Origin of the sequence: Streptomyces dioscori (assembly GCF_003024195.1) — a bacterium.
Lineage (GTDB): Bacteria > Actinomycetota > Actinomycetes > Streptomycetales > Streptomycetaceae > Streptomyces > Streptomyces dioscori.
In genome coordinates this window covers 514226-629568 of the sequence record NZ_KZ679039.1, presented here as the reverse complement: position 1 = coordinate 629568, position 115343 = coordinate 514226, and the positions used below count along the sequence as shown (strand labels likewise).

At 70.6% G+C, this 115343-nt stretch carries 89 protein-coding genes, 2 tRNA genes, 4 pseudogenes and 1 riboswitch (2 of these 96 running past the window's edge); of the genes and pseudogenes, 39 read left to right on the top strand and 56 right to left on the bottom strand.

Features of this window, described 5'->3' with window-relative positions; translation table 11 throughout:
• The 3 genes from groES to C6Y14_RS07415 form a co-directional block, all read right to left on the bottom strand.
• On the bottom strand, positions 1-248 hold the 5' portion of the coding sequence (gene groES, locus C6Y14_RS07425; RefSeq protein ID WP_003998759.1) for a co-chaperone GroES. It extends 61 nt beyond the left edge of the window; 248 of the gene's 309 nt are visible here — the first part of the coding sequence; the start codon lies at positions 246-248; its stop codon lies off the left edge, out of view.
• Positions 249-634: 386 nt separating this feature from the next.
• Entirely contained in the window at positions 635-1417 is a 783-nt protein-coding gene (locus C6Y14_RS07420; protein ID WP_107015681.1) for a polysaccharide deacetylase family protein, read from the bottom strand.
• Complete coding sequence (locus C6Y14_RS07415) at positions 1414-2199, bottom strand: polysaccharide deacetylase family protein (protein ID WP_225890964.1); 786 nt, start codon at positions 2197-2199, stop codon at positions 1414-1416. The genes C6Y14_RS07420 and C6Y14_RS07415 overlap by 4 nt, the downstream gene beginning before the upstream one ends.
• Before the next feature lie 363 nt (positions 2200-2562).
• Here C6Y14_RS07415 and C6Y14_RS07410 point away from each other — a divergent pair, with 363 nt between their 5' ends.
• Positions 2563-3798, top strand: a complete 1236-nt coding sequence (locus C6Y14_RS07410) for a class I SAM-dependent methyltransferase (protein WP_225890945.1) — start codon at positions 2563-2565, stop codon at positions 3796-3798.
• Here C6Y14_RS07410 and C6Y14_RS07405 read toward each other — a convergent pair.
• Genes C6Y14_RS07405 through C6Y14_RS07395 form a run of 3 tightly spaced genes read right to left on the bottom strand, consistent with a single transcriptional unit; the run spans position 3795 to position 6684 of the window.
• Positions 3795-4988 carry a dipeptidase gene (locus C6Y14_RS07405; RefSeq protein ID WP_107015679.1) on the bottom strand — a complete coding sequence of 398 codons (1194 nt, stop codon included), beginning with the start codon at positions 4986-4988 and terminating at the stop codon, positions 3795-3797. The two genes, C6Y14_RS07410 and C6Y14_RS07405, sit on opposite strands and share 4 nt — an antisense overlap.
• 5 nt (positions 4989-4993) lie before the next feature.
• Positions 4994-5527, bottom strand: a complete 534-nt coding sequence (purE, locus tag C6Y14_RS07400; RefSeq protein ID WP_107015678.1) for a 5-(carboxyamino)imidazole ribonucleotide mutase — start codon at positions 5525-5527, stop codon at positions 4994-4996.
• On the bottom strand, positions 5524-6684 hold the full coding sequence (locus C6Y14_RS07395; RefSeq protein WP_107015677.1) for a 5-(carboxyamino)imidazole ribonucleotide synthase: 1161 nt from the start codon (positions 6682-6684) through the stop codon (positions 5524-5526). The genes purE and C6Y14_RS07395 overlap by 4 nt, the downstream gene beginning before the upstream one ends.
• Before the next feature lie 193 nt (positions 6685-6877).
• Here C6Y14_RS07395 and C6Y14_RS07390 point away from each other — a divergent pair, with 193 nt between their 5' ends.
• Positions 6878-7447 carry a GtrA family protein gene (locus C6Y14_RS07390; protein WP_107015849.1) on the top strand — a complete coding sequence of 190 codons (570 nt, stop codon included), beginning with the start codon at positions 6878-6880 and terminating at the stop codon, positions 7445-7447.
• Between the two features lie 143 nt (positions 7448-7590).
• On the opposite strand, the gene C6Y14_RS07385 is transcribed toward C6Y14_RS07390, so the two are convergent.
• Together C6Y14_RS07385 and C6Y14_RS07380 are read right to left on the bottom strand one after the other, a co-directional pair.
• Positions 7591-8859 carry an ATP-binding protein gene (locus C6Y14_RS07385; protein WP_107015676.1) on the bottom strand — a complete coding sequence of 423 codons (1269 nt, stop codon included), beginning with the start codon at positions 8857-8859 and terminating at the stop codon, positions 7591-7593.
• Between the two features lie 143 nt (positions 8860-9002).
• On the bottom strand, positions 9003-9680 hold the full coding sequence (locus C6Y14_RS07380; RefSeq protein WP_107015675.1) for a response regulator transcription factor: 678 nt from the start codon (positions 9678-9680) through the stop codon (positions 9003-9005).
• A gap of 444 nt (positions 9681-10124) precedes the next feature.
• Here C6Y14_RS07380 and C6Y14_RS07375 point away from each other — a divergent pair, with 444 nt between their 5' ends.
• Complete coding sequence (locus C6Y14_RS07375; protein WP_107015674.1) at positions 10125-11627, top strand: oligopeptide:H+ symporter; 1503 nt, start codon at positions 10125-10127, stop codon at positions 11625-11627.
• Between the two features lie 137 nt (positions 11628-11764).
• Here the strand turns inward: C6Y14_RS07375 and C6Y14_RS07370 are convergent, their stop codons facing one another.
• The 6 genes and pseudogenes from C6Y14_RS07370 to C6Y14_RS07350 form a co-directional block, all read right to left on the bottom strand.
• Positions 11765-13057 (bottom strand): hypothetical protein, encoded by a 1293-nt coding sequence (locus C6Y14_RS07370; RefSeq protein ID WP_107015848.1) that lies wholly within the window; start codon positions 13055-13057, stop codon positions 11765-11767.
• A 77-nt stretch (positions 13058-13134) separates the two neighbouring features.
• Positions 13135-14355, bottom strand: a complete 1221-nt coding sequence (locus tag C6Y14_RS07365; protein WP_107015847.1) for a hypothetical protein — start codon at positions 14353-14355, stop codon at positions 13135-13137.
• 80 nt (positions 14356-14435) lie between these two features.
• Positions 14436-15377, bottom strand: coding sequence for a COG1470 family protein (locus C6Y14_RS43975; protein ID WP_159074189.1), 942 nt, complete (start codon positions 15375-15377; stop codon positions 14436-14438).
• A gap of 48 nt (positions 15378-15425) precedes the next feature.
• On the bottom strand, positions 15426-16133 hold the full coding sequence (locus tag C6Y14_RS07360; protein ID WP_225890943.1) for an LPXTG cell wall anchor domain-containing protein: 708 nt from the start codon (positions 16131-16133) through the stop codon (positions 15426-15428).
• A gap of 353 nt (positions 16134-16486) precedes the next feature.
• On the bottom strand, positions 16487-16990 hold the full coding sequence (locus C6Y14_RS07355; RefSeq protein WP_107015672.1) for an ATP-binding protein: 504 nt from the start codon (positions 16988-16990) through the stop codon (positions 16487-16489).
• 425 nt (positions 16991-17415) lie between these two features.
• A pseudogene (locus C6Y14_RS07350) lies at positions 17416-17781 on the bottom strand (STAS domain-containing protein); the annotation flags it as partial.
• 238 nt (positions 17782-18019) lie between these two features.
• Here C6Y14_RS07350 and C6Y14_RS07345 point away from each other — a divergent pair.
• Together C6Y14_RS07345 and C6Y14_RS07340 are read left to right on the top strand one after the other, a co-directional pair.
• On the top strand, positions 18020-18931 hold the full coding sequence (locus tag C6Y14_RS07345; RefSeq protein WP_107015671.1) for an RNA polymerase sigma factor SigF: 912 nt from the start codon (positions 18020-18022) through the stop codon (positions 18929-18931).
• A 261-nt stretch (positions 18932-19192) separates the two neighbouring features.
• Positions 19193-20719, top strand: coding sequence for an RICIN domain-containing protein (locus tag C6Y14_RS07340; RefSeq protein ID WP_107015670.1), 1527 nt, complete (start codon positions 19193-19195; stop codon positions 20717-20719).
• 5 nt (positions 20720-20724) lie between these two features.
• Here the strand turns inward: C6Y14_RS07340 and C6Y14_RS07335 are convergent, their stop codons facing one another.
• Entirely contained in the window at positions 20725-21138 is a 414-nt protein-coding gene (locus C6Y14_RS07335) for an ATP-binding protein (RefSeq protein WP_107015669.1), read from the bottom strand.
• 207 nt (positions 21139-21345) lie between these two features.
• Between C6Y14_RS07335 and C6Y14_RS07330 the strand changes: the two genes are divergently transcribed.
• On the top strand, positions 21346-22197 hold the full coding sequence (locus tag C6Y14_RS07330; RefSeq protein ID WP_225890941.1) for a helix-turn-helix domain-containing protein: 852 nt from the start codon (positions 21346-21348) through the stop codon (positions 22195-22197).
• Between the two features lie 8 nt (positions 22198-22205).
• Positions 22206-22394, top strand: a complete 189-nt coding sequence (locus C6Y14_RS07325; RefSeq protein ID WP_107015667.1) for a DUF397 domain-containing protein — start codon at positions 22206-22208, stop codon at positions 22392-22394.
• On the opposite strand, the gene hutI is transcribed toward C6Y14_RS07325, so the two are convergent.
• From hutI to hutU, 4 genes are all read right to left on the bottom strand, one after another.
• Positions 22395-23606, bottom strand: coding sequence for an imidazolonepropionase (hutI, locus tag C6Y14_RS07320; RefSeq protein ID WP_225890940.1), 1212 nt, complete (start codon positions 23604-23606; stop codon positions 22395-22397).
• Between the two features lie 50 nt (positions 23607-23656).
• Positions 23657-25018 carry a formimidoylglutamate deiminase gene (locus C6Y14_RS07315; RefSeq protein WP_107015666.1) on the bottom strand — a complete coding sequence of 454 codons (1362 nt, stop codon included), beginning with the start codon at positions 25016-25018 and terminating at the stop codon, positions 23657-23659.
• Positions 25019-25029: 11 nt separating this feature from the next.
• Positions 25030-26247, bottom strand: a complete 1218-nt coding sequence (locus tag C6Y14_RS07310; protein WP_107015665.1) for an allantoate amidohydrolase — start codon at positions 26245-26247, stop codon at positions 25030-25032.
• A gap of 254 nt (positions 26248-26501) precedes the next feature.
• A complete protein-coding gene (gene hutU, locus C6Y14_RS07305; RefSeq protein WP_107015664.1) occupies positions 26502-28160 on the bottom strand; it encodes a urocanate hydratase in 1659 nt (552 codons plus the stop codon).
• A 167-nt stretch (positions 28161-28327) separates the two neighbouring features.
• On the opposite strand from hutU, the gene C6Y14_RS07300 reads away from it, so the two are divergent.
• The 5 genes from C6Y14_RS07300 (at position 28328) to C6Y14_RS07280 (ending at position 32250) form a co-directional block, all read left to right on the top strand.
• Positions 28328-29680, top strand: coding sequence for a type III PLP-dependent enzyme domain-containing protein (locus C6Y14_RS07300; protein WP_107015663.1), 1353 nt, complete (start codon positions 28328-28330; stop codon positions 29678-29680).
• A 258-nt stretch (positions 29681-29938) separates the two neighbouring features.
• Complete coding sequence (locus C6Y14_RS07295) at positions 29939-30337, top strand: hypothetical protein (protein WP_107015662.1); 399 nt, start codon at positions 29939-29941, stop codon at positions 30335-30337.
• A gap of 146 nt (positions 30338-30483) precedes the next feature.
• Positions 30484-31275 carry a hypothetical protein gene (locus C6Y14_RS07290; protein WP_107015845.1) on the top strand — a complete coding sequence of 264 codons (792 nt, stop codon included), beginning with the start codon at positions 30484-30486 and terminating at the stop codon, positions 31273-31275.
• A 38-nt stretch (positions 31276-31313) separates the two neighbouring features.
• The gene (locus tag C6Y14_RS07285) at positions 31314-31799 is read left to right on the top strand and encodes a roadblock/LC7 domain-containing protein (RefSeq protein ID WP_107015661.1); all 486 of its coding nucleotides are present in this window, start codon (positions 31314-31316) and stop codon (positions 31797-31799) included.
• Positions 31800-31875: 76 nt separating this feature from the next.
• The gene (locus tag C6Y14_RS07280; protein WP_107015660.1) at positions 31876-32250 is read left to right on the top strand and encodes a roadblock/LC7 domain-containing protein; all 375 of its coding nucleotides are present in this window, start codon (positions 31876-31878) and stop codon (positions 32248-32250) included.
• Between the two features lie 4 nt (positions 32251-32254).
• Here the strand turns inward: C6Y14_RS07280 and C6Y14_RS07275 are convergent, their stop codons facing one another.
• From C6Y14_RS07275 to C6Y14_RS07265, 3 genes are all read right to left on the bottom strand, one after another.
• On the bottom strand, positions 32255-32839 hold the full coding sequence (locus C6Y14_RS07275) for a hypothetical protein (protein WP_107015659.1): 585 nt from the start codon (positions 32837-32839) through the stop codon (positions 32255-32257).
• A gap of 119 nt (positions 32840-32958) precedes the next feature.
• Entirely contained in the window at positions 32959-33924 is a 966-nt protein-coding gene (locus C6Y14_RS07270; RefSeq protein ID WP_225890939.1) for a MurR/RpiR family transcriptional regulator, read from the bottom strand.
• 44 nt (positions 33925-33968) lie between these two features.
• On the bottom strand, positions 33969-35528 hold the full coding sequence (locus C6Y14_RS07265) for an aromatic amino acid ammonia-lyase (RefSeq protein ID WP_107015658.1): 1560 nt from the start codon (positions 35526-35528) through the stop codon (positions 33969-33971).
• Between the two features lie 141 nt (positions 35529-35669).
• Between C6Y14_RS07265 and C6Y14_RS07260 the strand changes: the two are divergent.
• The 4 genes and pseudogenes from C6Y14_RS07260 to C6Y14_RS07245 all read left to right on the top strand — a co-directional run bounded on the left by C6Y14_RS07260 (position 35670) and on the right by C6Y14_RS07245 (position 38103).
• Positions 35670-36672: pseudogene (locus C6Y14_RS07260) on the top strand (ATP-binding cassette domain-containing protein).
• Positions 36672-37372 (top strand): annotated as a pseudogene (locus tag C6Y14_RS07255) (ABC transporter permease). Before C6Y14_RS07260 ends, C6Y14_RS07255 begins: the two co-directional pseudogenes overlap by 1 nt.
• A pseudogene (locus C6Y14_RS07250) lies at positions 37285-37575 on the top strand (glycine betaine ABC transporter substrate-binding protein); the annotation flags it as partial. The pseudogenes C6Y14_RS07255 and C6Y14_RS07250, both read left to right, overlap by 88 nt.
• A gap of 93 nt (positions 37576-37668) precedes the next feature.
• Positions 37669-38103, top strand: a complete 435-nt coding sequence (locus tag C6Y14_RS07245) for a hypothetical protein (protein ID WP_199854657.1) — start codon at positions 37669-37671, stop codon at positions 38101-38103.
• 484 nt (positions 38104-38587) lie between these two features.
• Here C6Y14_RS07245 and C6Y14_RS07240 read toward each other — a convergent pair whose 3' ends face one another.
• A complete protein-coding gene (locus C6Y14_RS07240; RefSeq protein ID WP_107015656.1) occupies positions 38588-39979 on the bottom strand; it encodes a cystathionine beta-synthase in 1392 nt (463 codons plus the stop codon).
• Between the two features lie 145 nt (positions 39980-40124).
• On the opposite strand from C6Y14_RS07240, the gene C6Y14_RS07235 reads away from it, so the two are divergent.
• The 3 genes from C6Y14_RS07235 to C6Y14_RS07225 all read left to right on the top strand — a co-directional run bounded on the left by C6Y14_RS07235 (position 40125) and on the right by C6Y14_RS07225 (position 43863).
• Positions 40125-41141, top strand: a complete 1017-nt coding sequence (locus C6Y14_RS07235) for an SGNH/GDSL hydrolase family protein (RefSeq protein ID WP_199854656.1) — start codon at positions 40125-40127, stop codon at positions 41139-41141.
• A gap of 426 nt (positions 41142-41567) precedes the next feature.
• The gene (locus C6Y14_RS07230; protein WP_107015654.1) at positions 41568-42788 is read left to right on the top strand and encodes an acetyl-CoA C-acetyltransferase; all 1221 of its coding nucleotides are present in this window, start codon (positions 41568-41570) and stop codon (positions 42786-42788) included.
• A 283-nt stretch (positions 42789-43071) separates the two neighbouring features.
• Positions 43072-43863, top strand: coding sequence for a hypothetical protein (locus C6Y14_RS07225; protein WP_107015653.1), 792 nt, complete (start codon positions 43072-43074; stop codon positions 43861-43863).
• 49 nt (positions 43864-43912) lie between these two features.
• Here C6Y14_RS07225 and C6Y14_RS07220 read toward each other — a convergent pair whose 3' ends face one another.
• The gene (locus tag C6Y14_RS07220) at positions 43913-44224 is read right to left on the bottom strand and encodes a hypothetical protein (protein ID WP_199854655.1); all 312 of its coding nucleotides are present in this window, start codon (positions 44222-44224) and stop codon (positions 43913-43915) included.
• A 104-nt stretch (positions 44225-44328) separates the two neighbouring features.
• Here C6Y14_RS07220 and C6Y14_RS07215 point away from each other — a divergent pair, with 104 nt between their 5' ends.
• Positions 44329-44559, top strand: a complete 231-nt coding sequence (locus tag C6Y14_RS07215; protein ID WP_107015651.1) for a DUF4287 domain-containing protein — start codon at positions 44329-44331, stop codon at positions 44557-44559.
• 89 nt (positions 44560-44648) lie between these two features.
• Here C6Y14_RS07215 and C6Y14_RS07210 read toward each other — a convergent pair whose 3' ends face one another.
• The 3 genes from C6Y14_RS07210 to C6Y14_RS07200 form a co-directional block, all read right to left on the bottom strand.
• The gene (locus C6Y14_RS07210; RefSeq protein WP_107015650.1) at positions 44649-45563 is read right to left on the bottom strand and encodes a Bax inhibitor-1/YccA family protein; all 915 of its coding nucleotides are present in this window, start codon (positions 45561-45563) and stop codon (positions 44649-44651) included.
• Between the two features lie 196 nt (positions 45564-45759).
• On the bottom strand, positions 45760-46935 hold the full coding sequence (locus tag C6Y14_RS07205; protein WP_107015843.1) for a 4-hydroxybenzoate 3-monooxygenase: 1176 nt from the start codon (positions 46933-46935) through the stop codon (positions 45760-45762).
• 242 nt (positions 46936-47177) lie between these two features.
• Positions 47178-47263, bottom strand: a tRNA-Leu gene (locus tag C6Y14_RS07200).
• Positions 47264-47697: 434 nt separating this feature from the next.
• Here C6Y14_RS07200 and C6Y14_RS07195 point away from each other — a divergent pair.
• Positions 47698-48468 (top strand): ABC transporter ATP-binding protein, encoded by a 771-nt coding sequence (locus C6Y14_RS07195; RefSeq protein WP_107015649.1) that lies wholly within the window; start codon positions 47698-47700, stop codon positions 48466-48468.
• 547 nt (positions 48469-49015) lie between these two features.
• Complete coding sequence (locus C6Y14_RS07190) at positions 49016-51544, top strand: ABC transporter permease (protein WP_107015648.1); 2529 nt, start codon at positions 49016-49018, stop codon at positions 51542-51544.
• Between the two features lie 130 nt (positions 51545-51674).
• Here the strand turns inward: C6Y14_RS07190 and C6Y14_RS07185 are convergent, their stop codons facing one another.
• The 9 genes from C6Y14_RS07185 to C6Y14_RS07145 all read right to left on the bottom strand — a co-directional run bounded on the left by C6Y14_RS07185 (position 51675) and on the right by C6Y14_RS07145 (position 62923).
• Positions 51675-52973, bottom strand: a complete 1299-nt coding sequence (locus C6Y14_RS07185) for an SAM-dependent methyltransferase (RefSeq protein ID WP_107015842.1) — start codon at positions 52971-52973, stop codon at positions 51675-51677.
• A gap of 387 nt (positions 52974-53360) precedes the next feature.
• Positions 53361-54752, bottom strand: a complete 1392-nt coding sequence (locus C6Y14_RS07180) for an NAD(P)/FAD-dependent oxidoreductase (protein ID WP_107015647.1) — start codon at positions 54750-54752, stop codon at positions 53361-53363.
• Positions 54753-55211: 459 nt separating this feature from the next.
• Complete coding sequence (locus C6Y14_RS07175; protein WP_107015646.1) at positions 55212-56156, bottom strand: Ppx/GppA phosphatase family protein; 945 nt, start codon at positions 56154-56156, stop codon at positions 55212-55214.
• 381 nt (positions 56157-56537) lie between these two features.
• Entirely contained in the window at positions 56538-57059 is a 522-nt protein-coding gene (locus tag C6Y14_RS07170) for a DUF501 domain-containing protein (protein ID WP_107015645.1), read from the bottom strand.
• Between the two features lie 29 nt (positions 57060-57088).
• Positions 57089-57565 carry an FtsB family cell division protein gene (locus tag C6Y14_RS07165; protein WP_107015644.1) on the bottom strand — a complete coding sequence of 159 codons (477 nt, stop codon included), beginning with the start codon at positions 57563-57565 and terminating at the stop codon, positions 57089-57091.
• Between the two features lie 91 nt (positions 57566-57656).
• Positions 57657-58943: a phosphopyruvate hydratase gene (gene eno / locus C6Y14_RS07160; protein ID WP_107015643.1), complete on the bottom strand. Its 1287-nt coding sequence runs from the start codon at positions 58941-58943 to the stop codon at positions 57657-57659.
• A gap of 452 nt (positions 58944-59395) precedes the next feature.
• Positions 59396-60103, bottom strand: a complete 708-nt coding sequence (locus C6Y14_RS07155; protein ID WP_107015642.1) for a LysM peptidoglycan-binding domain-containing protein — start codon at positions 60101-60103, stop codon at positions 59396-59398.
• Between the two features lie 4 nt (positions 60104-60107).
• Positions 60108-60277: riboswitch (cyclic di-AMP (ydaO/yuaA leader) on the bottom strand.
• A 218-nt stretch (positions 60278-60495) separates the two neighbouring features.
• Positions 60496-61398 carry a LysM peptidoglycan-binding domain-containing protein gene (locus C6Y14_RS07150; RefSeq protein ID WP_107015641.1) on the bottom strand — a complete coding sequence of 301 codons (903 nt, stop codon included), beginning with the start codon at positions 61396-61398 and terminating at the stop codon, positions 60496-60498.
• A gap of 229 nt (positions 61399-61627) precedes the next feature.
• Positions 61628-62923 (bottom strand): cytochrome P450 family protein, encoded by a 1296-nt coding sequence (locus C6Y14_RS07145; RefSeq protein WP_107015640.1) that lies wholly within the window; start codon positions 62921-62923, stop codon positions 61628-61630.
• 171 nt (positions 62924-63094) lie between these two features.
• On the opposite strand from C6Y14_RS07145, the gene C6Y14_RS07140 reads away from it, so the two are divergent.
• Positions 63095-64327, top strand: coding sequence for a globin domain-containing protein (locus C6Y14_RS07140; RefSeq protein ID WP_107015639.1), 1233 nt, complete (start codon positions 63095-63097; stop codon positions 64325-64327).
• Between the two features lie 105 nt (positions 64328-64432).
• Here the strand turns inward: C6Y14_RS07140 and C6Y14_RS07135 are convergent, their stop codons facing one another.
• The 5 genes from C6Y14_RS07135 to C6Y14_RS07115 form a co-directional block, all read right to left on the bottom strand.
• Positions 64433-65419, bottom strand: a complete 987-nt coding sequence (locus tag C6Y14_RS07135) for a nucleoside triphosphate pyrophosphohydrolase (protein WP_404828725.1) — start codon at positions 65417-65419, stop codon at positions 64433-64435.
• Between the two features lie 49 nt (positions 65420-65468).
• Positions 65469-66116, bottom strand: coding sequence for a SurA N-terminal domain-containing protein (locus C6Y14_RS07130; protein ID WP_107015637.1), 648 nt, complete (start codon positions 66114-66116; stop codon positions 65469-65471).
• A gap of 154 nt (positions 66117-66270) precedes the next feature.
• On the bottom strand, positions 66271-67752 hold the full coding sequence (locus C6Y14_RS07125) for a serine/threonine-protein kinase (protein ID WP_263973030.1): 1482 nt from the start codon (positions 67750-67752) through the stop codon (positions 66271-66273).
• Positions 67753-67790: 38 nt separating this feature from the next.
• Entirely contained in the window at positions 67791-68387 is a 597-nt protein-coding gene (locus tag C6Y14_RS07120) for a hypothetical protein (protein WP_107015635.1), read from the bottom strand.
• A 142-nt stretch (positions 68388-68529) separates the two neighbouring features.
• Entirely contained in the window at positions 68530-70584 is a 2055-nt protein-coding gene (locus C6Y14_RS07115; RefSeq protein ID WP_107015634.1) for an N-6 DNA methylase, read from the bottom strand.
• 194 nt (positions 70585-70778) lie between these two features.
• Here C6Y14_RS07115 and C6Y14_RS07110 point away from each other — a divergent pair, with 194 nt between their 5' ends.
• Positions 70779-71525 carry a hypothetical protein gene (locus C6Y14_RS07110; RefSeq protein WP_107015633.1) on the top strand — a complete coding sequence of 249 codons (747 nt, stop codon included), beginning with the start codon at positions 70779-70781 and terminating at the stop codon, positions 71523-71525.
• A gap of 97 nt (positions 71526-71622) precedes the next feature.
• Here the strand turns inward: C6Y14_RS07110 and C6Y14_RS07105 are convergent, their stop codons facing one another.
• From C6Y14_RS07105 to C6Y14_RS07085, 5 genes are all read right to left on the bottom strand, one after another.
• Positions 71623-72366 carry a GNAT family N-acetyltransferase gene (locus C6Y14_RS07105; protein ID WP_199854654.1) on the bottom strand — a complete coding sequence of 248 codons (744 nt, stop codon included), beginning with the start codon at positions 72364-72366 and terminating at the stop codon, positions 71623-71625.
• A 79-nt stretch (positions 72367-72445) separates the two neighbouring features.
• Positions 72446-73162 (bottom strand): HNH endonuclease family protein, encoded by a 717-nt coding sequence (locus C6Y14_RS07100; protein WP_107015631.1) that lies wholly within the window; start codon positions 73160-73162, stop codon positions 72446-72448.
• A 307-nt stretch (positions 73163-73469) separates the two neighbouring features.
• Entirely contained in the window at positions 73470-77009 is a 3540-nt protein-coding gene (gene mfd, locus C6Y14_RS07095; protein ID WP_107015630.1) for a transcription-repair coupling factor, read from the bottom strand.
• Between the two features lie 440 nt (positions 77010-77449).
• Complete coding sequence (locus C6Y14_RS07090; protein ID WP_107015629.1) at positions 77450-80023, bottom strand: ABC transporter permease; 2574 nt, start codon at positions 80021-80023, stop codon at positions 77450-77452.
• Entirely contained in the window at positions 80020-80808 is a 789-nt protein-coding gene (locus C6Y14_RS07085; RefSeq protein WP_107015628.1) for an ABC transporter ATP-binding protein, read from the bottom strand. Before C6Y14_RS07085 ends, C6Y14_RS07090 begins: the two co-directional genes overlap by 4 nt.
• A gap of 545 nt (positions 80809-81353) precedes the next feature.
• Between C6Y14_RS07085 and C6Y14_RS07080 the strand changes: the two genes are divergently transcribed.
• Complete coding sequence (locus tag C6Y14_RS07080) at positions 81354-82877, top strand: MFS transporter (RefSeq protein WP_404828724.1); 1524 nt, start codon at positions 81354-81356, stop codon at positions 82875-82877.
• Between the two features lie 28 nt (positions 82878-82905).
• Here C6Y14_RS07080 and C6Y14_RS07075 read toward each other — a convergent pair whose 3' ends face one another.
• The 4 genes from C6Y14_RS07075 to C6Y14_RS07060 all read right to left on the bottom strand — a co-directional run bounded on the left by C6Y14_RS07075 (position 82906) and on the right by C6Y14_RS07060 (position 94381).
• A complete protein-coding gene (locus C6Y14_RS07075; RefSeq protein ID WP_107015627.1) occupies positions 82906-83295 on the bottom strand; it encodes a hypothetical protein in 390 nt (129 codons plus the stop codon).
• Between the two features lie 150 nt (positions 83296-83445).
• The gene (locus C6Y14_RS07070) at positions 83446-83928 is read right to left on the bottom strand and encodes a hypothetical protein (RefSeq protein WP_159074188.1); all 483 of its coding nucleotides are present in this window, start codon (positions 83926-83928) and stop codon (positions 83446-83448) included.
• Positions 83929-83935: 7 nt separating this feature from the next.
• Positions 83936-90670 carry a polymorphic toxin-type HINT domain-containing protein gene (locus C6Y14_RS07065; RefSeq protein ID WP_450152388.1) on the bottom strand — a complete coding sequence of 2245 codons (6735 nt, stop codon included), beginning with the start codon at positions 90668-90670 and terminating at the stop codon, positions 83936-83938.
• 213 nt (positions 90671-90883) lie between these two features.
• Entirely contained in the window at positions 90884-94381 is a 3498-nt protein-coding gene (locus C6Y14_RS07060) for a LamG-like jellyroll fold domain-containing protein (protein WP_225890936.1), read from the bottom strand.
• Positions 94382-94785: 404 nt separating this feature from the next.
• Between C6Y14_RS07060 and C6Y14_RS07055 the strand changes: the two genes are divergently transcribed.
• Together C6Y14_RS07055 and C6Y14_RS07050 are read left to right on the top strand one after the other, a co-directional pair.
• Entirely contained in the window at positions 94786-95256 is a 471-nt protein-coding gene (locus C6Y14_RS07055) for a DUF485 domain-containing protein (RefSeq protein ID WP_107015624.1), read from the top strand.
• Between the two features lie 26 nt (positions 95257-95282).
• A complete protein-coding gene (locus C6Y14_RS07050) occupies positions 95283-96860 on the top strand; it encodes a sodium/solute symporter (RefSeq protein ID WP_107015839.1) in 1578 nt (525 codons plus the stop codon).
• Between the two features lie 243 nt (positions 96861-97103).
• On the opposite strand, the gene C6Y14_RS07045 is transcribed toward C6Y14_RS07050, so the two are convergent.
• From C6Y14_RS07045 to C6Y14_RS07035, 3 genes are all read right to left on the bottom strand, one after another.
• Complete coding sequence (locus tag C6Y14_RS07045) at positions 97104-98009, bottom strand: coiled-coil domain-containing protein (protein ID WP_107015623.1); 906 nt, start codon at positions 98007-98009, stop codon at positions 97104-97106.
• Positions 98010-98102: 93 nt separating this feature from the next.
• Positions 98103-100910, bottom strand: a complete 2808-nt coding sequence (locus tag C6Y14_RS07040; RefSeq protein WP_107015622.1) for an SUKH-4 family immunity protein — start codon at positions 100908-100910, stop codon at positions 98103-98105.
• 7 nt (positions 100911-100917) lie between these two features.
• On the bottom strand, positions 100918-101913 hold the full coding sequence (locus C6Y14_RS07035) for an SMI1/KNR4 family protein (RefSeq protein ID WP_107015621.1): 996 nt from the start codon (positions 101911-101913) through the stop codon (positions 100918-100920).
• 249 nt (positions 101914-102162) lie between these two features.
• On the opposite strand from C6Y14_RS07035, the gene C6Y14_RS07030 reads away from it, so the two are divergent.
• Both C6Y14_RS07030 and C6Y14_RS07025 read left to right on the top strand, forming a co-directional pair.
• Positions 102163-102666, top strand: coding sequence for a YwqJ-related putative deaminase (locus C6Y14_RS07030; protein WP_107015620.1), 504 nt, complete (start codon positions 102163-102165; stop codon positions 102664-102666).
• Positions 102667-102787: 121 nt separating this feature from the next.
• Positions 102788-103291 (top strand): SUKH-3 domain-containing protein, encoded by a 504-nt coding sequence (locus tag C6Y14_RS07025; protein WP_107015619.1) that lies wholly within the window; start codon positions 102788-102790, stop codon positions 103289-103291.
• A 24-nt stretch (positions 103292-103315) separates the two neighbouring features.
• On the opposite strand, the gene C6Y14_RS07020 is transcribed toward C6Y14_RS07025, so the two are convergent.
• The gene (locus C6Y14_RS07020; protein WP_107015618.1) at positions 103316-104653 is read right to left on the bottom strand and encodes a sensor histidine kinase; all 1338 of its coding nucleotides are present in this window, start codon (positions 104651-104653) and stop codon (positions 103316-103318) included.
• 259 nt (positions 104654-104912) lie between these two features.
• On the opposite strand from C6Y14_RS07020, the gene C6Y14_RS07015 reads away from it, so the two are divergent.
• From C6Y14_RS07015 to C6Y14_RS06990, 6 genes are all read left to right on the top strand, one after another.
• A tRNA-Gln gene (locus C6Y14_RS07015) sits at positions 104913-104984 on the top strand.
• A gap of 117 nt (positions 104985-105101) precedes the next feature.
• Positions 105102-106586: a bifunctional UDP-N-acetylglucosamine diphosphorylase/glucosamine-1-phosphate N-acetyltransferase GlmU gene (gene glmU, locus C6Y14_RS07010; protein ID WP_107015617.1), complete on the top strand. Its 1485-nt coding sequence runs from the start codon at positions 105102-105104 to the stop codon at positions 106584-106586.
• Positions 106587-106712: 126 nt separating this feature from the next.
• Entirely contained in the window at positions 106713-107684 is a 972-nt protein-coding gene (locus C6Y14_RS07005) for a ribose-phosphate diphosphokinase (protein WP_107015616.1), read from the top strand.
• A 185-nt stretch (positions 107685-107869) separates the two neighbouring features.
• The gene (locus tag C6Y14_RS07000) at positions 107870-108451 is read left to right on the top strand and encodes a 50S ribosomal protein L25/general stress protein Ctc (RefSeq protein WP_107015615.1); all 582 of its coding nucleotides are present in this window, start codon (positions 107870-107872) and stop codon (positions 108449-108451) included.
• Between the two features lie 97 nt (positions 108452-108548).
• Positions 108549-109160, top strand: coding sequence for an aminoacyl-tRNA hydrolase (gene pth / locus C6Y14_RS06995; protein WP_107015614.1), 612 nt, complete (start codon positions 108549-108551; stop codon positions 109158-109160).
• Positions 109161-109235: 75 nt separating this feature from the next.
• Positions 109236-109733, top strand: a complete 498-nt coding sequence (locus tag C6Y14_RS06990; RefSeq protein ID WP_107015613.1) for a hypothetical protein — start codon at positions 109236-109238, stop codon at positions 109731-109733.
• Positions 109734-109796: 63 nt separating this feature from the next.
• Here the strand turns inward: C6Y14_RS06990 and ppc are convergent, their stop codons facing one another.
• Positions 109797-112529: a phosphoenolpyruvate carboxylase gene (ppc, locus tag C6Y14_RS06985; protein WP_107015612.1), complete on the bottom strand. Its 2733-nt coding sequence runs from the start codon at positions 112527-112529 to the stop codon at positions 109797-109799.
• Between the two features lie 298 nt (positions 112530-112827).
• On the opposite strand from ppc, the gene C6Y14_RS06980 reads away from it, so the two are divergent.
• From C6Y14_RS06980 to C6Y14_RS06965, 4 genes are read left to right on the top strand one after another with little or no spacing between them, the layout of a single operon-like run.
• Positions 112828-113838: an acyl-CoA desaturase gene (locus C6Y14_RS06980; protein ID WP_107015611.1), complete on the top strand. Its 1011-nt coding sequence runs from the start codon at positions 112828-112830 to the stop codon at positions 113836-113838.
• Positions 113835-114506, top strand: a complete 672-nt coding sequence (locus C6Y14_RS06975; RefSeq protein WP_055617961.1) for a TetR/AcrR family transcriptional regulator — start codon at positions 113835-113837, stop codon at positions 114504-114506. The genes C6Y14_RS06980 and C6Y14_RS06975 overlap by 4 nt, the downstream gene beginning before the upstream one ends.
• Positions 114507-114547: 41 nt before the next feature.
• Positions 114548-114799, top strand: a complete 252-nt coding sequence (locus C6Y14_RS06970; protein ID WP_107015610.1) for a type II toxin-antitoxin system Phd/YefM family antitoxin — start codon at positions 114548-114550, stop codon at positions 114797-114799.
• Positions 114796-115044 (top strand): type II toxin-antitoxin system RelE family toxin, encoded by a 249-nt coding sequence (locus C6Y14_RS06965; RefSeq protein WP_107015609.1) that lies wholly within the window; start codon positions 114796-114798, stop codon positions 115042-115044. Before C6Y14_RS06970 ends, C6Y14_RS06965 begins: the two co-directional genes overlap by 4 nt.
• On the opposite strand, the gene C6Y14_RS06960 is transcribed toward C6Y14_RS06965, so the two are convergent.
• Positions 115019-115343 carry the 3' portion of a VOC family protein gene (locus C6Y14_RS06960; RefSeq protein ID WP_107015608.1) on the bottom strand. Its footprint extends 59 nt past the window's final position, so the window shows 325 of its 384 coding nt (coding positions 60-384); its start codon lies beyond the right edge, outside the window — the gene reads right to left on this strand; it ends in the stop codon at positions 115019-115021. The genes C6Y14_RS06965 and C6Y14_RS06960 overlap by 26 nt on opposite strands.

The following is a 115343-nucleotide window of genomic DNA, read 5'->3' as shown; positions in this document are numbered from 1 at the left end:
TACTTCACTTCGGTGCCGCCGTACTTGCTGTAGAGCACGATGTCGCCGGTCTTCACGTCGAGCGGAAGCCGCTCGCCGTTCTCGAAGCGGCCCGGACCAACGGCCAGGACGACGCCCTCCTGGGGCTTCTCCTTCGCCGTGTCCGGAATGACCAGGCCAGAGGCGGTGGTCTGCTCGGCGTCGAGCGGCTGGACCACAATGCGGTCCTCAAGCGGCTTGATGGCAACCTTGGAGCTGGTGGTCGTCACGATCCGACCTCCCCCTTCGGAGATCTCACGGGGTTAACTGTCTGAGGTGGCGACCAGGTGGATCCGTCGTCGCGGGTGCCGGACCTGCCCGTCGCTATTGGCACTCTCCTGCGGTGAGTGCCAGAGCCGAGACTATGACTGCGATTAGCACTCGGTCAAGCGGAGTGCCAGTTGCCTCCGGCGGTTGGGCGTATCTCGACGGGTCGGAACAGGGGTGGATCACGCCCGCGGCAGGGTGGGGGCGAGCCCAAAAGATGTGCGCAGTTCCCCGCGCCCCTAGGTACCTAGGCTCGCGGGGAACTGCGCAAAAGGGGGCGAGGGGGCGAAGCCCCCATGCGGTGACGGGGAGGGTAGGGGCGGCGGGGGCGAGGAAAGCCCTGGGGCGCCTACAGGTAGTCCTCCAGACGGGCCACGGCGAACCCCTGTTCCTGGATGCGGCGCAGCATCCCGGTGGTCGCCCCCGTCAACGAACCACCCCCCGCCCCCTCCACCTCCCCCTCCGGACAGTGAAGAATGTCCCCCGCCCGCAGCAGCGCAGCGTCCCGCCACAGAACGACCGCGGCGATCCCGCAATCCCCCGCCGCCCGCAGCGTGTCGTCGTCGTACTCCCCGTACGGCGGCCGGAACAGCCGGGGCCGGATCCCGAACCGCTGCTTCAGCTTCTCCTGCTGACCGCAGATCTCCGCCCGCTGCCCCTCGTACGGCAGCCCCGGCAGGTACGGATGGTCGAGCGTGTGGTTCTGCACGCTCGCACCGACCGCCCGCAGCCGCCCGAAGTGCGCGTACCCCGGCCCCACGACGCTGTCCGTGAGGAACACGCTCACCGGCAGCCGCAGCTCCCGCACCATGTCGACGAACCGCGGATCCCTCTCCGCGCCGTCGTCGAAGGTCAGGAAGACGACCTTGTCGCGGGTCGGGACGCGGGACACCACGGGCGGCAGGCCGGGCCCCGCGGCCCGTAAGGCGGGCCGCCGGACGGACGGGTCCGGCGCCGCGGCGAGCGGGGCGCTCAGCCCCCAGCGGCGGTACGCGTCCTCCGGCGGCCCGTGTGTACGTACCTTCTCCGCCGCCTTCTTGCCCAGCCGCTCGATGGGGTCCACGGACTGCGCGCAGCCCGCGAGACAGAGCACGCCTGCCAGCAGTGCGGCGGTGGCCCCCCGGCGCCTCACAGGTAGTCCTCCAGGCGTGCCACCGCGTACCCCTTGTCGGTGATCAGCTTCAGGAAGCGGCGGACCATGTCGGGCATCGTGCCCTCCCAGTCCTCCTTGCCGCGGAAATGGCTGAGAACGATGTCTCCGGGGCGCAGGTCGCGGTCCCACTCCCGGTACTCCCAGCGGTCGACGAAGACCTCCTCGTTCCAGAGGGGGGCCGCCTTGATGCCGCAGGCCTTGGCGGCCCGCAGGGTGTCCTCGTTGTAGTTGCCGAACGGCGGGCGGAAGAGCGTGGGCCGCTTTCCGTACCGCTTCTCGATCACGTCCTGCATCCCGCAGATCTCACGCTTCTGCGCGGCGTACGACAGGCCCGGCATGAAGCGGTGGTGGAGGGTGTGGTTGTTCAGCGACACCCCTGCGGCCTGCATCTTCTTGAAGTACCCGTAGTCCTCCTTGACCAGGTAGTCACTGAGGAACGCGGTGTACGGGATCTTCAGCTCGCTCATCATCCGCAGGAACGCCGGGTCCTTCTCGGCGCCGTCGTCGATGGTGAGGAAGACGACCTTGTCCTTGGTGGGGATCGTCGTGAAGACGGGCGGCAGTCCTTCGTGGTCGTCCACCTCGAACCCGTCACGGGTGTCGATGTGCGGCTTCTTCGCCGGGGCGGGCGGGGCGGGCAGGGGGGCCTTGGGCAGGCCCCATCTCTTCACCGCGGCGGCGTGGGCGCGTTGTTCCTGGCGGAGCTCGGCCGCTGCCTGCTGGCCTGCGGCCGGCTTGGTGTCCTTGGGGGCCGGCGCCATGCAGCCCGTTGCCATCGCGGTGGCTGCCAGCAGGGTCAAGGTTGCGCGTACCGCCGCGCGGGAGCGGTGAGCGGTCGACGGCCGGCCGGTGGGGGTCAGCCGCGCAGTTCCCCGCGCCCCTGACGGGGCACTGGCCGTGGCTGCCAGCGGGGTCAGGGCCGTGCGGGCCGCCGCGTGGGACGGACGGACAGTCGGCTGCGGGCCGGTGGGGGCGAGCCGCGCAGTTCCCCGCGCCCCTTTCGGGGCGCTGTCAGCTTGTCTTACAAGTCGCATGGGGCCGGATACTTGCAGGTCAAGTGCCCTTCTCCGGGGCGACACCGCCGTCGCGCGCGTGCCGTCCACCGACTGGCCCACAATGGGGCGGTGAACGACCTCGATCCCCTGGCCTCTCCACCGGCCTCCCCGCTCGCCTCCTTCGCCGCTCTGCGTACGCCCGAGGGGCATGCCCTGCTCGACGAGGTGCGCGGTACCGAACCGGCCCAGGAACTGGCCGTGGCGACGCGGCTGCGGCGTACGCATCCCGTCGGGCTCGTGTCGGCCGCGCTCGGGCAGGCGCGGCTGCGGCAGCGGGCCGTCGCGAAGTTCGGGGCGGCGGACGCGGCTCGGATGTTCTTCACGCCCAACGGGGTCGAGCAGTCGACCCGGGCGAGCGTGGCCGCGTACCGTGCCGCGCGGTTCGGGGAACTCGGGGTGCGGTCCGTGGCCGACCTGTGCTGCGGCATCGGCGGTGACGCGATCGCGCTCGCCCGTGCCGGGATCCGGGTCCTGGCCGTCGACCGGGACCCGCTGACGGCGGCCGTGGCGCGCGCCAACGCCGAGGCGCTCGGGCTGGCGGAGCTGATCGAGGTGCGCAAGGCCGATGTCACCGAGGTCGACACGGCCGGGTACGACGCCGTGTTCGTGGATCCGGGGCGCCGGGGCGGGCGCGGGCGGATCTTCGACCCCGAGGCCTACTCACCGCCGCTGTCGTGGGCCGTCCGGGCGGCCCTCAAGGCACCTCTCGCCGCGCTGAAGATCGCCCCCGGCATTCCGCACGAGGCCGTGCCCACCGAGGCCGGGGCCGAGTGGATCTCGGACGCCGGGGACGTGAAGGAGGCCGTGCTGTGGTTCGGCACCGGGGAGGCGGGCTCGGTCCGCGCGACCCTGCTGCCCGGCCCGCGCACCCTCCTCGGCCGCGGACTGCCCGACCCGGCGGTGCGGCCCGTGGGGCGTTTCCTGTACGAGCCCGACGGTGCCGTCATCCGCGCGCATCTGGTCGCCGAGGTGGCCGCGGAGCTGGACGGCGGAGGGCTGATCGACGAGACCATCGCCTACGTGACCGCGGACTCCGTGACGGCCACGCCGTACGCGACGGCCTACGAGATCACCGACCAGCTCCCCTTCGGCGTCAAGAAGCTCAAGGCGCTGCTGCGGCAGCGTGAGGTGGGCATCCTGACCGTGAAGAAGCGCGGGTCGGCGGTCGAGCCGGAGGAGCTGCGGCGCAAGGTGAAGCCGCAGGGGCCGCACTCCGCGACCGTGTTCCTGACGCGGGTGCAGGGCGCCCCGGCCATGCTCCTGGGGCACCCCGTCACCGCACCCGGCGACCAGGACCTGTCCTAACCGTCCAGTTGCTCCAGCGTCGCGTTCGACGGGCCCCTGCGGGACTGCTCGTCGCGCGCCACGTCCTCGGCCGCGGAGAGGACCCGTACCGAGTTCTGCCAGGTCAGCTTGGCGAGGTCCGGCTTCGACCAGCCGCGGTCCAGGAGTTCCGCGATCAGGTTCGGGTAGCCGGAGACGTCGCCGAGGCCGTCGGGGGTGAACGCCGTGCCGTCGTAGTCGCCGCCGATGCCCAGGTGGTCGACGCCCGCCACCTCACGCATGTGGTCGAGGTGGTCGGCGACCGTCGGAACGGTCGCGACCGGGCGGGGGTGGGACTCCTCGAAGGCCTGGTGGACCTTCATCGCCTCGGCGGTCGAGTCGAGGTGGTGGAAGCCCTTCTCGCGCATGTTCTCGTCCGCGGCCTCCGTCCAGTCGACGGCGGCCTGGAGGACGAACTTCGGCACGAACGTCACCATCGCCACACCGCCGTTGGCGGGCAGGCGCTCCAGGACGTCGTCCGGGATGTTGCGCGGGTGGTCGCAGATCGCGCGTGAGGACGAGTGGGAGAAGATCACCGGCGCGGTGGAGGTGTCCAGCGCGTCCCGCATGGTCGTGGCGGCCACGTGGGAGAGGTCCACCAGCATGCCCAGGCGGTTCATCTCGCGTACGACCTCGTGGCCGAACGGCGACAGGCCGCCGACGACCGGCTCGTCGGTCGCCGAGTCCGCCCACGCGATGTTGTCGTTGTGGGTGAGGGTCATGTAGCGGACCCCCAGTTCGAACAGGCCTCGCAGGGTGGCGAGGGAGTTGTCGATCGAGTGGCCGCCCTCGGCGCCCATCAGCGAGGCGATCCGGCCCTCGGCGCGTGCCGCCTCCATGTCGGCGGCGGTCAGGGCGGCGCGCAGATCGGCGGGGTAGCGCTCGATCAGCTGCCGTACGCAGTCGATCTGTTCGAGGGTCGCCGTGACCGCGCCGGGCAGGTCCGAGCGCACGTACACCGACCAGTACTGCGCGCCGACGCCGCCCGCGCGCAGCCGCGCCAGGTCGGTGTGCAGGTGGGCGCTCTGGTCGGCGGCGATGTCGCGGGCGCCGATGTCGTAGCGGACCTGCTCGCGCAGCGCCCAGGGCAGGTCGTTGTGCCCGTCGACCACGGGGAACTCGGCGAGGAACGCGCGGGCTTCTGCCAGAGAAAGAGAAGGCGTGCTGGTCATGTCCGTCACTTTCCGAAGCCGAAACCGCTGCCCGTGCCCGCGCCGCTCTCCACCTTGGAGCGCAGCCGCTTGCCCTTCTCGGTGGCCTGGTCGTTCAGCTCCTGCTGGAAGTCACGCATCCGGGCGAGGAGTTCCTCGTCGTGCGTGGCCAGGATGCGGGCGGCGAGCAGACCGGCGTTGCGCGCGCCGCCCACCGAGACCGTGGCGACCGGGACACCGGCCGGCATCTGGACGATCGACAGCAGCGAGTCCATGCCGTCGAGGTACTTCAGCGGGACCGGTACGCCGATCACGGGCAGCGGGCTGACCGAGGCGAGCATGCCGGGCAGATGGGCCGCGCCGCCCGCGCCCGCGATGATCGCTTTCAGGCCGCGGCCGGCCGCCTCCTCGCCGTACGTGATCATCTCGCGGGGCATCCGGTGGGCGGAGACCACGTCGACCTCGTACGCGATCTCGAACTCGTCGAGGGCCTTCGCGGCGGCCTCCATGACGGGCCAGTCGGAGTCCGACCCCATGACAATGCCTACGACAGGGCTCATTCGGTGATCGTTCCTCTGAGGTAGCCGGCTGCGTGACGGGCGCGCTCCAGCACGTCGTCGAGGTCGTCGCCGTAGGTGTTGACGTGGCCCACCTTGCGGCCGGGCTTCACGTCCTTTCCATACATGTGGATCTTGAGCTGGGGGTCGCGTGCCATGCAGTGCAGGTACGCGGAGTACATGTCGGGGTAGTCGCCGCCCAGGACGTTCACCATGACCGTCCACTTCGCGCGCGGGCGCGGGTCGCCCAGCGGCAGGTCCAGGACCGCGCGGACGTGGTTGGCGAACTGGGAGGTGATCGAACCGTCCTGGGTCCAGTGGCCGGAGTTGTGCGGGCGCATGGCCAGTTCGTTGACGAGGATGCGGCCGTCTCGGGTCTCGAACAGCTCGACGGCGAGGTGGCCGACGACGCCGAGTTCCTTCGCGATGCGCAGGGCCAGTTCCTCGGCCTTGAGCGCCAGCTCCTCGGAGATGCCGGGCGCGGGCGCGATCACCGTGTCGCAGACCCCGTCGACCTGCTGGGACTCCACCACCGGGTACGCCACGGCCTGGCCGTGCGGCGACCGTACGACGTTGGCGGCCAGCTCGCGGGCGAAGTCGACCTTCTCCTCCGCGAGGACCGGGACACCGGCGCGGAAGGGGTCCTCGGCGTCGGCCGCGGACCGGACGATCCACACGCCCTTGCCGTCGTAGCCGCCGCGGACGGTCTTGAGGACGACGGGGAAGCCGTCCCCCTCGGCCCCTTCGGGGAGCCCTTCCGCCGCGAACGCGGTCACGTCGGCCGGATCGCTCACGATCCGGTGCCGTGGGCACGGCACCCCGATCTCGACGAGCTTCGCGCGCATCACGCCCTTGTCCTGGGCGTGCACGAGCGCGTCGGGGCCGGGGCGCACGGGGATGCCGTCCGCCTCCAGTGCCCGCAGATGCTCGGTGGGTACATGTTCGTGATCGAAAGTGATCACATCGCAGCCCCGCGCGAAGTCCCGCAGCGTGTCGAGGTCGCGATGGTCGCCGACGACGACCTCACCCACCACCTGCGCCGCGGACTCCTGAGGGGTCTCACTGAGGAGCTTGAACCTGATGCCGAGCGGGATGCCAGCCTCGTGCGTCATACGAGCGAGCTGACCGCCGCCGACCATGCCGACTACCGGGAACGTCACACCCCCAGGGTATCGGCCGTTTCGAGCCACCCCTGTCGCCCGCATGATCATCGGAAATTGTGCCGGTTCATCACATCCCGGCCACATCTTCGAGTCCGGGCCGGGCACCCGAGGGAACCGCTGGTTAGCATGGCGGAGTCGACGAAGGTTGACGAAAATGACGTATCCGACGAGACGGGGGCTGGGCGACACCATGGGCACAGCTGGTAAACGCGGGGCTCATGCCAGGCCGACCAGCGCTGTTCGCCTTCGGATCGAGCGCCTGACCAGGGAAATCGCCAAGTTCGGCGCGGTCGGCGGAGCCGGTCTCCTCGTCAACCTGATCGTCTTCAACCTGGTGCGCCACACGACCGACCTACAGGTCGTGCGGGCCAGTGTGATCGCCACGGTCGTCGCCATCGTCTCGAACTACATCGGTTTCCGCTACTTCACGTACCGCGATCGCGACAAGAGTGGCCGCACCAAGGAACTGACGCTGTTCATGCTGTTCAGCGCGATCGGGCTCGTCATCGAGAACGGGTTCCTCTTCGCCGCGACGTACGGCCTGGGCTTCGACAGCCCGCTGGCGAGCAACGTCTTCAAGTTCGTCGGCATCGGCATCGCGACGCTCTTCCGCTTCTGGTCCTACCGCACATGGGTCTTCCGGGTCACCCCGGCCCACGACCCGGTGACGGACGCGGAATCGATCCTGGAGAACCCGACCCCATACCTGGCAGAAGACCCCCCACCCCGCCCCGTCCGCCAGGTCCAACGGGTCCGCTGAGCCCCTTGAGCCCCATGAGCCCCTAAGGGGCGCGGGGAACGGCGCAATCTTTTGGTTTTCGCCCTTCAGGGGCGCGGGGAACTGCGCGACCAGCCCAGACGGCGCGGCAGATGCCCACAACGCCCCTCAGCGGAGCGCCACCCCTAACGGACCGTGGGCTCGTCGCCGTCCCGCCGTTTCAACGGCGTACGCGACAAGAACAACCCGAACACAGGCGGCTGAGCCTGAAGCATCTCCAGCCGCCCCCCGTCCGCCTCCGCGAGGTCACGCGCGACCGCGAGCCCGATCCCCGTGGAGTTGCGCCCACTGATCGCCCGCTCGAAGATCCGCGCACCCAGATCGGCCGGCACCCCCGCCCCCTCGTCGGTGACCTCGATCACGGCCTGGTTGCCGGTGACCCGCGTACGCAGCGCGACCGTCCCACCGCCGTGCATCAGCGAGTTCTCGATCAGCGCGGCGAGGACCTGGGCCACGGCCCCCGGCGTCCCGACGGCCTGCAGATGGTGTTTGCCCGAGCTGACGATCGCGCGCCCCGCGTTGCGGTAGGCCGGGCGCCATTCGGCGAGCTGCTGCTTGATGACCTCGTCGAGGTCGAACGTGACGGCGGAGCCGGTACGCGGGTCGCGGGCGTTGGTCAGCAGCCGCTCGACCACGTCGGTGAGCCGCTCGACCTGCGCCAGCGCGATGGTCGCCTCCTCCTTCACCGTGCTCGGGTCGTCGGTGAGGGTGATCTCCTCCAGCCGCATGGACAGCGCGGTCAGCGGCGTACGCAGCTGGTGCGAGGCGTCGGCCGCGAGGCGCCGCTCGGCCGTCAGCATGCGGGCGATGCGCTCGGCCGAGCCGTCCAGCACATCGGCGACCCGGTCCAGCTCCGGCACCCCGTACCGCTTGTGGCGCGGGCGCGGGTCGCCCGATCCGAGCCGTTCCGCGGTCTCCGCGAGGTCGGTCAGCGGGGAGGTGAGCCGGTTGGCCTGGCGGACCGCGAGGAGGACGGCGGCGATCACCGCGAGCAGGGCCACCGCGGCGATGATCAGCAGCGTACGGCCGACCTCGCGGGTGACCGCCGAGCTCGCCTCCTCCACCGTGACGGTCTCGCCCTCCTCGCCCTCGCGGGTGGAGGTGATGACGTCACCGGTGGGCGGCGTGCCGATGTGGATGGTGTCGCGGCCCGGGATCTCGATGCGCGCGTACCGGTCGCCGGTGACCTGGTCCTTGAGGACCCGGGCGTTGACCTGCTCGTCGCCGAGGATGCGGCTGTCGACGATGCTGACCAGCCGTACGGCCTCGGAGTCCACCCGTTCCTGGGCGCTGTTGCTGATCGTGCGGGTCTCGACGATGACGAGCGAGACCCCGAACACGGCGATCACCACCAGCACGACGGCCAGCGTGGAATTGATGAGACGGCGACGCACAGGTCCCTCCGGGCAACTGGTGATCCGGGCTGGACCCGCGCCCCGTCAGGGGCGCGGGGAACTGCGCGACCAGCCACGCACGGCCCGCTGCCGCGCACCCACCGACGACATGACGGCGAGGGGGCGCGGCCGACAGCAACAGGTCAACTCTTCTCGAAGCGGAAGCCCACTCCTCGTACCGTCGCGATGTACCGCGGGTTCGCCGCGTCATCCCCCAGCTTCTTCCGCAGCCAGGAGATGTGCATGTCGAGTGTCTTGGTCGACGACCACCACGTCGTGTCCCAGACCTCACGCATCAGCTGGTCACGCGTGACGACCCGCCCGGCGTCCCTGACGAGCACCCGGAGCAGGTCGAACTCCTTGGCCGTCAGCTGCAGCTCCTCGTCGCCCATCCACGCCCGGTGCGACTCGACGTCGATCCGCACCCCGTGCGTGGCGGGCGGCTGCTGGGGCTCGGCGGCGCCGCGCCGCAGCAGGGCCCGTACGCGGGCCAGCAGTTCGGCGAGCCGGAAGGGCTTGGTCACGTAGTCGTCCGCGCCCGCGTCCAGGCCCACGACGGTGTCCACCTCGTCGGCGCGCGCGGTCAGGATGAGGACCGGCACGGTCATCCCCTCGGCGCGCAGCCGCCGGGCCACCTCCAGTCCGTCCATACCGGGCAGCCCGAGGTCGAGCACGACCAGATCGATACCGCCCTGGATGCCCGCGTCGAGCGCGGTGGGTCCGTCCTCGCGTACCTCAACCTCGTACCCCTCGCGGCGCAGGGCGCGAGCCAGGGGTTCCGAGATGGACGCGTCGTCCTCGGCGAGCAGTACTCGGGTCATGAACTGATGGTAGTCCGCTGTACGGCGGCGCAGTGAGGGTGATCGACATCAGTGTCGGTCCTTGCCCCTTCGGACCGTGCGACCCTGGGGTTCAGGATGTAAATCTGTGAACGGCCTTCGAATCAGGCGCATGGTTCCATCCACACCTGTGATCCATCTCTCAAGTCATGCCATATGCGGCATTGCTGCGACGTAGAGCCTTATGGTGACCAGACGTGACCTGTGGCCGGGCCCCGAGCGCGAGAACGCGTGACGGGCGTGGATCCCGGTGGTCGTCGTCCACTGCTTCCAGACGTAGCGGAACCCCCTGGGCGTGGGGCGGGACGGCCGACCCGCCGGTGCCGGCCGCCTCCCCCACCGGGCGCGCAACCCCATACCGCTCAAGCGGCCTCCGCTCCGGCGGTGTCCGCCTCGGCGGCGCGTCCCGACCAGCAAGGAACGACCATGGCGTCCAGCCTGACGAAGGACTCGGTCTCTCCGGGCACCCCCGGTTCCGGATACGAGCAGACCTTCTTCGGCCACCCCCGCGGACTGGCCACACTCTTCATGACCGAGATGTGGGAGAGGTTCTCCTACTACGGCATGAGGGCACTTCTGCCGCTCTACCTGGTCGCCCCCGGTGGCCTGCACATGAGCGCGACCACCGCGACCGCGATCTACTCGGTGTACCTGTCGCTCGTGTACCTGCTCGCCCTTCCCGGCGGCTGGTTCGCGGACCGCGTGCTCGGCCCCCGCAAGACCGTCGCCGTCGCGGGACTGGTCATCATGCTGGGCCATCTGACGCTGGCACTGCCCTCGTCCGGCACCTTCTTCGCGGGCCTCGGTCTCGTCGCGATCGGCTCGGGTCTGCTGAAGGCCAACATCTCCACGATGGTCGGCCACCTCTACAAGGGCGCGGACGACCCGCGCCGCGACGGCGGCTTCACCATCTTCTACATCGGCATCAACCTGGGTGCCTTCGCCGCTCCACTGGCGATCGGCACCCTCGGCGAGAAGGTGAACTGGCATCTGGGCTTCGCGCTCGCCGCGCTCGGCATGGCGCTGGGCCTGGCGCAGTTCCTGATGGGCCGCCGTCACCTCGACGCGCGTTCCGACGTCGTCCCGACGCCGATGTCCGCCGAGGAGAAGGCCTCGACGCTGCGCAAGGGTCTGCTGTGGCTGGCCGTCGCCGTGGTCTTCTATGCCGTCGTCGGCCTCTCCGGCCACTACACGCTGAACTGGATCATGGCGCCGCTCGCGGTCATCGGCCTGGTCGTCCCGGTCTGGGTGATCGCCAGGATCAAGCGGGACAAGTCGCTGGACCGGGTCGAGCAGTCGCGGATGTCCGCGTACATCTGGTTCTTCGTCGCCGCGGCCGTCTTCTGGATGATCTACGACCAGGGCGGCTCCACGCTGTCGATCTTCGCGGAGAAGTCCGCGGAGAACAGCGTCTTCGGCTGGAGCTTCCCGGTCTCCTGGTACCAGTCGGTCAACCCGGTCATGATCATGGCGCTCGCCCCGGTCTTCGCCTGGGCGTGGCTGGCGCTGAACCGGGCCGGCCGGGAGCCGAGCACGATCGTGAAGTTCTCGTCCGGTCTGGTCCTGGTCGGTGCCTCGTTCTTCCTCTTCCTGGCCCCGCTGTCGATCGCCGAGGGCGGTCACAAGGCCGCCGCGATGTGGCTGGTCGCCATCTACTTCGTCCAGACCGTCGGCGAACTGGCCCTCTCCCCGGTCGGCCTCTCCGTCACCACGAAGATGGCCCCCGCGAAGTACGCCTCGCAGATGATGGGCGTCTGGTTCCTGGCGGTCACCGCGGGCGACGCGACGACCGCGCTGCTCTCCATCGCGGGGGTCGATCTGAACGGGATGGGGATCGTGGCCCTGGAGGCCACCCTCGCGGTGGTCGCGGGCGCGGCGATCTTCATGTACCGCAACAAGGTCAAGTCCTTGATGGGCAACGTGAACTAGCCGCTCCGCGAAAGACAAATAGATTGCCCAGTTCCCCGCGCCCCCCGGTACCTGGGGGCGCGGGGAACTGCGCAGTCTTTTAGGGGCGCGGGGAACTGCGCGGCCGGCCACAGCGGACCGTCAGATGCCCACGCACCTCACCCCCGCCGCCCCCGGGGCATAAAGGTGAACACCGCTCCACCCAGCAGCACCGCCGTCCCCGCGACAAGCCCGAGCGCCCGCAACCCCCCACCGTCATCGCTGCCGGTGTCCGCGAGCCCACCCCCGGAACCAGAAGCACTCCCCCCGGACCCGGATCCAGACGCACTACCCCCGGCGGAGCCGCTCCCCCCGGCCGCCCCACCCGGCTGGGCAGAGGTGTCGAGCGTCAAGGACACCGCGGACTTCGTAGGCGTGCACGTGGTCGTCGTCCCGAGCGCCTTCACCGTCAGCACGCCCGGCGACAGCGTCGACTCCCCGTCCGCGCCCGGCTTGTACGTACCGGTCATGTCGGAGATCACCATCGGATCCCCGGACTTGATGGCCTCGGAGTTCGTCGGCCCCTCGACCGCGACCGTGCCCTCGTCCGCGCCGCCCAGCACGACCTCCATCGACGGCTTGACCGAGTCGGCCGGGATGTCGGCGGGGCTGTCCATCACGGACCCCTTGAACTGGACGGTGAGGTCGTAACTCCCGCCGTTCTTCTTGGCGTTGATCTGCACCGGGGAGGTCGCGTTCTTGTCCCCGATGGGCGTCTTGCACGCGTAGGGGATGTCGACCGCCTTGCCGGTGAAGTCGGTCTGTTCCCCGTCGCCACCGGTGCTGCCGCCCGTGTCACTGCCCCCGTTGTCCCCGCCGGTGTCTCCGCCGGTCTCGCCCCCGGTCGTGTCCCCCGGCGGCGTGGGCGTCGGACTCGTCGGATCGGGCGACTCGGGAGGCGGATCCCCGTCCCCCGCCGTGACTTCGATCGTCGCCGCGGGCTTCACCGTCTCCGTAGGCGCGCACTTGGTGTCCGTGGACATGACGTTGATGGCGTACGCGTCCGGTGTCAGCGTCACCTCACCGGCCGTCGTCAGTTTCAGCTTGCCCTTCATGTCGGACAGGATCATCGCCCCGCCCTTGGGGATCGCCGGGTTCTCGCGCGGCCCCTGCATCGCGACGGACGCGGTCTGCGCACCGGCCGCCTTGAGGGTGCCGGACGGCTGCACCGAGTTCGCGGGCAGGTCGATGAGGTCGGGGTTCTTGGACGCGGCCTGCGCGAACTTCCACACCACCTCGACCTCGTCACCGACCTTCGCCGTGGCGGGTGCGCTGACCTCGACCTTGGTGGTGCCCTTGACCGTCGGCAGCCCGGAGACCGGAGGGGGTACGCAGTCGGTCGCGTAGGACACCTCGGCGGCCTGGGCGGGCGCCGCCGCCACCCCCAGCAGGACTCCCGCACCGCCGAGCATCATCGCGACTCCGGCCGCGCTCGCTCTCCGGCCGCCGCCGGGCTTCTTCGGTCTCGGCCGGACTCTCCGTTGCGTACTCACGTGTTTCCCTTCCTGGTGGGGGTCGTCGGAGTGTTCTCGTGCGGTGCGGAGAGCTGTTCGGCCTCGGCGCCCCCGGGATCGGTGTCCGGGGTGAACCAGGGCAGAGCGGAGTGCGTACGGGCCCCCGTACGCGTACCTGCTCCGGCACCGGTGCCGGAGCCGCTGCCGGAACCTGTGCCGGAACCAGTGCCTGAGCCGGAGTCGGCCGGGTCGCGGTCGTCGTCGGAGTCCCTGGAGGCGGGCGAAAGACTCAGCTTCGGCATCCGCAGGGTGACCTCGGGCAGCCGCAGCCCCCCGCGCCGCACGCCGTGCGCGCCCCGGCCGGGCCGCACATTCCGTGCACCTCTGCCGCCCCTGCCGCCCCTATCGGTCCCGAACCGTCCGGCACCCTGGTTGGGCCCCCTCGGCCGCACCCGGTCCACCACGGCCATCCCGGTCCGGAACAGCGCGGCCGGTACGACGACGCAGACCAGGATCCAGAAGAGGGTCACGCCCCAGGGCCGGCCCACGCCCCACGGTTGTTCGGCGAGCACCTTGCCGCCGAACTTCAGGGAGACCGTGTAGTCGCCGTGCGCACCGGCGGTCAGCTCCACCGGCAGGGTGATCCGCGCCTTCTTGCCGGGGCCGATCGTGCCGCGCCACTGGTGTTCGTCCCACTGCGGGGCGAACACGCCGTGCGAGGTGCCGACCTGGAAGACCGGGTTCTTCACGGCGGTGGTGCCGAGGTTGCCGACGGTGAAGACGAGCTTGCGGGACGGCGGCGCGCCGAACCAGGTGAGCAGACCACTGGAGCCGTCGAGCTGCGTGTCGGTGAGCACCGACAGCCGCCCGGCGGTGTCCTCCTTGGGCAGCGGCTCGACCTCGTGTCCCGCGACCAGGAAGGGTGCGTCGGCGTCCGCTTTCGCGCCGGTGACCGTCGCGACATGGACCACGCAGGGGCACGGTACGGGCGGTTCGGTGACCGGCAGTTTCTTGCTGAACCGGCCCTTCGCGTCGGTGGTGACGGCCCGTCCGTCCGCGTTGGCGCAGGAGTTGGTCCCGCCGATCACGCCCCGGTCGGTCGAGGACCGACCGCAGATGAGCATCATCAGCAGGGCGTTCGCCCGCCAGCCGCTGCCGCTCACCGTGAGGGATCCGCCCGTCCCCGCCTGCGACTTGGAGAGCTTCACCTGCGGTTTCTCCGCCGCGACGGCGCTACCTGCCGTCAGCGGGAACATCCCGAGCGCGAGCGCCACGACCACCGTCGCCACGACTGCCACGGCCGCCCGCCACCGACACACCCCTTCAGCCGTGCCGCTCACATCACCGCTCCCGTCGACTCGACTTCCGTACGCGGCTGTCCGGCGGCCACGGTCGGCCCCGGCCGCCCCCGACGCCGTACGCGCCCCACCCGCCGCACACGTCGCACGAGCCACAGGGCGCCGCCCGCGCACACCGCGAGGCCTGCCGGCACACCCGCCACCACCGTGGCCCTCGGCGCGAACCACGCCTCCGCGGTGGCCTCGGCGCGGGCCCCGCCCTCCGCCGTGACCGTCAGCTCGACGTCGACGCCGTCGAGGGCGGGCGGGTCCGGCCAGGGTTCGTCGAGGCGGACGCGGCGGCCGGGGAGCAGTTCGACGGGCAGGGTGCGCGGGGCCCGGTCGAGCACCTCGCCGAACAGCCCCTCGGCGCGTACGGCGAGCTTCGGGGTCAGCACGGTGGTGCCGCGGTTGACCAGCTCGTAGGAGATGCGGCCGTCGCGGATCCGTACGTGCTCGACCGTGAGGGCCGAGAGGGTCGGGCCGCCGACGCGCAGCTGGACGCGTACAGCCGCGGTCCGGCCGCCGGCGCTCGCGAGGATCGCGCCGGGGTGGTCGCCGGGCGCGGTGTCCGCGGGGACGCTCACGGTGAAGGGCACGTCGGCGCGGGTGCGCGCGGGGATCCGTACCGTCCGTTCGGCGAAGGTGATCCAGGCTCCGGTGTCCTTCGCCCGTGCCCGTACGGAGGGCGTTCCGTCTCCGTCGTTGTCGGCGTCGGCGCCCCGGAGCCGTACTGTCAGCGGCTTTCCGCCGGGGTTGCGCACGGACACCGTGTCCTGGAGGACCGTGCCGGGCGCGCCCTCGGCGTAGAAGTACGGCCGGCCGTCCTGGCTGCCGCCCGCCGAGGGCACGACGGACCAGTCGGCGTCGGCCGCGGAGACCGGGGCGACGCCGAGCACGGTCACGGAGGCGAGGCAGAGGGCACGGACGGCGAACGGCATCGGCGGCTCCGGAGCAGAAGGGCTGCAGAAGGGCTGGTGCGGGGTGGCTCAGCCGCGGGCCTGGTGGCGCCGGGTCAGCCACAGCACGCCGGCCGCGCCCGCCAGCAGGACGGTGCCGCCGAGGGTGCCTAGAGCTATCGCGGAGTCCTCGGGTCCGGTCTGCGGCAGCTCCTCACCGCCGGCCGGGGCGTCCTGCGACGAGCCGGTGGTGCCCGAGCCGCCCGTCGAGCCGCCGCCCGCCGCCGCGACGGTCAGGGTCAGCGAGGGCTTCGGGCTGTTGCCGGGCGTGCACGTGGTCGTCGTACCGAGGGCCTTGATGGTCAGCACACCCGCGGTGAACGTGACCTGGCCGCTGCCCTTCGGGGTGTACGTCCCGGTCAGATCGGTGATCTTGATGGGGGTGTTGGCGGGGATCGCGTCCGGGTTCGGTGGACCCTTGACCGCCACGGTGCCGCTGTCGGCGCCGCCGAGTTTGATGACCGCGCTCGGGTTCATCGCGCCCTTGCCCAGTTCGACGGGGCTGGACGAGACACCCTTCTCGAAGGTCATCGTGAGCCGGTAGCCGCTGCCGCTCTTGACACTCTTGATGTCGATGGGCGAGACGGCCGACTTGTCACCGATAGGTGTTTTGCACTGATAGTTGACGTCCACCACGTCGGCCCGGGCTGCGGGGGCGGCCATCAGCACCGCCGAGCCGGCCAGGGCCGCGGCGGACGCGAGCGCTGCGGTTCGTTTCTGGTACGTCCGGTATGACACGGTCCCCTCATTCCCGAAGGCGTTCCTGACACATTCCTGGCACAGTTCCTGAGTCAGTTCCTGACGGAACATCAGATCGGCCGTCAAGGTACGCCCGCCCCCTCACCGAGGGAAGACAAAATGCGCACCGGATCCGTGAGGATCCGATGCGCACGGGATGAGCGACGGGCGGCGCTCGGGGGCAGAGGTCAACTCGGGGAGAGCGTTCCAGGAGGGGCGCGTCCGAAGGACCGCCCCGACAGGGGCGCGGGGAATTGCGCGACCAGCCCCCACCGGACCCGCACCCGAGAACACGCGGCCAACGCATGCCGCAGGGCACCGCACCTCACACAGGACAACGCCACAGCAAAGGGCTACGCCGGCGCGCCCAGCTCCGCCCAGACCGTCTTACCGGCAACCCCCTCCGCCCGGATCACACCCCAGTCCAGGCACAGCCGCTGCACGATGAACATTCCGTGCCCCCCGGGCCGCCCGGCCCGATGCGGCGTCCGCGGCGCGGGCTGACCGGCCCCACGGTCGGACACCTCGATCCGCAGCACCTTGTTCTCGCAGGAGATCCAGAGCTCGTCCGGCCCCTCGGCGTGCAGGCACGCATTGGTGACGAGTTCGGAGACGACCAGCAGCACGTCCTCCGCCGCGGCCCGGCGATCGGCGGTGGCCGCGGGCAGCCACCCCCACTCGTACAGCGCCTGCCGGGCGAAGTCGCGGGCGAGCGGTACGACCCCGCTCTCGCCGTCGAAGTTCAGCCGGCGGGCATGAGGCCCGGGGGACGTACCGCCCGGAGACGTCCCGGAAGCGCCGCCGTCGCCCGATTCAGGGCCGCGGTCGCCCGGCGAGTAAGGCCGGGTGGTGCTCATCAGCGCTTCACCTCACCGATTCACCAGTTCACGATTCAAGACTCAGTTCTCAGCACATTCAGCACATGCGGCGCACTCGGAAAGTTCAGGACACTCGGGCTCCGGGAGTGGTCCGGGACTGCCGCGTACTTACCGTTCGTCCGTTGACATAGTCAGGATGTCTCCTGCCCGACCGAACCGTCGGAACACCCACTAGTTCGGTATGGATGTCGAGACTCCGCTATCGCATTGATCACGTCGATCTCATTGATCACGTCGATCGCGTCGATCACGTCCGTCACGTCGAAGCCGGCCTGGACACAACTGTGCCGCAGGACAGCGTCCCGCGGCGACTAGTCACCCCGATCGGCCGCGGGCCGGTCGGTCCCGGCCTCGCCCGCCGCCGCGGAGCCGTCCGCCACCGCGGAGTCACCTGCCCCGCCCTTGTCGTCCAATGCCGCTTCCAGCGTGTCGTGCACGGTGAAGACGGCCTCCGCCCCGGTGATCTCGAAGACCCGGGCCACCACCGGCAGCATTCCTGCCAGGTGGACCGCGCCGCCGGCGGCCTCGGCGCGCAGCCGGGCGCCGAGAAGGACGTTCAGTCCGGTGGAGTCGCAGAACTCCAACCGTGAACAGTCCACGACGAGACGCACGAACCCGCGGTCGAGGCAGCCCTCGACCGGTTCGCGCAGAAGATCCGCCGTATGGTGATCCAGCTCACCCGCCGGGGTGACGACGGCACTAGTGCCCTCTTCTCGCACCTCGACCAGAAGCCGGCCCGACTGTGCGCTGCCGACCGTCCCGCGGTCCATGCCGTCTCTCTTTCCGGCCGATGTGGTTGTTCGTTGACGCACTCGAACCCTACGCCTTCCCTGCACACTCTGACACCCGAACAACCGCCAAGAATCGGACATTTCACCGCATAACTCACTTGCGGGAGGGTCACGAAAGCGGGTAGGGCTAGTAGAGACAGTTTTCGACACGGCCGGCTTTGGAGGCGCCGCACACCGCAGTGCACGTATTGGCATCGGCAGCCATATGCCGAGAACGATGGAGGACATCATGTCACCCCGGCTCGACGCATCGCAGACCCAGAGGGCGACGTCGACACGCCCTCTGGACGAACTGGAAGAAGAGTCCGCCGACGAGAACGCCGGACTCGCCGGGCTTCCCGAGATCCCCCCGTTCGCGGAGGTCGGCCCGGTCGACGCGCGAGCACTCTCCAAGACTCTCTTCGGGCGGCTCGAATCGCTGGAGGAAGGCACCTCCGAGTACTCGTACGTCCGTAACACTCTGGTCGAACTCAACCTCGCCCTGGTCAAGTTCGCCGCCTCCCGGTTCCGTTCCCGCAGTGAGCCGATGGAAGACATCATCCAGGTCGGCACGATAGGCCTGATCAAGGCGATCGACCGCTTCGAACTCAGCCGTGGCGTCGAGTTCCCCACTTTCGCGATGCCGACCATCGTCGGCGAGATCAAGCGCTTCTTCCGTGACACGTCATGGTCGGTGCGCGTACCGCGAAGGCTGCAGGAGCTCCGCCTCGACCTGGCCAAGGCGGGCGACGAACTCGCACAGCAACTGGACCGCGCTCCGACGGTGGGAGAGCTGGCGGAGCGTCTGGGGCTGTCGAACGACGAGGTCGTCGAGGGCATGGCGGCGTCCAACGCCTACACGGCCAGCTCACTGGACGCCCAGCCCGAGGAGGACGACTCCGAGGGCGCGCTGGCGGACCGGATCGGCTACGAGGACCACGGGCTCGAAGGCATCGAGTACGTGGAGTCGCTGAAGCCGCTGATCGCCGAACTTCCGCACCGCGACCGGCAGATCCTGTCGCTGCGCTTCGTCGCCAATCTGACCCAGTCGGAGATCGGCGAGGAGCTGGGCATCTCGCAGATGCACGTGTCGCGACTGCTGTCGCGGACGCTGGTGCGACTGCGCAGGGGCCTGACCGTCGAGGAGTGACCTTCAAGGAGTGACCGTCGAGGAGTGACACCTTCGCCGTAGCAGGACATGCGCGGGGCCGAGCCGGAGTGACCGGCTCGGCCCCGCGCTTTCTGCCGGCCCCCCTCCCGGTCACCTCTCATCCCCCATTCGACGCACCCGAGTTACCCACGGGAACCCCTTTCCCCACCGGCCCCCTTCCCTCACTATGGTCACCCGGCAAACTGGCTGGTACGTCAGCAGTCGAGCGAGTGACGGTACGGGCGCAGGGGAGGCGGACGCATGGCTCGGGGCGAGGGCGACGACGACCGGCCCGGCGCAGGCGTGCACACGGGAGCGTCCGACGCACGGCTAACGGAACTGCTGCGCGCCGACTCCGCGACCAGGGACGCGGCGCTGTATGAGCTGCGCGCCCGCCACCGCCCCGCGGTGCTCGCGTACGCCCGCCTGTGCACCACCGGCGAGTACGCGGCCCGGGACCTGACGGCCCACGCGTTCACGCTCGCCGCGCGGGAGACCGAGCGCGGCACGGACCCGCGCGGACCGTGGCGGCACCAACTCCTGCTCCTGGCCTGGCGGCTGGCCGCCGCATGGGCCGGGGACCAGCGCTCACGCCGCCTCGACCCCGGCCTGCTCGCGCGGCTGCACGAGGCGGGCCCAGGCGGCCCGACCCCGCCGATGCTGGACGCGTTCCGCTCGCTCCCCACGCGGGTCCAGGGCCTCATCTGGTACGGGCTGGTCGAGCGGGAGCCCGAGGACGAGACGGCGGGACTGCTGGGCGTCACACGCCAGGACGTGACGTACGGGCTGGAGTCCTCGCTCCAGGCACTGCGCGCGACGTTCCTGAAGTCCCACCTCGCCGCGTCCGGGGACCCGCGCTGCCAGGACTTCCGCCGGCTGATCGAGGAGTCGGTACGCCCCGACCACCCTCGTCACAGTGCGGATCTGCGGGCCCACCTGGCCGAGTGCGGACACTGCGCGACGGCGTACGAGGTGCTGTCGGCACTGCGGGACGACCGGCGTACGGCGCTGGCGGAGGGCCTGCTTCCCTGGGGAGGCACGGCGTACGCGGCGACACTCGGCCCCGGAACGCACGCCCACGCCGACGCCCACGGGCGGACTCAGCGAACTCATCCGAGCCCTTGGCCGCCCTCCCGCCGCTTCGTCCTCACCTCGGCGGCACTCGGGGTGGCCCTGGCCCCGCTGCTCCTGTTCCTCGTCCCCTCACAGGAGGTGGACGGCAGGGCGACTCCGCCCCGCCCACCGGTGACGGTGACGGCGACGGTCCCGACGAACCCGCTGCCCTCCCCCACGGGCACCCCCAGCTCCCCGCAGCCGACGTACAGCCCGAGCCCCAGCGCCAGCCCCAGCCCCACGAAGTCGCCACCCCCACCCGCACACCCTCCCGGGGGCGCCTACACCCAGGTGGTGAACCTCGCCTCGGGCCGCTGCCTGGACATCGACAACGGCGACCTGGAGAAGGGCACGGACGTCATCACGGCACCCTGCACCTCGTCCCGCACGCAACGCTGGCGCGTCGACGCCGACGAGGGCGCATTGCGGTCGTACGCCGATCCCGACTTCTGCCTGGACAGCCGGGGCGCGACCGACGACGGCGTGGGCATCTGGGAATGCGCCTCGCTCAACGGCCACAACGGCCCGAACCTACGCTTCGCGGTGACTTCGAAGGGCGCACTCCGCCCGGCGATAGCCCCGGACCACGCCCTGACCCCGACGGGCAACAACACCCTGGACCTGGCGCCGGACACGGGCGGGACGATCCAACGCTGGAGAGCGGGCGCAAGCTGATCGGCTCACACGGCGGCCAGATCACACCACACGTACTTGCCTCGGTTGCCGTGTCGGAACAAGGGGTGCCAGCCCCAGGCGTCGGCGCACGCGTGGACCAGGGCCAGGCCTCTGCCGCCCTCGGCGTCGGTGAGCGCCGTCAGCTCTCCGGGCGGCTCGGGCGGTTCGGGGTCCGTGTCCCACGCGCCGATCCGCAGGACCCCGACCGACCAGCAAACCCGCAGGGTCGCGGGTCCCTTCGTGTGGAGTACGGCGTTGGCGATCAACTCGGTCGCGAGGAGTTCGGCGACATCGACGAGGCGGATCAGCCCGTGCATGGTCAGGATCAGGCGGAGGGTGCGGCGCGAGATGGTGACGCCACGGGGGTCGTTGGGGATGGAGAGGGAGTACTCCCAGGGTTGGTTCTCGTCTTCGGACATGCGTCAGCTCCAGGCGTGGGGTGCGGGGTGGGTGCACGGCGGTGGCAGGGCCGCAGCCGTCATGGCAGGACGGAGTGGTGCGCTTCCGCAGCGTGTTCGTTGCGTCACTGACGGTATTTCCTAATCTTAGGAAGGTGCAAGCGGCTGCCGTATTCTGACCCTCGAACGAGGTACACACGCCGAACAGTTGAGATGAGGAGACGCCGGTTGCCGCCGAAAAGGCATCTCACGGCCCGCAGGCTTCGACTTGGCGCTGAGCTGCGCAAACTGCGCGAGGCGACGGGCATGAAGGCCCGGGAGGCCGCCACCCTGCTCGGGGCCGACGCGGTCCAGATGAGCCAGATCGAGTCCGGCGTCGCAGGTGTGAGCGCCGAACGCGTACGACGCCTCGCCGGCCACTACGCCTGCACGGACGAGGCGTTGATCGAAGCCCTCATCGCGATGGCGACCGATCGGACGCGGGGCTGGTGGGAGGAGTACCGAGGGCCGCTGCCTCCGGTGTTCGCGGACGTCGCCGAGGTCGAGCACCACGCGACGTTCCTCCGCGAGGTGGTGATCACGCACGTGCCGGGACTGCTACAGACGGCCGACTACGCTCGCGCGGTCTACACGTACATGGTCCCCGGCCTGCCCGAGCGAGAGCTGACCCCTCGGGTGGAGCACCGGATGGAGCGGCGCGCCGTCATCGAGGGCGCCAAGCCCACGCCGTACGAGACGCTGATCCACGAGTTCGCCCTGCGTATCCGCGTGGCCGACCGCCAGGCGTCCCGCGCACAACTCCAGCAGATCCTCGACAAGATCGAGCAGGGCCACGCCACCGTCCGCATCATCCCGACCGATCAGGACGGTTTCGCCGGCGCCGGGGCCTCGATGATGTACACGGGCGGCCCGCTCCCCCGGCTGGACACCGGCCTACGGGACGCCCCCACCGGAACCGCGTTCATCGATGCGGAACCGCAGCTGGCTCAACTTCGAACACTCTTCCGTAAGGTGGAGAAGGCGACGTTGGACCCCGTGGCATCGCGGGACTTCATCCATCGACTGACCAAGGAGATGTGACGCGCGCAATGAACCACATCCTGCGCTGGCAGAAGTCCACTTTCTCGGACGGCGGCGACGGCAACACCTGCGTCGAAATCGCCGCGTCCCCCGGGACCGTTCACCTCCGCGAGAGCGACACCCCCGGCGTCGAACTCAGCACCAGCACCGGCCCGTTGGCCCACCTGATACGTGCGGTCAAAGCAGGCACCGCCTGATCACACCCGTACCCCCCGACGCCACACCTCCCGTACCAGCGGCACCCCCGGCCGGTACGCCAAGTGCACGTGGCTCGGGGCGTTGAGGAACGTCAGGTCGGCGTACGCGCCCGGGGCCACGCGGCCGATGTCCGTGCGGCGGAGCGCCGCGGCGCCGCCCGCCGTCGCCGACCACAGCGCCTCGTCCGGCGTCATGCCCATGTCCCGTACCGCCAGCGCGATGCAGAACGGTACGGACGACGTGAAGGACGAGCCCGGGTTGCAGTCCGTCGACAGGGCGACCGTGACGCCCGCGTCGAGGAGGCGGCGGGCGTCCGGCCACGCGGCGCGCGTCGAGAACTCCGCGCCGGGCAGCAGCGTCGCCACGGTGGCACCGCTCGCGAGCGCGTCCACGTCCGCGTCGGTGAGGTGCGTGCAGTGGTCCGCGCTGGCCGCGTCCAGTTCGACGGCCAGTTGCACTCCGGGGCCGTACGAGAGCTGGTTGGCGTGGATGCGCGGGTGCAGCCCCTTCGCCCTGCCCGCCGTGAGGATCGCGCGGGCCTGGTCCCCGTCGAAGGCTCCCTTCTCGCAGAAGACGTCGATCCAACGCGCGTACGGGGCACACGCGTCCAGCATCTCGCCGGTGACGAGGGCGACGTACGCGGCGGGGTCGTCCGCGTAATCCGGCGAGACGATGTGCGCGCCGAGAAACGTGACCTCGTCCGTGTGCGCGGACGCGATCCGCAGGGCCCGCGCCTCGTCCTCGACCGTCAACCCGTAGCCGGACTTGGTCTCGAACGTGGTCGTGCCCTGGCGCAGGGCCTCGGCCAGGTAGTGGGTGAGGTTGCGCTCCAGCTCCTCGTCGCTCGCCGCGCGCGTGGCGGCGACGGTCGTGCGGATGCCACCGGCGCTGTAGGCCCGGCCGGACATCCGGGCGTTGAACTCCTGCGTGCGGTCACCCGCGAAGACCAGGTGCGAGTGGGAGTCCACGAAGCCGGGGATCACCGCCCGGCCACCGGCGTCGACCCGATTGTCAGTGGCGGGTGCTTTTCTTGAGTCACCGGTCCACGCGATGCGGTCGCCGTCGATGACGACGGCCGCGTCCTGGATCAGACCGAGCGGAGACCTGTCACCGAGAGAGGAGTCGTTGGTGACCAGACTGGCGATGTTGGTGATGAGGGTCGTGCTGCCGGTCTTGCTACCGCTGGTGCTGCTGGGGCTGGTGCTGCTCATGGCGTCCTCGGGGGCTGTCGGGGCGGAGAGGGCCCGGTCGGGGCCGGAGTTCAGGCGCGCAGCGCTTCGATGGCGTCCGCCAGGGCCCGCGGCACGTCCGGGACGAGGGTGTGCGCCCCGTCGCGTACGACGTGCCGGCCGCCCACGACGGTGTGCCGCACGTCCGCCGCTGTCGCGGCGAATACGGCCGTCTCGGCCCCGAGCCGCGGCAGCGTCCCCGCTGTCCTGACGGAGTCGAGCGCGACCGTCGTGAAGTCGGCGAGCGCACCCGCTTCGAGCGTGCCCGCGTCGGCCCAGCCGAGGGCCGCGTGACCGTCCGCGGAGGCGGCGCGAAGGAGCGCAGCCGCGGTCCAGTGACCCCGCGTACGGCTGCGCAGGCGCTCGTTCAGCTCCATCGCGCGCGCCTCTTCGAGCAGGTCGATCACGGCGTGGCTGTCGGAGCCGAGGGAGAGCGGGGAGCCCGCTTGCTGGAGGGCGACGGCCGGTCCGATGCCGTCGGCGAGGTCGCGCTCGGTGGTCGGGCACATGCACGTGCCGGTGCCGGAGCGGCCGAGCAGTGCGATGTCCTCGTCGGTGAGGTGGGTGTTGTGCACGCCCGTGGTGCGCGGGCCGAGCACCCCGTGGTCGGCGAGCAGTTGCGTGGGCGTACGGCCGTGGGCAGCCAGGCAGGCGTCGTTCTCAGCCGTCTGCTCGGACAGATGCACGTGGAGCGGGGACTGCCGCTCCTCGGCCCACCGCGCCACCGTCGCCAACTGCCCCGCGGGCACCGCCCGTACGGAGTGGACGGCGGCCCCGATCCGCGCGTGATCCCGGTCCTTGAGAACTGAACAGCGTGCTGCCCAGGCTTCCGCGGTGCCGTCGGAGAAGCGGAGCTGGTGCCGGTTCGGGGGCTGTCCCCTGCGCGCGTCGACCAGGCCGGCGGCGAGGTAGACGGTGTCGAGGAGGGTGATGCGGATGCCCGCCTCGGCGGCGGCCTCGACGAGCGCCTCCCCCATGGCGTTCGGGTCGGCGTACGGGGTGCCACCGGGCGCGTGGTGCACGTAGTGGAACTCGCCGACGGCCGTGATCCCGGCGAGCGCCATCTCCGCGTACACCGCGCGGGCGAGCGCGTGGTACGTGTCCGGGGTGAGCCGGTCGGCGACGGAGTACATGATCTCGCGCCAGGTCCAGAAGGTCCCGGAGCCGACCTGGACGGTGCCGCGCAGGGCTCGGTGGAAGGCGTGGCTGTGGGTGTTGGCGAGGCCGGGGAGGGTCAGGCCGCGCAGGATCTCCGCGCCGGGCGGTGGGCTGTCGACGCCCGTGCGGACGGCGGCGATCCGGCCGTCCGTCCCCACGTCGAGGGCCACGCCCGGCTCCACGTAGGAGTCGAGCCAGGCGTGCTCCAGCCAGTACGTCGTGCCTCGCGCGCTCATGTGCGGCTCACTCACTTGCAGGCCAGCCCTTCCAGTACGTCGGCGAGTGCGGTCACCCCGGCCACGCAGTCGTCCTCGGCGGCGTACTCGGCCGGCGAGTGCGAGACCCCCGTGGGGTTGCGTACGAACAGCATGGCGGTCGGGATCGAACCGGAGAGGATCCCTGCGTCGTGTCCCGCACCGGTTCCCAGGACGGGCACGTTCAGGTGCGCGCTCTTCCCCCCGTCCTCCTTGCCGAGGAGGCGGGCGATCTCGTCCCGCAGGGCGTGCTCGAACTCGACGACCGGGGTGAACGACTCCCGGACGACGTCGAGGTGGATGCCGTGCGCGTCGGCGTACTCGCGGGCCGCCTTCTCGATGCCGTGGACGACCGTGTCGAGGGTCGCCTGGTCGGCGGCGCGGGAGTCGAGCCAGCCGCGTACGAGGGAGGGGATGGCGTTGACGCCGTTCGGCTCGACGGAGATCTTGCCGAAGGTGGCCACCGCGCCGGCGAGCTGGGCCTCCCGGCGGGCCGCGAGCACGGTCTCCGCGTACGACAGCATGGGGTCGCGGCGGTCCATGAGGCGGGTGGTGCCCGCGTGGTTGGCCTCGCCCCGGAAGTCGAAGCGCCACCGCCCGTGCGGCCAGATGGCGCTGGCGACGCCGACCCGGTCGCCGGTCAGGTCGAGGGCGCGTCCCTGCTCGACGTGCAGCTCGACGAACGCGCCGATACGGCCCAGGCGTTCGGGGTCCGCGCCGATGGCGTCCGGGTCGTGGCCCGCGGCCTCCATCGCCTGCGGGAGGGTGATGCCGTCGGCGTCGGTGAGCCGGTGCGCCTGCTCGACGGTGAGTTCCCCGGCGGTGAGCCGCGAGCCGACACAGGCGAGCCCGAAGCGGGCGCCTTCCTCGTCGCCGAAGTTCACGATGGCGAGGGGCTTGGTGAACCGCGCGTTCCGGCCGCGCAGTTCGTCCAGCGCGGCGAAGGAGGACACGACGCCGAGGGGTCCGTCGAAGGCACCGCCGTCGGGTACGGAGTCGAGGTGGGACCCGGTGACGACGGCGTCCCCCGCGGCGGGGTCACCGAGCCAGGCCCACTGGTTCCCGTTCCGGTCCAGTTCGAGGGTGAGCCCACGCGCCTCGGCCTGCGCCCGGAACCAGGCCCGGCAGTCGGTATCGGCCCCGGTCCAGGCGAACCGCCGATACCCCCCGGACCCGGCATGCCGCCCGATGGACTCCAACTCCCCCCACATCTCAAGAAAAGAGGATCCCTTCAGCCCTTCCTGCACCCGCCGACGAGACCGCCCAGGCCCTTCCAACCCATCCGCCGTCTGCCGACGAGACCGTCCAGGCACCCCCACCCCGTCCGGCTCCTGCCCACGAAACCGCTCGGGCGTTTCCAGCCCGTCCGGCGTTTGAGGACGAGGCCGTTCAGGCCGATCGGGGGCCTGGGGGCGGAGCCCCCAGCGGGGCCCGGGGGCGGAGCCCCCGCCGGACAACGACCCGCTCACTCGCCCTCCCGCATGGGAACCCGCACGCCACGCTCGTCAGCGACCGTCTCCGCGATGTCGTACCCGGCATCGACATGCCGAATGACCCCCATCCCGGGGTCGTTCGTCAGCACGCGGCGAATCTTCTCGCCCGCCAACCGCGTGCCGTCGGCCACCGACACCTGCCCCGCGTGGATGGAACGCCCCATGCCCACACCGCCGCCGTGGTGGATGGACACCCAGGACGCGCCGGAGGCCACGTTCACCATGGCGTTGAGCAGCGGCCAGTCGGCGATCGCGTCGGAGCCGTCGAGCATGGCCTCGGTCTCGCGGTACGGGGAGGCGACGGAACCGCAGTCGAGGTGGTCGCGGCCGATGGCCAGGGGCGCGGCCAGTTCGCCGGAGGCGACCATGTCGTTGAAGCGCTCACCCGCCTTGTCGCGCTCGCCGTAGCCGAGCCAGCAGATCCGGGCGGGCAGGCCCTGGAAGTGGACGCGTTCGCCGGCCAGTTTGATCCAGCGGTGGAGGGATTCGTTCTCGGGGAAGAGGTCGAGGATCGCCTTGTCGGTCTTGTGGATGTCGGACGCCTCACCGGACAGGGCGGCCCAGCGGAAGGGGCCCTTGCCCTCGGAGAACAGCGGCCGGATGTAGGCGGGTACGAATCCGGGGAAGGCGAACGCCCGCTCGTATCCGGCGAGTTGGGCCTCTCCCCGGATGGAGTTGCCGTAGTCGAAGACCTCGGCGCCGGCGTCCATGAAGCCCACCATGGCCTCCACGTGCCGTGCCATGGACTCACGGGCCCGGGTGGTGAAACCGGCCGGGTCCTTCGCGGCGTACGCGGCCATGTCGTCGAGGTCGACGCCCACGGGCAGGTAGGCCAGCGGGTCGTGGGCCGAGGTCTGGTCGGTGACGATGTCGATCGGGGCGCCCTCGGCGAGCATCCGCGGCAGCAGTTCGGCGGCGTTGCCGAGCAGGCCGATGGAGAGCGGGCGGCGGGCGTCCCGGGCCTCCACGGCGAGCTGGAGGGCGTGCTCCAGGGAGTCGGCGCGTACGTCGAGGTACCTGTGCTCGATGCGGCGCTCGATGGCGCGCGGGTCGACGTCGATACAGATCGCGACGCCGTCGTTCATCGTCACGGCGAGCGGCTGGGCGCCGCCCATGCCGCCGAGACCGGCGGTCAGGGTGATGGTCCCGGCGAGCGTTCCGCCGAACTTCTTCGCGGCGACGGCGGAGAAGGTCTCGTAGGTGCCCTGGAGGATGCCCTGCGTGCCGATGTAGATCCACGATCCGGCGGTCATCTGCCCGTACATGGTGAGGCCGAGGGCTTCGAGGCGCCGGAACTCCTCCCAGTTCGCCCAGTCGCCGACCAGGTTGGAGTTGGCGATGAGGACGCGCGGCGCCCACTCGTGGGTCTGCATGACGCCGACGGGGCGGCCGGACTGGACGAGCATCGTCTCGTCCTGCTTGAGCGTCCGCAGCGTACGGACCATGGCGTCGTAGGAGCGCCAGTCGCGGGCGGCCTTGCCGGTGCCGCCGTAGACGACGAGTTTGTCGGGGTGCTCGGCGACCTCGGGGTCGAGGTTGTTCTGCAGCATCCGCAGAGCGGCTTCCTGCTGCCATCCCAGGGCGCTCAGTTCCGTTCCGCGCGGTGCTCGGACGGGGCGGGGTCCTGACATGGTCTGCCTCCTGGCGACGGGTGAGTACTCCGGTTGGCACTCCGGGTGATGCCGTGCATACAGCGGTGTGGCGATACAGCAGATATTCACATCCTGGGCTCCTGAATAGAACTAGTCAATACCTTCATGGGCCAGCGAGGGCTCCACACGGGTGTTTGGCTGGATGTATGGCTGCATACACAGACTCAGGGGCCGCGCGGCGCGACGCCGCCGTTCGCGCCGCCGTGGAGCAGGGACTCGTGAGCCCCTCCACCCCTCTCGCCGCACTCCTCGACACCACCGGGATCCGGGCCTCCGCGGCGGCCCTGCGGGCGGCCTTCGACGCGGTGACCGCACCGGGCACGCCCGTGCTGCACGCGTTCGCGGTGAAGGCGACCCCGCTCGTCCCGGTGCTGCGGCTGCTGCACCGGGAGGGCATCGGCATGGAGGTCGCGAGTCCGGGCGAGCTGGCCCTCGCCCGCGCGGCCGGCGTGCCCCCGTCCCGTACGGTCCTCGACTCGCCCGCGAAGACCCCCTCGGAGCTGCGGGAGGCACTGGCCCTGGGTATCGCGGTCAACGCGGACAACCCTCAGGAGCTGGCGCGGATCGACGCGCTGGTGGGGTCGGCGTCGACCCGCTCGCCGCTGGGACTGCGAGTGAACCCGCAGGTCGGCGGGGGTTCGATCGGGGCGCTGTCCACGGCGACGGCGACCTCGAAGTTCGGCGTCGCGCTGCGGGACGAGGGCGCGCGCGAGTGGGTCGTGCGGGCGTACCTGGACCGGCCGTGGCTGACCAGGCTGCACACGCACTCGGGGTCGCAGGGGATGCCGCTGGAGCTGATGGCGCGCGGGGTGGCCGAGGCGTACGGGCTCGCGGAGGAGATCAACGGGCGGGCCGGGCGGCGGCAGGTCGACACGCTGGACATCGGCGGCGGGCTGCCGGTGAACTTCGGCTCGGACGACCACACCCCGACGTACGAGGAGTACGCACGGCTTCTCGCGTCGACCGTGCCGGGGCTGTTCGACGGCCGATACGGGCTGGTCACGGAGTTCGGGCGGTCACTGCTCGCCAAGCACGGCGTGGTGCTGGCGCGCGTCGAGTACGCGAAGTCGGCGGGCGGCCGGGCCATCGCGGTGACGCACGCGGGGGTCCAGGTGGCAGCCCGCACGGTGTACGCGCCCGAGTCGTGGCCGCTGCGGGTGGCCGCGTACGACGCCAAGGGGCGGCCGAAGACGGGGCCCGAGGTGATCCAGGACGTGGCGGGGCCCGCCTGTTTCGCGGGTGACCTGCTGGCGGAGGGCCGGTCGATGCCGCTGCTCGAACAGGGCGACTACGCGGCGGCACTGGACACGGGCGCGTACTACTTCGCGCACCACTACGGGTACAACTCGCTCGCGCGGCCCGCCGTGCACGGTTTCGGTCCGGACGGCGACGGCGGGGTGCGGTTCGCGACGGTCCGCGCGGCACAGACGATCGACGAACTCGTGGCGGAGTCGGGAGGGGCGTACACGGAGGGGCTGCTCGGCGGGGCTCCGGAGTGACCCGTACGGCCTCCGCCCTCCCCGTACGGCCTCGGCCAGCCCCGTACGAGCCGGCACGACCCGCGCGAACCCGGCGCGACCGGAATGAATCCGCGAACCAGGAAAAGCCAGAAGGTCTGATTGTCTTCAGGGCAATCGACCCACACTAGCCAGCAACTGGCATGTTCCACAGGAAAATGCCCTATCTCTCACCCGTCACGCACACGTTGCGTAGCTTCTGCGTCACTCAGCTGAACCGACGGGCGGGAGGGAAGCACCGTGCCCGGAATCGACGAGTGCCTGCTGGAGGCCATGAGACTGCCCGGAGCCCGGGGGGCCTCGGTGGTCGACTGGACCAGCGGACTGGCTCTGGGCACGGTCGGGGACTCACCGAACGGGGATCACGAGGCCACCGCGGCCGAGGCGGCGGAACTCGCCCGCCTCGCCGCCGAACACAAGGCCTTCGCACCTGAGGAAGGAGCCGACTGGTCCGGCGGGCAGCCGCCGGTGGAGGACCTCATCATCAGCAACAGGGACAGCTATCACGTCCTGCGTTTCGTGCGGACGACCTTCGACAGCAGTGTGTTCCTGCATCTGTGGCTGGGACGTTCGGACGGCAATCTCGCCCTGGCGCGAATACGCCTGGGCGAGATGGCGGAACGGCTGGTGGTGGGGTGACCACGATGGAAGCAGGCCCCCTGCCGGGAGTGGGCAGACCCGACCCCGGCCCACCCGTCGACCCGGCCGTCGACCCATCTGTCGACCCGTCCGTCCACCTGGCCGGCGCGGACCGGTCCGCGCCGGTCCCGCCCGTGCTCAGCCCCATGCTCAGCCGGCTCGCGGAGGAGCGTGCCACCGGCGTACTGACACGGGATCGCGGAGTGCTGTACCTGGTCGAGGGCCAGGTGGTGCACGCCGAGAGCCCCGCGACCCCCGGACTGGACATCCTGCTCACCAGCCGTGGGGCACTGGGTTCCGACGGCTGGTGGGAGGCGGTCTCGGAGGCAGGCGCCGAACGCCGCGTCGGACGGTTCCTGGTGGACAGCGGGCGGCTGGCCGCGGGCGCCCTGGAGCTGTGCCACCTGGGGGCGCTGTACGACGCCGCGTTCTTCACGCTCGGCGCGAGCAGCGGCCCGGCGCGGTTCCGGTACGGGGTCGCGCACTGGATCGGCCCCGTGCGGCCGGTGACCGTCGGCGCGGTGGAGCGCGAGACGCTGCGGCGCCGCGCGCTGCTGCACCGCATATGGCCCGATCCGGACACGGACACGGCGGAACTCGTCCGGACCGCCCGCGCCGTCGACGTGGTCCTTCCGCCGCGTCAGCGCACGGTCCTCGACCAGGTCGACGGGGAGCGCACGGTCTCGGACATCTCCCGGGTCCTCGGCCGGCCCGGATTCCACACGCTCGTCGACGTCCGCCGGCTGGCGGCGGCGGGGATCGTGACGACCCGCGCGCGGACGGTCGAGTGCCGGGCACCGGAAACCACCGCACCCCCCATGTCCCCCGCGCCCTCCGTCTCCACTGTGACCGCCCAGGCGGCGCAGGCCGCGCAGGCGTCGGCGGATCCCGACGTGGCCCTGCTGCGCCGGCTCAGAGACGCATTGGAGGCCTTGTGATCCGCGCGCTCCGACAGCGTGCCGAGAGGAGACAACTGATGGCGGCGGAGGCCGAAGTCCTCGACGAACTGCACCGGTTACGGGCCCGGGTGCCCCAGCTGACGGGCGCGCTCGCGGCCAGCGTCGACGGCCTGGTACTGGCCCAGGACACTCCGGGCGTGGAGCCGGAGGGGCTGGCCGCCCTCACCGCCGCCGCACTGGGGGTCGCCCTCCGCGTGGCGGACGCGACCGGCCGGGGCGACTTCCGCGAACTGCTGCTGCGCGGCGAGCACGGCTATGTGGCGACCTACGCGGCGGGACCCTCCGCCGTACTGACGCTGCTGGCGGGCGACCGGACGAACGTCGGCCGGCTGCATCTCGAAGGGCGCCGTTCCGGCACCCGGATCGGCGAACTCGTCGAGGCCGCCGCCGAGACCCAGCCGGCCCCGGCGGCACGGCCCACCCCGAAAACCGCCCTCGCACCACGCACCAGAACCGCGCGCACCGCGCGCACGGTCCCCGGGCCGACCGGTGAGAGCCGTTGAATCCGGCCGCACCGACCCGACCCGGACCGATCCGAACCAGCCTGAACTGACCCGAACCGAAAGGACCGGCACCACCATGACGAACACCGAGACCGCATTGAAAGAGACCCTGGCCTCCATCGAGGGCGCGACGGGAGCCGCTCTCGTCGACTACACCACCGGTATGGCACTGGGCACGATCGGCGGCAGCAAGAGCTTCGACCTCACGGTCGCCGCGGCCGGCAACACGGACGTCGTCCGCGCCAAGATCCGCACCATGGAGCACCTGGGTCTGAAGGGCGAGATCGAGGACATCCTGATCACCCTGTCCGACCAGTACCACCTGATCCGGCTGATCAAGGGCCGCGGCGGCAACGGACTCTTCCTCTACCTGGTGCTCGACGCCAAACGCGCCAACCTGGCCATGGCCAGGCACCAGTTGAAGAAGATCGAGAGCGACCTGGAGGTCTGAGGGATCAGACCAGCACCCCGGCCCGACGCCGCGCCCCACCGGGCGCGGCGTCGCCCGCGGCGATTCCGGTGGCCCGGTAGCCCTTGACGCGTTTGCCCGCCGGGACGCCCGCACCGCGGCCGAGCCAGTCGACCCGCACCCACAGGAGCGACTCGGCCGCCCGTTCGAGCCGGCCGATCCAGGCCGCCTTGAGACGCAGGCCCACTCCGGCGCCGGCGAGGAGCATCCCGCCGGCGGCCGGCACGGCGAACGCGGAGCCCAGGGCCGCGGCGAAGGCGAGGAGCACCCACCAGCGGTGCCCCCGGCGCCAGTTCCGTACGGTCACCGCCCGGTCCTGCAGTACGTCGTGCTTGCTCGCCCGGTCGGCGCCGCGGGCGAGTGCCACGTACCGTTTGCGGTGCGTCAGCAGGACGACGACCGCCGTGATCAGGAAGAGCGCGGCTCCCGCGAGCACCCCGATCCGCCGTCCCGTGATCCCGGGCACCAGTACGCCCACTCCCGCCGCGACGATCCCGAGCCAGCCCAGCGGTGCCGCTCCGGCCCGTACGACGACGGCCACCCGAGCAAGTCCCTGCCCTCCGCGCGCCACGATCCGCCTCCTCACCAGACGTCTGTGTGTGGCGGGCAGATTAGCGGCCGAACGTGAGACGCATCTGAGAGAGCACCAGAAAACCGGCCGGTCGCCGGTACTCCGCTTCCGCGGTGCCGCTACTCGACGAACAGGCCCCGCGCCGCGGCCCGCGCGTCGAACTCCTCAAGGCGTGCCTGGGCGTCCGGCAGTCCGTCGCACATCGCTTCCAGCAGGACCCGGCCGAGCAGCATCGGCGCGCAGGCCGTGTCGAAGGCGAGGCCCGTTCCGACGGCGGCGGGCAGCAGCAGGTCGGACACCTTGGCGACCGGCGCGAACGCGGAGTCCGCGACGGTGACGACGGTCAGTCCGGCCCCCTTCGCGTGGGCGAGGGTGTCCACGACCTCGCGCGGGTGGCGGGGCAGCGCGAAGCACAGCAGGGTGCTGGCCCCGGCCCGGACGGCCGCGTCGATGCGGTCGTGGACCATCGTGCCGCCCTCGTGCAGCAGCCGGACGTCGGGATGGACCTTGGCCGCGAAGTACGCGAAGCCGTACGCCTGGGACGCGGCGGCCCGCAGCCCGAGCACCGGCAGGGGGCGGGAGGCGGCGAGGAGCCGGCCGGCCCGTTCGACGGGACGCGGGTCGGCGAGCACGGAGGCGAGATGGCGGAGGTTCTCGATCTCGGCCTCGACGGCCTGCTGGTACTCGTTGTACGCGCCGGTGTCGGGGGCGGGTTCGGCCGGTGCGACCTCCCGCAGGTGTTTGCGCAGCGCCGGGTAGCCGTCGAAGCCGAGGGCGACGGCGAAGCGGGTGACGGACGGCTGGCTGACCCCGGCGAGTTCGGCGAGCTCCACGCTCGACAGGAACGGCACGTCGGCGGCCCGGCGCACCATGCTGTGCGCGATGCGCCGCTGGGTGGGCGTCAGCCGGTGCCCCTCGAAGAGGGCCTGCAGCCGCCCGGCGGGAGCGTCGGGCACCCCGGTACCTCCGCCGTCCCCGCCCGCGCTCGGGTCGTCCGCCCTCGCGCCGTTCGTATCACCGGCGCCACTCGTATCGCCGCCGCCGTTCGCCTCGCTCGTCTCGCCGCTGTCCGGGCCCGTTTCCATGTCCCTGTCCATGCCCCTATTCACGCTCGTGTTCCCGTCCACGCTCATGCCGTGCCCCCACTCCAGATGTCCGTGAACCGGTCGAGCAGCGCTGCCGCCGCCGTCACGTCGTCCGTGAGCGGCCGGTCGGTCGCGTCCGCGTCGAGCACCGACTCGGCGATCTCCAGCGCCCTGCCCACCGGCAGCTCCGGGTCGGGACGCAGGCCGCGCTGACGCAACGCCCGTACGGCGGCCACGAGTTCGCAGCCGACCACGAGACGGTACGCACTGCACGCGCGCAGGGTCTGGCGAGCGGCGAGCGAGGCGAAGCTCGCCTGTTCCTCGACGCCCCGGGAGAGTACAGCGTGGCCGAGCGAGGCGGGCGCGGAGAAGGCCCGCAGGTCACCGAGGGCGGCCCCGGCGGCGTACTCCAGGATCATCACGCCGGAGGAGGCGGGCTCGTGGTCGGCGAGGAAGGGGCGCAGCCGGGTGTAGGAGGGTTCGTTGAGGGTCGACAGGCGTGAGGTCGACAGCCGGGCGACCTGGGTGAGGGAGAGCCTGAAGTGGTCGAGGGCGAGCGCGAGCTGGGCCTGGTAGAAGCCGCCGTGGTGGTAGGCGGCCATGTCCTCGGCGCAGATCAGCGGGTTCTCGGCGGCCGCGTTGATCTCGACGGCGAGGACCTCCTCCAGAGCGTCGGCGGCGTCGTGCGCGGGGCCGTGGATCTGGGGTACGCACCGGAAGCCGTACGGGTCCTGGATCCGGCCGAGCGGTGGGGTCGGCCGGTCGGGGGCGCCGATCATCTCCCGCATCCGGCGGGCCACTTCGGTCGATCCGCGGTGCGGCCGGGCGGCGTGGACGGGCGCCGCGTAGGCCTCGTACGAGCCGTCCACCGCGACCAGTGACAGCGCGGCGACGACCTGGGTGGCCCCGATGAGCCCGCGCAGTTCGTGCAGGGCGAGCGCGGACTGGCCGAGGGTGAGGGCGTTGCTGCTGATGAGCGCGAGGGCGTCGTTGTTGTCGAGCGGCTGCGGCTCGGGGGCGCCCGCCTGCTCGACGACACCGGCGCCCGCCCGCGCCGACAGGCCGGCCCCCTCCCCGTCGCGCCAGGGGTGCTCGCCCGCCAGCGCGAGGCCCACCTGGGCCAGGGCCGCGATGTCGCCGGTGCCGACCGAGCCGAACTCGTTCACGACGGGGTACGCGCCGCTCTCCAGCGCCTCGCACAGCGCCGTGACGACGGTGGGGCGCAGGCCGGCGCCGCCCGCGAGGAGCTGGTTGGCCCGTACGGCGAGCATCGCCCGGACCTCGCGGGCGGGCAGTTCGGCGCCGATGGCCCCGGCGTGGCTGCGCAGCAGGCGGAGACCGTGTTCGGCGGCGGCCTCGGTGGGCACGTCCTCGTTCCGGTTCGCGCCGACTCCGGTGGAGCGGCCGTACACGCGGCCGGTGGCGGCGATGCGCCGGGCCGCGTCCCAGGACTCCTCGACACGCTTCATCGCGTCGGTGCCGGGGACGGGCCGCGCGGACCCGTCGGCGAGGCGTACGACGTCGGCGACACCTGTGCTGTAACCGTCCAGCACCACGAGGCCGTACGTCCCCGCACTCGGCGTGTCCACATCCCGAGACGACATAGAGCGCAAACTCCCCTCAAACCGGGCATTCGGTCTTGCCTGTCGATCACAAGAAACCAGCGATCAACACCACACCGTTGACAAGCTATTCAAGTAGAGAGAACTCTGCATGACTATATGCAGCCGGGCAAGGGACACCTCATGATCCAGTTCGACGCGGTCCACAAGCGTTTCCCGAATGGCACCACCGCGGTCCACGACCTCTCCCTGGAGATGCCGGAAGGGGGCGTGACCGTCCTCGTGGGATCTTCCGGTTGCGGCAAGACGACCACCCTCCGGATGGTCGACCCCACCTCGGGCACCATCCGCGTCGGCGGCCGTCACGTGCTGGAACAGGACGCCGCCGACCTGCGCCGCTGCTCCTCGGCTGGGGCCGCCGCAAGGCGCGGTCGCGGGCCGCGGAACTCCTGGAGACGGTCGGCCTGACCGCCGAGGCCGGCAAGCGCTACCCGCACCAGCTCTCCGGCGGCCAGCAGCTGGGGGTCCCCCCAGGCCCTTAGGGCACTGGGGGAGCGTCGGTGTGGCCCGCGCGCTCGCCGCCGACCCCCCGGTACTCCTGATGGACGAGCCGTTCGGCGCGGTCGACCCGGTCGTGCGCACCCAGCTCCAGGACGAACTGCTGCGGCTCCAGAAGGAGCCGAACAAGACGATCGTCTTCGTCACGCACGACATCGACGGGGCGGTACGGCTCGGCGACCGGATCGCCGTCTTCCGCACCGGCGGCCATCTCGTCCAGTGCGCCACCCCGGCGGAACTGCTGGCCCGCCCGGCGGACGACTTCGTCGCGGACTTCCTGGGCACCGAACGCGGCCTGAAGCTGCTGTCCCTGACCTCGCTCCAGGGCATCCCGCAGGCCCCGGCCCCCGAGGGCGGCACCTGGGAACTGGTCCTGGACGGCGCCCGCAAACCCCTGCACTGGCGCACCGGGGCCGGCGGTGCGAAGAGTGCCGGCGGAACCACCGAACTCCCCGTACGCCCCCTGCACGACACCGACTCCCTGCTCGCCGCCCTCAACGAGTCCATCGCCTCCCCGGCCGGACTCGTGGCCCGGGTCGACGCCGACGGCACCCTCACCGGCGTGACCTCGCGCGACGAGATCCACCGGCACGCGGGACTGGCCCACGCGGAAGCCCTGGTGGCGTGATGACCATCGACTGGTCGTGGATCGGCGACCACACCGACGACCTCACCACCCTCACGCTCTCCCATCTGCAGGCGGCCCTGTCCGCCGTCCTCCTCGGCCTGCTGATCTCCCTGCCACTGGCCGTGGTCGCCCACCGGATCCGGCCCCTGCGCGGGGTGCTCCTGGGCCTGTCGAACGTCCTCTTCACGATCCCGTCGATCGCGGTCTTCGTCCTGCTCCTGCCGGTCTCGGGACTGACCCGCACCACCACGGTCGTCGGGCTGACGATCTACACCCTCGTCGTCCTCCTCCGGAACACGGTCGAAGGCCTCGACTCGGTCCCGGCGAAGACGAAGGAGGCCGCGAAGGCCATGGGTACGCGCCCCCTGCGCGCCCTCCTCACCGTCGAACTCCCCCTCGCGCTCCCGGTGATCATGGCGGGCGTGCGGATCGCCACGGTCATGTCGATCTCGCTGGTCTCCGTGGCCACGTACATCGGCGACGGCGGACTCGGCCAGCTCTTCACCGACGGTTTCCAGCGCAACTTCCCGACGCCGGTGATCGCGGGAGTCGTCCTGACGCTCCTGCTGGCGCTGGTCGCGGACTCCCCGCTGGTCGCCCTCCGTACGTACTCACCCCGTGGACGTGGCGAACCTCTTCACCACCGACACCGACATCGTGGCCTACGACTGGGTCGTCCTCACGGACCCGGAGAACCTGATCCCCGGCCAGCACATCGTCCCCCTCGTCGCCGACCGCAGGGCCGACTCGACGGTCCGCAGGGCACTCGCCGAACTCGGCAACGTCCTCACCACGGCCGATCTGACCGAGCTGAACCGCAAGGTCGACAAGGACAAGAAGGACCCGGAGGACGTGGCGGACGTGGCGGACGCGTACGCGAAGGAGAAGGGGCTGACCGACTAGAGCCGGTGGCGGAACCGGTCTGGGGCGGGCCCGGCGCGGACAGGGGGGCTAACCCCCGTGCCAAGCCCGCACGGGCTCCCTACCGTGGAACGCATGACCGGAATGGAAGCCCGCGACGCCGAACTCAAGAAGGAACTCGACGCCACCTTGCACGCACGCAAGGAACTGGGCGCCGAGTACGAGTCCGCGCTGGTCGACTCGTTCCTGGAGAAGGTCGAACAGCGCCTCGACGGCGCGGTCGACCGCCGGGTGCGCCGTCAGCTCGCGGAACAGCAGATGGTGGTGGCCCGGGACGCGCGTTCCCCGCAGGGGTCCTCGGACTCCTGGGGCGAGCGCTTCGGCTTCGGGATCGTCTCCCTCGTCCTCGCGGTCCCCCTGTCCGCCATCGGCGGCGGCGTCGCCCAGCTGCCCGGCCTGCTGGTCGCCTGGGTGGGCATCGTCGGCGTCAACGTGGTCCAGGCCGCGCGCTTCTCACCGAATCTCTTCGGGCGGCGCAGGACCAAGCAGGACTCGGACTGGGACGGGTGACGGACGGACACGGGGAGCAGGACCGCACGGCGAACAGCACGGCACGGGGAACAGCGCGGCACGAGAAGCAGAGCAGTAGAGCAGTTGAGCGGTAGAGCAGTCGAGCAGCACGGGAACGCCGAAGGGCCCGGTACCTGAAGCGGTACCGGGCCCTTCGTGAAGCTTGCGCGGGGGCCGCCGCACCCCCGTTGCCGGGGGGCGGGACGACGGCGGTCCCCGCGAGGGACGCGAGCCGGGTCAGGGCCGAGCTGCGCGTCCGTGGCGTCCATGGAGGTCCGGGAGCCGCTCCGGAGGTCCTTGGCGCCGTATCGGTGCCGGCCGGTCCGGGGAGCCGCTCCCGTCCCTGCCGACATCCCTCACTCTGCCGTGCCCGTGTTAAGCGTGTGCTGCGTGGACGTGACGCGCTCGTACCACTTCCACGAAGTTCCGCCGTGACCGCTCACACCGGAAGTCCCGCTCCGGCGTGCGCGGTTCACCGGAGGTTCTACTGCCGGCCACCCTTGGCGAGGAAAGAGAGCAGGTCCTGCCTGCTCACGACGCCGGTGGGCTTGCCCTCGACCAGGACGATCGCGGCGTCGGCCGCGCCGAGCACGGTCATCAGGTCGCCCACCGGTTCGCCGGAGCCGACCTGCGGCAGCGGCGCCGACATGTGCTTCTCCAGCGGGTCGGTGAGGGAGGCCCGCTGGGTGAACAGCGCGTCGAGCAGTTCCCGTTCGACGACGGAGCCCACGACCTCGGCGGCCATCACGTCCGGGTGTCCGGCGCCCGGCTTCACGATCGGCATCTGCGAGACGCCGTACTCGCGCAGCACCTCGATCGCCTCGCCGACCGTCTCGTCGGGGTGCATGTGGACGAGCTGCGGCATGGCGCCGTGCACCTTGTCGCTGAGGACGTCGGCGACGCGGGCGCTGGGGCCCTCGTCCTCCAGGAAGCCGTAGTCGGCCATCCACTCGTCGTTGAAGATCTTGCTGAGGTACCCGCGACCGCTGTCCGGCAGCAGGACGACCACGACGTCGTCGGGGCCGAGCCTTTCGGCCACCCGCAGCGCGGCCACGACGGCCATCCCGCAGGAACCGCCGACGAGCAGGCCCTCCTCCTTGGCGAGGCGCCGGGTCATCTGGAAGGAGTCCTTGTCGGACACGGCGACGATCTCGTCGGCGACGGTCCGGTCGTACGCGGTCGGCCAGAAGTCCTCACCGACGCCCTCGACGAGATACGGGCGCCCGGAGCCGCCGGAGTACACGGACCCCTCGGGGTCGGCGCCGACGACCTGGACCCTGCCGTCGCTGGCGTCCTTCAGGTAGCGGCCGGTGCCGGAGATGGTGCCGCCGGTGCCCACACCCGTGACGAAGTGGGTGATCCGCCCCTCCGTCTGCGTCCACAGCTCAGGGCCGGTGGAGTGATAGTGCGAGGCGGGATTGTCGGGGTTGGAGTACTGGTCGGGCTTCCAGGCTCCGGGCGTCTCACGGACCAGCCGGTCGGAGACGTTGTAGTACGAGTCGGGGTGCTCGGGGTCCACCGCCGTCGGGCAGACGACGACCTCGGCCCCGTACGCGCGCAGCACGTTGATCTTGTCGGTGCTCACCTTGTCGGGGCACACGAAGATGCACTTGTAGCCCTTCGTCTGGGCCACGATGGCAAGGCCCACACCCGTGTTGCCGCTGGTCGGCTCGACGATCGTGCCACCCGGCTGCAGTGCGCCGCTCTTCTCCGCGGCCTCGATCATGCGCAGGGCGATGCGGTCCTTCACGGAGCCGCCGGGGTTGAAGTACTCGACCTTCGCGAGGACGGTCGCCTGGATGCCGGCGGTCACGCTGTTGAGCCTCACCAGCGGGGTGTTGCCGACGAGACTGATCATCGAGTCGTGGAATTGCACCGTTGTCTCCGGAGCTGAAAAGAAATGGTCGGGGTGGTTCCGTCAGCCTAAGCCCCTCCTGGGCGTTCACAGCGCGTTGAGATTGACCGACGGTCTGTACGGGGCAAGGAGTGGGTGTACGGCTAAGAGGAGGTGGCGGCTTCGCATGTCGAGCTTGTCGAGGGCGAGGGTGGCACGGCGGATCGCGGCGGGCGCGGCGTACGGCGGCGGCGGGATCGGGCTGCTGGGCGCGGCGACGGTCGGAGTGGTGCTGGCCGAGGTACAGCTGGCGAAACGGCAGGTGGGTCACGGGCGCAGTCCCCACCCGCCGAGCGCGGACGGCCTGTACGGGTACGCGTACGCCGGTGGGGAGGAACCGCTGCGCCTGACGATGCTCGGTGACTCGACCGCGGCGGGGCAGGGAGTGCACCGGGCCCGGCAGACACCGGGCGCGCTGCTGGCGTCGGGTCTCGCGGCGGTGGCGGAACGGCCGGTACGGCTGCGGAACGTGGCCCTGCCCGGCGCCCAGTCCGACGACCTGGACCGCCAGGTCCGGCTGGTCCTCGCGGATCCGGACGGGCTGCCCGAGGTGTGCGTGATCATGGTCGGCGCCAACGACGTGACGCACCGGATGCCGGCGACGCGGTCGGTCCGGCACCTGTCGGCCGCGGTACGCCGGCTGCGTACGGCCGGTGCGGAGGTGATCGTCGGCACCTGTCCCGACCTGGGCACGATCGAGCCGGTCCACCGGCCGCTGCGGTGGTTCGCGCGGCGGGCCTCACGGCAGCTGGCGGCGGCGCAGACGATCGGCACGGTCGAGCAGGGCGGGCGGACGGTGTCGCTGGGCGACCTGCTGGGGCCGGAGTTCGCGGAGAACCCGCGCGAGCTGTTCGGGCCCGACAGCTACCACCCCTCGGCGGAGGGATACGCGACGGCGGCGATGGCCGTGCTGCCGACGGTGTGTGCGGCGCTGGGGCTGTGGCCGGCGGAGGAGGAGCGTCCGGACGTGTCCCGTCGGGAGGGGTTCCTTCCCGTGGCCCGTGCGGCGGCGGAGGCGGCGTCGGAGCCGGGCACGGAGGTGGCTGCGGCGATGCCTACGGGGCCGCGCGGCCCGTGGGCCCTCCTGAAGCGCCGCCGCCGACGCCGCGTCCCGGCGTCCGACCCGGCCCCGACATCCCCCTGACCGCCCACCGCATGGGGGCTGCGCCCCCTCGCCCCCATTGCGCAGTTCCCCGCGCCCCTGGGGTGCCTGGGGGGCCGCCGCCCCCGCAACGAAGGCCCCGTCCGCCCTTCAGGGGTGCGGGGAACTGCGCGAACAACCCCCACCGGACCCGCAGCCGAACCCGGAGGGCCGGGGCGCAGCCCCGCTCCTCAGGGGCGCGGGGAACTGCGCGGCCCGCCCCCACCGGACCCGCAGCCGAATCCGGGGGGTCCGGGGGCGCAGCCCCTGGGTGCGTGACGGGACGGGTAGGGGCGGCGGGGGCGAGAAAAGCAAGCGCTTGGAAAGTGCGGCCCGAGTCACACGGTCATACCCGTGACCTCACCCGTACGGACGGGTAGCTTCCCAACCAGGTCCGCCCATCCCCCCGCGACGCCAATGGAGCCGTAGATGCCCGAAGCCGTGATCGTCTCGACCGCCCGCTCCCCCATCGGCCGCGCATTCAAGGGCTCCCTCAAGGACCTGCGCCCCGACGACCTCACCGCCACCATCATCCAGGCGGCCCTCGCCAAGGTCCCGGAGCTCGATCCGAAGGACATCGAGGACCTGATGCTCGGCTGCGGCCTCCCCGGCGGCGAGCAGGGCAACAACCTCGGCCGCATCGTGGCCGTGCAGATGGGCATGGACCACCTCCCCGGCTGCACGATCACCCGTTACTGTTCCTCCTCGCTCCAGACGACCCGCATGGCCCTGCACGCCATCAAGGCGGGCGAGGGCGACGTCTTCATCTCGGCGGGCGTCGAGCTGGTGTCGCGCTTCACGAAGGGCAACTCCGACAGCCTCCCGGACACCCACAACCCGCTCTTCGCGGACGCGGAGGCCCGTACCGCCGAGGTCGCCGCGAGCGAGGGCGCGTCCTGGCACGACCCGCGCGAGGACGGCCTGGTCCCGGACGCGTACATCGCGATGGGCCAGACCGCGGAGAACCTCGCCCGGATCAAGGGCGTCACCCGCCAGGACATGGACGAGTTCGGTGTCCGCTCGCAGAACCTCGCCGAGGAAGCTATCAAGAACGGTTTCTGGGAGCGCGAGATCACCCCGGTGACCACCCCGGACGGCACGGTCGTGAGCAAGGACGACGGCCCCCGCGCCGGCGTCACGCTGGACGGCGTCGCGGGCCTCAAGCCCGTCTTCCGCCCCGACGGCCTGGTCACGGCGGCCAACTGCTGCCCGCTGAACGACGGCGCCGCCGCCCTCGTGATCATGTCCGACACGAAGGCCCGCGAGCTCGGTCTGACCCCGCTGGCCCGGATCGTCTCGACCGGCGTCACCGGCCTCTCCCCCGAGATCATGGGCCTCGGCCCGGTGGAGGCGTCGAAGCAGGCCCTCTCCCGCGCCGGCCTGACGGTCGACGACATCGACCTGTTCGAGATCAACGAGGCGTTCGCCGCCCAGGTGATCCCGTCCTACCGCGACCTGGAGATCCCGCTGGAGAAGCTGAACGTGAACGGCGGCGCGATCGCGGTCGGCCACCCCTTCGGCATGACCGGCGCCCGTATCACCGGCACGCTCATCAATTCCCTCCAGTTCCACGACAAGCAGTTCGGCCTGGAGACGATGTGCGTGGGCGGCGGCCAGGGCATGGCGATGGTCATCGAGCGCCTGAGCTGACGCACAAGCACGCTCACCGTAACCGCAGTTGAACGCAGGGTGAACGAAACGACCCGGAGTCCCCCGCCCGACGGGACTCTGGGTCGTTTTGTGATCGAATCTCCCCCAGGATGTGACCTAACTCCCTTCGGGGAAGAATTCACGCAGGTCAGAGCTGGTCCGCAGGTGAACGCCAGGGCTAAAGTCCTGTCCCTTTCGTGACGTTGTGCACTGACAGCTGGTTAGTCCACCCTTCAAGCTGATGTAGGAAGTCGGGGGTCGACTTTGAACCGGGAGTACGTCAGTGAGCACCACGTTTCTCGCTCTGCTGCTCGCCACAGCCACCACCACGGCCGTGGGCGTCGCCGTTCTGCGCACCCTGCTGGCCCTGCGCCGGCAGGTGGCGGCCCTGCACACCGAACTCGCCAGAAGCCGCTCCACGGCCCTCAGCGGCCTCGTACCGGCCGCCCGGGGAGCCGCCGACGCGGAGGAGATACGCGCCGCCGTGGCCGAGGCCCTCGCCGAGGAGCGCGAGCGTGAGCTCGCCGAGGCGCGCGCTTTCTGGGCCGCCCAGGAGGCGCGGGACGCCGGTGACGCGCCGACGCTGCTCGGCCTTCCCGACAGCGAGCTGTTCCTGCCGCGCCAGTCGGACTTCATCGGCCTCGAACACCTGGAGCCGGTGACCGAACCGGCCGCCGACGCCGACGAGTTCTCCGGCGATTCCGCCGAGCTGGCCGCGGCCCGCCGCCGCCACCCCTCGCACCCGGACTTCGTCCCGGTCCAGTCGCCGATGGTGAACGACCACGAGCGCACGGTGTCCTGCCTTGAGGAGCTGGCCGACTCCCGTACGGAGCTGGCGGACGTCCGCCCCGGCCCCCTCGGCACCCTCGACGTGTACGTCTTCGCCGACGGCACCACCCTCTGCATGACGCCCGGCCACCGGGAGACCGCCGAACGCCTCGCGGAGTCCCTGCGCACCGGCCACCCGCCGGTCCTGCTCGGCGGCTCGGGAGTCTCGGGCGCCTACGCGCTCACCTTCGAGTGCGGCCAGGAGAACGTCTACGTGCTCGCGGACCGCGTCATAGCGTCGCTGTAACCCCCCGCGCGACCCTTCGCGCGACCCCCGCGTCGGAGGACGGCCCGCGTCAGACGCCCGCCCTCTTCTGCGCCTCCTCCACGAGCACCAGCGCCTCCGCCAGTTCCTCCTCGGTCCTCAGTACGAGCGCGAGGTCGTGCACGGCCACCGTGATCTGGTCCGCCGACGCGAACATGCCCGCGTCCGGCATCTCCCGGGGTGCCTGCTCGGGGTCCTCAAGCCGCTGGGCGCGCAGGGCCAACTCCCTGGCCAGGCCCAGTGCCTCGGCGGCGGCCCCCCGCTGCAGCCGGCTCTGCGGCGCGGCCCGCAGCCGGTCGGCGAAGTGGTCCACGGCACGGGTCAGCGGCGTCGTATCAAGCACGTCGCGAGACTACGCGTCGCAACCGGACTGTTGCCAATGACCGAACCCTCAGGCACGGTGGCGTGAAGGACCGGCTTACATCCCCTTTGCGTCCGGAGGCGCCGATGTCCCAAGTCTTCTCCGCGGAGACCCATCGCAATCTGCTCGCCCGCATCCCCCACTGCACCGGTCGTGAGATCTCCGACTGGCTGCGCACCGTCGACGAAGGCCCCGCTCTCCACCGCTTCGAGGAGAAGGTCAGCTGGCTCCGTGCCGAGCACGACCTCGCGTACGGCCACGCGAAGGCGATCATCCACGAGTACGACCTGAGGAGGGCCGCGCGCAATCTGCGCTGAGCGCGCGCCTTCACTCCGCTCCGGCACCAAAAGATTGAAGGGCCCCGCGAACCGAGGTTCGCGGGGCCCTTCATCGTGCGCCGTCAGTGCTAGTCGTTGCCACTGAAGATCGCGACCAGCCGCAGCATCTCCAGATAGATCCAGACGAGACTCATGGTCAGACCGAACGCGGCCAGCCATGCCTCGTCACGCGGCGCGCCATAGGCGATACCGTCCTCGATCTGCTTGAAGTCGAGCGTCAGGAAGAACGCGCCCAGGACGATCGCCAGGATGCCGACGATCGCGCCCAGCGGGCCCATGCTGCGCAGCCCGCCGTCGTCGGCGACACCGAAGACGACCAGCAGCAGGTTGACCGCCATGACCAGCACGAAGGCGATCGCGATGGCCATACCGATGCGCGCGTACCTGGCGGTGACGCGGATCCAGCCCGCCTTGTAGATCAGCAGGGTGGCGCCGGAGACGGCCATGGTGCCGAGCACGGCCTGGAAGGGCGCGCCGGACCACCTGCTGTTGTACATCTCGCTGATCACGCCGAGGAACACGCCCTCGAAGGCGGCGTACGCCAGGATCAGCGGGGGTGAGGCCTTGCGCTTGAAGGCCTGGACCAGCGCGAAGACCATCGCGATGAGCGCCGAGCCGATGGCCAGGCCGAAGCTGGTCGACGTGACCGGCAGGAGGACCCAGGCGAGAACGGCACCGACGGTGACGGTACCGAGAGTCAGGGCCGTCCGCGCGACGACGTCGTCCATCGTCATACGGCCGGCGGCGGGCGGGGCCTGCGGCGGTGCGCCGTGCTGCAGGTCCTGCTGTGCGTACGGGTTCTGAGCGTAAGGATTCTGCGCGTACGGGTTGCCGCTCTGCGAGGCGCCGGGGGCACCCTGTGCGTACGGGTTCCCCTGCGTACCGACAGCGGGGCCCCCGGCCTGCGGCGCCGCGTTGAAGCCCGCGTAGCCGTTGTCGCGGCTGAACCCCCGTCGCGAGAAGACCGGGTTGCTGCTCCTCATTTCACTCCTCCATGGCCACCTTGCGCGGCCTTGGCTCAAGAGTAATGGGTAGGCAAAAGAATGCATCCAGTGCCTGAGAGGATCTTTCCCCTCTTGTGACCGGGAACACCGGGTCTCACCCCGGCATTCCCCCTACCGGTAGAACGCCGGTACGTACCGGTCCGGTTCCCCCGCCAGGGGTCCTTCACTCCAGGCGTCACTCCAAGGGGAAACCCGTGTACCCCTCGGCGAGGTCCTGCTCGGCGGCGCGCGCGGAGGCGAGCCGCTCCAGCCGGGCCAGCTGGATCCGGTCCTCGAAGGGCGTGGCCCCGGGCGAGCGGTGCAGCAGCGTCGTCATCTCGTACGAGAACCGCTCGGCCTGCCACACCCGGCGCAGGCAGGTCTGCGAGTAGGTGTCGAGCAGGGCGTCGGAGCCGGTCCCCTCGCGGTGGGCCAGCGCCCGCGCGAAGGTCACGACGTCACCGACCGCGAGGTTCAGGCCCTTGGCGCCGGTCGGCGGCACGATGTGGGCGGCGTCCCCGGCCAGGAAGAGCCGCCCGTGGCGCATCGGCTCGTGGACATGGCTGCGCATCGGAGTGACCGACTTGGCGGTGATGGGCCCCCTGGCCAGCCGCCAGTCGTCGTCCGTCTCGAAGCGGCGCTCCAGCTCGTCCCAGATCTCCTCGTCGCTCCACGACCCGGCGTCCGTGCCCTCGGGCACCTGGAGGTAGAGGCGGGAGACGACGGGCGAGCGCATGGACAGCAGGGCGAAACCGCGGTCGTGCCGGGCGTAGACGAGCTCGTCGTGCGACGGGGGCACGTCGGCGAGGATCCCCAGCCACCCGAAGGGGTACGTCCGCTCGAAGACCTGGGTGAGCTCCTCGGGAATCGCCTTGCGGGCCACACCCCAGAAACCGTCGCACCCGACGACGTACGCGCACTCCAGGACGTCCTCACGCCCCTCGTGCCGGAACCGCACCCGGGGGCTGTCGGTGTCGGCCCCCTCCACGGCCAGCGCCTCCGCCTCGAAGAGCAGCGGGCCGCCCTCCTTGAGCTGCAGCGCGATGAGGTCCTTGCACACCTCGGTCTGGGCGTAGACCATCACGGACCGCCCGCCGGTGAGGGCGGGGAAGTCGATCCGGTGGCGCCTGCGCGCGAACCGCAGCTCGATGCCGTCGTGGCGCAGGCCCTCACGGTCCATACGGGCTCCGGCGCCCGCGGCCCGCAGCACGTCCACCGTTCCCTGCTCCAGGATTCCGGCGCGCTGGCGCTGCTCCACGTAACCGCGGTCGCGGCTCTCCAGTACGACGGAGTCGATCCCCGCGTTGTGCAGCAGCCTCGCCAGCAGCAGGCCGGCCGGTCCGGCCCCGATGATCCCGACGGTGGTACGCATCGACACGCCCCTTCGCGCTCCGACGACTCCCGTGAGCGCCGTCAGCGTAGTTCGCCGCCGTCCGCCGTCGTGAGCCTGTGTTCGCTGGGTGAAGTTTTATTCACCACTTTCGTTCACGTGAGTCTCCGACGGGCGCAACCCGCTGTCAACGGTCGAGTGGTGAAGTCTTCAATGAAGGATGCACCCTTCGTCGGGATACGCCGGGAAGGGCGGGGAAGGCCGAGGAAGGGTGAAAGTGTCGGTGGTGCCCGGAACCGGACTTGAACCGGTACGCCCGTTAAGGGCAGCGAGGTTTAAGCTCGCCGTGTCTGCATTCCACCATCCGGGCAGGCCATGGACTCCGCTTCGAGTGTCCCGAGCCTATCGGGACAGATCCCCCGAACAGCGGTGGGGCGACCCGATGTTGTCTTATTTTATTGGCGTCTGAGGGTGCATCAGCCCACGGTATGCGCCATCCGCACATGCCACGTGCCTTTCGACCTACGCGGGACGCCGCCCGGGGAATGACGTGATTTCACCGCCCGAACGAGCGGAACCTGACGAACCGTCGCCGTTTTGCCCCCGGACCGCTCCCGGCTCGCCCCCGGGTTCGTCCCGCGTCCGTCTCGGGGGCAGGTGTCATCCCCAGGTATGACCCGGGGCCCCGGGGTCCGTCCCCAGGCCCCCTCGGAACCGGAACAGGGGGTGACTACATGGCGGCCGCCGGCGTCGACGATGGAACGGTCGTCCACTCGTCGTCGTACCCACAAGGAGCACCCTTCCGTGACCACCACTCCCCTCGCCGAACGGTCCACCGCGGTGGCCGCCCGCGCCACGGAACTGTCGAAGGTCTACGGACAGGGAGAGACCCAGGTGGTCGCCCTGGACCGGGTCTCCGTCGACTTCCGGCAGGCCGAGTTCACCGCGATCATGGGTCCCTCCGGCTCCGGCAAGTCCACGCTGATGCACTGCGTGGCGGGGCTGGACAGCTTCTCCTCCGGCTCGGTCCGCATCGGTGAGACCGAACTGGGCTCCCTCAAGGACAAGCAGCTGACGAAGTTGCGCCGGGACAAGATCGGCTTCATCTTCCAGGCGTTCAACCTGCTGCCGACTCTGACCGCGCTGGAGAACATCACGCTCCCCATGGACATCGCCGGCCGCAAGCCGGACAAGGAGTGGCTGCACAAGGTGATCGAGATGATCGGTCTGGCCGACCGGCTCTCGCACCGCCCCTCCGAACTGTCCGGCGGGCAGCAGCAGCGCGTGGCCGTGGCGCGTGCGCTGGCGTCCCGGCCGGACATCATCTTCGGCGACGAGCCGACCGGGAACCTGGACTCGCGCGCGGGTGCGGAGGTACTGGGCTTCCTGCGCAACTCCGTACGGGAGCTGGGGCAGACGGTCGTGATGGTCACGCATGACCCGGTGGCGGCGGCGTACGCGGACCGGGTGATCTTCCTCGCGGACGGGCGTGTGGTGGACGAGGTGCACGCGCCTACGGCTGACGCGGTGCTGGACCGCATGAAGCGCTTCGACGCAAAGGGCCGCACCAGTTGACTGGGGCGCCCCCTGAGGCCCCCGCGCCCGAGGCCGACGTCCTCCCCCGGCCCGGCGGGGACGGGCCGCGCAGTTCCTTGCGGCCCGGCGGGGGTGAGCCGCGCCATTCCCTGCGGCCCGGCGGGGGCTGGCCGCGCAGTTCCCCGCGCCCCTAAAGGGGCCCGGCCAGCCCCGACCGACCTGCTCGTGGGGGCGCGGGAAACGACACAACAAGCACCCCAACCGGCCTGCCTTTAGGGGCGCGGGGAACGGCGCGACAAGCCCCCACCGGCCCGCACCCGACGAAGCCACCCCAGCCCACCCCTTCCAAGGGGCGCGGGGAACGGCGCAAAAAGTCCCACCGGCCCGCACCCCACACACCACCCCGACCCCCACGCACAAAGGGGCGCGGGGAACGGCGCAAGAAGCCCCACCGGCCCGCACCCGACACGCGACCCCTGGCCCCCGCTTCCAAGGGGCGCGGGGAACTGCGCGACAAGGCCCGCCGGGTCGCGGCCGAGCAGAGAACACCGCCCGCCCACCCACATCCCACCTGGACTGAGAAGACATGCTCCGTACCGCCCTGCGCAACGTGCTAGCGCACAAGGCCAGGCTCCTGATGACCGTGCTCGCCGTGATGCTGGGCGTGGCGTTCGTCTCCGGCACCCTGGTCTTCACCAACACCATCTCGGACGCGTACCAGAAGAGCTCCGCGAAGGGCTTCGACCAGGTCGACGTGGCCGTCGAGCCGGACTACCCGGACGACGGGCGCGACGACCTCGGCAAGGACCCCGAGCTGTCCCAGGCGCTGCTGGACAAGGCCGCGAAGGCCCCCGGCGCCGAGTCCGCCATTGGCGTGGTCACCGGCTTCACCGCCATCGCCGACAAGGACGGCAAGCTCATCGGCGGCGGCTTCCAGTCGCAGGGCGGCAACTACTGGGGCGACAAGGATCCCCGTTACCCCCTGAAGGACGGCAAGGCTCCGTCCGGCAAGGACGAGGTGGCCATCGACGCCGAGACGGCGAAGCGCGCCGGCTACAAGGTCGGCGACACCGTACGGCTCTCGGTGGACGGCCCGGTCCTCACCCCCACCGTCACCGCGGTCTTCACCACGGACGACGGCAACGTCGCCGCGGGCGGCAGCCTCGCCCTCTTCGACACGGCCACCGCGCAGCAGCTCTTCCACAAGAGTGGCGCGTACGGCGAGATCGATGTGAAGGCGGCCCCGGGCACCAGCCAGACCGCACTGCAGGCGAGCCTGGAAAAGGTCCTCCCGCAGGACCTCACCTCCACCACGACCGGCCAGGAACTCGCCGACGACCAGGCCGAGATGATCGAGGCCGAGATGAGCGGCCTCAAGACGGGCCTGCTGGTCTTCGCCGGTATCGCGCTGTTCGTCGGCACGTTCATCATCGCCAACACCTTCACCATGCTGGTCGCCCAGCGCACCAAGGAGTTGGCGCTGCTGCGCGCGGTGGGCGCCTCCCGCAAGCAGGTCACCCGTTCGGTGCTCCTCGAAGCCTTCCTGGTCGGTACGGTCGCCGCCGTCACGGGCCTGCTGGCCGGTATCGGCATCGGCGCGGGCCTGCGCGGCCTCATGGGTCTGCTGGACGCGACGGTCCCGGCGGGACCGCTGGTCGTCACCCCGGGCACGGTCGGCACGTCGTTCGCCGTCGGCATCCTGATCACGATGCTGGCCGCCTGGCTGCCGGGCCGCCGGGCCGCGCGGATCCCGCCGGTCGCGGCGATGAGCAGTGTGCACGCCACGGCGACGACCAAGTCGCTGGTGCTGCGCAACACCCTCGGTGCGCTGGTCGCGGCGGCGGGCGTCACCGTCGTCCTCTACGCCACGACGATGAACGGATCGGACGGCCAGGCCCCGATGGGCTTCGGCGCGGCGCTGCTGATCGTCGGTGTCTTCATCCTCACGCCGTTGCTGTCCCGCCCGCTGATCGCGGGCGCGGCCCCGGTCCTGCGGATCTTCGGTGTCTCGGGCAAGCTGGCCCGCCAGAACTCCGTACGCAACCCGCGCCGCACCGCCGCCACCGCCTCCGCCCTGATGATCGGACTGACCCTCATCACCGGTATGACGGTGATGGCGGGCAGCCTGCAGAAGGGCATCGACAAGATGGCCACGTCCGCGCTGAAGGCGGACTACGTGGTCTCGATGGCGAACTTCAACGACCTCTCGCCGGACGTCGAGAAGAAGCTCGCGAGGACCGACGGTGTCACCACCATCAGCGCCCTGCGTGACGCGCCCGCGCGCATCGACGGCGACACCGAGTACGTGACCGGTGTGAAGGGCTCCGCGATCGGCGAACTGACCGATCTGAAGGTCGACAACGGTGCCTTCGCGGTCAGCAGGACGCAGGCGGTGGTGGACGACGACACGGCGAAGGACCATGGCTGGAAGGCCGGTTCGACGTTCTCGGTCTCGTACGAGGACGGCAAGAAGCAGCAGCTGACGGTCGCCGGTGTCTACGAGGGCAACCAGATGATCCGCGGCATCATGGTCGACATCGCGACCCTCGCCCCGAACCAGGCGAACCCGGGCGACGCGCAGGTCATGCTGAAGACCTCGGGCGGCACGTCCGACGCGACCAAGGACAAGCTGGAGAAGGCGCTCGGCAACAACCCGGCCGTCAAGGTCCAGGACAAGCAGGACGTCTCCAACGAGATCGCGCAGATGTTCACGCTGATGCTGAACATGCTCTACGGCCTGCTGGCGATGGCCGTCCTCGTCGCCGTCCTCGGCGTGATCAACACCCTCGCCATGTCCGTCTTCGAGCGTTCGCAGGAGATCGGCATGCTCCGCGCGATCGGCCTCGACCGCAAGGGCATCAAGCGGATGGTCCGTCTGGAGTCCCTGGTGATCTCCCTGTTCGGCGGAGTGCTCGGCGTGGGCCTGGGCGTGTTCTTCGGCTGGGCCGCGGGTGAGCTGGCGGGCGCCAGGATGCCGACGTACGAGCTGGTGCTGCCCTGGGACCGGATGGCCGTCTTCCTGCTCCTGGCCGCGGTGGTCGGTGTCCTGGCCGCGCTGTGGCCGGCCCGCCGGGCGGCACGTCTGAACATGCTGTCGGCGATCAAGGCCGAATAGTCACCGCGCGACGCACCGCACGAAGCACCGCGCGACGTACGACGCACGACGCAACGCACGAAGACCGCACGACGCGGGTGGGCCCCGTTCCGATGCCACGGAACAGGGCCCACCGGCATGAACGGACCGCTCAGTTCCAGGTACGCGCCCGCAGCGGCATGCCCGACGCGCCGGAGCCGGGCGTCCGTACCGCCAGCACCTGGTTGACGCCGATGCGATTGCGTTCGAAGGCGAGCGCCGATGCGGCCATGTAGAGGCGCCAGACGCGGGCCCGGCCGGGGCTGGTGAGCTTGACGGCCCGCGGCCACTCCGCCTCCAGGTTGGCCACCCAGCGGCGCAGGGTGAGCGCGTAGTGCTCCCGGATCGACTCGACGTCACGCACCTCGAACCCGGCACTCTCCAGCTGGGTCACGGTCTCGCCGATCGGCGCGAGCTCCCCGTCGGGGAAGACGTACGCGTCGATGAACTCGTCGATCTCGTACGCCGCTTCGTCGCGCCACGGCCGGCGCCCGATCTGGTGGTTCAGCAGCCGCCCGCCCGGCTTGAGGAGGGCGAACAGATCCTGCGCGTACTCCAGATAGCGTTCGCTGCCGACGTGTTCGGCCATCCCGATGGAGGAGATGGCGTCGTACGGACCGTCGCCGACGTCCCGGTAGTCCTGGACGCGGATCTCGACCCGGTCGGTGAGCCCTTCCTCCGCGACGCGCTTACGGGCGTACGCGGCCTGCTCCTGCGACAGCGTGACGCCGACGACGCTCACGCCGTACTCACGGGCCGCGTGGATGGCCATCGAGCCCCAGCCGCAGCCGACGTCGAGCAGCCGCATGCCCGGCTTCAGCTCCAGCTTGCGGGCGATGAGGCCGAGCTTGTCGCGCTGGGCGTCCTCCAGGGTGCCGTCCGGGGACTCCCAGTAGGCGCACGAGTAGACCATGGACGGCCCGAGGACGATCTCGTAGAAGTCGTTGCCCACGTCGTAGTGGTGGCTGATCGCGCGCCGGTCGCTGCGCTTGGTGTGCAGATGGGAGAGCTGGGACCGTCTGCGCACCTCCTCGCGGGGCGGGGCGGGCGGCAGCGGCGAGCCCGCCATCCGTACGAGCCCGCGCACGGCGGACCGTACGTCGGGGTCACGCAGGGACTGGGCCAGGGTCCTGGCGTCCTCCCCGCGCTCCCAGACCATCTCGGCCACCGCGTCCAGTACGGCGTACAGGTCGCCGTCCACCGTGAGGTCACCGGCGACCCAGGCCCTCGCCAGGCCCAATTCCCCGGGCTTCCACAGGAGTCGGCGCAGCGCCCGCCGGTTCCTTACGACGAGCACGGGTGTGCCCGGCGGTCCCGCTTCCGAACCGTCCCAGGCACGAATCCGCACCGGGAGCGGGGCTCCCAGCAGCTGTTCCATCAGCGCCTTGAGCCGAAGCGCCGCGTCCTGCATGACGCACACCTCCGTGACGAGGAATTCCACAAACTCCAACACCACGTAAACACCAACGGGGCCGGAGCGCAGTCCCGCGAAAGCGTCATGTTCGAGCAAAATACATGCAGACACCACGTACTAACCGGGTGGTGTTCGGCGCACCCCTGGGGGCTGCGCCCCCAGACCCCCCGTCGCGCTCACGCGCTCGTCCTCAGACGCCGGACGGGCTGAAAGGCATCTTTCAGCCCGTCCGGCGTTTGAGGACCGGGGGTTCGGGGGCGGAGCCCCCGAGGCAGGTACGGGAACGGGTAGGGGCGGCGGGGGCGAAAAACGCCGAAGGGACCCCCCGCACCACGGATGGCGGGGAGCCCCTTCGGAGCAGGCGAACTGGACGGTGACCGGAGGTCAGGAGGCCTTCGCCTTCTCCTCGGTCTTCGTGGCGGCAGCAACCGCAGGCGCCGGCGCCGGCTTCGCAGCCTCGTAGAACTCCTCGCGAGGAGTCTCCATCGCACCGAGCGAGACGACCTCACGCTTCAGGAACACGGCCAGCGTCCAGTCCGCGAAGACCCGGATCTTCCGGTTCCAGGTCGGCATGGCCAGCCCGTGGTACCCACGGTGCATGTACCAGGCCAGCCGCCCCTTGAGCTTGATCTTCATCTTGCCCACGACGATGAACGCGACGCCCTTGTGCAGCCCCAGCCCGGCGACCGCACCCTTGTTGGCGTGGCTGTACTCCTTCTGCGGGAAGCCCCGCATACCGGAGATCACGTTGTCGCCGAGAACCCGCGCCTGACGCAGCGCGTGCTGGGCGTTCGGCGGGCACCAGGCGTTCTCGTTGCCGGCCTTGCGGCCGACGAGGTCCGGCACCTGGGCGTTGTCGCCCGCGGACCAGATGTAGTCCGTGCCCTGCACCTGGAGGGTCGTCCCGGTGTCCACGTGACCACGAGGGCCGAGTGGCAGGCCGAAGCGGGAGAGCACCGGGTTGGGCTTGACGCCGGCCGTCCACACGATCGTGCTGGAGTCGACCTCAAGGCCGTTCTTCAGGACGACGTGGCCGTCGACGCAGGAGTCCATGGAGGTGGAGAGGTAGACCTCGACCCCACGCCCTTCGAGGTGCTCCTTGCCGTACTGGCCGAGCTTGGGGCCGACCTCGGGGAGGATCTTGTCCGCGGCGTCGACGAGGATGAAGCGCATGTCCTCGCGCGAGACGTTGTTGTAGTACTTGGCCGCGTCCCGGGCCATGTCCTCGACCTCGCCGATGGTCTCCGCGCCTGCGAAGCCACCGCCGACGAAGACGAAGGTCAGCGCCTTGCGGCGGACGTCCTCGTCCGTCGTGGAGTCGGCCTTGTCGAGCTGCTCAAGGACGTGGTTGCGCAGGCCGATGGCCTCCTCGATGCCCTTCATGCCGATGCCCTGCTCGGCGAGGCCGGGGATCGGGAAGGTGCGGGAGACCGCGCCCATCGCGATGACGAGGTAGTCGAAGGGCAGCTCGTACGCCTCGCCCACGAGGGGGGCGATCGTGGCGACCTTGCGGTCCTGGTCGATGGTCGTGACCCGGCCGGTGAGGACTTCCGCCTTGGGCAGCACGCGTCGCAGCGGGACGACGACGTGCCGAGGCGAGATGCTGCCTGCGGCTGCTTCGGGGAGGAAGGGCTGGTAGGTCATGTACGACCGGGGGTCGACGACCGTGACGGTCGCCTCGCCGTAGCGCATCTTCTTGAGGATGCGCCGAGCTGCGTACAGGCCTACGTACCCACCGCCTACTACGAGGATCCTGGGACGCTCCGTGGTGCTCATGCCATCGAGTATCCACCTGTCCCAGGGGGGTCGCTCGTGCGCCCCTTCACAAGCTTCTTCACACCCTCTGCTACACTGCGCCGCCCACGTGACCCAGGTCATGTTCCGGCAGGGGAACCAGCGCGTGCCGCGACCCGTTGTCAATGCCGCCTGAGCTGCTGCTCCGGCCCTTCCGCGGCTTTGGACCAGTCCCCCTCTTCACGTGATCGCAGCACCCGTGAAACAGGCCGTTGATCATGCGTTGCGGGCTGTCGGGGGCCCCGGAGTACCCGGAGGGAGCAAAACCTCCCTCAACAGGGCCGATTCTCTTGTGAAGAACTTCACGAAGTTTCTCGCGGGGCTGCCGCGAAGGTCGTTTCCAAGGCCTCTCCAGGCCCCTCAAGTGCGCTCATACGGTGTCGGACCTGCTCAGCCGAGGCCCCTGCCGCAGGACGGAAGAGGCCTCGGACCGGGCCCGGTTCAGGCCAGGGACCACGCGATGCCGTCGAGGATGTCGTGCTCGCTCACGACGACCTCCCGCGCACCGGTCCGCTCCATGATCGCGAGGAGTACGAGGGCGCCCGCGCCGATGACGTCGACACGGCCCGGATGCATCGAGGGGATCTCCGCGCGCTCGGCGTGCGTGGCGGCGAGCAGCCGCTCGGTGATCTCGCGGACGCGGTCCACGGGGACCCGGGAGTGGTGGATGGCCTCGGAGTCGTACTCCGCGAGCCCCAGGGCGATCGCCGCGACCGTGGTGACGGAGCCCGCGAGCCCGACCAGCGTGCGGGCCTCCCGCAGGGGCACGGACTCCTCGGCGAGGTCGAGGGCCGCCTCGATGTCGGCGCGGATCGCCCGGACCTGCTCCCCGGTCGGCGGGTCGGTGACCACGCCGTCCCGGACCAGGTGGCGTTCCGTCATCCGTACGCAGCCGATGTCCACGGAGCGGGCGCCGCGCACGTGGTCGTCGCCGACGACGAACTCGGTGGAGCCGCCGCCGATGTCCACCACCAGATAGGGCTTGGCCAGGTCGTCACGGCCCGTCAGTTCCTTCGTGGCGCCCGTGAACGAGAACTCGGCCTCCTGGCCGCCGGAGATCACCTCGGGCTCCACGCCCAGGATGTCGAGGACACCGCGCACGAAGTCGTCGCGGTTCTCGGCGTCGCGGGAGGCGGAGGTGGCCACGAAGCGCAGGCGCTCCGCGCCGTGCTCCTTGATGACCTCGGCGTACTCGCGGCAGGCCGCGAACGTGCGGTCCAGGGCCTCGGGGGCGAGGCGGCCCGTGCGGTCGACGCCCTGTCCGAGGCGGACGATCGTCATGCGGCGGTCGAGGTCGACGAGTTCGCCGGTGTCGGGGTCCGCGTCCGCGACGAGGAGGCGGATGGAGTTGGTGCCGCAGTCGACGGCGGCCACGCGAGTCTTGATGGTGATCTCCTGTACCCAGTCGTTCGTCCCGCTCAGGGGCTCCGCCCCCGAACCCCCGCTTGCGCAGTTCCCCGCGCCCCTGAAAAGCCGCGCCGTCGCCGACCCCCCTAAAAGATTGCGCCGTTCCCCGCGCCCCTAACAAGCTGCGCCGTTTTCCGCGCCCCCCTAAAAAGCTGCGCCGTTCCCCGCGCCCCCCGAAAGACTGCGCCGTTCCCCGCGCCCCTGGATGCCCAGGGGCCGCGGCGATGAAAGGCAGGGGCGCAGCCCCGTCTTTCAGGGGCGCGGGGAACTGCGCGGTCAGCCCCCACCGGACCGGCAGCCGACGACACGCCCCGCCGGCTCAGGGGCCCGCAGCCGACAGCGCACCCCGAACCCCCCGGTTCACCCCGCCGGAGGCACGACGCACGCCCCCTTGCGCCACCACTCCGGCAGCATCGCGATCGCCTCGTCCCCCAGGGGGTTCACCCCCGGCCCCGCGGCCAGCGAGTGCGCGACCAGGACGTGCAGGCACTTCACCCGGTCCGGCATCCCGCCCGCGCTGGGGAATCCTTCGAGCACGTCGATGGCGTCGCGCCGCGCGATGTAGTCCTCGTGCGCGGCCCGGTACGCCTCGGCCAGTTCGGGGTCCGTGGCGAGCCGGTCCGTCATCTCCTTCATGACGCCGTTCGCCTCCAGCGTGCCGATGGCGGAGGCCGCACGCGGGCACGTCAGGTAGTACGTCGTGGGGAACGGCGTCCCGTCGGGCAGCCGGGGGGCCGTCTCGACGACGTCGGGCTGTCCGCACGGACAGCGGTGCGCGATCGCGCGCAGCCCGCGCGGCGGCCGCCCGAGCTGCTGCTTGAAGGCCTCGACGTCGGCGTCGGTGGGCTCGGTGCGCGGTGTGGGCGGCGGGGGCGTTTCCATGCCTTGGCTCTGTGTCCTTCTGGTTCAGTTCACTGGTCGGAGGCGTCGGCCTTGTCGACGCCGTCCCAGACGTTGGCGTACCAGGCCCGGTCGGCGGCCGTCCGGTCCGTACGCGTCTTCTTCGCCGCGTCGGGGTCGATCACGATGAAGCCGGTCTCGCCCGGCATCACGTAGTGCAGCCGTTCCCGGATGCGCTGCTCGGCGTACGCGTCGTCCTGCCAGCGCGCCTTGAGGTCGCGCAGTTCCTCGACGCGTTCGCGGGCCTGCTCCCGTTCGCGTTGCAGATCGGCGACCTCGGCACGCTGGGAGACGTACTGCCTTATGGGATAGGCGAGGGCCACGACGAGCGAGCAGAGGACGAGGGCGAGGAGCGCCGCGCGGCCGGTCAGCCGGGAGCGGCGGGCCTGGCGTTTGGTCTGGGAGCGGTAGACGCGGGCGGCGGTCTGCTCGCCGAGCACCCGCAGCCTGGTCGCGGTGGAGAACCGGTCACGGTCCTTCACGGCCATCTGTCCCGCCTCCCCGATACGTACGTACGTCCCCGCACACGGTACGGGACCGGGTACGGGGACGTACGTACGACGCTGCCTACGAGGGTGTTCAGCCCTTGAAGCGGGGGAAGGCCGAGCGGCCCGCGTACACCGCGGCGTCGTCGAGGATCTCCTCGATGCGCAGCAGCTGGTTGTACTTGGCGACGCGGTCCGAGCGGGCCGGGGCGCCGGTCTTGATCTGGCCGCAGTTCACCGCGACCGCGAGGTCGGCGATGGTGACGTCCTCGGTCTCGCCGGAGCGGTGGGACATCATGCACTTGAAGCCGTTGCGCTGGGCCATCTCGACGGCGTCGAGGGTCTCGGTCAGCGAACCGATCTGGTTGACCTTGACCAGCAGGGCGTTGGCGGAGCCCTCCTCGATGCCGCGGGCGAGGCGCTCGGGGTTGGTGACGAAGAGGTCGTCGCCGACGATCTGGACCTTGGAGCCCAGCTTCTCGGTGATGACGTTCCAGCCGGCCCAGTCGTCCTCGTACAGCGGGTCCTCGATGGAGACGAGCGGGTACGCGGAGACGAGCTCCTCGTAGTACTCGGTCATCTCGGCGGCCGAGCGGGACTTGCCCTCGAACTCGTACTTGCCGTCCTTGTAGAACTCGGACGCGGCGACGTCGAGCGCGAGGGCGACCTGCTCGCCGGGGGTGTAGCCGGCTTCCTTGATGGCTTCGACGATGAGGTCGAGGGCCGCACGGTTGGAGTCGAGGTTCGGGGCGAAGCCGCCCTCGTCGCCGAGACCGGTGGACAGGCCGCGGCTCTTCAGGACCTTCTTGAGGGTGTGGTAGACCTCGGCGCCCCAGCGGACGGCCTCGGAGAAGGACTCCGCGCCGATCGGGGCGATCATGAATTCCTGGATGTCGACGTTCGAGTCGGCGTGCGACCCGCCGTTCAGGATGTTCATCATCGGGACGGGCAGCAGGTGCGCGTTCGGTCCGCCCAGGTAGCGGAAGAGCGGCAGGTCGCTGGCCTCGGAGGCGGCGTGCGCGACGGCGAGGGAGACGCCGAGGATGGCGTTGGCGCCGAGCGAGCCCTTGTTGTCGGTGGCGTCCAGGTCGATCATCGCCTGGTCGATGAGGCGCTGCTCGGTGGCGTCGTAGCCGACGAGCTCCGGGCCGATCTGCTCGATGACGGCGAGGACGGCCTTCTCGACACCCTTGCCGAGGTAGCGGTTGGGGTCTCCGTCACGGAGCTCGACTGCTTCGAAGGCACCGGTGGAGGCACCGGACGGAACGGCGGCACGACCCGTGCTGCCGTCGTCGAGGCCGACCTCGACCTCGACCGTGGGGTTGCCTCGGGAGTCCAGGATTTCCCGGGCTACGACGACGTCGATGGACGGCACGAGCATCTCCTTATGGGGTGTGACACAAGCTGTGCCGGGCCGGAGGCCCGGTTGCGCGCAGGCCGTGGTGGCCCCGCGGGATGAGCCTAACCGGCTGCCGGGGATCGGCCAGCCCTCGACCGCCTCCTGGACAGAACCGAGAGGAAATTGTTTCCGAACGGAACAAAGACACGGGCCGAAAGAACGGGCACAAAAAAGCCCCGCCCCGGTGCGTACGGGGGAACACGCACCGGAACGGGGGAGCCCGTGGGGGACGGGGGTGACCCTCACGAGGCCTCCACTATGAAGGACACGGATGTGAGGGCGCTGTGGTTCAGTCGCGATCCGGATGTGGACCGGACCTCCGGTCGGGGCCGAGCGGCCAGTGCCTCGACCGGAGGTGTCGTCCGCAGCGATGTCCGGACCGCCGAAGCGGGGACGCGACGTTCCCGGGTGGGTCGGCCGACGTGCGGCCGAGGTCAGCTGAGGTGCAGCTGCTGACCCGGGAAGATGAAGTCGGCGTCGTCGACGATGTCGTCGTTCAGCTTGTACAGCTTCGCCCAGCCGCCCTTGACGTTCTTCTTGTCGGCGATCTCGCTGAGGGTGTCGCCCTTGACGACCTTGTACTCGCCGTCGCCCTTCTTGACCTTCTTGCCGGTCGGGGTCTCGACGGTCTTCTTGGCCGCCGGACGCTCCTGCGAACGCGAGGCGCGCTCCTCGGAGGACTGCGAGTTCTGCTGCTGCGGCTGCGAGGCGCTCTGGTCGGAGCCGCTGGAGCTGTTGGAGCCCGACGGAGCGGTGGAGCCGCCGGTCGAGGCGCCGGACAGGCCCACGCCACAGCTCGGCCAGGCACCCTTGCCCTGGCTCGCGAGAACCTTCTCGGCGACGGCTATCTGCTGGGACTTGGACGCCTGGTCGGCGGTGGAGGCGTACGAGCTGCCGCCGTACGCGGCCCAGGTGGAGGACGAGAACTGCAGTCCGCCGTAGTAGCCGTTGCCGGTGTTGATCGACCAGTTGCCGCCGGACTCGCACTGGGCGACGGTGTCCCACTCGGAGGCGGTGGCGGCGGAGGCTCCCGTGGCGCCCATCAGCGGGACGGCGACGGCGGCGGTGGTGACACCGGCCAGCGTGGCGATACGGGTGGCCTTGGACGGGCGACGGTGCTTGCCCTTGCTCGAAAGCAGCATGAAGTGATCCCCTCACCGACGCCTGCGAGGTGAGCTGTCGGGTTCGGGCCGAGTGAGTTGCCCGGCCGCGCGACACTGCTGTCACGCGGCTTAACCCCAAGCCGTGCCCGGCCATGACGACCGGGACCGGCACTTACCTGGGTCCCCCGCTCCTGCCTACGGCGCTTTACGCGACGACTGTTCCCGTACGGCCGTTGGCAGGATTCGGCGTGCGACCGTCGGGGCTCACCAATGGCGAGCGGTCACGACCGTAGACACGGGCCGCGCCGAATTTCAAAGACGATCAGGGGTGTTGAGATCCATGTCTCAATTCGCCAAATCGGACATTCAACGCGAACTACCGCTGCTTTTCGCCCGATTCGGCGCCTTGGTCACTACTTGCTCGATACCGCTCAGCCGTCGACCGCGAGGCGCTGACCGGGGATGATGAAGTTCGGGTCGGAGCCGATGCTGTCCTTGTTCGCGGCGTAGAGCTCGCTCCATCCGCCGTCGACACCAAGGGAGTCGGCGATGCTGGAGAGAGAGTCCCCGGAACGGACCGCGTACGAGCCCTCGTCGGCGAGGACGCGTGAGGTGCTGTCGCTGCGCGAGGCGTGCCGGCCGGCGTAGTCGTCCGCGCGGGGGGCCATGTCGACCTCTTCGGCGCTGCCGCCCCGGTGACGGCCGGAGCTGTCCGCGGCCGCGTCGGCCGAAGCGTCGTCGTTCTGGGACGACTTGTCCGAGTCGTCACTCTTCGCCTTGGTATCGGCGGACGAGCTGTCCGTTCTCTGTGCGTCCGAGGCGGAGTCGTCGTCGGACTTCGAACCGCTGTCCGCGGACGAGTCGGACTTCGCGCTGTCGCTCCCCTTTGTCGCGTCCGCGTCCGCCGACGGGCTCGCGGAGTCCTCGGCGAGGCCCGTGTCGACGTCGGCGGAGTCGGAGTCCTGCGTCAGACCGGCGACCAGACCGCAGGTCACCCAGGCGCCCGTCCCCTGGTCGGCGAGGATCTTCTCGGCGACGGCTATCTGCTGCGAACGGCTGGCCTGGTCGGCGCTCGGCGCGTAGTCGAGGCCGCCGTTCTGCTCCCAGGTCTCCTGGCTCACCTGGAGGCCGCCATAGAGCCCGTTGCCGGTGTCGGCGCTCCAGGAGCCGCCGCTCTCGCACTCGGCGACCGCGTCCCAGGTCGTACCGCTTGCGGCACTCGCGCCGCTCGCGCCGAGCAGGGGGATCGCGATGGCCGATCCGGCCACGCCGGCGGCGACGAGGAGCGCCGGGGCCTGGCGGGGGCGACGATGACGGCCGTTCCCGGAGAGCATGCGATTGCCTTTCGCGTGACAGCAAGGAATACGCACGGGGCACGGCGGAAAGCCGTGCTCGTGACTGCTGCGACGGGCGGACCTGCCGCATTGATGGGTGAACGTAGCGGCACTCGAACTCTTGTCACAAGTCGGTGCAGCGTAGATAACGTGAAGATCACAGAGTTGACGGAGTCTCACCTTCCGTCGCCTTCGGTGCTACGGCCGCCATGACTTCGGTCGACTTCCGTCAAGACTTCGCGACCGGGGTGAACTCCACCGGAAGCGTGCGCAATCCACGCATGATGAGCCCGCCACGCCACCTCAAATCGGCCGAATCTCCCGCCAGTTGCAGGTCGGGCAGCCGGGTCAGCAGCGTGGCCAGCGCGGTCTGGCCCTCCAGCCGGGCGAGGGGCGCGCCCAGGCAGTAGTGGATGCCATGGCCGTAACCGAGGTGTTGGTTGTCACGGCGGGAGAGGTCGAGGGTGTCCGGGTCCTCGAACCGGTCGGGGTCGCGGTCGGCCGCCGCGAGCACGACGAGTACGGGGTCACCGGCGGCGATGTCCTGCCCGCCGACGCTGAGCGGTTCGGTGGCGAACCGCCAGGTGGCCAGCTCCACGGGCCCGTCGTAGCGGAGCAGTTCCTCCACGCCGGTCGCGAGCAGGTCCGTGTGACCGGCGGCGAGGGAGTCCTGGAGCCGCCGCCGCTGTCCGGGATGGGTGAGCAGGGCGTAGGTGCCGTTCCCGATGAGGTTCACGGTGGTCTCGAAACCGGCGAACAGAAGGATGAAGGCCATCGCCGCGGCCTCGTTCTCACTGAGGTGCTCGCCGTGGTCGGAGGCCCGGATCAGACCGGAGATCAGGTCCTCGCCCGGCGCGGGCACGTCCGTGAGTTCCTGGCGCTTGCGGTGGATCAGTTCGGCGAGGTAGCCGCGCATCTTCTTGACCGACCGGGCGACGCCTCCCCTGGGCCCGCCTCCGTGCCGGATCATCATCCCGGCCCAGTCGCGGAAGTCGTCCTGGTCCTCGCGCGGGACGCCGAGGAGGTCGCAGATCGCGTAGATGGGGAGCGGGAAGGCGAAGTCGTGGATGAGGTCCGCCTCCCCCTTCCCGGCGAACCCGTCGATCAGCTGGTCCGTCAGCTCCTGCACCCGGGAGCCGAATTCGGCCACCCGCCGGGGTGTGAACGCCTTGCTGACGAGCCGCCGCAGCCGGGTGTGGTCCGGCGGGTCGATGTTGAGCAGGTGGGTCATCAGCTCGGCCTTGCGCTCGCCCGGGATGCCGGTCCTGCCCTTCGCGTGCTCGGTCCCGTCGTGATGGGCGGGGTTCTTGCTGAGCCGGCCGTCGGCCAGCGCCTGCTTGGCATCCGTGTAACGGGTGACGAGCCACGCCTCCACCCCGCTGGGCAGCTTCGTCCGATGCACGGGAGCGTGCTCACGGAGCCAGGCGTACGCCGGGTAGGGATCGGTGGCGAACTCCCAGCTGAAGAGTTCGGGGACGGGCTGTCCCGTGGTCGGCGCGGGCGGCTGTGCAGGCGTTTCGGTCACTCCTCGACGGTATCGGGAGGGGCGGCCGGGGCCCGCCCGGTGTCCTGGCGGCCCGCGCCCACCCTCCCGCGCCGACCGCGACTGCGAGTGCTTTACGTGGTTGATGCCGGGCTGTCCGTGAATGTTCCCTCTCTTGACTGTCCGCCTCTCCGGCTATCTACATTCGCGAGCGTGGACCCCGAGATACTCCGGACCAGTTTCGCGGTCGTCGAAAGGCGGGCCGAGTTCGCGCTCACGTACTTCTACTCGCACCTGTTCTGGCACCACCCCGATGTCCGCGCCCTGTTCCCGCTGGACTCCCCCGAGGACAAGGAACGCCAGCGGGACCGGCTGTTCACCGCCCTGGCGCTCGTCGTCGCCCGTCTGGAGGGGCCGGAACTGCACGCGTACCTGCGGGAACTGGGGCGGGACCACCGGAAGTACCTGGCGCGCCCCGAGCACTACACGGCCGTGGGAGACAGCCTGATCGCCGCGTTCGCCGCCGTGTCCGGGTCGGCGTGGAGCGCGGAGGTGGAGAAGACCTGGGGCGAGGCGTACGCGCTGGTCACGGACGCCATGCTGGAGGGCGCGGGCGAGTCGGAGAGCCAGGGGCAGCCGTCCTGGTGGGACGCCGAGGTCGTCGGCCGCACCGGGCCACCCGGGTGCGCGGGGCGCACCGGACGCGCCGGGCACGGGGACGATCTGGCCGTGCTGACGCTCCGGCCGGACCGGCCCCTCCCCCACCTTCCCGGCCAGTACGTGAGTGTCGGCAGCCCCCGGGTCCCGGGCGTGTGGCGTCCGTACTCCGTCGGCAACGCGCCCCGCTGCGACGGCACCCTCGATCTGCACGTCAGCCTCGTCCCGGGCGGCGCGCTGTCGCCCGAACTGGTCCGGCGCACACGGGAGGGCGATGTCCTGCGGCTCGGCGCGCCGGGCGGCCGGCTGACGCTCCGTACGCCCGTGGAGCGGCCCCTCACCTTCATCGCGGCCGGTACCGGGTGGGCGCCGGTGAAGGCGCTGCTGGAGCAGTTGGGGCGGGCGCCCGGCGCGTACGACGAGGCGCGGCTCTTCGTCGTCGCCCGCGATGTGGCACACCTCTACGACCGGGCCGTGCTCGACGGGCTGCGCACGCGGGTGCCCTGGCTGGACGTCACCGTGCTCACGCCCGCGCCGGGGCGGCCGAGGGCCCAGGCCACGGAGCGGTTGCTGACGGCTCTGGGGAACCGGGCGAACTGGGCTCGGCACGATGTGTATCTGGCGGGACCGCGGGGGTTGGTCGCGGAGATCTCCGCGGTGCTTCCCGGGCTCGGGGCGGAGCCGTCTCGGGTGTTCTTCGACGAGCTCCCGGCGACGGGGCGGTCCCCCGCTCGCGAGCGGGGGGTGGGGCCGGGGGCCTGGTTGCTGCGGCGGCCCCGTCCGCGGTGACGCTCCGCTAGGGGTGGTGTGTTGTCTGCGGGTGCGTCGTGGCTGGTCGCGCCGTTCCCCGCGCCCCTGGAAGGCGGGGCTGCGCCCCGGCCTTGTGCGTCGGGCTCAGGACTCCGTTGCTCGTATGGCGTCCCGGTAGGTGCGGGCGGCTGCTCTGAGGGATGCTTCCGGGTCCACGCCGGACTCCTCCGCGCGGGCGGCCAGGGCCAGGAGTTCGTAGCCGATTCCCTCGCCCTGGGGCAGGGGGGTGTCCAGGCCGGCCGTGCGCGCGCGGGAGGCCAGTTTGGCGGCCAGGGCCAGGGCGGGCTGGCCGAGCGGGACGCCCTCCGTGACCGACGTCCGCTGCTTCTCCTCGGCCTTGGTGCGCAGCCAGTGCTCCTTGACCTCCTCCGGTGTGGAGGCGGTCTCGTCGCCGAACACATGCGGATGGCGGTGGATCAGCTTGGTGACGATGCCGGCCGCGACGTCGTCGATGGAGAAGGGCTCCGAGCCGTCCTCCGGGCTGCCCTCCTCGGCGATCCGGGAGTGGAAGACGACCTGGAGCAGTACGTCGCCCAGCTCCTCGCGCAGCTCGTGCCGGTCGCCCTCCTCGATCGCCTCGACCAGTTCGTACGCCTCCTCGATGCCGTACTTGGCGAGGCCCTTGTGGGTCTGCTGCGACGACCAGGGGCATTCGAGGCGGATGCGGTCCATCACCTGGACTAGGTCGAGGAGACGGGCGCCCGGGAGGTCGTACGAGGCGGGGAGCAGTTCGAGGTCGGGCATCCGGACGCGACCCGAACCGGCCAGCCAGGCCAGGCCGTCGGTCAGGCGCGGTTCGCCCTCGCCGGTGGCGACGACGGTGACCGTACGCCCCCCTGCGCAGGCGTCGACCAGCTCCTGGGCGTCGGGCGCGGTCTCCTCGACCTCGATGCCCGCCTCGCGCAGATACGGCAGCTGCGGATGGGCGCCGTCCGCGCACAGGACGCGGTCGGCGCCGTGCAGCGCCTGCCAGGCGGGCCAGGACAGCAGTCCGGGCGCGACACGGTGGCTGGTGGTGAGCAGGACGATGCGCCCGGGGCTGGATGCGTTCACCCCTCGAACGTAACCCACGCCACCGACATCGAGGTCACGCCCTGTGGACGGGGCGGATCCGTGACGGTCACGCCGGCTTCTGGCTCGCCGCCACCGTGATGTCGCGTACCCACGGGAGCTTGGCGTCGACGCGGCTGCTCTTCTCGACGTCCCAGCTGCCGTACCGGGGGTTCAGGTCGACGTCCAGCTTCTTGGAGGCGTCGGACAGCGCCTTCCAGAAGGCCGGCTGGCTGGTGTCCGTACCGAGTGCGGCGGCGAGCTTCTGGGCCTCGATCTGGACGCGGAGGTTGTCGTCGAGCCGCTCGGGCGGCACCCCGTACTGCTGGAGCCAGCTCACCTCCAGGGCCTTCGCGCCGCCGGCCTGCTGTTCCAGTCCGGTGCGGGCCTGCTGGATCTCCTTGCGGGTGACGCTCACGTCCGCGTCGTCGGCGGCGCGGTGCAGCACCCGGTCGAGGACCATGCCGTGCAGGGTGTCGCGGGTGAGGCCGCCGGACTTGGAGATGGCCTGCTCGTACTGCGCCTCGCCCGTGGTGGCGGCCCGCTGCGCGGAACGTACCTCGTTCACCCGGTTCTCCAGCTGGGAGACCGTGATGCGGTCGTCGCCGACGACGGCCGCGGCACCGGGATGCGCGTCGCTGCCACAGGCGGTCAAGAGGGGGGCCGCGGCGGTGAGCGCGGCGGTGAGCAGGAACGCGGTGCGACGGCGGCGGTGCAAGGAAAACCTCCTGTAGGAGATTGTGCGACGGTGCACAAAGTCTTGCGGTGATCGATGTTAGGCAGGGGACCGGCTCTCGGCCACCCATTCGACCCAACGATTCGCCTGGACTTCGGGCACCGTCACATCGGGCACCGTCCCACGCGCGCGTGGTTCAGCCGCGGACCTGGCCCAGCCACTGCAGGGTCCGGCCGATGTCGCCGACGAGCGGATGGCCGGGGCCCCGCAGCCGTTCGACGTCGTACCGAAGCCGGGCCAGTGTGTCGTGGGCGGCGGCCCGGTCGCCGAGCGCGAGGAGCAGATGGCCGATGCGGCGGCGTACCTCGAAGGACAGTTCGGCGTCCTGGGCGACGTACTGGTTCTCGTAGTACGGCAGCAGCGCGCGGTACTCGGCGAGGGCCGCCGCCGGTTCGCCGAGCTGTTCGAGGCACTGGGCGGCCTCGTAGCGGAAGCGCAGGGACTGCGGGTCGGCCTGGCCCGCCTCGGTGGCGCGTTCGTCGGCGAGGCGGCGCAGTTCGGGCAGGGCGCGGCGGTACTGGCCGTCGTCCATCAGCGTGGCCGCGTACTGCTTGCGCAGGGTGCGGACGACCGGTGAGTGCTCACCGTGCTGGGCGGCGGCTGCCGGGAGTATCTGGCCGAGGATGTCGACGGCCTGGGTGATGCGGCCCTCGCCGAGGAGCCGCTTGACCTCGTCGACGGCTCCCGCGACATCGGGCTTCTCGACGGCGGGCGAGGCCTGCGGCTGTGCCGCGGGGGTGCGGGCGCGGTCCGGCCAGGGGGCGTGCGGGCGCAGGAAGGGGCGCGTGGGGTCGAGCGGCCCGCCGGACGGGATCCCGCGCGCGGGGAGCAGCGGCAGCAGTTGCTCGTACGTCTCCTGCGCGGAGTCGGGGCGGTGCTGGGGGTCCTTGGAGAGCAGTCGCAGCACGAGGGCTTCGAGCGCCTCGGGCACCTCGGGGCGCAGCCGGCGGACCGGCAGGGGCGGCTCGTAGAGGTGGCGGTGCAGCACGCCGAGGGCGGTCGATCCGGAGAACGGCACGTCCCCGCTGAGCAGTTCGTGCAGCAGCACGCCGAGCGCGTACAGGTCGGTGTACGGGCCGACCGCGCCGCCCATCGCCTGCTCGGGGGCCATGTAGGCGGGCGATCCGATGGGTGAACCGGTGTGCGTGAGGCGGGTGGTGTCGGTGTCCATCACGGACGCCACGCCGAGGTCGAGGACGGTGACCGTGCCGTCCTGCTTGATCATCACGTTCCGCGGTTTGAGGTCGCGGTGGACGATCGGCACGGCGTGCACGGCGGAGAGCACGGCGCACAGTTGCGCGGCGACCGAGACGGCCCACTGCCACGGGTAGGGGTCGTGCTCGGCGAGGTGGTCGGCGAGGTCGGCCCCGTCGACGTACTGCATGACGAGGAACAGTTCCTCGCCCTCGCTGCCCGCGTCGTGGACCGTGACCAGGCCGGGGTGGTCGACCTGCGCGGTGACACGGCACTCGCGCACGAAGCGGCGGCGCAGCTCGTCGGCCTCCTGGCCCGCGACCTTGTCGGGCCGCAGCAGCTTCACGGCGACCCGCCGGTCGAGGCGCTGGTCGTACGCCGTCCACACCTGGCCCATGCCGCCCTGCCCGATGAGCGTGGACAGTTCGTAGCGCCCGGTGATCACCCGCCCCGACGCCACGGTCACCTGCCGTCCTCGTGCTTACGGAGATAGTCGCTCAGCTCGTCGAGCTCGGCGCGCACCTGGTCGATCCGGGCGGGCGCGGGGCGCTGCGGCGGCGGGGTCGGAGTCGGCGCGGAGGACGGGGGCCGGGGTGTCGGAGCCATCTGCGGCACCGGCGTGTGCGGTCCGGTCGCGGCGGCGTACGGGGGCTGCGGGTAGCCGTAGGTGTGCGCCGGGAGCTGCCCGCCGCCCGCGTACGTCCGGTGGGCGTACTCCAGTGTGTGGAAGTGGCGGATCTCCGCCGCGAGGTAGTACGAGATCGCGGGGACGAGGGAGCCGACGAGCAGGGCCAGGCCCGTCCATCCGCCCGGGGTGTGGATCTCCTCGCCGGGCTCGGTGCCGATCAGGACGAGACCGAGTGCCTCGGCCGCGAAAGTGGCCACCAGGAGGCCCCAGTCGAGCGATTTGCGGGTCACGAGCGCCAGGCGCAGCATCATCACCCAGCCGAGCAGGCCGAAGCTGCACACGGCGATCCCCACGAAGAGCACACGCAGGAGGACCAGCAGCCCGGTCGGGGGTGGCGGCTTCACCGGCAGCGCGGGGCCGTGGCCTTGCATGGTTGCTCCTGGAAGCCTGATGGGGACGGACGGAGTAGGGACGTACAAGTGCGGAGTCCGAGCGTATAGGCCGACAAGGACAACTGGTCCAGGGTTGTACCGAACCGTTGTCGGGCTGGTCACCGCGTCCGTCCCACGGGCCTCAGCCGGGCTCGACCGTGCCGTCCGTCAGGCCGTCGTACATGCCGCGGACCAGCTGCTCACCGAGGCGTCCCGCGAGCCGCAGCGTCTCCTCGAACTCGGCGAGCGCGCGGAAGCGTTCGCCGTAGACACGCTGCTGTTCCAGGGGCAGCCGGGGCAGTTGGAGGCGGCGTACGTCGAGCCGGGTCGCGGTGGACGCGTAGCTGCTGGCCTGGCGGTTGTTGGCGGTGCCCCGCAGGAAACCGGCGAGGAACCACGGGTCGAGCGCGGCCGGGTCGGGCCGCAGCAGCACGAGGTTGCGGCCGAGGGCCGCGCCCGCGGTCGCCTCGTCGACCACGCGTGCGACGGAGCCGCCGCCGAGCACGGGCACGACGACGTCCCCCGCCTCGGTGAGCTCGGCCTCCTCGTCGCTCTCGGGCAGCGACCCGGAAGGTGCCGCTCCGGCGAGGACGTCATGGTCGGTGAGGACGGGCACACGCGCGTGGCCGCCGTTTCCTCCCGTACGCAGCTGGAGTGCGCCCCCGCGCGCGAGTTCGCCGATCGTGGTGAGCGGCCGGCGGACGGGCGGGCGCGGCTCGACGGGAGGCGGGGTGAGACGGTCGGTCAGCCGGAGGGTCTCGCCCAGGCTCCGGCGCACGTCGGTCAGTTGCTCCGCGCCGCCGTCGGCCGCGGAGGGCGGCAGATGGCGGGCCGGGGCCAGGTCGACGTCGTCGTCGAGGAGTTCGATGACCGGCACGCAGCGGCTGAGACCCGGCTGCTCCGCCACGGTGCCGGTGCGGTCGAAGGGACGCCAGGCGTCGAGGACGGCGGTGCGCACGGCCTGCCAGTCGAGGCCGCCGCGGCTGTCCGCGGTGTACACGCCCGTGTCGGCGAGGAGCACCTCGGGCTGCGCGGTCTGTGCGCCGAGGGCGGGCCTGCGCAGCACCCACAGGTGCAGGGGGAGGTTGTACGGGGGTGCCGCGCCCGGCGGCAGGGCGATCACCGCGCGCAGGGCGCCGCGGCGCAGCAGATCGGCGCGGATACGGCGGCCCGAGCGGCGGGACGCGGCGGCGGGCGGCATCAGGAGGACGGCGACACCGCCTTCCCTGAGGCGGGCCAGCGCGTGCTGCACCCAGGCCAGTTCCGATTCCGTACGGGCCGGGAAGCCGTACTCCCAGCGGGGGTCGTAGGCCAGTTCGTCGTGCCCCCAGTTGCGCTCGTTGAACGGCGGGTGGCACACGACGGCGTCGGCCCGGAGGCTGTTGAACGCGTCCTCGCGCAGGGTGTCGGCCGCCGCGGTGCGGACCACGGCGCGGGTGTGGAGGGCGAGGCGCAGTGCCGTCAGGGCCGCCAGCTCGGGTGCGCTGTCCTGGCCGTCGAGGTGCTGCTCCTCGGGGGCGGACGTGCCCTGTGCGGCCGCCACCGCGCGCAGCAGGGCGCCGGTGCCGCATGCCGGGTCGAGGACGGTGGTGGCCGGTCCGGCGAGGTCGGCCATCAGGGCGGCGAGGCCGGGCGGCGTGAGCGTGTACTGCCGGGGGTTCGCGTCGAGGTGCCGGCCGAGCAGGAACTCGTACGCCTTGCGCGCGTCCAGTTCGGCGGCGAGTTCGGCCGCGGCGCGCAACAGGGGTGCGGACGCCCGCAGTCGGTCGGCGGTCGGTGTGGCGACGGCCCGTTTGCGGATCGCGCCGAAGCGCGGGGTGAGGACCTGGTCGAGGGGGGCGGGCAGCAGTTCGGCGAGGCGGGCGTCGGAGCCGGCGCTCACCTCCAGCCAGACCGTGGGCCGGTCGTGGACGAGCAGGAGAGCGCAGCCGACGTGGATCAGTGCGGTGACCGGGCCGTGCGGGTGTCCGGCGACCTGCTGCCAGACGCGCTCGCGCAGGGGGACCTCGGCCAGTTTGCCCTGGGCGCGCAGCCAGTCCTCGATCTCGGTGAGCGCGAAGGAGGGGCTGGTCTCGGTGCCGCCGACGGGCTTGGGGAAGTCGGCGTGGCGGCGGCGCCAGTTGCTGACGGCTGCGCGGCCGACTCCGGCGAGCCGGGCGATCCCGGCCGCGGTGACCTCTGTCCCGTTCTCCTGCACCCGCTCAACTCCCGTCGTCCGGTGTGACGTCCGTCCGGTGCGACGTCCGTCCCAGGTGTGGCGTCGAGCATAACGACGTAGGCAAGGTCTACCCATTCACGGCCGTGTACACAACCATCCCTGTGAACCGTGTTGACTCGGTTCACAAGCTCTGCTGTGATTGACCCACCACCTCGACTTTGAAGGAAACCGTCATGCGTCGCACCGCACTTGCCGCCCTCTGCCTGGCCGCCGCGGCCACCGCCTCCCTCACCGGGTGCCTGCCCGGCGAGGACAAGGCCGACAGCAAGCCGAAGGGCCCGTTCGCCGGGCTGACCGGCGGTGAGATCGCCGACCGGGCCGTGGAGGCCACCTCGAACGCCTCGTCGCTGCGCATGAAGGGCGACATCGTCGACGACGACGGCAGCCGCATCGACCTCGACATGGCCCTCGACAAGAAGGGCCGGTGCGCCGGCACGATGAGCGCCGACGGCGAGGGCGAGGCCCAGCTGATCATGACCGGCGACACCCTCTACATGAAGTACGACGAGAAGTTCCTCCGCGCCCAGGACGAGGACGCGCCGAAGGAGGAGACGGACGGCGTGGTGGCCATGCTGGCCGGCAAGTGGACCAAGATGTCCGCGAAGGGCTCGGACGCCAAGGAGATCGCCGGCTTCTGCGACCTCGACACCGTCCTCGCGGACTTCCAGGACGTCAGCTCCGACGCCACCCGCGGAAGGACGACCACGGTCGACGGCACCCCGGCGATCGTCCTGCACGAGAAGGACGGCAACGACACGTACACGCTGTCCGTCGCCACCGAGGGCAAGCCCTACCTGCTGAAGGTCGTCAGCAAGTCCGCCAAGGACCCGGGCACGGTCACCTTCGGCGACTTCGACACACCGGTCCCCGCCGAGACCCCCGAGGGCAAGATCCTCGACCTGGACGCGCTGGGCGGCTGACAGGCTCCGGAGGCCCGGCGCGAAGGCCCGGCGCGAAGGCTCAGCGCGAAAGCCCGGCGAGAGAACCCGGCGAGGCGTGCCCACGGGGGGGCACGTCTCAAAGGGCGTGCCGTACCCATACGTTGGGCTCGACGTACACCGCGTACCCGAGCGCCGGCTCGCAGTGCACCGGCACCAGCGCGCCGGGCACCTCGATACGGCCCTCCTTGTCGAACGGCAGCCCCGTCCACTCCCGCCACTCGTCCAGCGACGCGGCGACGGTCATCGACGCCGGTGCCACCGCCTCGATGCGCCCGCCCGCCCTGACGTGGACCCGCAGCCACGGGTCGTGCGGCAGCCCGTCCTCGCGCGTCCGGAACGCGTACTCCTCCATCGCCGCCCACGGTTCTCTATGCTTCGCGCTCGGCCGCACCGGCGCGACGACCTCGCCGAATCCCCTGGCACGGGCGTTGTCGCGCATCGCCGAGAGCATCCGCGCCGACAGGCCGGTGCCCTGGGCGTGCGGGGCGACGACGATCGAGATGGCGCTGACGGTGTCGGGCGCGACGCCCTTGCGCAGGTCACCGAACGCCCACACCAGCACCTCGTCCCAGCCCCGGGCCGGCAGCACGCCCGGACCCTCGTCCCCGAGGGCGAACGGCACGCTGTAGGCGTGCGCGACCACGTCACCGCCCTCGTCCTCGGCGAACAGCACGTACTCCGGCAGTTCCCCGGCGATCCGGCCGTAGTGCGCGTTGCCGACGAGGTCGTTGCGGATGAACTCGGGCCAGGTGTCGGCCATCCCCACCACCGCGTCGTACATCTCCGGACGCTCGGCGAGGCTCGCGATTCTCAGCACCATGGCGGACACGGTAGGCACCGCACCGGCCCCGGTGAAACCGCTTTTCCGGCACGGAACCGCCTCGCACGGAGCGCCTCCGTCAGTCCGCGTGGAACCGGCTCGGCGCCCGCGTCGGTGTCCCGCCCGTGGGGAGCTTCTGCCCCGGGCAGGTGGCCAGCACCTTCTTCATCGCGGCCTTCTCCGCGTCGGTGACCCACAGCTCGTACTTCTTCTTCACGGCCACCTGCCGGGCCACGTACGTGCAGCGGTACGCCTTGTGCGGCGGGAGCCAGGTCGCGGTGTCCCCGTCACCCTTGCTGCGGTTGCGTCCGGCGTCGACGGCGAGGAGGTTCAGCGGGTCGTTGGCCAGCGCTATCCGCTTGCTCGCGTCCCATTTCCCGGCGCCCTTCTGCCAGGCGTCCGACAGGGCGACGAGATGGTCTATGTCGACCTCGCTGCGCCCGCCGCGTATGAAGGTGACGTCCGTGTCGGTGTACGGGTCGGGATCGAGCGTCCCCGATCGCACGCTGCAGTCGCCGTCGCTGAACGTCACCTCCTTCAAGTCGCGTTTGAGGATGTCGTCGCGGGTGTCGCAGCCGTTCGAGTCGGTGTCGGCCCAGGCGGTGCCGAACTTGTCCCGGTCGTAACCCGTCTTGGGCGCCCGGCCTTTGACGGTCAGTGAGTCGACCGCGGTGAGGGCCGCTCCGCCCGCGGCCGCCGGCTCCTGGGGTCCGGCGGCACCGGTCGTCTCCGCGGTGCAGCCGGTCGCGGCGAGCAACAGGGCCGCGACACCGGCGGTCCTGGTCCAGAACGTCACGGGCGCTCCTTCTTCTTACCTGCCCTGCCCGCCCCGGGAGGGCGGTCTTCCTTCATCTCACCGTACTGGCCCGGTGGTTGGGAGAGAAGGCGCGAAAGGTACGTATGGTTACTTTGGTGAGCAAGTGGCGCACAACCGGCGCGACGGAGGTGGTGCGCACCGTGCGCACCCCTCATCAGCCGCCGGTGAGGCACCCTCGACTCCCGGAGACCGGCTGTCCCGGATCGCGCCCCTCACACGTTCCCGTCGCACCTTTCCGACGCCCGGCGTCGAGGTTCTACGACGTCCTGCGCCGTCCTGCGCCGTTCTACGACCCCAGAATCGAAGCCAGGAACTCGCCCGTCCACCCCAGCAGTTCCCGCCCGACCAGCGGCTTGCCGCCGACCTTCGCCGTCTTCGGGCGCGGGACCAGGACCTGGTGGGCGGACGGCTTGATGACGGTGCCCGGGTACAGGCGCTGGAGCCGCAGTTCCTGCGACTCCCGCAACTCCACCGGTGCGAAGCGGATGTTGTTGCCCTGGAGGACGACCTCACCCACCCCGCACGCGCGCGCGAGCATCCGCAGTCCGGCGACCAGGAGGAGATTCTCCACCGGCTCGGGCAGCTTCCCGTACCGGTCGACGAGTTCCTCGCGTACGGCCTTGATGTCGTCCTCGGAGTTGACCGAGGCGATCGCGCGGTAGGCCTGCAGGCGCAGCCGCTCGCCCGGCGCGTAGTCGTGCGGGACGTGCGCGTCGACCGGGAGCTCGATCTTGACCTCCAGGGGCGCCTCCTCCACGACACCGCCCTCCATGGAGGCGCGGTAGTCCGCGACCGCCTCGCCCACCATGCGTACGTACAGGTCGAAGCCGACTCCGGCGATGTGGCCCGACTGCTCGCCGCCCAGCAGGTTTCCGGCGCCGCGGATCTCCAGGTCCTTCATGGCCACGTACATGCCCGCGCCCATCTCCGTGTGCTGGGCGATGGTCGCGAGGCGTTCGTGGGCGGTCTCCGTGAGCGGCTTCTCCGGCGGGTACAGGAAGTAGGCGTATCCGCGCTCGCGGCCACGGCCCACCCGGCCGCGCAGCTGGTGCAGTTGCGAGAGGCCGAAATTGTCGCCGCGCTCCACGATCAGCGTGTTCGCGTTCGAGATGTCGATGCCCGACTCGACGATCGTCGTGGAGACGAGGACGTCGAACTTCTTCTCCCAGAAGTCGACGACGACCTGCTCCAGGGCCTGTTCGGACATCTGGCCGTGGGCGGTGGCGATCCGCGCCTCCGGCACGATCTCGCGCAGCCGGGCGGCGGCCCGGTCGATCGACTCGACGCGGTTGTGGATGTAGAAGACCTGGCCCTCCCGCAGCAGCTCCCTGCGGACCGCCGCGCCGATCTGCTTCTGCTCGTAGGGGCCGACGAAGGTCAGGACCGGGTGGCGTTCCTCCGGCGGGGTGGTGATCGTCGACATCTCGCGGATGCCCGTCACCGCCATCTCCAGGGTGCGCGGGATCGGGGTGGCGGACATGGTCAGGACGTCCACGTTCGCGCGCAGCTTCTTCAGCTGCTCCTTGTGCTCGACGCCGAACCGCTGCTCCTCGTCGACGACGACCAGACCCAGGTCCTTGAACTTGGTCTCCGAGGAGAACAGCCGGTGGGTGCCGATGACCACGTCCACGGAGCCCTCCCGCAGCCCCTCCAGGGTGGCCTTCGCCTCGGTGTCGGACTGGAAGCGCGACAGGGCCCGTACGTTGACGGGGAACTGCGAGTAGCGCTCGCTGAACGTCCCGAAGTGCTGCTGCACCAGCAGGGTCGTGGGCACGAGGACGGCGACCTGCTTGCCGTCCTGGACCGCCTTGAAGGCCGCGCGGACCGCGATCTCCGTCTTGCCGTAACCGACGTCGCCGCAGATCAGCCGGTCCATCGGGACCGTCTTCTCCATGTCGTCCTTGACCTCGGCGATGGTCGTGAGCTGGTCGGGCGTCTCGGTGTACGGGAAGGCGTCCTCCAGCTCGCGCTGCCACGGCGTGTCCGCGCCGAAGGCGTGCCCGGGGGCCGCCATCCGGGCCGAGTACAGCCTGATCAGGTCCGCCGCGATCTCCTTGACGGCCTTCTTGGCGCGCGCCTTGGTCTTCGTCCAGTCGGCGCCGCCGAGGCGGTGCATGGTCGGGGCCTCGCCGCCGACGTACTTGGTGATCTGTTCCAGCTGGTCGGTGGGGATGTAGAGGCGGTCGCCGGGCTGGCCGCGCTTGGCGGGCGCGTACTCGACGACGAGGTACTCGCGGGTCGCGCTCTGCACGGTCCGCTGGACCATCTCGATGTAGCGGCCGACGCCGTGCTGCTCGTGGACGATGTAGTCGCCCGTCTCCAGCGTCAGCGGGTCGATGCTCTTCCTGCGGCGGGCCGGCATCCGGGCGCCGTCCTTGCCGGCGGCCTTCTGCCCGGTGAGGTCGGTCTCGGTGAGCACGGCGAGTCCGAGCGCCGGGTCGACGAATCCGTAGTCGATCGAGCCGCAGGACACCTGCACGACCGAGGGGGTCAGTACGCCGAGGTCCGACTCCAGGCGGGCCGCGATGCCCTCGCCGCCCAGCACCTCGACCGTGCGGGCCGCCGGGCCGTGCGCCTCGGTGACGAAGACCGTGCGCCAACCGTCCGCGAGCCAGCCCTTGGTGTCGGCGAGGGCCTTCGCGGTGTCGCCGCGGTAGGTCTCGGGGGCGTGCATCCCGAGCTTCAGGGTGTCCGCGTCACCCGTAACGTCCGTTTCGTCCGCCGCGAACTGCGACACCGACCACCACATCATGTCCAGCTCGCGGGCCCGCTCCCGGACGTCCGCGATGGACCAGAGAGAAGCCGCGTCGACGTCGATGGGGGCCTCGCCGCCGCCCGCCGTCGCCGCCCAGGACGCCTGCAGGAACTCCTGCGAGGTCGCCACCAGGTCGGAGGCGCGCGTACGCACCCGCTCCGGGTCGCACACCAGCGCCATGGAGCCCTCGGGCAGTACGTCGATCAGCAGCTCCATGTCGTCGACGAGGACCGGAGCGAGAGATTCCATGCCCTCGACCGCGATGCCCTCGGCGATCTTGCCGAGCAGCTCGCCCAGCTCGGGGTGCTCCTCCGCCAGCGCCGCCGCCCTGGCCCGTACGTCGTCCGTGAGCAGCAGTTCACGGCAGGGCGGCGCCCACAGTCCGTGCTCGGCGACCTCAAGGGACCGCTGGTCGGCGACCTTGAAGTAACGGATCTCCTCGACGTCGTCGCCCCAGAACTCCACGCGCAGCGGATGCTCCTCGGTGGGCGGGAAGACGTCCAGGATCCCGCCGCGTACGGCGAACTCGCCGCGCTTCTCCACCAGCTCCACCCGGGCGTACGCCGCTGCCGCCAGGCCCTTCACGATGTCGCCGAGGTCGGCGCTCTGGCCGGTCCGCAGGGCGACCGGCTCCAGCTCGCCCAGGCCCTTGACCTGAGGCTGGAGGACCGAGCGCACGGGAGCGACCACCACGGAGACCGGCCCCGTCTCCGGGTCGTCGGGGCGCGGGTGGGCGAGCCTGCGCAGGACGGCGATCCTGCGGCCGACCGTGTCGCTGCGGGGGGAAAGCCGCTCGTGGGGCAGCGTCTCCCAGGACGGGTACTCCACGACGCTGTCCGGCGGCAGCAGCGAGCGCAGGGCCGCCGCCAGGTCCTCGGCCTCGCGGCCGGTGGCGGTGACCGCCAGGACCGTACGGCCGGCCTCCCTGGCCAGGGCCGCCACCGCGAAGGGCCTGGCGGCGGGCGGGCCGACCAGGTCCACGTGCATGCGGTTGCCGTCGCCGGCGGCCTTCACCGCTTCGGTGAGTGCGGCGTCCTTGACGACGGCGTCGAGCAGACCGTGCAGGCTCATGAAGGGTTTCCGTCCGAGGATCCGAGGAGCTGGGGCAACGCGAGGTGCCCGACACGTCTGACGGGCCGGGGGTGTCCAGGGTACGACGCCGGGGTCCTCCCCGCCCGCCCCTGTGGACGACGGACGACCCCTCGCCCCCGCCGCCCCTACCCTCCCCCAGTCTCGGCTTCGCTCGACCGGGGGGACCCCCATCGTCACCGCATGGGGGCTGCGCCCCCTCGCCCCCCTTTGCGCAGTTCCCCGCGCCCCTAGGTACCGAGGGGCGCGGGGAACTGCGCGGCCAGCCACATTCGGCCCGCACCCGTCTTCGAGGGGCGCGGGGAACTGCGCAATCTTTTGGACCCGCCCCCACCCGGCCGCACCACACCAAAAAGCCCGGTGCCCCCGAGTCCGAGGACTCGACGGCACCGGGCTCCCCCCGTTCCCTCAGCCGGCGGCAGCTAATCCGTCGCGATGGCGTTCAGGACATTCATCCGCCCCGCCCTGAACGCGGGGACCAGCGCCGCGAACAACCCCACGAACGCCGAGCCGATGAAGACTCCGATGATCGTCGGCCAGGGGATGTCGAGGACCTTCAGGCCCTCCAGGGCCAGGAGCTTCTGGGCCGTTGCGCCCCAGCCCATGCCCAGGCCGAGACCGAGCAGCGCTCCGAAGAGGGCGATGACGACCGACTCCAGGCGGATCATGCGGCGCAGCTGCCGGCGGGAGAGCCCGATGGCACGCATCAGGCCGATCTCGCGGGTCCGCTCGACGACCGAGAGGGCCAGCGTGTTCACGACTCCCAGGACCGCCACGACGATCGCGAGGGCGAGCAGGCCGTAGACCATGTTCAGGAGCTGGCCGATCTGGTCCTTGAGCTGCTGCTTGTAGTCGGTCTGGTCACGGACCTGGTACTGCGGGTACGCGTCCAGGGACTTCTTCAGCGACGCGTACGCCGTCTTCTCCTGGCCGTCCTTGGCGGTGGCGAACATCATGTCGTTCGGCGGCATCTTGTCGGCCGGGACGTAACTCTTCAGCGTGGTGATGTTCAGGTAGCGCGAACCCTTGTCGAGGGCCGTGTCGTCGTTGGTGATCGCCGCGACCTTCAGCTTGGCGGTCTGTCCGCCCTTGAAGGCGACGGTCATCGTGTCGCCGACCTCGACGCCGTGCTTCTCGGCGTAGAGGGAGCCGACCGACATCGCGTTCTTGCCGTACGCCGCCGCCAGGTCGCCGGAGAGCGTCTCGCGGCGCAGGTCACTGGCGTACGTCGGGTCCGCGGCCGTGACGTCGGTGTCCTCGGTCTTCCCGTCGGGCGAGGTCAGCTTCGCCTCGACGATCTTGTAGCTGGTGACGTGCTCCAGGCCGGGTGTGTCCTCGATGGCCTTCTGGGCCTGCGGGACGATCCGCTGGTTGCCCTGGACGATGAAGTCCGTGCCGACCGACTTGTCGAGTTCCTCCGTCGCGGAGGCGACCATCGAGGAGCCGACCACGGAGAGGCAGGCGACCAGCGCGAGGCCGATCATCAGGGCCGCTCCGGTGGCGCCGGTGCGGCGCGGATTGCGCAGGGCGTTGCGTTCCGCCAGGCGGCCGACGGGGCCGAAGCCGCGCAGCAGGACCGCGCTGAGGGTCCGGACGACACCGCCGGCGAGCAGCGGGCCGATGATGACGAACCCGATCAGCGAGAGCACCACACCGATGCCGAGCATCGATGCGCCGTCGCTCGCCTTGTCGGCGCCGGCCGCCGTGTAGAGGGCGGCGCCGCCGGCACCCGTGAGGAGCAGGCCGATGATGCCGCGGATCCAGCCGGCCTTGCCGTCGGCCGGCGTACCGGCGTCGCGCAGTGCGGCCATCGGGGAGACCTTGCCGGCCCGGCGGGCGGGCAGGTAGGCGGCGAGGACGGTGACGACGACGCCGAGGACCAGGCCGATGACCGGGGTGGTGGCCTTCACGGTCAGGTCGTCCGTGGAGAGGTTCATGCCCGCCATCGACATGAGCTTCATGAGGCCGACCGCGATGCCTACGCCGGCGGCGACGCCCAGGATCGAGCCCACGACGCCGAGGAACAGCGCCTCGATGAGCACGGACCGGTTGACCTGCTTGCGGGAGGAGCCGATGGCTCGCATGAGGCCGATCTCCCGGGTGCGCTGGGCGACCAGCATCGAGAAGGTGTTGATGATGAGGAAGATGCCCACGAGGAAGGCGATTCCGGCGAAGCCGAGCATGGCGTACTTGATGACGTTCATGAACTCGCCGATGCCTTCGCGGCTCTCGTCCGAGTACTCCTTCTGCGTCTGGATCTTGAACGTCCCGTCGGCCGCGGTGAGCTGCTTCGACACGTTCTGCTTGAGCTGGGCGTCCGTCACCCCGGTGGCGGCCGTGACGTTGATGTGGGTGAACCGGCCGGTGGCGCCCAGCAGTTCGCGCTGCGCGGTGGCGGTGTCGTAGTAGACGACGGCGGCACCGGGGTTGGTGATCTTGAAGGTGGCGATCCCGACGATCTTCGCCTTGAAGTCACCGGTGACGGCTATGGTGCGCAGCTCGTCACCCATCTTGAGGTGGTGCTTGTCCGCGGTGTCGGCGTCGACCATCACCTCGGTGGGTCCGCGCGGGGCGTGCCCGGAGGTGATCTCCATCGAACGCAGGTCGTTCTTCGTCCAGTTGCCCGCGATCGTCGGGGCGCCCGTGCTGGACCCCATGTTCTTGTTGTCGCTGTTGACGACGGTCACGTTCATCGAACTGACGGCGCCCTCGGCGGACTTGGCGCCCGCCGCCTTCCCCGCCCGCTCGACGGCCGAGGCGGGCATCGATTCCGGCCTGCCGTTCTGCGGGGTGTCGTCGGCCTCGGCCCCCTTCGGGGAGACCGTGACGTCGGGCGAGGTCGTCGCGAAGAGCTTGTCGAAGGTGGTGTTCATGGTGTCGGTGAAGACGAGCGTGCCGCACACGAACGCCACCGACAGCAGGACGGCGACGGCCGAGAGGGCCATGCGTCCCTTGTGCGCGAAGAAGTTGCGCATCGAGGTCTTGAAGACGGTCATGACGTGCGCCCCCGGGCGTCGAAGTCCTTCATGCGGTCGAGAACGGCGTCGGCGGTCGGCCGGAGCATCTCGTCGACGATCCGGCCGTCGGCCAGGTACAGCACGCGGTCCGCGTAGGAGGCGGCGACGGGGTCGTGCGTCACCATCACGATGGTCTGGCCGAGTTCGTCGACCGAGCGGCGCAGGAAGCCCAGTACCTCGGCGCCGGCGCGGGAGTCGAGGTTCCCGGTGGGCTCGTCACCGAAGATGATCTCGGGCCGGGCGGCCAGGGCGCGGGCCACGGCGACGCGCTGCTGCTGGCCGCCGGAGAGCTGGTTGGGCCGGTGCTTCAGCCGGGAGGCGAGCCCGACCGTCTCGACGACCTGGGCCAGCCAGGCCTTGTCCGGCTTGCGGCCCGCGATGTCCATCGGGAGCGTGATGTTCTCCAGGGCGCTCAGCGTCGGCAGCAGGTTGAACGCCTGGAAGATGAAGCCGATCCGGTCCCGGCGCAGCTGCGTGAGCTTCTTGTCCTTGAGCTTCGTGATCTCGGTCTCGTCCAGGTAGATCTGCCCGGAGGAGACGGTGTCGAGGCCGGCGAGGCAGTGCATCAGGGTGGACTTGCCGGACCCCGAGGGGCCCATGATCGCGGTGAACCTGCCCCGTGCGATGTCCACGTCGACCTGGTCCAGGGCGACGACACGGGTCTCACCGGACCCGTACGCCTTGACGACCTGCCGTGCCCGCGCGGCAACGGCCGTACGCTCTCCAGTGCCCCCGTGCCTGGGAATGGTTACAGCCGATGTCACGGTATGTCTCCTAAGTCGGCCACTGACAGGTCAGCGACGGTCTGCGGTTGTCTTGAGTGTCTGCGGTGGCCCGCGTCGAGCGGTCGAGCCCTGCTGGTGCGCCGTGCGGTCGAGCTCTGCGAGTAGGTCGTGCGGTCGAGCCCTGCGAGTACGTCGTGCGGTGCGGCGGTGCGGTCACGCCGCCCGGTCACAGCCATAAGTCTGGTGGTCGAGGGTGGTCCCCCGCGCTGGTGCCCAGCGCAGTCTTGTACGGGGGAAAACCCCACCCCCGAAGGTGCGGGACACCGCCCTGAGCACCGCCCTCAGCCCCCCCCTCAGCGGCATAAAGCCAGGTTAAGGACGACACCCGTACCGTCTCGTCCTCCGCCGGGACGAACCCTCCCCGAGCCGTAGTACGGAGGTTCCCCTAGGGGCTGTCCACCCGTCGGTGGAGTCCCCCTCAGGGATGCCTCCACCTTCCGGCCCTCGGAGCATCCGCCCTCCCGCGACGTGAGGCTCAAGTGGGAGAGTGGCCACGGCAGATAGGTGCAAGGGGAAGGAATCCTGTGGGCCAGGGGGACACCGAGATACCGGCCGTCACGGAGGACGGGCCCGCCGCGGCGCGGGCCGGGGCCAGGAACCGCCGGGCCGTCGTCGCCTCCCTCATGCTCTGCATGGGGCTGGCCGCGCTCGACTCGACGATCGTGTCAACCGCCGTTCCGCAGATCGTCGGCGACCTCGGCGGCTTCTCCGTCTTCTCGTGGCTGTTCTCCGGCTACCTGCTCGCGGTGACCGTCACCCTGCCCGTCTACGGGAAGCTCTCCGACACCTTCGGCCGCAAGCCGGTCCTGATCGCCGGTTCGATCCTCTTCCTGCTCGGCTCCCTGCTGTGCGCGCTCGCCTGGAACATGGCCGCGCTGATCGCGTTCCGGATCGTCCAGGGACTCGGCGGCGGCGCCCTCCAGGGGACGGTCCAGACGCTCGCCGCCGACCTCTACCCGCTGAAGCAGCGCCCGAAGATACAGGCGAAGCTGTCCACGGTGTGGGCCACCTCGGCGATCGCGGGCCCGGCGATCGGCGGACTGCTCGCCTCGTACGCCGACTGGCGCTGGATCTTCCTCATCAACCTGCCGCTCGGCGCGGTCGCCCTGTGGCTGCTGGTCCGCCACCTCCACGAGCCCCAGCGGGCCGCCCCCGCGCGCCGCCCGCGCATCGACTGGGCGGGCGCGCTCACCGTGTTCGCCTGCGGCGGCGTGCTCCTGACGGCCCTGGTGCAGGGCGGGGTGGCCTGGCCGTGGCTGTCGGCGCCCTCGATGGCGCTGTTCGGTACGGGAGCCGGGCTCATCGGCGTGCTCGTACTGGTCGAACGCCGGGCGGCCGAACCGATCATCCCCGGCTGGGTCTGGCGCCGCCGCACCATCGCCGCCGTGAACCTGGCGCTCGGCGCGCTGGGCCTGCTCATGGTCGCCCCGACCGTCTTCCTGCCCACGTACGCGCAGTCGGTGCTGGGGCTCACCCCCGTCGCCGCCGGATTCGTGCTCTCCGTCTGGACGTTGAGCTGGCCGGTGTCGGCGGCGCTCAGCCAGCACGTGTACCGGCGCATCGGCTTCCGCAGCACGGCCATGCTCGGCATCGGCACGGCCACACTGATCCTGTTCGCCTTCCCGTTCCTGCCGTATCCCGGCGCGGCCTGGCAGCCCGCCGCCCTGATGCTCCTGCTCGGCGGGGCGCTCGGCCTCTTCCAGCTGCCCCTGCTCATCGGGGTGCAGTCGACGGTCGACTGGGCGGAACGCGGCACGACCACCGCGTCCGTCCTCTTCTGCCGGCAGACCGGCCAGACGGTCGGCGCCGCGCTCTTCGGCGCGGTCGCCAACGGCGTACTGGCCGCGAGGCTGGGCGGCGCGGGCGACCTGGACTCGGTGACCGCGTCCCTGGAGTCGGGGGCGCCGGCGGAGCACGTACGCCGGGCGGTCGCCGAGGCGGTGCACGCCGTCTACTTCGGCGCGGCCGGCGCGGCGGCACTCGCCTTCCTGGTCCTGCTGTTCGTGGCCCCGCGCCGCTTCCCGGTGCTGCAGAACCCCGGGGACTGAGGGTCAGCCGGCGTTCCGGGATCGCGGGTCACTTCTCCCGGTCGAACCAGGCCGTGGTCTCCGGCAGGAACAGCAGCACCATCACGGGCAGTCCGAGCGCGATGCGCACGGCGGCGTCCAGGAAATCCCCGGGCGCCGTGGCGCCGAAGGCCTGGTTGAACGACCCCAGGACGACGAACAGCATGACGACGAACGTCGTGAGCCGGGTGCCGTTGCGCGCGCCGCCGTCATAGGTCAGCGCGAGCAAGGCGCACACCCAGACCAGGAACCACGGCGCGATCATGTCACCCACCCCGTAGGACGACAGCCCGCCGGACAAGGCGAGCATGACGACCAGCCCCGCGAACGCCGACGCGAAGAGGAACAGTTGGGCCGAGCGCACCTGCCACGGCATCACGAGATCCGTCGTACCACTCATTGCTCTCCGTTCTGATCAGGAATTTCCCTGGCCGGCACCATCCGTACTGCCGCCCAGGTGCCGGCGTCGTGGGTGCGCCACACCGAGTCCCGCCGGCGTCGAGTTGTTCGATCGACTCGACGCCGACGGGACATCCGCTCGTATCGCGGACTAGGCCGAAAGTGCCCGTACCGCCTCGTGGTGGGAAACGCCCGGCGCCAGTTCGTTCATTTTCCCGAAGAAGACCAGGCCGGCCTTCTTCAGTGCGCGTACGAACTCCTCGGCCGGCGCGCTCGCCCTCTTTGTCTCCGCACCTGCCTTCACCGTCACCAGGACGCGGGTTCCCGTGGTCTCGAAGGACAGCTTGATCGGCTGGTCGGGGAAATGGGTCTGCGCGTGGCCGGAGGAATGCAGCTGCGTCACCATGTCGGCGATGTAGGCCCACAGCTGGTCGACGTAATCCCATTCCTCCAGTCCGATGACCTCCTGTCCGTCGACGGTCAGCCGAATGGCACCCTCGACATAGTCGAGGTCCGCAGGCGCCGAGGTGCAGGAGGCCACCGGCACGAAACCGCCGTCGGCGCCTCTCAGAAACGTGTCGATCTCGATCATCGCTTGTATTCCCTGGTCGGTCACTGGTGAGTCGTCGGTCATTCGTCGGTCACTCGTCGAGGACCGGGTAGAACTGACCGACCCGGCCCTTGTTCATTCCGAGTACGTAGTCGACCCCGTCGACCTTTCCGGTCATCTGGTACATGCCCTTGCTGCCCTTCTCCAGCAGCCTGTCCCGGTTCTGCTTCATCACCTGGCCGATCGCACCCTGCACATCGCCTACGCTCATCTTCGAATCGAAGAACGACTGCTGCTTCTTCGTCGAGCCGTCCCAGTACTTCGGGTGGTGACGCGTGAGGATGTGCTGCATTCCCTTCTTGTCGAGAAGGAAGGTCTCGTTCGCGAACTTGAACTGTTTGCTGTTCCAGTTCCGGAGTGCGGGAAGGCAGCCACCGCTGTTGTGGACGAGAACCGGGGTCGAACCGGCCAGCACATAGTACGTGTGCAGGTCGGCGACGGTGAGATTGTAGGTGCGGGCGTGATCCGTGTACGCGCGGTTGGCCGTGACGGTGACGGTGTCGCCCTCGTCGGTGCGCAGGGTCGTCCCCGGGCCGAGGTCTCCGGCGTCGACCCAGTCCTGCTGGGACGGTGACCAGAAGGGGTGCTCGAAGGTCGCCGTCAGGTGCTCGACGCCGTCGTCGGTCGCTATGGACAGTTCGTTGAAGTGCTTGTCCTCCTCGGTGACGATCAGCCGGACGACCCTCCGGGAACCCGTCTCGCCGGTTTCCGGATCAGTGGCGAGGACCTCGTCGCCGATCTCGACGTCCTCGATGTCCTTGGTCGAACCGTCGGCCATCTCGACATCCGTACCCGCGAGGAAGCACTGGGTGCAGTCAGCCTTGGGCTTCGGCGCCGAAGGCTTGTTCTTCTTGAACAGGTTCTTCAGGAACGTCCTGATCCCGCCGGCACCGAAGAGCGAGGCCGCCTCGGTGAAGTCCTTGCCCGCGTCGTAGTTCTTGCTGTTGGAGTCGACGCCCTGATTCTCGGTGAACTCCTTGTAGTCGTCGTTGACACCGCAGTTGCCGCCGCCGCCCCAGCACCACGGTTCGGTGGCGTACTCGAGCCCGTCCAGGCTCTCGGTGATGGCGTCTCCGATGCCGCCCAAAATGTCCTTGAAGCTGCCTTCCGCCCGTGGGTCCTCCGGCTCCTGACTGTCACAGATGCCGTAATTCCGCTTCACGAGCGGGCAGGAGTCGGCGCCGCTGGACGCCGAGGCGTAGTTGGCGCTGCCCATGGTGGACATGCCGCCCGAGTTGGAGCTCTGACTCGACCGCCACCGCAGGTAGTTCATCACCGCGACGACAGCCCGGACGATGGCTTGGATCAGGGCCACGAGCGCACCGAAGAACTTGCCGTCCGGGTCCGCGAAGGTCACCGGGTTGTTGTTGCTGTAGGCATAACCGTTGATCTGTTGCGGATCGGTGAGGTCGGCCACCGGGTCGACGCTGACGAAACGCCCGGTGGACGCGTCGTACTCACGCGCGCCGAGGTGGGTGAGTCCGGTGGGGTCCTCGGTTCCGCCGACGAAGCCACGCTCGCCGACCCAAGCACCGGCAGCCTGCCCCCTGTCCTCGCCGAACGGTGTCATCTGACGCCGGGTGACGGCCTGGGTGGCTGCGTCGACCTGCACGGTCGCCGTTCCGTTGTGGTCGCTCGAGACCCACGTCAGCGCGGCCGCCGTGCGTACCGCGACGGTCTGGCCGCCGTGGCTGTAGTAACGCGTCGCCTCGACCTTGCCGCTCGTTCTGCCGAGCCGCAGCTCGGTCTCCCCCAGGTAGAGCGTGGTACCGGTGCCGTCCCGCCGAATGAGCCGGCTGCCGTCGGCGTCGTTGAGGAACTCGGTGGTCGTCCTGTCGGCCTCGGTGACCTTTTCGAGCCGACCCTCCGTGTTCCAGTCGAGATCCTGCGTCTCTCCGCCGATCGTGCGGGTATCGGTGTTGCCTGCCTGGTCGTAGGTGTAGCCGGTGCTGCCGGCGATCGTGCCGTCGGCCTTCTTGGTCTCGGTGGACGCGAGGGCGTGCGGACGCGGTTGGGCGGGAGTCCTGTAGGTGTACGAGGTGGTGGCGCCGGTGACCTGGTCCGTGGCCGTCTCGCGGTTGCCCGCGCTGTCGTAGGTGAACGACTGCCAGTACCGTCCCGGTCCGCCCACGTTGGCCTTGGCCGGCTCGGTGGCGCAGTCGATGGTCGTCGTCCAGGCGGACTTCAGACGGCGGTGTCCGTCGTAGGTGAAGCACTGCCGGTCGGTGGGACTGACGGCCCTGTCCTCGATCTCGACGGGGTTCCCGGCGAGGTCGTAGCGGTAGTGGACGTCGGCGTCCGTTCCCGTGTGCGACTCGGAGACGACGTTCTGCCGCGCGAGGCGCTTGGTTCCGTCCTGATAACTCCGGTTGATCTCCGTCCAGTTCGCGGAGGACGAGACTCCGAGGGTGACCCGGATCTGCTCGCCTGCGGGCAGGTAGTCGGTGTTCTGGACGATGCCCGTCAGACCCTTGAGCGTGTCCGGCTGCCGCTGCCCTGTGTAGCCGTACTCCAGGACCTCCTGGCCCAGTCCGCCCATCGCGGGGATGGTCCGCTTCTGCAGGGTGCCGTCGATGTTGTAGGCGTTCGCGATGGTCCACACACCGGTGGCGCCCGCCAGGGCCCCCTCGGTCTTGCTGACCGTGTACTGCTCGCTCAGCAGGCGGTAGAGCTTGTCGTACTTGGCATTGGTTTTCGCGTAGACGCTGCCGCCCTTGCCGCCCACGTAACGGATGGCGGAGGTCGGCTGTCCCTTGGCGATGGTGTCGTACGTCCAGCGCGCCAGATACTTGGCGTCCTCGGGCGCCGGCTTCCCGTCGACGACGGGGACCCCACCGTCCAGCTGGCCGGTGGTGCGGCCGAGCGGGTCGTAGGTGTAGCCGAGTGTCTTCTTCCTGGCGTCCGTCGTACCGACGACCTGGTCCAGCTCGTCGTAGTCGACGGAACTCGCGCCGGCGTCGGGATCGCCGGTATCGGTCCTGCGCCCCAGGAAGTCGTAGCCGTACGTCCAGGTGTTGGAGTCGTCGTCCTTGACCTGGGTGAGCCGTCCCGCGTGGTCGTAGCCGTAGGTCAGGCGCGTGAACCGGCTGCTCACCGCGTTGCCGTCGTACTCCAGCTTCTCGACCGTACGGCCCCGGGTGTCGACCTTCTCCCGGACGGCGGGAGCCCCGGCGGGCGGCTCCACCAGCGTGGAATCACCGTCGTAGGTGTGCTTGGTGCGCGAGAACTCCTTGCCGTTGGTGAGCACCTTCTCGACGGTCACCCGGCCCGCGCCGTCAAATGTCGTCTCGGTGCCGGCCGGTGCCGAGGTGAGCAGTGTGGCGAGCTTGCCGGACGGACCGGTGGTGTCGACGTAGTCGGCCGCGGTCTCGAACGCCAGGCCTCGCGTGTCGTACTTGGTCTCCGTCACGATCCGGCCGGTGCCGCTCGCGTCGGGCGACTGCGTCTGACGGGGCCTGAGCAGGGCGTCGTAGATCTGGTACGAGGTCTGGTAGCTCGTCCCGTCATTGTTGAGCGAGTGCGTGGCCACCCACGATGCCGCGGTGTTCTGCACCTTGTACCGGAACTTGTAACTCGGCGTCTGCTGCGCGTCCCGGTCCCGGTCGGCGAGCCACACGTCGGTGAGTTGTCCGAAACTGTCGTACGCGAGCTCCGTGCGATTGTCGTTGGGGTCGATCGTGGCGGTGCGCACGCCCCAGTCGGGGGCGTACTCCGTGATGGTGGCGTGGTCGAGCGCGTTGGTCTCGACGGTCCTGGTCAGCGGACCGCCCCCGGCCGGGGTGTACTCGGTGTGTGCGACACGAACGCCCCTGGTGTCGTGGACGTCGGTGACCCGGCCGAGCGCGTCGTACTTGGTGTCGCTGACGGTCTGCAGCTGGGCCGTGGCACCGTTGTAGCCGACGACGCGCTCCACCTTGGTCGCGTCACCCTTCGTGGGCGCCTTCCCGTGGGCCTGGTCGTCGTAGGAGGTCCGCACGTCCGAGATCACATCCGTGGTCTTCGGGTCCCCCGTCCGCTTCGGCGTCGCGTCGCATCCGGTGGACACCTTCTCCACCCGCTCGGGCGGCGACAGGATCCAGTCCGTCGTGTTGGCCGCGTACTCCGTGACCGTGCAGTCCTTCTCCCCCGCCGCGTCCGTCTCCTCCTTCAGCGGCAGGCCGCTGGTCGGGTCGTACGTCGTCGCCTTGGTGGCCGTCAGTTCGCCGCCGCCCGAGAGCGCGGTGCGGGTGACCGAGGAACCGGTGCGGACCATGTACGCGTTGACGGTTCCGTAGGAATGCTTGTCGGTGGCGGTGGTGCGGGACCACGGCGTGCTGAGGGTCGCGGTCACCTCGCCGCCGTCCACTCCGTTGTAGGTGATCTGCTCCCGCGCCTGCCCCGCGTACTGCTCCGAGTCCGTCTTCGCGACGCCCTTGGAGTCGGTGACGGTCTCCTTGCGGGTGCTGCCGTCGGACTGCTTGTCGCCGTCCATGCCGCGGTAGTAGAGGGTGGTCGTCCTCGACCGGGTGCCCGAGGGTTCCCCGGTCGTCGTCGTCACCTTCTGGTAGCCGCGCCAGATGCCCCACGTCCGGTACTTGGCCGGGGTGATCGGCGACTCGTCGTCGTACGCCCAAGCGCCGCCGCCCGAGTACGTGTAGTCCGTCTGCTTCAGCGGGGCGTCACCGGTCGGGTCGGACTCCGTGACCTGCGTGACGACGTACTTGTGGAACCAGTCGGTGCGCGGCTGGGGGTCCGTGCCGGGGGTGGGGTTGGACGGCGGGATCCACTTCACCGGGTAGCAGCGTCGGGTGTTCGCGTCCAGTTTGGAGGGGACGTCGCTGCCTGCGACGCAGTCCTCCTTGGAGTAGTTCACCGTCAGTTTGGAGCCGGTCTCCGAAACGACCGTGCGCACACGCCACTTGATGAAGGGCGCGACGTCATCACCCGTCCTGTCCACACGGTTGTGCAGCTGGACGCCGCTGAACTTCACCGCGGGCAGGGAGGCGTCCGTGCCCGCCTTGCCCGTTCGCTGGATCGATTCCAGCCACAGGCCCGCGTCCGATCCGTCCCCGGGGTCGGGGAACGACTGGTCCAGGTGCCAGGCATTGACGCTGCGGTAGTCGGTGTCCGCGCCGGTGCCGGAGCCGTCGTACACCTGGGTGGTGATGTCGGTCAGCCGCTTGCGGCTGAAGAATGAGGGGCTGGGCTGGTCGGTGCAGGTGGTGTCCGCCTTGCAGATCTGGTCGAACGGGACGTCCGGCCAGGCGTTGCGGTTGGCGGAGGTCAGCGAGCCGCAGGTCTCGCCGCCGGACACCGGGACGCAACGCTCGGCGACCGTGAACTTCACGCGGGCGGCGGCCGGCTGGGTCGTCGAGTAGACCGTGTCGGTGCGCTGGCCGTAGTCGATGCGCTTGAGCCAGCCGCCCCGGACGTACTCGGTGCCCTTGCCGGTGGAGCCGTTCTTGGCGTAGTGGTTCAGTTCCTTCTCGTACCAGTACGTCATCACGTTGCCGTGCGGATCCACGACGTAGTCGAGGTTCCAGCGCCAGGCCTGTGTCTTGGCTCGCCCCGAGAAGGCGTCACCGGAGGAGTAGCCGGGCTCACCGGAGTCGTCGCCGTACACCGGGGCGGTCCACACCGAATTGGTCTCGGCCTTGCCGGAGCTCCAGCCGGGCAGACGGTTCTTGCCGAAGACATACTGCGTTCCGTCGGTCGAGGTGACCGTCCAGAACTCGCCCTTGTCGCCGGTGTCCCCGTCGTCGCCGTTGACGGCGCCGGTGTCATGGGCGACGCGCTCGCCGTCGTCGCTCTTGGGCCGCCACTTGCCGTCCTCCTTCACGAGCGGCGTCGATTTGCCGTTGAGGACGAGGGAGGCGTTGTCCTCCTTCCAGCACTGGTCGTACTTCTTGTCCTGGCCGTCGTCCTCACAACTGCCGTACGCGCGCTCGACGTAGGACACGGGGAGGTCGAAGCCCTCGCCTGCCCAGGACGGCTGCGCGGAGGTGGAGGAGGTGCGGCCGTCCACACTCTGCGCGGAGTAGCCGATGGACAGGTTCGGCGACGGTCCCGCCGGAGTGGGCGGGGCCTCCAGCGGATAGTTCCAGGTGAAGTCACCGTTCGAACCTCCGGCCGACCAGGTGGAGGAAGCCGCCAGCGGGGTGGCCTCGTAGCTGCCCTGGTCGGAGGACGCGGCGGCGGACAGCGCGAGGACGGTACGAGCGGACTTCGGGGCGGTGACCTGCGCGGTCACCGTCTCGTTCTCGGCGTCGTTCTCCGAGGCGACCGGTTCGGTCTTGCGGCAGGCCGCCTTCTCCGGGGTGGTGAGGGCGCACTCGGGCAGCCGGACCAGCCGCAGTCTGGAGGACCAGTTACCGCTGTACGCGTCGGCGAAGGAGCTGTAGTCGACCGTGGTGGCGGCCTTGCCTTCGCTGATTCCGGAGACCGCGAAGACGAGTCCCTCGATGCCGAGTTCTGTGGTGGTGCCGCGGCCGAGTATGCGCACTTCGGCTTTGCCGGTGGCGTCGCCCGCGGCGGCGGACCGCTTCGTCCGGGCCGCCTCGGGCATGTCGACCTTCACGGCGGCCGCGGTCGGCCACTTCACTGTGCGTTCGGTCTTGGCCCGGGTCTTTCGGGCGGCGGCCACCGTCGGATCGTGGAGCTTGGTGGACTCGGGGTCGAAGGGCTCTGCCCGGCCGTATCTGGCCTTCTGCAGGGCGCTGTGCTCGCGGTCGTCGGCGGCCTGCGCCGGCACGGCGCTGAGCAGACCGGCGACGACCACAGTGGACAGAGGGAGGACAACAGCCGTCAGCCGGCGACGGCCTGCCCTGGCCCATGCCCATCTTCTGGGCAGCACTGAGCTGTGCTTGGACAACACGTGGGAGTTCTCCGGATTCTGAAGAGAGGGCGTCTGAGAAGGACGCCGGGAAAACCTTGAGAGCGGGGTGTGCGGGGCGCCCGGCCCCGCACACCACCGTGAAGTGATCAGATGCGGTCGCTGTTGCTACTCGACCGGCACCGGCGGTTCGTCCACCGTGGACAGTTGCGTGATCTCTGCTTCGGAGAGCACCCCGGCGTAGACCCTCAGGTCGTCGAGCTGTCCGGGCAGGGCGTTGCCCCACTCGCCGTTGTCGTGGCGGCGCGATCCGCCGACCATCAGAGGGCCGGTCGGCTGGAACGTCTCCTCGCTGAGGACCCCGTCCTCGTCACCCTGCCGCTGACCGGAGACGTAGAGCTTGACCGATCGGTTCACCGAGTCGAACACGCCCACGACGTGCACCCAGCCGCCGGGTGAGTTGACCTCGTCCGACGCCACAGCAGCGGCAGGTCCGCCGACCACGTCCGTTCCGTACCGCCCGAAGTTCCAGTCGCCGACGGACTCGCCCGCTTCCTGGCGGTACCAGAGCCGGAAGGAGTTGCGCTGGGCCCCCGGATGTGCGAACACGGTCGGCGAGTACGCGGTCGTGGTGTCGTCGAGAACGCCGTCACCGATGTTCACCCAGCCGGCGACCGTGTAGCTGCCCGACTCGTCGAGTGCCACGGGCGAGGTGGCCCGCCCCAGTTTGTCCGCGTCGAGCGCGAGAACGCTGCCGTGGGCCGGGTCATCGGTCGGAGCGAAGGCCGCCCCTGTCTGCAGTTGCAGCACGTTTCCGCGGCCGGACGCGTCCACCGCGGTGGTGCCGGAGGCCTCGTCGAGCGCCCAGTTGGCGAGCAGGGCGGCCTCGCTGTGGCCCGTCGCGGGGTTCTCGGCGTTCGCGATGGGTTCCAGTTCGTTCTCGAAGACCACCCGGTTCCATGCCTGGACCTGGTCGAGGTCGCCCTCGAAGTAGTCCGTGAAGCCTCCGGCAGCCTTCATCCGGCCCACCTCGAACGAGCCCTTGGCCGCCCACGGAGTCGTGAACTCCGTGCTCGCCTGGAGCCGTCCGTTGACGTAGAACCGGATCTCCTTGCTGTTCTGGTCGTACACGCCCATCAGATGGGTCCAGGCACCGACGACCGGCGGTTTCGTCGACTGGGCGCGGGTGATGACCGGGCTGTCGACGTCGGCCGAGTACCGGTTGAAGACCCAGCGGTCCAGCGACTGCGAGTAGTAGATCTGGAAGCTGCCCGCCCGCGAGCCGCTCTGGGTGACCACGGTGGAGATGTGGTTCTTCGCGGTCAGCCGCGCCCAGGCGGAGACGGTGAAACTGTTCGTGGTGTCGAGGACGGAAGTGGCAGTGGTACCGGAGACGCTGCTGCCGTTGCCGCGCAGGCCACCACCGAGCCGGGCCCTGTCGGTCCAGGCCGTCGAGGAGCTGAGCGTCAGCGGCCTGTCCTTGCCGGAGCTGTCCTCCGCGGTCTGTCCGGTCCCGTCGTCGAGTTTCCATCCAGCCACCGGATCCGAGCCCTTGGCCACCTTGAACAGGTAGTCGTAGGTGGCGCCCGCGTTGCCCGCTCCGTCGAAGGTCTGCACCCGCAGTGTGTTGGTCAGCCGCTTGTCGGGCGCGGCCTCGATCTCGTACGCCGGGGTGTTGGCCGTGAAGGTCTTGCTGCCCAGCTTCACGCCGTTGAGCCACCAGTCGTACCGGCGCACATCACTCGCTCCCGTCACCTGGAAGGCGGCGGTCATGCCGACGCTGCCGCGCTCGGGGTCGGCACTGTCGCAGGTCGCGCCCGCGCACTCCGGGTACACGCTCGAACTGACCTTCGGTGCCGGCGGGCCCTTGGAGTCGACCTTGAAGTAGCAGTGGCTCGACCACGGCCCGAACAGGGAGTGCGTGTCGCCCTTGTAGGTGTACTTGTACTCGGTCCTGGCGCGGAACTTGTAGGTGACTCCGTCGTCCAACGCCGCCGTGGGAACCGTGCCCGCCGTGCCACTGTCCGTCCAGGTGGACGGCTTCAGCGAGGTCTCCGTCGTGCTGCTGCCCTTGTAGAGCTCGAAGTTGGGGCGCAGCGAGGAGTTGGAGGCATCGCTCGACGTCGGCGTCGCGGTCAGCCGGGGTGTCTTGTCGCGGATCAGCGCCGGGGAGGAAGAAGCCGAGCAGGAGACCTTCGGGTCGGACATCTTCACGGCCGACGGCTTGGCGTTCGGCGGCGTGACGTAGGTGATCGAAAGGCGCGGCTTGCGGGAGGCCGTGGCATCGGAGTCGAGCGGGGACATGAACTGCTTCCACGCGATCGGGTCGCCTTCGTCAGCGCGCAGCCCGAGTGTGGTGAGCGTGTCCTTCGCCTTCGCGGTGTACGCGACGGCCGACGTGGCGTCGAACTCGATGTCGCCGTCGGGACAGCTGGCCGAGTGGCCCTTCGCCGCCGAGACGGTGTCGACCTTCGCGTGCCACTTCGGCGGGTTGCTCCACGTCGTGGATCCGGAGATCTTGCTCGTGCGGTAGAGGTCGATGTTCTTCTTGTCGCAGTTCGCGGACCAGATCGCGTACGGCGTGAAGGTGGCGCCCAGGATCTTCTTGCCGGCCACTTTGCGGGTGTCGAACTGGAAGAGGGAGCGCGCCTTCTTGTTGTCCACGTAGGCGTCGTAGCCGACGCCGAGTGCGTGCTTGGTCTTCCAGAAGCTGGTACCGGGTGAGCTGGACCACAGGGTGGTCCAGCTCGTCAAGCTGGCCTTGACCGCCGGTGGGTCGAGGACGACAGGAAAGGTGGTGGTGCTGTCGGCCAGGAACTTCTGGTCCGGAACGATGGACAGGGCGTCGTCGGTCATGTCCGTCTCCATGACGGCAGTGCGGGAACTGGCGCTCGCACCGAGGGACTCGGCGACGGCCGCCGCGCTTCTCGCAGCACTCGAAGCGGTCGTCCTGACCGTGGTCCGGGGACCGCCGGCATCCCACATCAGCGCCGAGCCACTGGAGACGACCGCGTGTCCGGCGTCGTCGACGAACGTGGCCGTGCCGGTCCCGTCCGCGCGCACGGACAGCCCGCGGCTCTCGACCGGGAACACCACCCTCTGCAGAGCCGGGTTCGCCGCGGCCTCACGCGAGTGGAGCACCAGGTGGTACGTGAACCCGTCCGGATGGGCCTGCACAGCGAGGTCCACGTCCGGGAGCACCGAGCGATAGACGGCCGACGATCCGTCGACCTCCGGTTTCGGCAGCGTCCATGGGGACGAGACCGCGTACTCCTTGTCGCCGGTCACCAGCCGAGCCAGCGGTGCGTCCTTCCCGCCACCGGACAGCCGGACGTCCTCCGCCGCACGTGGCACGAGACTGCCGTCCGGCCGCTGGACCAGGGTGGTGTCGATCCCGGTCCACAGGCCGTTCTTCCGCACCCTCTCGGGCGATGTCGCGGCCTCGGCCGTGAACGTGCCGTCGGGGTTCGCGACGACGCGGCTGGTCCCTGTGGTCAACTCGCCCACCTCGACGGCCTTGCCCGAACCGACGGCCTCTTGTGACGCCTTCTGCTCGGCGCCTGCGACAGGCAGGACGTCGTCCTCCCAGAACGCCTTGCCTCGCGCGACCTCGTCGGCCGTTGCCCGAACGGCCGTCCCGCCAGCGGCCGCTCCGTCCGCGGCCACCGCCCCCGTTGTTGTCGCTTCGACCGGAACAACGGCCAAAGTCAGCGCTGCGGAAACGACGGTCATCGCTCCGCGCAGCGTTCTTCTGCGACTGGTTCGCCGCACTCTTCCCCCCGCGTTCTTTAATTTTTAATGAGAATTTCTTGGTCGAATGGAGAGTATCGATCACAACCAGGCACCTGCGCACTCAAGTTGTTCACACTTAGATCACAAGTGGTCACTCAAGACACAAAAGTGTGAGTTAACTCGGGTAACACCCCAGGTCGCAGAAGTACCCACAGACCGACCAGCCAGTTTGTCAAAACCCTCGCGCCCCTCGGCTACCTGCGAGTAACGTGCGTCCACGCTCCACCCCCCGCTCCCTGCGGTCCACATCGGACCCGAGCCACGCAAGGAGAACCGGGATGTCCTACGACACGTCCCCGTCGTATCCCGTTCCACCGCACCGTCCGCCCCACCAACCGCCGTACAACTCCTCGCAGTCCTACTCCACCTACCCCTGGGCGCCGTCGCAGCAGCAGCCGGAACCCGGATCCGACGGGCCGCACCGTCACCGGCACGGCGCGCTCGGACAGCACAGCGACATCCGGGTGCTGCGTTCCGCGTACCGGCTGCAGCGGCGGGTCGCGACCCTGACCGCGCTCGGCTACTTCACGCTGTTCCTCGTCCTGTCGGCGACCGCGCCCTCGCTGATGACGAGCGAGGTGACCGACGGCCTCACCGTCGGGCTGCTCCTCGGCCTGATCCAGGTGCCCGTCACCGGCGCCGCGATCGGACTGTACGAGTACACCGCCCGCAGGACCGTCGACCCGATCGCCGAGCGGCTCAGAAAACAGGCCGACCTGGACACCAAGCGCGCGGAGGCACACCGGTGACCGGCTTCAGCAACTCCGCCCAGGCGATGTCCCTGGTGGCGTTCACCGTCGTGGCCACCATCACCCTGCTGCTCTGCGTGATGACCGGCCCCGACCGCGACGACCTCGACGAGTTCTACACCGGCTACGGCAGCCTCTCCCCCATGCGCAACGGCCTCGCCATCGCCGGTGACTACATCTCCGCCGCCACCGTCCTCGGCACCGGCGGCGTGATCGCGCTCTTCGGGCACGACGGGGTCGTACTCGCCCTGAGCACCGCCCTGTCCCTCATGCTCCTGATGTTCCTGCTGGCCGAACCCCTGCGCAACGCGGGCCGGTTCACCATGGGCGACGCCCTGGCCCGGCGGATGCCCGGCCGGGCGGTGCGGATCGCGGCGTGCGCGGCGACGCTGACCGCACTGCTCCCGCTGATGCTCGTGCAACTCGCCGGAACCGGCGATCTGCTCGCCTTCATCCTCGGCTTCTCCAGCGAGGGCCTGAAGACGGGCTGCATCATCGGCCTCGGCATCCTGATGATCAGCTACGCGGCGATCGGCGGTATGAAGGGCACCGCGCTCATCCAGATCCTGAAGATCGTGATGCTGCTCGGCTCCGGCGCCGTCGTCGCCCTGCTCATCCTCAACAGGTTCGACTGGAGCCTGGGCGACCTCTTCGGCCAGGCGGCGCAGAACAGCGGGGCCGGGTCCGCCTTCCTCAGCTCCGGCCTGCAGTTCTCGACCGGACCCAGCCCACGGCTCGACATGATCAGCGCCCAGCTCACGGTGGTACTGGGCGGGGCCTGTCTGCCGCACATCACCATGCGCATGTACACGGCGGGCAGCGCCCGTCAGGTGCGCCGCTCGATGTCCTGGGCGGTACCGGCCGTGGCCCTGTTCGTCCTCGTCATCACGGTCGTCGGCTTCGGCGCGACGGCACTGATCGGGCGCGAGGCCATCGCCGGCGCGGACCCGCAGGGCAACACGGCGTATCTGCTGGGCTCCCGGGCCGCGTTCGGGACGGACGTCTCCACCGCGGAGACGTTTCTCTTCACCACCGTCACCGCGGCGCTCTTCCTCACGCTGCTCGCCTCCGTCGCCGGCATGATCCTCGCCTGCGCCAACTCCCTCGCCCACGACGTCTTCGCGCACCGCAAGGCACCTCTCACGCCGCGCCGCGAGATGACACTGGCGCGGGCGTCGGCCGCGGCCGTCGGCATTCCGGCGATCGTGCTGGCCACGCTCGTCCAGCACCACAGCCTGCAGCCGCTGGTCACGCTGTCGTTCTGCCTGGGCGCCTCGGCGATCGCGCCCGCGCTGGTCTACAGCCTGTTCTGGCGGCGGTACACCCGGGGCGGGCTGCTGTGCACGCTCATCGGCGGCTCGCTCGGCACGCTGATCCTGATGACCGGTACGAATCTGGTGTCCGGGTCGCCCATCTCGGCGTTCCCGGACCACGACTTCACGTGGTTCCCGTTCACCACGACCGGCATCGTCTCCATCCCCCTGGGCTTCGCCCTCGGCTGGCTCGGCACGGTCGCCTCGGGGCGGCGGGCGGGGGAGGAACACCGGCGCCGGTACGAGGCGGTGGAGGGCTGGATCCTGGCGGGCGCCGCACGTAAGGAGTGACCTCCGGCGGGGGCGGGCCCAAAGGATTGCGCAGTTCCCCGCGCCCCTAGGGGTGTGCGGGTGGGTGGGGGCTGAGCGCGCCGTTCCCCGCGACCCTAGGGGGCGAGGGCGAAGCCCCGCCTTCAGGGGCGCGGGGAACTGCGCGGCCAACCCCCACCGGCCCGCACCCTCAGGGGCGCGGGGAACTGCGCAATCCTTTGGGCCCGCCCCCGCCACCCCGCACACGACCACCCCCGCGAGGGACTACTCCGCCGTCGCCCGCCCCGTCAGCGCAGCGAGACTGCTGCGGACATGGTCCATGTGCGCCTGCACCTCGTCCCACTGCTCGCCGTGCTCCCGCAGGACCCGTTCCGTCTCGCGGGCCACCCGGTCCTCCTGGATCCGGGCCTCCGCGAGGAGTTCCGCCGCGCGGGCGTCCGCGTCCTCCTGGAGGTGGCGCGCAGACTCCTGCGCGGAGCCCAGCTCCCGCCCCGCCGCGGCCACGTCCGCCTCCGCGCGCGCGACAAGCTCCTCGTGGCGCGCGTCGAACGCGGCCTCCCGCTCGGCGGCCTCGCATCCGGCCCGCTCCCAGCGCTCGGCGTGCTCCTTCTCCTGCTCGGCGACGAGGCTCTCCCCGCGCCGCCGCGTCTCGCGCAGCGCGGCGAGCGCCTCGCCGCGCCCTTCCTTCACCTCGCGCCGCGCGGAGATCCGCATCTCGTCGGCCTCGGCCTGCGCGGCCAGCAGCCGGTGCCGGGCCCGTTCGTCGGCCTCGGCGCGCATCTCGTCCGCGTCCGCCCGCGCGGCCTCGCGTACCCGTTCGGCCGTCGCGCGCGCCTCGTCCACGGTCCGGCGCGCCTGCCGCACCGCGTCCTCGCGCAGTTCCGCGGCCTCCTCCTCGCCCAGCTCGAAGAGCCGCCGGGCCCGGTCGCCCAGCGTCTCGTACGTCTGGGGGGCGAGCGATGCCACGACCTCGCGCAGTCGCAGCGCCTCGGACTCCATCTCCCTGGCGAGCACGGTCAGCCGCGCGGCCCGCTCCCAGGCGGCGTCGCGCCCCGCCGAGAGCTCCGCGGCGTACGCGTCGACCTGGGCGGGGCGGTACCCCCGCCCCCGTACGGCCTCGAAGCACTGGGACGGGCCCGAGGACACCGACGACACCGATGAGCTGCTCATGCCGCTCATCTTGGTGGATCAGACGGAAGTGTTCATAACGCGACACTCCGCGCATTCCGCCGCCCGGCTGGGGGCGGATTCAGTGACGGTCCGTCAGAGCAGGCCGTCCCACATCTGCTCCAGCAGCACCGACCACCAGCTCTCCGGTGACCCGAGGGCCGCCGGGTCGATCGCGGCCAACTGCGCCTGGAAATCGACGGTCCAGCGCCCTGCCTGCTCCTGGTTGAGTCCGAAGCGAAGCCGCCACATACGGCCCAGCAGCGCGAGGCTGCGCGCGAACTCGGGCAGCCCCGTGTTCACGAACTGCGGCGGTACGGGAGCACCGCCGGGACCCGCCTCCACCGGCACGGCCACGATGTTCGCGGTCCCGTACTGGACGCAGATCGCCTTGCCGAAGTCACTGCCCATGACGAGGTACGAGCCCGCGTCGGCGCCCGGCTGGATGCCACGCTCCTGCGCCAGTTCGGCGAGCGTGGGCACCGGACGGCCCGGCTGGGCCTGCGCCCAGAAGAACGGGTTCATGTCGACGGGCAGCCCGGCCACCACCAGGGTGTGCGCCACGATCGGCGGTACGCCCTGCCGGGACACCGCCGCCTGGTCGAACCGGAACAGACCGGGCCCGAAGGCCGCCGCCAGCTCCTGCCCGATGGCCTCCGGCGGGATCGGCGGCGCGGACTGCACCGGCGGCAACGGCGCCCGTACCGGTCCGGGCCGCGCCGGACCGTCCGCGACTTGGTGCAACTCACCCTGGTGCGCGAGCAGTTGGGCCATGCCCTGCTGACGGCTCGCATGGTCGGTGCCGTACGAGGCGATGCTCGTGATCCGTGCCTGCGGCCAGCTCTCCCGGATCATCCGCGCGCAGTAGGCGCCCGGCAGTTCGCAGGACTCAAGCTCCGTGTGCAGTTCGAGCACCTGCTGCGGCGGCACGTTCATCGCCCGCAGCTCGTGCAGGATCTGCCATTCCGGGTGCGGGGTGCCGGGCGCGGACCGCCGGATCAGCTGCTGTTCGCTGCCGTCCTGGGCGCGGTAGCGCAGCACCGCCTGGTAGCCGGGGCCGACCGTGGGCTGTCCCTGCTGCGGGTAGCCGTAGGCCGGGGGCTGCTGACCGGGACCGGGCTGTCCGGGCATCGGCTGGCCCGGGAAGGGCTGCTGCTGTCCCGGGAACGGCGGCCGGCCGGCCAGGTGCGGGGCGGGCGGCGGCGTTCCCGGACCGCCGGGAGGCATACCGGGCGCGGGGGGCGGCGGCGGAGCCGTACCGGGCCCGCCGACCGGCGGACCGGCCAGCATGGTCGCGGCATGGTGCACACCACCGGGCGGCGTACCACCCGGGGTGCCGGAACCACCCGGAGCGCCGGGGGCACCCGGGGCACCGGGCACACCCGGAGCGCCGGGAGGCTGCGGAGCACCCGGACCGCCGACCGCGGGCCCGGCCAGCACCGTCGCGGCATGGTGCACACCACCGGAACCACCCGAGCCGCCGGGAGAACCAGGAGCGCCCGGGGAGTTGGGCGCACCGGGGGCGCCCGGAGGCTGCGGAGCACCCGGGCCCCCGGGCCCCCCGGAACCACCCGGACCGGCCTGCCCACCCGGCGCCTCCGGCCCGTCCGGGCCGAGCTGCGAGACGAACTGCGTCGGTACGTATCCACCGGCCGGCACACCCGGCGCACCGGGCCCGGACGCCGGAGCGGGACCGCCCGGCCGCGCTCCCGGCGTACCGGGCGCCCCGGGAGGCGGCGGCGTACCGGGCGCGTTCGCACCCCGCGCGCCACGCGGCGGGCCCTGCGCCTTGCTGGTCGCCGCGTCCGCGATGTCACCGGCGCCCGGCGGCAGCGGCCGGCCCGGCGCACTCGGAGCGGGCGGCGGCTGCGGAGTGCCCTGCGGGTAGCCGTACGAGGGCGCGCCCGGAGGAGGCGTACCCGGAGGGGGCGTACCCGGCCCGGCGTTCTGCGGATGGCCGTACGAGGAGGGCCCGTCCGGCGCCGCACCGGGCGGCGCCGGGTCGTCGAGGGCGGGCGAGACACTCGTGCGCGGCAGCCGGCTGCCGCCCGAGATCAGCTTGGTCCTGGCCTCGGGCTCGGCCTCGGGCGGCGTACCACCGGGTCCGACATCGCGGATCTGCGGCGCGTACACCGTCGCCGGCAGCGGCACGGAACGGTCGTCCCCCGCCTCGGCGTTGGTGTCGGTCCCGGCCCACGGGGTCGCGTCGGCGGGCACGGGGGCAGCACCGGAGGCGCTCCCTCCGGCGGCGGGCCACGCCGTGCCACCGCTCGGAGCGGCGGGCTCCGGCGAACCGGCGGGCGGCCCAGGCAGCGTCTCGGGCAGCGAACCCACAAATCCGCCAGGAGCGGCAGGGGCGGCAGGAGCTGAAGGAGCTGCGGGAATCGCGTCGGACGGCGGAACCGCGTCGACCGGAGAAGCGCCATGGGCGGCGGGAACCGCGTCACTGACCTCGGCGGCGGGCCGCGACCCGGCGCCGTCCGACGGCCGGCCCGCGGCCCCGCCGGACGTGGCGTCCCGGCGGTCCGGGATTCCCATCCGGTCCGCGGCCTCCTGCAGCCACTCCGGCGGAGTCAGCAGGAACGACGTCTGGTTGAGGTCCACACGCGCGGGCGGCGCGGGCGCCGGATCGGGCACCCCCGCCGACACGCCGTACTCCTCCTCGTACCGGCGGATCACCTCGCCCACCGGCAGCGAGGGCCACAGGGTGGCCTCCCCGCTGTCGCGCGCGATGACGAGCCGCTGGGCGCCGCCGTCGGAACGCGGGCCCTCGGCCCGGTCCTCCGCCCACACCACGAAGCCGAGTTCGAACTCCCGGACCCGCACCTCTCGGTGCTGGTAGCCGGGCACGTCTGCGTTGATCCATTCCTCGGCGCGTTCCTGCGCCTGCGCGAAGGTCACCATCGGACGCTCACTCCCCCACCGAAGAGACGGCGGACACCGGTACCGCCGTCGCGAAACCGCCGTCCACCATCAGGTTCGCCACCGTCTCCAGCTCGGGCGGATTGCCCGCGAGCCGGGACAGGAACTGATCGAAGTCGTCACCACAGGGCAGCAGCAGCCGCTGTACGCGCTCCGCGGGCGGCCACTCGTCCTGGTCACGGGCGTCGTCGAACGCGCAGAACCACACCGAGCCGATCCGGTCGCCCTTCACCTTCACCGCGAGCAGCCCGCCCTGCACGAAACCGACTCCCAGGTAGTCCTTGGTGAGATGGTCCCGCAGGCACTTGTTGACATAGACGAGGTCGTTGACGGCGGCCTCGTCGCGCACCGTGAAGAACGGCTGGTCGACCAGCAGCCCCAGCTCCGCGTCCAGCGCGGCTCCCACCGGCGCACATCCGCCGGCGGCCTTCAGGAAGGAACGGTACGCCCCGGGCAGCCGGTAGCCGAGGTCCTCCTCGACGCCCTGCACCTGCTGCTCGGTCACGGCGACCGACGCCTTCGGCAGCCCGAAGTGCGCGGGGCGGGTCTCCTGCAGCGGCCGGGTGCCGCGCTTGTCCTGGTCGACCAGCGCGGTGGCGAGCCCGCCGTGGTGCCGCAGCAGCGCCTTCACCTCGACCGGCACCAGCTCCAGCCGGCGCGTGCGCGGCACGTGGTGCCATGTCCAGCCGTGCGGAGTCGCCACCGCCGGGATCGTGTCCCACAGATCATGGCCGGAAGCCGCCAGGGCTGCGTTCGCCGACACGTAGTCGGTCAGCCGCAGCTCGTCGACACCGAACCCCTCGGGCGGTTCGGCGATCTCCGCGGCCGCACGTGCGTAGAACGAGAAGTCGGGGTAACCGACCTCGTCCACACGTACCCCTCTCGGGTGACGTGCCGCCCGCACCGGATCCGGGAAGTGCACGACCTGCCCGGCATAGGCCGCGTTCGGCGGCGCGGCCTGTTGCCCGAGCCGACCTGTCGTCATGGCGGTTGCCCCCTGCGGCGTAATGAAGGTTCGCGGATGTCGACAGCCTATGCGGTGCGGCGACACCGGTCACCGGGCCTCCTGTTCCATACCGGCCAAGGGCCCTCCGGTTCCGTGACCTGCCGTCATCGAGCCGTGACGGTGAGACGAAGACCGCGCGTGTCGCACCGCCCCAGCTTCCGCACCAGCCCCGGAGTTTGGCACTCTGTCGGAGCACCGGGGGATGCGGTAAGGGGAGGAAACAGGACGATGAGCGCAACACACATGGGTACCTCCGGGGATCCGCGGGTCGGCTGGAGCAGCAGCGAGGCGCCCGCCGCGCCGGTCCTGCTGCACCGGCGCGACGGCATACTCCCGACCATCGCCGCCGCCCTCTCCGTACGGGGCGCCACCCTCACCGGCACCGCGGGCCGCGGCGACCAGCCACCACCCCTGCACCCCCTCGTACGGGACTTCCTCGACACCCTCACCAGCGGCCAGCGCGACCGGTTCACCGGCCGCTGCGCCGAGGCGATCCTCATCTCCCGCCATCTCGCCACCGCCGACGCCGCCCGCTCCAAACGCGCCATCCGAAAACCCATGACCAACGGCGAGGCCAGAAAATCCCTCAAGCAGGCCAAACTCACCGCCCGCCGCATCCGCGAGGACGGCGACCCGCTGCACGGCAGCTTCGCGCAGCCCTGCCGCGCCTGCACCGCGCTCAGCGCCCACTTCGGCGTACGCATCGTCGACCCGACCACCCAGGAGAAGTGACGGCGCACCCACCACCGACAGCGGCCCCCGACCCGCACGAAGGCGCCGCCGACACCACCAGAAACAGCCGACCGGAACACCGCACCACCACACGGCGGCTCAGACCGATCGCGAAGGGCAGATGCACACCGACCGCACCGCCGCCACCTCGACCACCCGCTTCTCAGTCCAGGTCGACGCCTCGCTGCGCGACGCCGGATGGCAACCGGGCCGCTGGGACATAAAGCAGGCCGAGTTCTGGGCCGACGCCCTGCGCGGCCACGAGTCCCCCGCGGGGCACCGCCACGCCGTGTTCCCGGCGGCGGTGGAGGCATGGGCGGAGTTCGGCGGGCTGCGCGTCAGCACGGCCGAGGCGGGCCGCCAGATCGCCTCGTCCCCCCTGCACCTTGACCCCCTGCACGGCCTCCACATGGCCCGCACCCTCGCCGACCTCGGCAGGGCCCTGGACACCGAGGTCGCCCCCCTCGGCGAGGAGACCGACAGCAGAGCGCTGCTCGCCATCGACACGGAGGGCCGCGTGTACACCCTGGACCACACGGGCGACTGGTACCTCGGCGCCGACATCGACCAGGCCCTGGCCACCCTCATCGCGGGCCGGGAACCGGTACGCCTGACCGCCGGCTGAACCGGCACCACCGCCCGTCCGGGCTCAGCCCCCGGCCGGAATGACCGCCGACACCCGGAACCCGCCCGCGTCCGTCGGCCCGGACACGAACACCCCGCCGAGCCCGACGACCCGCTCCTTCATCCCCAGCAGGCCGTTCCCTCCACTGGGCAGCCTGGCGTCGGACGCGGCCCCCGGCTCCGGCGGCGGACCGTTCTCCACCTGCATCGCGATCTCCGCGCCCCGGTGCGCCAGCCGCACCCGGGTCTTCGCGCCCGCCGCGTGCTTGTGGACGTTCGTCAGCGCCTCCTGCACCACGCGGTACGCGGTCTGCTCCACCATCGCCGCGTACACCCGCGTCTCCCCCTCCACGGAGAGGTCGACGACCATGCCCGCGGCGGCGGACTGCCCCACCAGCTCGTCGAGATCGTCCAGACAGGGACCGTCCGACTCCTCCTCGGCGGTCCGGGACGCGGCGGCAGCGGCGGCGGCTGCCGCCCCCACGGCCGCCAGCGGCACGGCCTGCACCGGCGCGGAGCCGTATCCCGCACCCCGCGCCGACCCGTCGCCCGTCCGCAGGACGCCCAGCATCTCGCGCAGTTCGGTCAGCGCCTGGCGGCCCATGTCCCCCACCAGCGAGGCGTTCTTCACGGCCTTCTCGGGATCCTTGCGGGCCACCGCCTGCAGCGCCGCCGCGTGCACCACCATCAGACTCACCCGGTGCGCGACCACGTCGTGCATCTCCCGGGCGATCCGGGTCCGCTCCTCGTTGCGCGCCCACTCCGCCCGCTCCTCGGCCCGCTCCGCCAGCAGCTGCAACTCCCGCTCCAGGGAGTCGGCCCGCTCCCGCAGGCTCTCCATCAGCCGCCGCCGCGCCCCCACGTACAGCCCGAGCAGTACGGGCGGTGCCGTCATCCCGAGCGAGGTCGTGATGGACACGAAGGGCACGAACCAGTCCCCCAGCGCCACATCGCCGCGCACCATCCCCTGGTGCGCCCGCACATACGTGACGATGAGCATCCCCACCATCGACATCCCGGCCAGCGCCCCGATGATCCGCCTCGGCAACTCGGACGCCGCCAGCGTGTACAGCCCGACGAGCCCCATCAGGAACCCCATCTGGGCCGGCGTGATCGCGATCGACACCAGGACGACGGCGATCGGCCACCGTCGCCGGAACAGCAGCATCGCCCCCGCGACGGCCCCGAACAGCATCCCCACGGGGACCGGCACCCCCGCCGCCTCCGCGAACGGAAAACCCTCTGTCGCACACTCCACGGACGACACCAGCGCGAGTCCCCCGTCGAGCACCGCACTGCGCCACCTCGCCCACCACCACGGCCCCGCCAAGGCCGCGGTGTGGTCTTCCCCCGTCGTGGTCATGACTCCAGCCTACGGTCGCGCCCCGCCCCTTTTCCGGTGAGTTTCCCGTACTGGCCTACACCACTCCCCGTAATCGAACAGAAGCGAAACGGCCCGTTATCCCTCGAACTGCTGAATCGCTCGCCGTTCGAGACCGGACCCGTGATCCACTTGCCCCCGGTGCGCCGATCCGTACCGTCGCATCGAAGGGCCTTGGTACGGCATAGTGTTGGGTGCCAACTCGACGGCCGACCATATGTCCGGCTCACGTCGGTTTCCATCCCCCGTGGTGTAATTGGCAGCACTGTGGCTTTTGGTGCCATCTGTCCGGGTTCAAGTCCTGGCGGGGGAGCTGTGGACACCCGGGCCCTGACAGCACTGTCAGGGCCCGCTCTCATGTCGCTCCTGAAACGCCCCGGTATCCTGCGGATGTCCGCACCCCAGACACCAGTAGCCGAAAGGCATATCCGTGAGCGCCAACCTTCCCCAAGCTCTCGGCTCCGGAGCAGGGGAGACCCCACCCGCAGCCGTCGTCGTTCTCGCAGCGGGTGAGGGCACCCGTATGAAGTCGGCCACACCCAAGGTCCTGCACGAGCTCTGCGGCCGTTCCCTCGTCGGCCATGTGCTCGCCGCGGCGGGCGAGTTGGGACCCGAGAACCTGGTCGTCGTCGTGGGTCACGCCCGCGAGAAGGTCACCGACCACCTCGCCACGACCGCCCCGGGCGTCCGGACCGCCGTACAGGCCGAGCAGAACGGCACGGGGCACGCCGTACGGATGGGCCTCGAAGAGCTGGGCGGCGTCGTCGACGGCACCGTCGTGGTCGTCTGCGGCGACACCCCCCTGCTCACCGGCGCGACCCTCCGCAAGCTCGCCGCGACCCACACCGGCGACGGCAACGCGGTCACCGTGCTGACCGCCGAGGTGCCGGACGCCACCGGCTACGGCCGGATCGTCCGCGACAGCGCCTCGGGCGCGGTGACGGCGATCGTCGAGCACAAGGACGCCTCCGACTCCCAGCGCGCGATCCGTGAGATCAACTCCGGTGTCTTCGCGTTCGACGGGCAGCTCCTCGCGGACGCGCTCGGCAAGGTCCGTACCGACAACAGCCAGGGCGAGGAGTACCTCACGGACGTCCTCGGCATCCTGCGCGAGGCCGGGCACCGCGTCGGCGCCGCCGTGTCGGACGACCACCGCGAGATCGCCGGCATCAACAACCGCGTGCAGCTCGCGGAAGCGCGCCGCATCCTCAACGACCGGCTGCTGCGGGACGCGATGCTCGCCGGCGTGACCGTCGTCGACCCGGCCTCCACGTGGGTCGACGTCACCGTCACCTTCGAGCAGGACGCGATCGTGCACCCGGGCACGCAGCTCCAGGGCGCCACGCACCTGGGCGAGGGCGCCGAAGTCGGCCCCAACACCCGCCTGAACGACACCACGGTGGGCGCCGGCGCCCGCGTCGACAACACCGTCTCGAACGGCGCGGAGATCGGCCCCCAGGCGAACGTGGGCCCCTTCGCGTATCTCCGCCCCGGTACCCGCCTCGGTCTGAAGGCCAAGGTGGGTACGTATGTGGAGACGAAGAACGCCACCGTCGGCGAGGGCACGAAGATCCCGCACCTCTCCTACGTGGGTGACGCGACGATCGGCGAGTACTCGAACATCGGTGCCGCCAGCGTCTTCGTGAACTACGACGGCGAGGCCAAGCACCACACGACGGTCGGCTCACACTGCAAGACGGGTTCGGACAACATGTTTGTGGCTCCTGTCACCATCGGGGACGGCGCCTACACCGCGGCCGGCTCCGTGATCACGAAGGACGTACCGCCCGGTTCGCTGGCCGTGGCCCGTGGCCAGCAACGGAATATCGAGGGCTGGGTGGCCCGCAAGCGTCCGGGCAGCGCTGCCGCGAAGGCGGCGGAGGCGTCGTCCCGGGAGGCCGGCGGCGAAAGCTGACCGGAAAAGGTCGGGTCTGACTCGGGCTACCGTGATAGACGCACACCCGCACATCCAGCTGAGACCGCACCTGAGAACTCGACTCATCTCGACATCCAGCTGAGACACCTCTGAGGAGACAGTGCTGTGACCGGGATCAAGACGACCGGCGAGAAGAAGATGATGTTCTTCTCCGGCCGCGCCCACCCCGAGCTTGCCGAGGAGGTCGCCCACCAGTTGGGTGTCGGGGTCGTTCCGACGAAGGCCTTCGATTTCGCCAACGGTGAGATCTACGTCCGCTACGAGGAGTCGGCCCGCGGCGCCGACTGCTTCCTGATCCAGAGCCACACCGCGCCGATCAACAAGTGGATCATGGAACAGCTGATCATGATCGACGCTCTGAAGCGGGCCTCCGCCCGGAGCATCACCGTGATCATGCCGTTCTACGGTTACGCGCGCCAGGACAAGAAGCACCGTGGGCGTGAACCGATCTCGGCACGTCTGGTCGCCGACATGATGAAGACGGCCGGTGCGGACCGCCTCCTGACGGTCGACCTGCACACCGACCAGATCCAGGGCTTCTTCGACGGCCCGGTGGACCACCTGTTCGCGCTGCCGCTGCTCGCGGACTACGTGGGCCACAAGGTGGACCGCTCGAAGCTCACGGTCGTGTCCCCGGACGCCGGCCGGGTGCGGGTGGCCGACCGCTGGTGCGACCGCCTCGGCGCGCCGCTGGCGATCGTCCACAAGCGCCGCGACAAGGACGTCGCCAACCAGGTGACCGTCCACGAGGTCGTGGGTGACGTCGAGGGCCGCGTCTGCGTCCTGGTCGACGACATGATCGACACCGGTGGCACGATCTGCGCAGCGGCGGACGCCCTGTTCGCGCACGGCGCGGAGGACGTCATCGTGACGGCGACGCACGGTGTGCTGTCGGGCCCGGCGGCGGACCGTCTGATGGCCTCGAAGGTCAGCGAGTTCGTCTTCACGGACACCCTGCCCACCCCGGGTGAGCTGGAGCTGGACAAAATCACGGTCCTGTCGATCGCGCCGACCATCGCGAACGCGGTCCGCGAGGTCTTCGAGGACGGTTCGGTGACGAGCCTCTTCGACGAGTAGTCGAGGACCCTTCTAGATCGATTTCTTGTACGGCCTCCCCGCCGCGTAAGCTGTCACAGTTGCTCGGCGAGGGAGGCCGCACTCTTTGGTGCGGCGGTCCGTTATCGACGCGCTCTTCGTAGCAGGCCGATGGTTCGGCCGGGTGACTTCCTTTCCCTGGCTTCCCTGTTCTACGAGGAGTGACCATGTCCGAGGTCAAGATCGCCGCTGAGACCCGCACCGAGTTCGGCAAGGGTGCCGCGCGCCGCATCCGCCGTGAGAGCAAGGTTCCCGCGGTCGTGTACGGCCACGGCGGCGACCCGGTCCACATCACGCTGCCGGGCCACGAGCTGCAGCTCGCCCTGCGTACCGCCAACGTCCTGCTGACCCTGGACATCGAGGGCAAGACCCAGCTCGCGATCCCGAAGGCCGTCCAGCGTGACGCCATCAAGGGCTTCCTTGAGCACGTCGACCTGCTCCTCGTGAAGAGCGGCGAGAAGGTCAACGTCGAGGTCTACGTGCACACCGAGGGCGACCTGGCCCCCGGCGCGTTCCTCCTTGAGCACGTGCTCAGCACGCTGACCGTCGAGGCCGAGGCCACGCACATCCCCGAGTCGGTCACCGTCTCCATCGAGGGCCTTGAGGCCGGCGCGTCCATCCTCGCGAAGGACATCCCGCTGCCCGAGGGCACCACGCTGGCCATCGACGAGGACGCGGTCGTGCTGCAGGTCCTGGCCGCCCAGGCCGAGGAGGCCGACGACTCGGCCGCCGAGTCCACCGAGGCCTGATCCCGCACCGGATCACTGTTCGTCGGCCGCCGCTCCCCTGGGGGCGGCGGCCGACGCGTATCCCCCGAACCGCACCGGCACCGCCGGTCAAGGACCCATGGGAGTGACGGACGTGACCACGGAACCAGGCGCCCCCTGGCTGATCGTGGGGCTCGGCAACCCCGGCCCCGAGTACGCCATGAACCGCCACAACGTGGGCTTCATGGTGGCCGACCTCCTCGCCGGGCGGATCGGCGGCAAGTTCAAGCGGGCGGGCAAGGCACAGGCCCAGGTGATCGAGGGACGGATCGGCCCGCCGGGTCCGCTGAACCGCCGGGTGATCCTGGCGAAGCCGATGTCGTACATGAACCTGTCGGGCGGTCCGGTCACGGGGCTGCGGGACTTCTACAAGGTCCCGACGGCGAACATCGTGGCAATCCACGACGAGCTGGACATCGACCACGGCGTGCTGCGGCTGAAGCTGGGCGGCGGCGACAACGGCCACAACGGTCTGAAGTCGATGACGAAGGCGATGGGTCCGGAGTACCACCGGGTCCGTTTCGGGATCGGGCGCCCGCCGGGGCGTATGCAGGTCGCCGACTTCGTACTGAAGGACTTCTCCTCGGCGGAGCGCAAGGAACTGGACTACTTCGTGGACCGGGCCGCGGACGCGGTGGAGGCTCTGGTCATCGAGGGTCTGGAGCGGGCTCAGTCGACGTACAACTCATGACATCGCGGTACTTGGCCCCCGCCTGAATCCGGCGGGAGTTGACCGACCGCACAGGCATGGCCAAGGATCGCCGCCATGCCCGCCCATTCCCGTGCCCGCGCCTCCCGCCCGAAAGCGGCCGCGGCGCTGCGGCTGGGGCAGCTCGCGGCGATGGGTACGGTCGCGGTGCTGATCCTGATCGCGGGCGTCTGGGCCTCCTGGGGCACCGCCCAGCACGTGATGCTCACCAAGGGCCGTGAACGCGGCACGATGACGGTCACCAAGTGCGCCGACGACCACTGCACGGGCCCGTACCGGCCGGTGTCGGAGGGTTCCACCGCCCGGGACCGGGTCGTCCTCGACAGCGAGGTGGCCGTGGAGAAGGGCCGCACGTACACGGTCGTGGTGAAGCCCGGCACCGACGAGGTCGTGCGCGCGGGCACCGGCGGACTGCTCTACGCCTGGGTGCCGCTGGGCGGCGCGCTGCTGCTCGCCTCGGTGGTGGTGGCGGGCGGCCTGGGCAGGACCCGGCTGGGCTGGGTGCTCGGCGGCGCGGGCCTGGCGCTGGTGACGACCGCGTTCCTGGCGCTCTAGACACGCGGAAGGGGGCCGGGCGGTCGTGACGACCGCCCGGCCCCCTTCCGTGCATCCGCCGGGTCAGCCGGTGTTGCGCAGACCCGCCGCCACGCCGTTGACGGTCAGGAGCAGGGCACGGGACAGCAGCGGGTCCGGCTCGGAGCCGGCCGCGGCCGCGTCGCGCTGCCGCTTGAGAAGGGCCACCTGGAGGTACGAGATCGGGTCCAGGTAGGCGTCGCGGATGGTGAAGGTCTGCTTGAGCACCGGGTGCGCGTCGAGCAGTTCCGCCTCACCGGTGACCCGCAGCACCTCCCGCACGGTCAGCTCGTGCTCGGCCTGGATGACGTCGAACACGTGCTTGAGCTCGTCGGGGACGAGCGTGTCGACGTAGTGGCCGGCGATCCGCAGGTCCGTCTTGGCGAGCGTCATCTCGACGTTGGAGATGAAGTTGCGGAAGAAGTGCCACTGCTCGTGCATCTCGTCCAGGACGCTGTCGAGACCGGCCTCGCGCAGCGCCTTGAGACCGGCGCCGACACCGAACCAGCCGGGCACGATCTGCCGAGACTGGGTCCAGCCGAAGACCCACGGGATGGCGCGCAGGCCGTCGAGCGAGACGCCCGAGCCGGGGCGGCGGGAGGGCCGCGAGCCCAGATGCAGGTCGGCGAGCTGGTCGACCGGCGTGGAGGCGAGGAAGTACGTCGGCAGGTCCGGGTCCTCGACCAGCCGGCGGTAGGCGGCCTCGGCGGCCTCCGAGACGACGTCCATGGCGGCGTCCCAGCGGGCGAGCGCCTCGTCGGACTGGCGCGGTGAGGTGTGCAGCGCGGACGCCTGGAGGGTGGCCGCGACGGTCAGTTCGAGGTTCTCCCGGGCCAGCGACGGCACGAGGTACTTGTCGGAGATGACCTCGCCCTGCTCGGTCACCTTGATCTCGCCCTCCAGCGTGCCCCAGGGCTGCGCGAGGATCGCGTCGTGCGAGGGGCCGCCGCCGCGGCCGACGGTGCCGCCACGGCCGTGGAAGAGCCGCAGCCGTACGCCGTACCGGTGCGCGACGTCACGCAGGCGCCGCTGCGCCCGGTGGATCTCCCACTGGCTCGTGGTGATGCCGCCGAACTTCGACGAGTCGGAGTATCCGAGCATGACCTCCTGGACGTCGCCGCGCAGGGCCACGAGCCGCCGGTAGGACGGGTCGGACAGCATGTCCTCAAGGATGGTGTCGGCGGCCTTGAGCTCCTGGGTCGTCTCCAGGAGCGGCACGATGCCGATCTTCGCCCAGCCGGCGTGCAGGTCGAGGAGCCCGGCCTCGCGGGCGAGCACGGCGGCGGCGAACACGTCGTCGGCGCCCTGGCACATCGAGATGATGTACGACTCGATGACCTCGGGCCCGAAGACCCTGAGCGCCTTCTTGACGGTCTCGAAGACGCCGAGGGTCTTCGCTCCGGCGGCGTCCAGCGGGGCCGGGGTGGGTCCGAGGGGCCGGCGGGAGCGCAGTTCCTTGGCGAGGAGCTTGTGCCGGTACTCGCGCGGCATGTCCTCGTAGCGCCAGGACTCCTCACCGAGCCGGTCGAAGAGCTGCCCGAGCGCGTGGTGGTGGGCGTCCGCGTGCTCCCGTACGTCCATGGTGGCGAGCTGCAGGCCGAAGGCGGCGAGCGTGCGGATCGTACGGTTCATGCGGCCGTCGGCGAACAGGGCGCCGCGGTGCTCGCGCAGGGAGGTCTGGATGAGCGTGAGGTCGCGCAGCAGCTCGGCGGTGCCGAGGTAGTCGCGGCCGTCCTCGTGCGGGATGCCCTTGGCCAGGCGGAGCTTGGTGTTCTCCAGCTTCTGCCGGATGCAGGTGGCCTTGAGCCGGTAGGGCTCCTCGGCGTTCAGGCGCTTGTAGCGGGGGCTGATCTCCGGCAGCAGCTCCAGGTCGGCCTGGAGGGAGGAGAGCAGCTCCTCGGTGGCCCCGGTGTACCGGATGGAGTTGGAGAGGAAGTGACGCAGCTCGTCGATCAGCTCCAGCGCGTCGTTGATGCCGTGCTCGTGCTGGAGGATGAGGACGTCCCAGGTGACCTGCGGGGTCACGTTCGGGTTGCCGTCGCGGTCGCCGCCGATCCAGGTGCCGAAGGTGAGAGGGCGGGTCTCGTCCGGCAGCTGGACGCCGACGCGCTCCAGTTCGGCCGTGAGGTCCTCCAGGACGTCGCCGACGGCGCCGGCGTGCAGCTCGTCCAGGTAGTAGATGGCGTTGCGGGCCTCGTCGGCCGGTTCGGGGCGCACGACCCGCAGCTCGTCGGTCTGCCAGACCAGGTCGATGTTCTCGGCCAGACGGGTGTCGTAGCGGCGCCGGTCGGCTTCGATGACCGGGGTCTCCAGCAGGGCGGCGATGCGGCGCAGCTTGTTGAGGACCGAGCGTCTGGCCGCCTCGGTGGGGTGCGCGGTGAAGACGGGGCGGACGTTGAGGTTCTTGACGCTGGCGCGCAGGTGATCGGGGTCGGCGTCCTTGAGGCGGTCGGCCGTCCGGGCGAGCAGTCCGCCCTCAGCGGCACGCCGGGCGCGCAGCTCGCGGCCGCGGTGCACCTGCTCGGTGACGTTGGCGAGGTGGAAGTAGGTGGAGAAGGCGCGGACCAGCTTGGCCGCGGTCTCCAGTTCGGTGCCGCGCAGCAGCTCGGCGGCGGCTTCACCGTCCTCGCGGGTGAGGCGGCGGACCTTCTCGACCAGCTCCAGGAGCTCGGGTCCCTCCTGCCGTACGAGGGTCTCGCCCAGCAGGTCTCCGAGGCGGCGGATGTCGGCGCGCAGTTCACTGCCCGTTGTCGTGTTCTGGTCGTCGGCACTGCTCACAGGTGCGGCTCCTTGCAGTGTTGAAGCTCGTCTGGAGGGGAACCCGTCGGCCCGGGGCGGCTCGTGCCGCATCAGCGGCTGGGCATACGGGAATGAAACAGAGCGGACCGCGCTGTCCGACCGAGACCAAGGATAGGTGTCCATCCGGACGCGCAGTCTCTCGGGCTCTTGCCCCGGAGCAACGCGCTGCCATACTTACGACGCCGTAGGTTACGGAACCGTAAGCGCTGTTTCTGGCTACGCACAGCCACGCTTATCGGCCATACCCACCCTCCTCGACCCCACAGGGGACGCCCCCATGACCGCAAGTTCCGACGTGATCGATGACGCCCCGAGGGCGCACGACGACTCCTCCGTCCCCTCCGCCACGCTGGGCGGCGAGAAGAAGCGCTCGATCGAGCAGATCACCCTTCTCCTCTTCATCACCGTCCCGTTCCTGGCCGTCCTCGCGGCGGTTCCGCTGGCCTGGGGCTGGGGTGTGAGCTGGCTGGACCTCGGCCTGCTGGTGTTCTTCTACTTCTTGGGCTGCCACGGCATCACGATCGGCTTCCACCGGTACTTCACCCATGGCGCCTTCAAGGCGAAGCGGCCCCTGCGCATCGCGCTGGCCATCGCCGGCTCCATGGCCGTCGAGGGGCCGCTGGTCCGCTGGGTGGCCGACCACCGCAAGCACCACAAGTTCTCCGACGCCGAGGGCGACCCCCACTCGCCGTGGCGTTTCGGTGAGACGGTCCCGGCCCTGATGAAGGGCCTGTGGTGGGCGCACATCGCCTGGATGTTCGACGAGGAGCAGACCCCGCAGGAGAAGTACGCACCGGACCTGATCAAGGACCGGGCCCTGCGCACGATCTCCCGGCAGTTCCTCCTCTGGGCGGGGCTGTCCATCGTGCTCCCCGCGGTGATCGGCGGTCTGGTGACGATGTCCTGGTGGGGCGCGTTCACGGGCTTCTTCTGGGGCTCACTGGTCCGGGTGGCGCTGCTGCACCACGTGACCTGGTCGATCAACTCGATCTGCCACGCGGTGGGCAAGCGCCCCTTCAAGTCGCGTGACCGCTCGGGGAACGTCTGGTGGCTGGCCGTCCTGTCCTGCGGCGAGTCCTGGCACAACCTCCACCACGCGGACCCGACGTCGGCCCGGCACGGTGTGGAGCGCGGTCAGGTGGACTCGTCGGCCCGTCTGATCCGCTGGTTCGAGCGCTTCGGCTGGGCGTACGACGTGCGCTGGCCGTCACGCTCACGTATCGATTCCCGCCGTAACCCGGACGGGAAGGGCGCCCGGCGCAAGCCGGAGACGGCCGAGGCGGCATGATTGACGGCGTGGCCGACTCCAGCACACCCAGCAATGAAAAGCCGCGGCGCGCTCGCCGCACCCGGATGACGGGGGCGGAGCGACGGGCCCAGTTGCTGGAGATCGGCCGCACCCTCTTCGCCCAGAAGGGCTTCGAGGCGACGTCGGTGGAGGAGATCGCGGCGAAGGCCGGCGTCTCCAAGCCGGTCGTGTACGAGCACTTCGGCGGCAAGGAGGGCCTGTACGCGGTGGTGGTGGACCGTGAGATGCGCCGCCTCCTGGACGGCGTGACCAGCTCCCTCACCGCGGGCCACCCGCGCGAACTCTGCGAGCAGGCGGCGTTCGCGCTCCTCGACTACATCGAGGAGTACACGGACGGCTTCCGCATCCTGGTCCGCGACTCCCCGATCCCCCAGTCGACGGGCAGTTTCGCGTCCCTGATCTCGGACATCGCCACGCAGGTGGAGGACATCCTGGGCCGCGAGTTCAAACGCCGCGGCTTCGACCCCAAACTGGCCCCCCTGTACGCCCAGGCACTGGTGGGCATGGTCGCCCTCACGGGCCAGTGGTGGCTGGACGTCCGCCGCCCCAAGAAGGCGGAGGTGGCGGCCCACCTGGTCAACCTGGCCTGGCACGGCCTGGACGGCCTGGAGGCGAAGCCACGCCTGATAGGACGCCGAAAGAGTTAATGCATGGGCCACAAGGTGAACCTTGTGATACCAATACGCCCATGACTGAGATCGCGATCAGCGCCGCCCGTTCCCAGCTCGGTGACCTCGTCCGCCGCGCGGCCCACGGCCGCGAGACGATCGCCCTCACCGACCATGGTCACGTGGCGGCGCTGCTTGTCTCGCCTCAGGTCATCGAGGACTTGGAGGATGCCCTCGCAGCCGCCGACTACCAGCGCCGCAAGGCGGAGGGGACGCTGGGAGAGGGCGTAAGCCACGAGGAAGTCGGGCGCATGCTGGGGCTGCGGCCATGAACTACCGAATCACCTGGGAACCGAGCGCCACGCACGCGGCCGTGCGGTTCCTCAAGGACGACCCCGCGGGACTCGCCGCCGTCTACGAAGCCGTCGACACCCTCGCCAAGGAGCCGCGCCCCACCGGTTCCACCGCCTACGGACCGAACATCCGGCGCCTCCGCGTCGGTGACTACCGCGTCCTCTATGTGATCGACGAGGACGTGATCCGCATCCTCGTCACGAACCTGGGCCGCACGCCCTGAGACACGGCTCCAGGAACTCCAGCCGGTTCCCGACGGGGTCCTCGGAGTAGAACCGCCGATGCCCCGGAAGCGCGGTGTCCCAGGTCACCGGGGCCCCGCCGGCGACCAGACGAGCCGCGTACGCCTCGATCCCCACGACCCGCAGCCCCGGATGCGCCTTCTTAGCGGGCCGGAAATCACGGTCGATCCCCAGGTGCAGGTGCACGCCGTCCGCCCGGAACCAGCAGCCGCCGCGCGCGGCGAGTGCGGGCGGCTTGGGGATCTCGGTCATGCCGAGGACGTCGACGTAGTAGGCGCGC

What these genes read in the sequence shown, in the direction of transcription:
- C6Y14_RS07055 (WP_107015624.1), top strand. Translation starts at nt 94,786, where the DNA reads ATGTCCTACGACACGTCCCCGTCGTATCCCGTTCCACCGCACCGTCCG.
- C6Y14_RS07110 (WP_107015633.1), top strand. Translation starts at nt 70,779, where the DNA reads ATGCGTCGCACCGCACTTGCCGCCCTCTGCCTGGCCGCCGCGGCCACC.
- C6Y14_RS07025 (WP_107015619.1), top strand. Translation starts at nt 102,788, where the DNA reads ATGCACACCGACCGCACCGCCGCCACCTCGACCACCCGCTTCTCAGTC.
- C6Y14_RS07300 (WP_107015663.1), top strand. Translation starts at nt 28,328, where the DNA reads ATGGCTGCATACACAGACTCAGGGGCCGCGCGGCGCGACGCCGCCGTT.
- C6Y14_RS07310 (WP_107015665.1), bottom strand. Translation starts at nt 26,247, where the DNA reads ATGTGGGGGGAGTTGGAGTCCATCGGGCGGCATGCCGGGTCCGGGGGG.
- C6Y14_RS07355 (WP_107015672.1), bottom strand. Translation starts at nt 16,990, where the DNA reads ATGAGCACCACCCGGCCTTACTCGCCGGGCGACCGCGGCCCTGAATCG.
- C6Y14_RS07155 (WP_107015642.1), bottom strand. Translation starts at nt 60,103, where the DNA reads ATGCTGCTTTCGAGCAAGGGCAAGCACCGTCGCCCGTCCAAGGCCACC.
- purE (WP_107015678.1), bottom strand. Translation starts at nt 5,527, where the DNA reads ATGAGCCCTGTCGTAGGCATTGTCATGGGGTCGGACTCCGACTGGCCC.
- C6Y14_RS07030 (WP_107015620.1), top strand. Translation starts at nt 102,163, where the DNA reads ATGAGCGCAACACACATGGGTACCTCCGGGGATCCGCGGGTCGGCTGG.
- C6Y14_RS06990 (WP_107015613.1), top strand. Translation starts at nt 109,236, where the DNA reads ATGCCCGCCCATTCCCGTGCCCGCGCCTCCCGCCCGAAAGCGGCCGCG.
- C6Y14_RS07345 (WP_107015671.1), top strand. Translation starts at nt 18,020, where the DNA reads ATGGAGGACATCATGTCACCCCGGCTCGACGCATCGCAGACCCAGAGG.
- C6Y14_RS07185 (WP_107015842.1), bottom strand. Translation starts at nt 52,973, where the DNA reads ATGCAGGACGCGGCGCTTCGGCTCAAGGCGCTGATGGAACAGCTGCTG.
- C6Y14_RS07230 (WP_107015654.1), top strand. Translation starts at nt 41,568, where the DNA reads ATGCCCGAAGCCGTGATCGTCTCGACCGCCCGCTCCCCCATCGGCCGC.
- C6Y14_RS07290 (WP_107015845.1), top strand. Translation starts at nt 30,484, where the DNA reads ATGCTCAGCCGGCTCGCGGAGGAGCGTGCCACCGGCGTACTGACACGG.
- hutU (WP_107015664.1), bottom strand. Translation starts at nt 28,160, where the DNA reads ATGTCAGGACCCCGCCCCGTCCGAGCACCGCGCGGAACGGAACTGAGC.
- C6Y14_RS06980 (WP_107015611.1), top strand. Translation starts at nt 112,828, where the DNA reads ATGACCGCAAGTTCCGACGTGATCGATGACGCCCCGAGGGCGCACGAC.
- C6Y14_RS07105 (WP_199854654.1), bottom strand. Translation starts at nt 72,366, where the DNA reads ATGGTGCTGAGAATCGCGAGCCTCGCCGAGCGTCCGGAGATGTACGAC.
- pth (WP_107015614.1), top strand. Translation starts at nt 108,549, where the DNA reads ATGGGAGTGACGGACGTGACCACGGAACCAGGCGCCCCCTGGCTGATC.
- hutI (WP_225890940.1), bottom strand. Translation starts at nt 23,606, where the DNA reads ATGAGCAGCACCAGCCCCAGCAGCACCAGCGGTAGCAAGACCGGCAGC.
- C6Y14_RS07380 (WP_107015675.1), bottom strand. Translation starts at nt 9,680, where the DNA reads ATGACCCGAGTACTGCTCGCCGAGGACGACGCGTCCATCTCGGAACCC.
- C6Y14_RS06965 (WP_107015609.1), top strand. Translation starts at nt 114,796, where the DNA reads ATGAACTACCGAATCACCTGGGAACCGAGCGCCACGCACGCGGCCGTG.
- C6Y14_RS07280 (WP_107015660.1), top strand. Translation starts at nt 31,876, where the DNA reads ATGACGAACACCGAGACCGCATTGAAAGAGACCCTGGCCTCCATCGAG.
- C6Y14_RS07150 (WP_107015641.1), bottom strand. Translation starts at nt 61,398, where the DNA reads ATGCTCTCCGGGAACGGCCGTCATCGTCGCCCCCGCCAGGCCCCGGCG.
- C6Y14_RS07050 (WP_107015839.1), top strand. Translation starts at nt 95,283, where the DNA reads ATGTCCCTGGTGGCGTTCACCGTCGTGGCCACCATCACCCTGCTGCTC.
- C6Y14_RS43975 (WP_159074189.1), bottom strand. Translation starts at nt 15,377, where the DNA reads ATGCCGTTCGCCGTCCGTGCCCTCTGCCTCGCCTCCGTGACCGTGCTC.
- C6Y14_RS07315 (WP_107015666.1), bottom strand. Translation starts at nt 25,018, where the DNA reads ATGAGCGCGCGAGGCACGACGTACTGGCTGGAGCACGCCTGGCTCGAC.
- C6Y14_RS07075 (WP_107015627.1), bottom strand. Translation starts at nt 83,295, where the DNA reads ATGAGTGGTACGACGGATCTCGTGATGCCGTGGCAGGTGCGCTCGGCC.
- C6Y14_RS06970 (WP_107015610.1), top strand. Translation starts at nt 114,548, where the DNA reads ATGACTGAGATCGCGATCAGCGCCGCCCGTTCCCAGCTCGGTGACCTC.
- C6Y14_RS07365 (WP_107015847.1), bottom strand. Translation starts at nt 14,355, where the DNA reads ATGTTCCCGCTGACGGCAGGTAGCGCCGTCGCGGCGGAGAAACCGCAG.
- C6Y14_RS07120 (WP_107015635.1), bottom strand. Translation starts at nt 68,387, where the DNA reads ATGCAAGGCCACGGCCCCGCGCTGCCGGTGAAGCCGCCACCCCCGACC.
- C6Y14_RS07215 (WP_107015651.1), top strand. Translation starts at nt 44,329, where the DNA reads ATGTCCCAAGTCTTCTCCGCGGAGACCCATCGCAATCTGCTCGCCCGC.
- C6Y14_RS07325 (WP_107015667.1), top strand. Translation starts at nt 22,206, where the DNA reads ATGAACCACATCCTGCGCTGGCAGAAGTCCACTTTCTCGGACGGCGGC.
- C6Y14_RS07040 (WP_107015622.1), bottom strand. Translation starts at nt 100,910, where the DNA reads ATGGTGACCTTCGCGCAGGCGCAGGAACGCGCCGAGGAATGGATCAAC.
- C6Y14_RS07020 (WP_107015618.1), bottom strand. Translation starts at nt 104,653, where the DNA reads ATGACCACGACGGGGGAAGACCACACCGCGGCCTTGGCGGGGCCGTGG.
- C6Y14_RS06975 (WP_055617961.1), top strand. Translation starts at nt 113,835, where the DNA reads ATGATTGACGGCGTGGCCGACTCCAGCACACCCAGCAATGAAAAGCCG.
- C6Y14_RS07375 (WP_107015674.1), top strand. Translation starts at nt 10,125, where the DNA reads ATGGCGTCCAGCCTGACGAAGGACTCGGTCTCTCCGGGCACCCCCGGT.
- C6Y14_RS07390 (WP_107015849.1), top strand. Translation starts at nt 6,878, where the DNA reads ATGGGCACAGCTGGTAAACGCGGGGCTCATGCCAGGCCGACCAGCGCT.
- C6Y14_RS07340 (WP_107015670.1), top strand. Translation starts at nt 19,193, where the DNA reads ATGGCTCGGGGCGAGGGCGACGACGACCGGCCCGGCGCAGGCGTGCAC.
- C6Y14_RS07045 (WP_107015623.1), bottom strand. Translation starts at nt 98,009, where the DNA reads ATGAGCAGCTCATCGGTGTCGTCGGTGTCCTCGGGCCCGTCCCAGTGC.
- C6Y14_RS07170 (WP_107015645.1), bottom strand. Translation starts at nt 57,059, where the DNA reads ATGGAAACGCCCCCGCCGCCCACACCGCGCACCGAGCCCACCGACGCC.
- C6Y14_RS07285 (WP_107015661.1), top strand. Translation starts at nt 31,314, where the DNA reads ATGGCGGCGGAGGCCGAAGTCCTCGACGAACTGCACCGGTTACGGGCC.
- C6Y14_RS07335 (WP_107015669.1), bottom strand. Translation starts at nt 21,138, where the DNA reads ATGTCCGAAGACGAGAACCAACCCTGGGAGTACTCCCTCTCCATCCCC.
- C6Y14_RS07245 (WP_199854657.1), top strand. Translation starts at nt 37,669, where the DNA reads ATGACCGGAATGGAAGCCCGCGACGCCGAACTCAAGAAGGAACTCGAC.
- mfd (WP_107015630.1), bottom strand. Translation starts at nt 77,009, where the DNA reads ATGAGCCTGCACGGTCTGCTCGACGCCGTCGTCAAGGACGCCGCACTC.
- C6Y14_RS07070 (WP_159074188.1), bottom strand. Translation starts at nt 83,928, where the DNA reads ATGACCGACGACTCACCAGTGACCGACCAGGGAATACAAGCGATGATC.
- C6Y14_RS07210 (WP_107015650.1), bottom strand. Translation starts at nt 45,563, where the DNA reads ATGAGGAGCAGCAACCCGGTCTTCTCGCGACGGGGGTTCAGCCGCGAC.
- C6Y14_RS07090 (WP_107015629.1), bottom strand. Translation starts at nt 80,023, where the DNA reads ATGACCGTCTTCAAGACCTCGATGCGCAACTTCTTCGCGCACAAGGGA.
- C6Y14_RS07270 (WP_225890939.1), bottom strand. Translation starts at nt 33,924, where the DNA reads ATGGAAACGGGCCCGGACAGCGGCGAGACGAGCGAGGCGAACGGCGGC.
- C6Y14_RS07180 (WP_107015647.1), bottom strand. Translation starts at nt 54,752, where the DNA reads ATGAGCACCACGGAGCGTCCCAGGATCCTCGTAGTAGGCGGTGGGTAC.
- C6Y14_RS07405 (WP_107015679.1), bottom strand. Translation starts at nt 4,988, where the DNA reads ATGACCAGCACGCCTTCTCTTTCTCTGGCAGAAGCCCGCGCGTTCCTC.
- C6Y14_RS07205 (WP_107015843.1), bottom strand. Translation starts at nt 46,935, where the DNA reads ATGCGTACCACCGTCGGGATCATCGGGGCCGGACCGGCCGGCCTGCTG.
- C6Y14_RS07235 (WP_199854656.1), top strand. Translation starts at nt 40,125, where the DNA reads ATGTCGAGCTTGTCGAGGGCGAGGGTGGCACGGCGGATCGCGGCGGGC.
- C6Y14_RS07265 (WP_107015658.1), bottom strand. Translation starts at nt 35,528, where the DNA reads ATGTCGTCTCGGGATGTGGACACGCCGAGTGCGGGGACGTACGGCCTC.
- C6Y14_RS07370 (WP_107015848.1), bottom strand. Translation starts at nt 13,057, where the DNA reads ATGCTCGGCGGTGCGGGAGTCCTGCTGGGGGTGGCGGCGGCGCCCGCC.
- C6Y14_RS07000 (WP_107015615.1), top strand. Translation starts at nt 107,870, where the DNA reads ATGTCCGAGGTCAAGATCGCCGCTGAGACCCGCACCGAGTTCGGCAAG.
- C6Y14_RS07035 (WP_107015621.1), bottom strand. Translation starts at nt 101,913, where the DNA reads ATGACGACAGGTCGGCTCGGGCAACAGGCCGCGCCGCCGAACGCGGCC.
- C6Y14_RS07415 (WP_225890964.1), bottom strand. Translation starts at nt 2,199, where the DNA reads ATGGCGCCGGCCCCCAAGGACACCAAGCCGGCCGCAGGCCAGCAGGCA.
- C6Y14_RS07190 (WP_107015648.1), top strand. Translation starts at nt 49,016, where the DNA reads ATGCTCCGTACCGCCCTGCGCAACGTGCTAGCGCACAAGGCCAGGCTC.
- eno (WP_107015643.1), bottom strand. Translation starts at nt 58,943, where the DNA reads ATGCTCGTGCCGTCCATCGACGTCGTCGTAGCCCGGGAAATCCTGGAC.
- C6Y14_RS07165 (WP_107015644.1), bottom strand. Translation starts at nt 57,565, where the DNA reads ATGGCCGTGAAGGACCGTGACCGGTTCTCCACCGCGACCAGGCTGCGG.